This window comes from Pseudomonas sp. WS 5503, assembly GCF_012985385.1.
GTDB classification, from domain to species: Bacteria; Pseudomonadota; Gammaproteobacteria; order Pseudomonadales; family Pseudomonadaceae; genus Aquipseudomonas; species Aquipseudomonas paracarnis.
Map to the genome: position 1 here is coordinate 341,945 of NZ_JAAQWI010000002.1, position 112,134 is coordinate 454,078.

Annotated in this window: 111 protein-coding genes, 1 other RNA gene and 1 pseudogene (2 of these 113 only partly in view); 48 read left to right on the plus strand and 65 right to left on the minus strand. The window is 60.4% G+C overall.

From position 1 onward, the window contains the following. From HBO10_RS07335 to HBO10_RS07365, 7 genes are all read right to left on the minus strand, one after another. On the minus strand, positions 1–892 hold the 5' portion of the coding sequence (locus HBO10_RS07335) for an iron ABC transporter permease (protein WP_020301817.1). Its footprint begins 725 nt before the window's first position; the window shows 892 of its 1,617 coding nt (coding positions 1–892); the start codon lies at positions 890–892; its stop codon lies off the left edge, out of view. Between the two features lie 150 nt (positions 893–1,042). After that, positions 1,043–2,047, minus strand: a complete 1,005-nt coding sequence (locus HBO10_RS07340) for an extracellular solute-binding protein (RefSeq protein ID WP_034129005.1) — start codon at positions 2,045–2,047, stop codon at positions 1,043–1,045. A gap of 162 nt (positions 2,048–2,209) precedes the next feature. Then, a complete protein-coding gene (locus tag HBO10_RS07345; protein ID WP_169921967.1) occupies positions 2,210–3,427 on the minus strand; it encodes a 2-octaprenyl-3-methyl-6-methoxy-1,4-benzoquinol hydroxylase in 1,218 nt (405 codons plus the stop codon). Between the two features lie 8 nt (positions 3,428–3,435). Beyond that, positions 3,436–3,921, minus strand: coding sequence for a DUF4442 domain-containing protein (locus tag HBO10_RS07350; RefSeq protein ID WP_034129007.1), 486 nt, complete (start codon positions 3,919–3,921; stop codon positions 3,436–3,438). After that, entirely contained in the window at positions 3,914–5,101 is a 1,188-nt protein-coding gene (gene ubiH, locus HBO10_RS07355) for a 2-octaprenyl-6-methoxyphenyl hydroxylase (protein WP_034129008.1), read from the minus strand. Before ubiH ends, HBO10_RS07350 begins: the two co-directional genes overlap by 8 nt. After that, positions 5,098–6,420 carry a Xaa-Pro aminopeptidase gene (gene pepP, locus HBO10_RS07360; protein ID WP_034129009.1) on the minus strand — a complete coding sequence of 441 codons (1,323 nt, stop codon included), beginning with the start codon at positions 6,418–6,420 and terminating at the stop codon, positions 5,098–5,100. The genes ubiH and pepP overlap by 4 nt, the downstream gene beginning before the upstream one ends. 21 nt (positions 6,421–6,441) lie before the next feature. Further along, entirely contained in the window at positions 6,442–6,999 is a 558-nt protein-coding gene (locus HBO10_RS07365; protein WP_034129010.1) for a YecA family protein, read from the minus strand. Between the two features lie 138 nt (positions 7,000–7,137). Between HBO10_RS07365 and HBO10_RS07370 the strand changes: the two genes are divergently transcribed. The 4 genes from HBO10_RS07370 (at position 7,138) to HBO10_RS07385 (ending at position 8,560) form a co-directional block, all read left to right on the plus strand. After that, positions 7,138–7,347, plus strand: coding sequence for a TIGR02449 family protein (locus HBO10_RS07370; RefSeq protein ID WP_003177365.1), 210 nt, complete (start codon positions 7,138–7,140; stop codon positions 7,345–7,347). After that, on the plus strand, positions 7,344–7,661 hold the full coding sequence (locus tag HBO10_RS07375) for a cell division protein ZapA (protein WP_034129011.1): 318 nt from the start codon (positions 7,344–7,346) through the stop codon (positions 7,659–7,661). The genes HBO10_RS07370 and HBO10_RS07375 overlap by 4 nt, the downstream gene beginning before the upstream one ends. Before the next feature lie 30 nt (positions 7,662–7,691). Then, positions 7,692–7,870, plus strand: a non-coding RNA gene (gene ssrS, locus HBO10_RS07380) — 6S RNA. A 57-nt stretch (positions 7,871–7,927) separates the two neighbouring features. Beyond that, positions 7,928–8,560: a 5-formyltetrahydrofolate cyclo-ligase gene (locus tag HBO10_RS07385; RefSeq protein WP_034129012.1), complete on the plus strand. Its 633-nt coding sequence runs from the start codon at positions 7,928–7,930 to the stop codon at positions 8,558–8,560. Positions 8,561–8,569: 9 nt separating this feature from the next. Here the strand turns inward: HBO10_RS07385 and HBO10_RS07390 are convergent, their stop codons facing one another. Then, a complete protein-coding gene (locus tag HBO10_RS07390) occupies positions 8,570–8,719 on the minus strand; it encodes a hypothetical protein (protein ID WP_010207387.1) in 150 nt (49 codons plus the stop codon). Between the two features lie 195 nt (positions 8,720–8,914). On the opposite strand from HBO10_RS07390, the gene HBO10_RS07395 reads away from it, so the two are divergent. Continuing rightward, a complete protein-coding gene (locus HBO10_RS07395; protein WP_034129013.1) occupies positions 8,915–9,364 on the plus strand; it encodes an EVE domain-containing protein in 450 nt (149 codons plus the stop codon). Between the two features lie 114 nt (positions 9,365–9,478). Here the strand turns inward: HBO10_RS07395 and HBO10_RS07400 are convergent, their stop codons facing one another. Continuing rightward, entirely contained in the window at positions 9,479–9,886 is a 408-nt protein-coding gene (locus tag HBO10_RS07400; protein WP_014720413.1) for a flagellar basal body-associated protein FliL, read from the minus strand. 150 nt (positions 9,887–10,036) lie between these two features. On the opposite strand from HBO10_RS07400, the gene HBO10_RS07405 reads away from it, so the two are divergent. Continuing rightward, on the plus strand, positions 10,037–11,014 hold the full coding sequence (locus HBO10_RS07405) for an NADPH:quinone oxidoreductase family protein (RefSeq protein WP_034129014.1): 978 nt from the start codon (positions 10,037–10,039) through the stop codon (positions 11,012–11,014). 291 nt (positions 11,015–11,305) lie between these two features. Next, positions 11,306–12,643: a glycerol-3-phosphate transporter gene (gene glpT, locus HBO10_RS07410; RefSeq protein WP_032878817.1), complete on the plus strand. Its 1,338-nt coding sequence runs from the start codon at positions 11,306–11,308 to the stop codon at positions 12,641–12,643. On the opposite strand, the gene HBO10_RS07415 is transcribed toward glpT, so the two are convergent. Further along, a complete protein-coding gene (locus HBO10_RS07415) occupies positions 12,640–13,293 on the minus strand; it encodes a gamma-glutamylcyclotransferase (RefSeq protein ID WP_034129015.1) in 654 nt (217 codons plus the stop codon). The genes glpT and HBO10_RS07415 overlap by 4 nt on opposite strands. Before the next feature lie 250 nt (positions 13,294–13,543). Between HBO10_RS07415 and HBO10_RS07420 the strand changes: the two genes are divergently transcribed. Further along, positions 13,544–14,026 carry a hypothetical protein gene (locus HBO10_RS07420; RefSeq protein WP_034129016.1) on the plus strand — a complete coding sequence of 161 codons (483 nt, stop codon included), beginning with the start codon at positions 13,544–13,546 and terminating at the stop codon, positions 14,024–14,026. Between the two features lie 60 nt (positions 14,027–14,086). Here the strand turns inward: HBO10_RS07420 and HBO10_RS07425 are convergent, their stop codons facing one another. From HBO10_RS07425 to HBO10_RS07450, 6 genes are all read right to left on the minus strand, one after another. Then, the gene (locus HBO10_RS07425; protein WP_034129017.1) at positions 14,087–15,055 is read right to left on the minus strand and encodes a CDP-6-deoxy-delta-3,4-glucoseen reductase; all 969 of its coding nucleotides are present in this window, start codon (positions 15,053–15,055) and stop codon (positions 14,087–14,089) included. Then, a complete protein-coding gene (gene ubiD / locus HBO10_RS07430; protein WP_003195329.1) occupies positions 15,055–16,521 on the minus strand; it encodes a 4-hydroxy-3-polyprenylbenzoate decarboxylase in 1,467 nt (488 codons plus the stop codon). The genes HBO10_RS07425 and ubiD overlap by 1 nt, the downstream gene beginning before the upstream one ends. 59 nt (positions 16,522–16,580) lie before the next feature. Then, entirely contained in the window at positions 16,581–18,563 is a 1,983-nt protein-coding gene (locus HBO10_RS07435) for an acyltransferase family protein (RefSeq protein ID WP_034129018.1), read from the minus strand. A 156-nt stretch (positions 18,564–18,719) separates the two neighbouring features. Continuing rightward, positions 18,720–19,979 (minus strand): transcription termination factor Rho, encoded by a 1,260-nt coding sequence (gene rho, locus HBO10_RS07440; RefSeq protein ID WP_003176825.1) that lies wholly within the window; start codon positions 19,977–19,979, stop codon positions 18,720–18,722. 234 nt (positions 19,980–20,213) lie between these two features. After that, complete coding sequence (trxA, locus tag HBO10_RS07445) at positions 20,214–20,543, minus strand: thioredoxin TrxA (RefSeq protein ID WP_034129019.1); 330 nt, start codon at positions 20,541–20,543, stop codon at positions 20,214–20,216. Between the two features lie 121 nt (positions 20,544–20,664). After that, entirely contained in the window at positions 20,665–21,360 is a 696-nt protein-coding gene (locus tag HBO10_RS07450) for an FCD domain-containing protein (protein WP_034129020.1), read from the minus strand. Positions 21,361–21,614: 254 nt separating this feature from the next. Here HBO10_RS07450 and HBO10_RS07455 point away from each other — a divergent pair, with 254 nt between their 5' ends. Genes HBO10_RS07455 through HBO10_RS07470 form a run of 4 tightly spaced genes read left to right on the plus strand, consistent with a single transcriptional unit; the run spans position 21,615 to position 24,454 of the window. Beyond that, positions 21,615–22,400, plus strand: a complete 786-nt coding sequence (locus HBO10_RS07455; protein WP_034129021.1) for a transporter substrate-binding domain-containing protein — start codon at positions 21,615–21,617, stop codon at positions 22,398–22,400. A 14-nt stretch (positions 22,401–22,414) separates the two neighbouring features. Further along, positions 22,415–23,083: an amino acid ABC transporter permease gene (locus HBO10_RS07460; RefSeq protein ID WP_034129022.1), complete on the plus strand. Its 669-nt coding sequence runs from the start codon at positions 22,415–22,417 to the stop codon at positions 23,081–23,083. Continuing rightward, entirely contained in the window at positions 23,080–23,730 is a 651-nt protein-coding gene (locus HBO10_RS07465) for an amino acid ABC transporter permease (protein WP_034129023.1), read from the plus strand. Before HBO10_RS07460 ends, HBO10_RS07465 begins: the two co-directional genes overlap by 4 nt. Next, positions 23,717–24,454 carry an amino acid ABC transporter ATP-binding protein gene (locus HBO10_RS07470; protein ID WP_034129024.1) on the plus strand — a complete coding sequence of 246 codons (738 nt, stop codon included), beginning with the start codon at positions 23,717–23,719 and terminating at the stop codon, positions 24,452–24,454. The genes HBO10_RS07465 and HBO10_RS07470 overlap by 14 nt, the downstream gene beginning before the upstream one ends. A gap of 4 nt (positions 24,455–24,458) precedes the next feature. Here HBO10_RS07470 and HBO10_RS07475 read toward each other — a convergent pair whose 3' ends face one another. The 5 genes from HBO10_RS07475 to HBO10_RS07495 form a co-directional block, all read right to left on the minus strand. Further along, positions 24,459–25,001, minus strand: coding sequence for a hypothetical protein (locus HBO10_RS07475; RefSeq protein WP_034129076.1), 543 nt, complete (start codon positions 24,999–25,001; stop codon positions 24,459–24,461). Positions 25,002–25,011: 10 nt separating this feature from the next. Continuing rightward, entirely contained in the window at positions 25,012–27,405 is a 2,394-nt protein-coding gene (locus tag HBO10_RS07480) for a fimbria/pilus outer membrane usher protein (protein WP_275941720.1), read from the minus strand. Between the two features lie 117 nt (positions 27,406–27,522). After that, positions 27,523–28,239, minus strand: coding sequence for a fimbria/pilus chaperone family protein (locus tag HBO10_RS07485; RefSeq protein WP_230633880.1), 717 nt, complete (start codon positions 28,237–28,239; stop codon positions 27,523–27,525). Between the two features lie 90 nt (positions 28,240–28,329). Further along, positions 28,330–28,989, minus strand: coding sequence for a DUF1120 domain-containing protein (locus tag HBO10_RS07490; protein ID WP_157717968.1), 660 nt, complete (start codon positions 28,987–28,989; stop codon positions 28,330–28,332). A 115-nt stretch (positions 28,990–29,104) separates the two neighbouring features. Beyond that, positions 29,105–29,764 carry a DUF1120 domain-containing protein gene (locus HBO10_RS07495; protein ID WP_034129026.1) on the minus strand — a complete coding sequence of 220 codons (660 nt, stop codon included), beginning with the start codon at positions 29,762–29,764 and terminating at the stop codon, positions 29,105–29,107. 753 nt (positions 29,765–30,517) lie between these two features. On the opposite strand from HBO10_RS07495, the gene ppx reads away from it, so the two are divergent. Then, positions 30,518–32,020 (plus strand): exopolyphosphatase, encoded by a 1,503-nt coding sequence (ppx, locus tag HBO10_RS07500; protein ID WP_003195352.1) that lies wholly within the window; start codon positions 30,518–30,520, stop codon positions 32,018–32,020. Positions 32,021–32,159: 139 nt separating this feature from the next. Here the strand turns inward: ppx and ppk1 are convergent, their stop codons facing one another. Together ppk1 and hemB are read right to left on the minus strand one after the other, a co-directional pair. After that, positions 32,160–34,382: a polyphosphate kinase 1 gene (gene ppk1, locus HBO10_RS07505; protein WP_034129027.1), complete on the minus strand. Its 2,223-nt coding sequence runs from the start codon at positions 34,380–34,382 to the stop codon at positions 32,160–32,162. Positions 34,383–34,400: 18 nt separating this feature from the next. After that, positions 34,401–35,414 (minus strand): porphobilinogen synthase, encoded by a 1,014-nt coding sequence (gene hemB / locus HBO10_RS07510; RefSeq protein WP_034129028.1) that lies wholly within the window; start codon positions 35,412–35,414, stop codon positions 34,401–34,403. A 208-nt stretch (positions 35,415–35,622) separates the two neighbouring features. On the opposite strand from hemB, the gene HBO10_RS07515 reads away from it, so the two are divergent. After that, positions 35,623–36,258, plus strand: a complete 636-nt coding sequence (locus tag HBO10_RS07515; protein ID WP_034129029.1) for a DedA family protein — start codon at positions 35,623–35,625, stop codon at positions 36,256–36,258. Here the strand turns inward: HBO10_RS07515 and HBO10_RS07520 are convergent. Further along, positions 36,239–37,474, minus strand: a complete 1,236-nt coding sequence (locus tag HBO10_RS07520) for a sterol desaturase family protein (RefSeq protein WP_034129030.1) — start codon at positions 37,472–37,474, stop codon at positions 36,239–36,241. The genes HBO10_RS07515 and HBO10_RS07520 overlap by 20 nt on opposite strands. A 115-nt stretch (positions 37,475–37,589) precedes the next feature. Between HBO10_RS07520 and elbB the strand changes: the two genes are divergently transcribed. After that, on the plus strand, positions 37,590–38,255 hold the full coding sequence (elbB, locus tag HBO10_RS07525; RefSeq protein ID WP_034129031.1) for an isoprenoid biosynthesis glyoxalase ElbB: 666 nt from the start codon (positions 37,590–37,592) through the stop codon (positions 38,253–38,255). Between the two features lie 146 nt (positions 38,256–38,401). Here elbB and HBO10_RS07530 read toward each other — a convergent pair whose 3' ends face one another. The 5 genes from HBO10_RS07530 to HBO10_RS07550 form a co-directional block, all read right to left on the minus strand. After that, positions 38,402–38,857, minus strand: a complete 456-nt coding sequence (locus HBO10_RS07530) for a YaiI/YqxD family protein (RefSeq protein WP_034129032.1) — start codon at positions 38,855–38,857, stop codon at positions 38,402–38,404. A 1-nt stretch (position 38,858) separates the two neighbouring features. Continuing rightward, positions 38,859–40,754, minus strand: a complete 1,896-nt coding sequence (locus HBO10_RS07535) for an FTR1 family protein (RefSeq protein ID WP_034129033.1) — start codon at positions 40,752–40,754, stop codon at positions 38,859–38,861. Positions 40,755–40,956: 202 nt separating this feature from the next. Further along, positions 40,957–41,589 carry a LysE family transporter gene (locus HBO10_RS07540; RefSeq protein WP_005792425.1) on the minus strand — a complete coding sequence of 211 codons (633 nt, stop codon included), beginning with the start codon at positions 41,587–41,589 and terminating at the stop codon, positions 40,957–40,959. Positions 41,590–41,758: 169 nt separating this feature from the next. Continuing rightward, positions 41,759–42,325 (minus strand): mechanosensitive ion channel family protein, encoded by a 567-nt coding sequence (locus HBO10_RS07545; RefSeq protein WP_034129034.1) that lies wholly within the window; start codon positions 42,323–42,325, stop codon positions 41,759–41,761. Next, the gene (locus tag HBO10_RS07550) at positions 42,325–44,235 is read right to left on the minus strand and encodes an ATP-binding cassette domain-containing protein (protein WP_034129035.1); all 1,911 of its coding nucleotides are present in this window, start codon (positions 44,233–44,235) and stop codon (positions 42,325–42,327) included. Before HBO10_RS07550 ends, HBO10_RS07545 begins: the two co-directional genes overlap by 1 nt. 50 nt (positions 44,236–44,285) lie before the next feature. On the opposite strand from HBO10_RS07550, the gene HBO10_RS07555 reads away from it, so the two are divergent. Next, a complete protein-coding gene (locus HBO10_RS07555; RefSeq protein WP_034129036.1) occupies positions 44,286–44,750 on the plus strand; it encodes a TIGR02444 family protein in 465 nt (154 codons plus the stop codon). Here HBO10_RS07555 and HBO10_RS07560 read toward each other — a convergent pair. Continuing rightward, positions 44,747–45,961, minus strand: coding sequence for an AlgP family protein (locus HBO10_RS07560; RefSeq protein WP_146469855.1), 1,215 nt, complete (start codon positions 45,959–45,961; stop codon positions 44,747–44,749). The two genes, HBO10_RS07555 and HBO10_RS07560, sit on opposite strands and share 4 nt — an antisense overlap. Before the next feature lie 192 nt (positions 45,962–46,153). On the opposite strand from HBO10_RS07560, the gene HBO10_RS07565 reads away from it, so the two are divergent. Beyond that, the gene (locus HBO10_RS07565) at positions 46,154–46,831 is read left to right on the plus strand and encodes an FKBP-type peptidyl-prolyl cis-trans isomerase (RefSeq protein WP_034129038.1); all 678 of its coding nucleotides are present in this window, start codon (positions 46,154–46,156) and stop codon (positions 46,829–46,831) included. A gap of 53 nt (positions 46,832–46,884) precedes the next feature. On the opposite strand, the gene HBO10_RS07570 is transcribed toward HBO10_RS07565, so the two are convergent. The 7 genes from HBO10_RS07570 to HBO10_RS07595 form a co-directional block, all read right to left on the minus strand. Further along, complete coding sequence (locus HBO10_RS07570; protein ID WP_034129039.1) at positions 46,885–47,343, minus strand: Rsd/AlgQ family anti-sigma factor; 459 nt, start codon at positions 47,341–47,343, stop codon at positions 46,885–46,887. 209 nt (positions 47,344–47,552) lie between these two features. Then, positions 47,553–48,074 carry a disulfide bond formation protein B gene (locus HBO10_RS07575; protein WP_034129040.1) on the minus strand — a complete coding sequence of 174 codons (522 nt, stop codon included), beginning with the start codon at positions 48,072–48,074 and terminating at the stop codon, positions 47,553–47,555. 236 nt (positions 48,075–48,310) lie between these two features. Continuing rightward, positions 48,311–49,552: a heme biosynthesis protein HemY gene (locus HBO10_RS07580; protein WP_034129041.1), complete on the minus strand. Its 1,242-nt coding sequence runs from the start codon at positions 49,550–49,552 to the stop codon at positions 48,311–48,313. A 5-nt stretch (positions 49,553–49,557) separates the two neighbouring features. Next, a complete protein-coding gene (locus HBO10_RS31250; protein WP_034129042.1) occupies positions 49,558–50,673 on the minus strand; it encodes a uroporphyrinogen-III C-methyltransferase in 1,116 nt (371 codons plus the stop codon). Between the two features lie 18 nt (positions 50,674–50,691). Further along, the gene (locus HBO10_RS31255; RefSeq protein ID WP_034129043.1) at positions 50,692–51,450 is read right to left on the minus strand and encodes a uroporphyrinogen-III synthase; all 759 of its coding nucleotides are present in this window, start codon (positions 51,448–51,450) and stop codon (positions 50,692–50,694) included. Further along, positions 51,447–52,388, minus strand: a complete 942-nt coding sequence (gene hemC / locus HBO10_RS07590; RefSeq protein ID WP_034129044.1) for a hydroxymethylbilane synthase — start codon at positions 52,386–52,388, stop codon at positions 51,447–51,449. Before hemC ends, HBO10_RS31255 begins: the two co-directional genes overlap by 4 nt. Positions 52,389–52,526: 138 nt before the next feature. Further along, positions 52,527–53,273 (minus strand): LytTR family DNA-binding domain-containing protein, encoded by a 747-nt coding sequence (locus tag HBO10_RS07595; protein ID WP_034129045.1) that lies wholly within the window; start codon positions 53,271–53,273, stop codon positions 52,527–52,529. Between the two features lie 501 nt (positions 53,274–53,774). Between HBO10_RS07595 and argH the strand changes: the two genes are divergently transcribed. Beyond that, entirely contained in the window at positions 53,775–55,169 is a 1,395-nt protein-coding gene (gene argH / locus HBO10_RS07600; protein WP_034129046.1) for an argininosuccinate lyase, read from the plus strand. Positions 55,170–55,275: 106 nt separating this feature from the next. Here argH and HBO10_RS07605 read toward each other — a convergent pair whose 3' ends face one another. Next, positions 55,276–55,935, minus strand: coding sequence for a glutathione S-transferase (locus HBO10_RS07605; protein WP_034129047.1), 660 nt, complete (start codon positions 55,933–55,935; stop codon positions 55,276–55,278). 125 nt (positions 55,936–56,060) lie between these two features. Here HBO10_RS07605 and HBO10_RS07610 point away from each other — a divergent pair, with 125 nt between their 5' ends. The 3 genes from HBO10_RS07610 (at position 56,061) to HBO10_RS07620 (ending at position 59,705) form a co-directional block, all read left to right on the plus strand. Then, on the plus strand, positions 56,061–56,345 hold the full coding sequence (locus tag HBO10_RS07610; RefSeq protein ID WP_014720450.1) for a hypothetical protein: 285 nt from the start codon (positions 56,061–56,063) through the stop codon (positions 56,343–56,345). A gap of 95 nt (positions 56,346–56,440) precedes the next feature. After that, on the plus strand, positions 56,441–56,695 hold the full coding sequence (locus HBO10_RS07615) for a TIGR02647 family protein (RefSeq protein WP_003195403.1): 255 nt from the start codon (positions 56,441–56,443) through the stop codon (positions 56,693–56,695). A gap of 169 nt (positions 56,696–56,864) precedes the next feature. Further along, on the plus strand, positions 56,865–59,705 hold the full coding sequence (locus HBO10_RS07620) for a class I adenylate cyclase (protein WP_034129048.1): 2,841 nt from the start codon (positions 56,865–56,867) through the stop codon (positions 59,703–59,705). On the opposite strand, the gene rnk is transcribed toward HBO10_RS07620, so the two are convergent. The 3 genes from rnk to cyaY form a co-directional block, all read right to left on the minus strand. Continuing rightward, positions 59,702–60,115 carry a nucleoside diphosphate kinase regulator gene (gene rnk / locus HBO10_RS07625; RefSeq protein ID WP_034129049.1) on the minus strand — a complete coding sequence of 138 codons (414 nt, stop codon included), beginning with the start codon at positions 60,113–60,115 and terminating at the stop codon, positions 59,702–59,704. The genes HBO10_RS07620 and rnk overlap by 4 nt on opposite strands. 131 nt (positions 60,116–60,246) lie before the next feature. Next, positions 60,247–60,465 carry a DUF1289 domain-containing protein gene (locus HBO10_RS07630; RefSeq protein WP_034129079.1) on the minus strand — a complete coding sequence of 73 codons (219 nt, stop codon included), beginning with the start codon at positions 60,463–60,465 and terminating at the stop codon, positions 60,247–60,249. A gap of 2 nt (positions 60,466–60,467) precedes the next feature. Then, on the minus strand, positions 60,468–60,800 hold the full coding sequence (gene cyaY, locus HBO10_RS07635) for an iron donor protein CyaY (RefSeq protein ID WP_034129050.1): 333 nt from the start codon (positions 60,798–60,800) through the stop codon (positions 60,468–60,470). A gap of 238 nt (positions 60,801–61,038) precedes the next feature. On the opposite strand from cyaY, the gene HBO10_RS07640 reads away from it, so the two are divergent. Genes HBO10_RS07640 through HBO10_RS07665 form a run of 6 tightly spaced genes read left to right on the plus strand, consistent with a single transcriptional unit; the run spans position 61,039 to position 65,626 of the window. Then, positions 61,039–61,206: a lipoprotein gene (locus tag HBO10_RS07640; protein ID WP_003195417.1), complete on the plus strand. Its 168-nt coding sequence runs from the start codon at positions 61,039–61,041 to the stop codon at positions 61,204–61,206. Between the two features lie 14 nt (positions 61,207–61,220). Next, positions 61,221–62,468, plus strand: coding sequence for a diaminopimelate decarboxylase (gene lysA / locus HBO10_RS07645; protein WP_034129051.1), 1,248 nt, complete (start codon positions 61,221–61,223; stop codon positions 62,466–62,468). Positions 62,469–62,471: 3 nt separating this feature from the next. Next, positions 62,472–63,302 (plus strand): diaminopimelate epimerase, encoded by an 831-nt coding sequence (dapF, locus tag HBO10_RS07650; RefSeq protein WP_034129052.1) that lies wholly within the window; start codon positions 62,472–62,474, stop codon positions 63,300–63,302. Positions 63,303–63,315: 13 nt separating this feature from the next. Beyond that, positions 63,316–64,032, plus strand: coding sequence for a DUF484 family protein (locus HBO10_RS07655; RefSeq protein ID WP_054896015.1), 717 nt, complete (start codon positions 63,316–63,318; stop codon positions 64,030–64,032). 2 nt (positions 64,033–64,034) lie between these two features. After that, positions 64,035–64,934, plus strand: coding sequence for a tyrosine recombinase XerC (xerC, locus tag HBO10_RS07660; protein WP_034129054.1), 900 nt, complete (start codon positions 64,035–64,037; stop codon positions 64,932–64,934). Continuing rightward, on the plus strand, positions 64,931–65,626 hold the full coding sequence (locus tag HBO10_RS07665) for an HAD-IA family hydrolase (RefSeq protein ID WP_034129055.1): 696 nt from the start codon (positions 64,931–64,933) through the stop codon (positions 65,624–65,626). The genes xerC and HBO10_RS07665 overlap by 4 nt, the downstream gene beginning before the upstream one ends. Before the next feature lie 188 nt (positions 65,627–65,814). On the opposite strand, the gene sutA is transcribed toward HBO10_RS07665, so the two are convergent. From sutA to glnK, 4 genes are all read right to left on the minus strand, one after another. Continuing rightward, positions 65,815–66,147 carry a transcriptional regulator SutA gene (gene sutA, locus HBO10_RS07670; RefSeq protein ID WP_014720461.1) on the minus strand — a complete coding sequence of 111 codons (333 nt, stop codon included), beginning with the start codon at positions 66,145–66,147 and terminating at the stop codon, positions 65,815–65,817. Between the two features lie 102 nt (positions 66,148–66,249). Next, positions 66,250–66,675 carry a secondary thiamine-phosphate synthase enzyme YjbQ gene (locus HBO10_RS07675; RefSeq protein ID WP_034129056.1) on the minus strand — a complete coding sequence of 142 codons (426 nt, stop codon included), beginning with the start codon at positions 66,673–66,675 and terminating at the stop codon, positions 66,250–66,252. A 209-nt stretch (positions 66,676–66,884) separates the two neighbouring features. Then, positions 66,885–68,222, minus strand: coding sequence for an ammonium transporter (locus HBO10_RS07680; RefSeq protein WP_020302863.1), 1,338 nt, complete (start codon positions 68,220–68,222; stop codon positions 66,885–66,887). A gap of 34 nt (positions 68,223–68,256) precedes the next feature. Further along, positions 68,257–68,595, minus strand: a complete 339-nt coding sequence (gene glnK, locus HBO10_RS07685) for a P-II family nitrogen regulator (protein WP_002555808.1) — start codon at positions 68,593–68,595, stop codon at positions 68,257–68,259. A gap of 423 nt (positions 68,596–69,018) precedes the next feature. Between glnK and HBO10_RS07690 the strand changes: the two genes are divergently transcribed. Then, positions 69,019–69,282, plus strand: coding sequence for an accessory factor UbiK family protein (locus HBO10_RS07690; protein WP_034129057.1), 264 nt, complete (start codon positions 69,019–69,021; stop codon positions 69,280–69,282). 215 nt (positions 69,283–69,497) lie between these two features. Next, complete coding sequence (locus HBO10_RS07695; protein WP_034129058.1) at positions 69,498–70,994, plus strand: YifB family Mg chelatase-like AAA ATPase; 1,497 nt, start codon at positions 69,498–69,500, stop codon at positions 70,992–70,994. 6 nt (positions 70,995–71,000) lie between these two features. On the opposite strand, the gene HBO10_RS07700 is transcribed toward HBO10_RS07695, so the two are convergent. After that, on the minus strand, positions 71,001–71,576 hold the full coding sequence (locus HBO10_RS07700) for a TetR family transcriptional regulator C-terminal domain-containing protein (protein WP_034129059.1): 576 nt from the start codon (positions 71,574–71,576) through the stop codon (positions 71,001–71,003). Between the two features lie 112 nt (positions 71,577–71,688). Between HBO10_RS07700 and HBO10_RS07705 the strand changes: the two genes are divergently transcribed. Next, complete coding sequence (locus HBO10_RS07705; RefSeq protein ID WP_034129060.1) at positions 71,689–72,603, plus strand: ABC transporter six-transmembrane domain-containing protein; 915 nt, start codon at positions 71,689–71,691, stop codon at positions 72,601–72,603. Between the two features lie 3 nt (positions 72,604–72,606). Here the strand turns inward: HBO10_RS07705 and HBO10_RS07710 are convergent, their stop codons facing one another. Together HBO10_RS07710 and HBO10_RS07715 are read right to left on the minus strand one after the other, a co-directional pair. Then, a complete protein-coding gene (locus tag HBO10_RS07710) occupies positions 72,607–74,583 on the minus strand; it encodes a methyl-accepting chemotaxis protein (protein ID WP_034129061.1) in 1,977 nt (658 codons plus the stop codon). Positions 74,584–74,759: 176 nt separating this feature from the next. Further along, positions 74,760–75,680 (minus strand): LysR substrate-binding domain-containing protein, encoded by a 921-nt coding sequence (locus HBO10_RS07715; RefSeq protein WP_014720465.1) that lies wholly within the window; start codon positions 75,678–75,680, stop codon positions 74,760–74,762. Positions 75,681–75,832: 152 nt separating this feature from the next. On the opposite strand from HBO10_RS07715, the gene HBO10_RS07720 reads away from it, so the two are divergent. After that, positions 75,833–77,236 (plus strand): NorM family multidrug efflux MATE transporter, encoded by a 1,404-nt coding sequence (locus HBO10_RS07720; protein WP_034129062.1) that lies wholly within the window; start codon positions 75,833–75,835, stop codon positions 77,234–77,236. A gap of 125 nt (positions 77,237–77,361) precedes the next feature. Here HBO10_RS07720 and HBO10_RS07725 read toward each other — a convergent pair whose 3' ends face one another. Further along, positions 77,362–79,026 (minus strand): bifunctional diguanylate cyclase/phosphodiesterase, encoded by a 1,665-nt coding sequence (locus HBO10_RS07725; RefSeq protein WP_034129063.1) that lies wholly within the window; start codon positions 79,024–79,026, stop codon positions 77,362–77,364. Between the two features lie 266 nt (positions 79,027–79,292). Between HBO10_RS07725 and rep the strand changes: the two genes are divergently transcribed. Both rep and HBO10_RS07735 read left to right on the plus strand, forming a co-directional pair. Next, positions 79,293–81,302 (plus strand): DNA helicase Rep, encoded by a 2,010-nt coding sequence (gene rep, locus HBO10_RS07730; RefSeq protein ID WP_034129064.1) that lies wholly within the window; start codon positions 79,293–79,295, stop codon positions 81,300–81,302. A gap of 58 nt (positions 81,303–81,360) precedes the next feature. Beyond that, positions 81,361–81,933 carry a xanthine phosphoribosyltransferase gene (locus HBO10_RS07735; RefSeq protein WP_003195447.1) on the plus strand — a complete coding sequence of 191 codons (573 nt, stop codon included), beginning with the start codon at positions 81,361–81,363 and terminating at the stop codon, positions 81,931–81,933. 116 nt (positions 81,934–82,049) lie between these two features. Here the strand turns inward: HBO10_RS07735 and HBO10_RS07740 are convergent, their stop codons facing one another. The 6 genes from HBO10_RS07740 to dadA form a co-directional block, all read right to left on the minus strand. Next, the gene (locus HBO10_RS07740) at positions 82,050–83,972 is read right to left on the minus strand and encodes an acetyl-CoA hydrolase/transferase C-terminal domain-containing protein (protein WP_034129080.1); all 1,923 of its coding nucleotides are present in this window, start codon (positions 83,970–83,972) and stop codon (positions 82,050–82,052) included. Positions 83,973–84,110: 138 nt separating this feature from the next. After that, entirely contained in the window at positions 84,111–84,521 is a 411-nt protein-coding gene (locus tag HBO10_RS07745) for a c-type cytochrome (RefSeq protein WP_034129081.1), read from the minus strand. A gap of 182 nt (positions 84,522–84,703) precedes the next feature. After that, complete coding sequence (locus HBO10_RS07750) at positions 84,704–85,252, minus strand: cupin domain-containing protein (protein WP_014720470.1); 549 nt, start codon at positions 85,250–85,252, stop codon at positions 84,704–84,706. A gap of 116 nt (positions 85,253–85,368) precedes the next feature. Beyond that, positions 85,369–86,442, minus strand: coding sequence for an alanine racemase (gene alr, locus HBO10_RS07755; protein ID WP_034129082.1), 1,074 nt, complete (start codon positions 86,440–86,442; stop codon positions 85,369–85,371). Positions 86,443–86,521: 79 nt separating this feature from the next. Continuing rightward, positions 86,522–86,875, minus strand: coding sequence for a RidA family protein (locus HBO10_RS07760; RefSeq protein WP_034129083.1), 354 nt, complete (start codon positions 86,873–86,875; stop codon positions 86,522–86,524). Then, positions 86,847–88,148, minus strand: coding sequence for a D-amino acid dehydrogenase (dadA, locus tag HBO10_RS07765; RefSeq protein WP_034129084.1), 1,302 nt, complete (start codon positions 88,146–88,148; stop codon positions 86,847–86,849). Before dadA ends, HBO10_RS07760 begins: the two co-directional genes overlap by 29 nt. A 156-nt stretch (positions 88,149–88,304) precedes the next feature. On the opposite strand from dadA, the gene HBO10_RS07770 reads away from it, so the two are divergent. After that, complete coding sequence (locus HBO10_RS07770) at positions 88,305–88,793, plus strand: Lrp/AsnC ligand binding domain-containing protein (RefSeq protein WP_003176896.1); 489 nt, start codon at positions 88,305–88,307, stop codon at positions 88,791–88,793. A 71-nt stretch (positions 88,794–88,864) separates the two neighbouring features. On the opposite strand, the gene HBO10_RS07775 is transcribed toward HBO10_RS07770, so the two are convergent. Beyond that, on the minus strand, positions 88,865–89,218 hold the full coding sequence (locus HBO10_RS07775; RefSeq protein ID WP_003195461.1) for a YkgJ family cysteine cluster protein: 354 nt from the start codon (positions 89,216–89,218) through the stop codon (positions 88,865–88,867). 115 nt (positions 89,219–89,333) lie between these two features. Here HBO10_RS07775 and HBO10_RS07780 point away from each other — a divergent pair, with 115 nt between their 5' ends. Then, a complete protein-coding gene (locus HBO10_RS07780) occupies positions 89,334–90,626 on the plus strand; it encodes an FAD-binding oxidoreductase (RefSeq protein ID WP_034129085.1) in 1,293 nt (430 codons plus the stop codon). Here HBO10_RS07780 and HBO10_RS07785 read toward each other — a convergent pair whose 3' ends face one another. Continuing rightward, entirely contained in the window at positions 90,627–90,851 is a 225-nt protein-coding gene (locus HBO10_RS07785) for a DUF1127 domain-containing protein (protein ID WP_034129086.1), read from the minus strand. 166 nt (positions 90,852–91,017) lie between these two features. Between HBO10_RS07785 and HBO10_RS07790 the strand changes: the two genes are divergently transcribed. Both HBO10_RS07790 and HBO10_RS07795 read left to right on the plus strand, forming a co-directional pair. Further along, positions 91,018–92,442: a PLP-dependent aminotransferase family protein gene (locus HBO10_RS07790; RefSeq protein WP_034129087.1), complete on the plus strand. Its 1,425-nt coding sequence runs from the start codon at positions 91,018–91,020 to the stop codon at positions 92,440–92,442. 61 nt (positions 92,443–92,503) lie between these two features. Further along, positions 92,504–94,072: a phospholipase D family protein gene (locus HBO10_RS07795; protein WP_034129088.1), complete on the plus strand. Its 1,569-nt coding sequence runs from the start codon at positions 92,504–92,506 to the stop codon at positions 94,070–94,072. 124 nt (positions 94,073–94,196) lie between these two features. On the opposite strand, the gene HBO10_RS07800 is transcribed toward HBO10_RS07795, so the two are convergent. After that, complete coding sequence (locus HBO10_RS07800) at positions 94,197–95,339, minus strand: MFS transporter (RefSeq protein ID WP_034129089.1); 1,143 nt, start codon at positions 95,337–95,339, stop codon at positions 94,197–94,199. Between the two features lie 158 nt (positions 95,340–95,497). Beyond that, positions 95,498–96,991 carry an aldehyde dehydrogenase gene (locus HBO10_RS07805; protein WP_003195472.1) on the minus strand — a complete coding sequence of 498 codons (1,494 nt, stop codon included), beginning with the start codon at positions 96,989–96,991 and terminating at the stop codon, positions 95,498–95,500. Positions 96,992–97,221: 230 nt separating this feature from the next. Between HBO10_RS07805 and HBO10_RS07810 the strand changes: the two genes are divergently transcribed. Beyond that, complete coding sequence (locus HBO10_RS07810) at positions 97,222–97,584, plus strand: cupin domain-containing protein (protein ID WP_014720478.1); 363 nt, start codon at positions 97,222–97,224, stop codon at positions 97,582–97,584. Positions 97,585–97,737: 153 nt separating this feature from the next. On the opposite strand, the gene rpmG is transcribed toward HBO10_RS07810, so the two are convergent. Together rpmG and rpmB are read right to left on the minus strand one after the other, a co-directional pair. Then, positions 97,738–97,893: a 50S ribosomal protein L33 gene (rpmG, locus tag HBO10_RS07815; RefSeq protein WP_003176906.1), complete on the minus strand. Its 156-nt coding sequence runs from the start codon at positions 97,891–97,893 to the stop codon at positions 97,738–97,740. 11 nt (positions 97,894–97,904) lie between these two features. Beyond that, positions 97,905–98,138, minus strand: a complete 234-nt coding sequence (gene rpmB, locus HBO10_RS07820) for a 50S ribosomal protein L28 (protein ID WP_003176907.1) — start codon at positions 98,136–98,138, stop codon at positions 97,905–97,907. A 457-nt stretch (positions 98,139–98,595) separates the two neighbouring features. On the opposite strand from rpmB, the gene HBO10_RS07825 reads away from it, so the two are divergent. Further along, entirely contained in the window at positions 98,596–100,209 is a 1,614-nt protein-coding gene (locus HBO10_RS07825) for an ABC transporter substrate-binding protein (protein ID WP_034129090.1), read from the plus strand. 108 nt (positions 100,210–100,317) lie between these two features. On the opposite strand, the gene radC is transcribed toward HBO10_RS07825, so the two are convergent. Then, a complete protein-coding gene (radC, locus tag HBO10_RS07830) occupies positions 100,318–100,992 on the minus strand; it encodes a DNA repair protein RadC (RefSeq protein WP_034129091.1) in 675 nt (224 codons plus the stop codon). Between the two features lie 142 nt (positions 100,993–101,134). Between radC and coaBC the strand changes: the two genes are divergently transcribed. From coaBC to argB, 4 genes and pseudogenes are all read left to right on the plus strand, one after another. Then, positions 101,135–102,343 carry a bifunctional phosphopantothenoylcysteine decarboxylase/phosphopantothenate--cysteine ligase CoaBC gene (coaBC, locus tag HBO10_RS07835; protein ID WP_003195481.1) on the plus strand — a complete coding sequence of 403 codons (1,209 nt, stop codon included), beginning with the start codon at positions 101,135–101,137 and terminating at the stop codon, positions 102,341–102,343. 5 nt (positions 102,344–102,348) lie between these two features. Next, the gene (gene dut / locus HBO10_RS07840; protein ID WP_034129254.1) at positions 102,349–102,804 is read left to right on the plus strand and encodes a dUTP diphosphatase; all 456 of its coding nucleotides are present in this window, start codon (positions 102,349–102,351) and stop codon (positions 102,802–102,804) included. A 248-nt stretch (positions 102,805–103,052) separates the two neighbouring features. Next, a pseudogene (locus HBO10_RS07845) lies at positions 103,053–104,465 on the plus strand (phosphomannomutase/phosphoglucomutase); the annotation flags it as partial. 19 nt (positions 104,466–104,484) lie between these two features. After that, positions 104,485–105,390, plus strand: coding sequence for an acetylglutamate kinase (argB, locus tag HBO10_RS07850; protein ID WP_003213275.1), 906 nt, complete (start codon positions 104,485–104,487; stop codon positions 105,388–105,390). A gap of 165 nt (positions 105,391–105,555) precedes the next feature. Here argB and pyrE read toward each other — a convergent pair whose 3' ends face one another. After that, positions 105,556–106,200, minus strand: a complete 645-nt coding sequence (pyrE, locus tag HBO10_RS07855) for an orotate phosphoribosyltransferase (RefSeq protein ID WP_034129093.1) — start codon at positions 106,198–106,200, stop codon at positions 105,556–105,558. Positions 106,201–106,282: 82 nt separating this feature from the next. Between pyrE and HBO10_RS07860 the strand changes: the two genes are divergently transcribed. Further along, positions 106,283–107,062, plus strand: a complete 780-nt coding sequence (locus tag HBO10_RS07860) for an exodeoxyribonuclease III (RefSeq protein WP_003195493.1) — start codon at positions 106,283–106,285, stop codon at positions 107,060–107,062. A 59-nt stretch (positions 107,063–107,121) separates the two neighbouring features. On the opposite strand, the gene HBO10_RS07865 is transcribed toward HBO10_RS07860, so the two are convergent. Next, a complete protein-coding gene (locus tag HBO10_RS07865) occupies positions 107,122–107,490 on the minus strand; it encodes a DUF4870 domain-containing protein (protein ID WP_003195495.1) in 369 nt (122 codons plus the stop codon). Between the two features lie 21 nt (positions 107,491–107,511). Beyond that, the gene (rph, locus tag HBO10_RS07870) at positions 107,512–108,234 is read right to left on the minus strand and encodes a ribonuclease PH (protein WP_003195497.1); all 723 of its coding nucleotides are present in this window, start codon (positions 108,232–108,234) and stop codon (positions 107,512–107,514) included. Between the two features lie 287 nt (positions 108,235–108,521). Between rph and HBO10_RS07875 the strand changes: the two genes are divergently transcribed. The 4 genes from HBO10_RS07875 to spoT form a co-directional block, all read left to right on the plus strand. After that, a complete protein-coding gene (locus HBO10_RS07875) occupies positions 108,522–109,385 on the plus strand; it encodes a YicC/YloC family endoribonuclease (RefSeq protein WP_003195504.1) in 864 nt (287 codons plus the stop codon). Positions 109,386–109,395: 10 nt separating this feature from the next. Next, positions 109,396–110,016, plus strand: coding sequence for a guanylate kinase (gmk, locus tag HBO10_RS07880; protein WP_019818119.1), 621 nt, complete (start codon positions 109,396–109,398; stop codon positions 110,014–110,016). 167 nt (positions 110,017–110,183) lie between these two features. Beyond that, positions 110,184–110,447, plus strand: a complete 264-nt coding sequence (gene rpoZ / locus HBO10_RS07885) for a DNA-directed RNA polymerase subunit omega (protein ID WP_003195508.1) — start codon at positions 110,184–110,186, stop codon at positions 110,445–110,447. A 60-nt stretch (positions 110,448–110,507) separates the two neighbouring features. Continuing rightward, positions 110,508–112,134 carry the 5' portion of a bifunctional GTP diphosphokinase/guanosine-3',5'-bis pyrophosphate 3'-pyrophosphohydrolase gene (gene spoT / locus HBO10_RS07890; protein ID WP_034129094.1) on the plus strand. It continues 479 nt past the right edge of the window, so 1,627 of the gene's 2,106 nt are visible here — the first part of the coding sequence; the start codon lies at positions 110,508–110,510; its stop codon lies off the right edge, out of view.

Below are 112,134 nucleotides of genomic sequence, written 5' to 3' on the forward strand. Positions count from 1 at the left end.
TCACGAACGCACAGGCGAAGACCAAGCTGCACCACGCGCTGGCCGCCACGGCTTTGAACCCGCGCAGGTGGTACAACGCCTTGCCCCGTGGGCGCTCATTGCTCGGTCGGCTGGCCCCGCGCGCACGTCGCTCGCCATACAGCACCAGCATCACTACCAGCAGCAGCAGGCTGGCCAGTTGCGCGGCACTGGACAGGCTGAAAAAGCCGTACCAGGTTTTATAGATTGCGGTGGTAAAGGTGTCGAAATTGAACACCGAGACCGCGCCAAAATCCGCGAGCGTCTCCATCAGCGCCAAGGCCACACCGGCACCAATTGCTGGTCGCGCCATTGGCAATGCCACGCGCCAGAACGCTTGCCATGGCGATTGCCCCAGCACCCGCGCCGCTTCCATCAAGCCTTTGCCCTGGGCCAGGAACGCGCTGCGCGCCAGCAGGTAGACATAGGGATAGAACACCAGCACCAACACAATGACCACGCCGCTGGTAGAGCGTACCCGCGGCAAACGCAGCCCGGTGCCGAACCACTCGCGCAACAGGGTTTGCACCGGGCCGGCGAAATCCAGCAGGCCCACAAACACGAAGGCCAGCACATAGGCAGGGATTGCAAAGGGCAACATCAGTGCCCAGTCGAGCCAGCGCCGCCCGGGGAACTCGCACAGGCTGGTCAGCCAGGCCAGGCTGACGCCCAGCAGCGTCACGCCCAGGCCGACACCGAGCACCAGGGTCAAGGTGTTGCCCAGCAAGCGGGGCATCTGAGTGTCCCAGAGGTGCGACCAGATCTGCGGGTCGATGCTTTGCCAGGACAGCAACAGCACGCTCAGCGGCAACAGCACCAGGGCGGCGACGCTGAAAACCGGTAGGTACCAGCGACGTTGGGCGGGGTGGGCCAAGGAAAAGCTCTCAGAAAAATAAAGATGTTGAAGCGGCCACTAACCAATGTGGGAGCTAGCTTGCCTGCGATACAAGCACCTCGGTGTATCAGTGATACCGAAGTGATGCAATCGCGGGCAAGCCAGCTCCCACAGTTAAGCGGCGCAGCTTCAGTTCCAGCCAGCGCGATCCATCAGGCGAATCGCTTCGGCCTGGCGCTTGCCTGCCACTTCCACCGGCAAGGTATCGGCCACGAACTTGCCCCAGGTCGCCACTTCCGCCGATGGCGGTACCGCCGGGTTGGCCGGGAATTCCTGGTTGACGTCGGCGAAGATCTTCTGCGCCTCAGGCGTGGTCATCCACTCCACCAGCGCCTTGGCCGCCTCCGGGTGCGGTGCGTGCTGGGTCAGGCCGATGCCGGAGAGGTTCACATGCACGCCGCGGTCGCCCTGGTTCGGCCAGAACAACTTCACTGCCAGCTCTGGCTTCTGCTTGTGCAGGCGACCGTAGTAATAGGTGTTGACGATACCCACGTCGCACTGCCCGGCGTTGATCGCCTCCAGCACGGCGATGTCATCGGAGAACACGTCGGTGGAGAGGTTATTCACCCAACCCTTGATGATTTCTTCGGTCTTGGCCGCGCCATGGGTCTCGATCAACGTGGCGGTCAGCGACTGGTTATAGACTTTTTTCGCCGTGCGCAGGCACAGGCGGCCTTCCCACTGCTTGTCGGCCAGGGCTTCGTAGGTGGTCAGCTCGCCCGGTTTTACCCGGTCGGTGGAATAGGCGATCGTTCGCGCACGCAGGCTCAAACCGGTCCAGGCGTGGGCCGATGAGCGATATTGCAGAGGAATGTTCTTGTCGATCACAGGAGAGGTGAACGGTTGCAGGATGCCCATCTGCTCGGCCTGCCAGAGGTTGCCGGCGTCAACGGTGAGCAGCAGGTCGGCGGTGGCGTTCTCGCCCTCGGCCTTGATGCGCTGCATCAACGGGGCTTCCTTGTCGGTAATGAACTTGACCTGTACGCCGGTCTTTTTGGTGTAGGCGTCGAAGACGGGCTTGATCAGTTCGTCGATACGCGAGGAGTAGACCACGACTTCGTCGGCCGCCTGCACGGTGGTGCTGCCGATCAGGGTGAGTGCCAGGGCAGTCAGGAGGCGCTTGGGTGCCAACATGGGTGCGGTCTCTCATTTGCAAATGGAGGGCAAATGATAAGGACTCACATTTGGTAACGCTTGGTGGAGGCGTTACCAGATGTTGCACAGCCAGAATATGCGCCGGAGCTGACGGCCTCATCGCGGGCAAGCCCGGCTCCCACAGAGGGTTGTATTGTCAGTTCAGGGTTTGGCGAGTTCGGGAAGATCGCCAGTCAATCCCAGTGCCTGGCGCACAAACACGGCTTTGGCTTCGGGCATCTGGTCGACGATTTTCAACCCCGCGTTGCGTAACCAGCGCAGCGGCAGTTGATCGGCCTGGAACAAGCGCTCAAAGCCTTCCATCGCCGCCATCAGCGCCAGGTTATGGGGCATGCGACGTCGCTCGTAACGGCTCAGCACTTTCACATCGGCCAGGCGCTCGCCGCGCTCGGTCGCCGCCAACAGCATTTCGGCCAGCACGGCTGCATCGAGGAAACCCAGGTTGACGCCCTGCCCCGCCAACGGGTGAATGACGTGGGCGGCGTCGCCGATCAACGCCAGGCCTTCGGCCACATAACGTTTGGCATGGCGCTGGCGCAACGGTACGCACACACGCGGGTCGGCACAGACCACAGTGCCCAAGCGCCCCTCGAAGGCACGCTCCAGTTCCCGACAGAAGCGTTCATCATCCAGCGCCATCAAGCGCTCGGACTCCGCGGGCGTGGTCGACCAGACAATCGAGCACCAGTCTTCCTGCCCATCGCGCACCAGCGGCAGGAACGCCAACGGGCCGGTGTCGGTGAAACGTTGCCACGCGGTGCGCTGGTGCGGCTGACTGCTGCGCACGCTGGTGACGATGGCGTTGTGCAGGTAATCCCATTCGCGGGTAGGTGTACCGGTCAGGCGGCGTACGGCGGAGTTGGCACCGTCGGCGGCCACCACCAGCGGCGCGCGCAGCTTGCGGCCGTCGGCCAGGGTCAACAACCAGTCATCGCCGGATCGGCGCATTTGTTCCAGCCGCGCATTGGCCAGCAGGCCGAGGTCGCAGTCATGCAGGCGATCGAGCAAGGCATCTTGCACCACGCGGTTCTCGACGATATGCCCAAGCACCTCCGCATGCACGCTGGCCGCCGAGAAGTGGATCTGCCCAGTGCCGCTGCCGTCCCATACCTGCATTTCGCCATAGGGGCTGGCACGCCGCTCTACGATGCCGTCCCACACGCCCAGGCGCTCAAGAATGCGCTGGCTGGCCGCCGACAGCGCGCTCACCCGCGGTTCAAACGCCGCAGCCGGTTCAAACGGCTTGACGCTCAACGGGCTGCCGTCGAGCAGCAGCACCTGCAGGCCACTGCCCTGCAACGCCAGCGCCAGGGCGCTTCCGACCATTCCGGCCCCGACAATCAGCACATCTGCGCGCATGTCCATATTCAAGCCTGTCTCGCTGGCGGCTTGCGCCGCACATAAAGGGTTTTGTCGACCCGCGCCACCAGGGTGCCGGAGCCGTCATGAATCTCGACCTTGAGGTGGGGCAGATATTTCTCGCCACCTGCGGTCTGGCGCCGGATTTCATCGAGCAAAGCGTCGTCGATGGAGAATTCGGCATACACCGGGCCTTTGCCCGGCGAGATGAAGTCGATACTCGCAGCCTTGTCCCACACGATGTAGTCGCGGCCCAGGTTTTCCATCAACAGCAACATGTAGAACGGATCGACCATCGAATACAGGCTGCCGCCAAATTGCGTACCGACGTAATTGCGGTTGTACCAACCCAGGCCCATGCGCACCTTGGCATGCCGGAAGTCGGCACTCAGTGCCTGCACCCGCACCCCGGCGCCGAGGTACGGCGGGTACAGGGTGAGGAACCAGCGCAACAGCCGCGCCTTACCCACGCGTTGGGTTAGCCACTTACGCATCGGAACGCGTACCCAGGCCCATGGCCTGGCGGGCGAACCAGCGTTTGGCTGGTGGCAACAGGTCGAGGCCGAGCAAGCCCATATTGCGGCCCAGCGCCACCAACGGTTGGGCACTGCCAAACAGGCGCGTGACCTGGTCGGAGAAGCCTACGGTGAGTTGCTGGTCCAGGCGCTGGCGCTCGCGATAGCTTTGCAAAGTCGCCAGGTCACCCGGCACAGCAGGCCCGGCCAGCAGCGCTTCGGCCAAGGCATTGGCATCGCGCAGAGACAGATTGAACCCCTGCCCGGCAATCGGGTGCAGGCTATGGGCGGCATTGCCGAGGACCGCCAGGTGCGAACGCACTTGCTCTTCGGCTTTCACCAGGGTCAACGGGTACAGGTGGCGGGCACCCACTTGCTTGAGGGTGCCCAGGCGATACCCGAACACACCCTGCAGTTCGCTCAGGAAGCTACGCTCGTCGAGGCTGGCCAAGCGCTGGGCGTCCATGCCGATGCGGGTCCAGACCAGCGCGCAACGGTTGTCCGGCAGCGGAAGCAAGGCCATGGGGCCTTCATCGGTAAAGCGCTCGAACGCCTCGCCATTGTGCGCTTCGCTCGGGGTGATGTTTGCGATCAGCGCGCTCTGGTTGTAGGGCCGGGTTTTCACGCCAATGCCCAGTTGCTCTCGCAGGCCGGAACGGCCGCCATCGGCCAGTACCGCAAGGTCGCATTCCAGCACGGTTTCATCGTTGAGGGTCAGGCGATAGCCATCGGGCAGAGGCTCCATGCGCGTGACTTCCGCCGGGCAGCGCCAGCTCACCACGTCCTTGTCCAAGCCTTGCCACAGGCATTGGCCGAGCCAGGCGTTTTCCACCACATAACCCAGGGCTGGCACGCCCTCCTCCATCGCGGACAAACGCGCGGTGGAGAAGCGCCCACGGTCCGATACATGGATCTGCTTGATCGGCTCCGCACGTCGGGAAATGGCATGCCACAGGCCCAGCCGCTGGTAAATCTGGCGCGCGCCAAACGACAGCGCGGAAGAGCGCGCATCGTAGCTCGGCTGGTAGCTGTCGCCCGGTGCAAAGGGTTCGATCAGCACGATTTTCCAACCCCGCGCCTTGGCCCCCGCTTGCAATGCCAGGGCCAGGCTGGCGCCCACCAGGCCACCGCCGATAATCGCCAGGTTGACCCGGCTCATCGGGCAGCCGCCATCAACGCTTCGATCTCGGCAACGGTCTTGGGCACGCCGCCAGTCAGGATTTCACAGCCTTGCTTGGTCACTACCACGTCGTCCTCGATGCGCACGCCAATGCCACGCCATTTTTTTGCCACGTTCTGGTTGTCCGGGGAAATATAGATACCCGGCTCCACGGTCAAGGCCATGCCCACTTCCAGCACGCGCCATTCACCGCCCACTTTGTACTCGCCCACATCATGCACATCCATGCCCAGCCAGTGGCCGGCACGGTGCATGTAGAAGGCGCGGTAGGCTTCGCTGGCGATCAACTCGTCAACGTCACCTTGCAACAACCCCAGCTTCACCAGGCCCGCGGTGATGACCTGCACGGTCGCCTCGTGGGCCTGGTTCCAATGTTTGTTCGGCGCGATCTGCTTGAAGGCGGCTTCCTGGGAGGCCAGCACAATCTCGTAGATCGCCTTTTGCTCGGGCGAAAACTTGCCGTTGACCGGCCAGGTACGGGTGATATCGCTGGCGTAGCAATCGATCTCACACCCGGCGTCGATCAGCACCAGGTCGCCGTCCTTGAGCACTGCGTCATTCTGCTGGTAATGCAGGATGCAGCTGTTGCGCCCGGCGGCGACGATGGAGCCGTAGGCCGGCATTTTCGCACCGCCTTTGCGAAACTCGTAATCCAGCTCGGCTTCCAGGCTGAACTCATGCAGGCCGGCACGGCTGGCCTGCATCGCCCGCACATGGGCCGCACAGGAAATTCGCGCTGCCTCGCGCATCACCTTCACTTCTGCCGCCGATTTATACAGGCGCATATCGTGGAGCAAATGATCCAGGGCAACGAATTCGTTCGGCGGCTGGGCGCCCAGGTGTGCTTTGGAACGGATCACGTTGATCCACTCCATCACGTGCCGGTCGAACTCGGCATTGCTGCCCATGGCCGAGTACACGCGGTCGCGACCTTCGATCAGGCCGGGCAGGATGTCGTCGATATCGGTAATGGGGAAGGCGTCATCCGCGCCAAAGTCGCGAATCGCGCCCTCGGTGCCCGCACGCAGGCCGTCCCACAATTCGCGCTCGGCATTGCGCTCGCGGCAGAACAGCACGTACTCGCCGTGCTGGCGACCGGGCATCAGCACGATCACCGCTTCGGGCTCGGGGAAACCGCTCAGGTACTGGAAATCGCTGTCCTGGCGGTAAACATGCTCGACATCGCGGTTGCGGATGGCCACGGCGGCGGCCGGCAGGATCGCGATGCTGTTGGGTTCCATCTGCGCCATGAGCGCCTTGCGGCGACGGGTGTATTCCGCTTTGGGGATATGAATCATGGGCAGATGGGCTTCCTTTCTTTAGTGCAACGACGGCTTGGCAGCGACCGGCTCAGCGGACTTCCTGGTCTCGGTGAACAGCAGCAACGGCGCGACGCGCAGGTATTCCATGACTTCCATGTAGTCGCCTTCGCCATCTTCGGACTCTTCCAGGGCATCTTGCACCTGTGAGATCGCCGCCAGGTCCTGCAGCACTTCCTTGGCGTCGGTGCTCAGCTCCAGGCCGCCGGCATTCACGCCGAAACCGTGGAGGAAGCCCTGGCACCACTGGCCCAGGGCAGCAGCGCGCTCGGTGAGCGGCGCGTCATCGGTCGGCAGCAGCAGGACCACGGTGACGTCGTCACCGGTCAACTCGCCCTTGACCATCTCTTGCAGGCCGATCAACGCATTGCGCACGTTCTCGGTGGGTTCGGTTTCCAGCAACTCGGCCACATCGGCCAGCCAGTTGTCGGCATCAAAGCCCACACCGGTGCAACTGCGGCCCAACAGCACGCCGTGCAGTTCGGCAGGCGAGCAAGGGTGGCCGCTGGTGCTCAGCAGTTTGGAAAAAGCGTCGTACGGGGAATTTTGAATGGGCATGGTGAGCTAGGCGCCAGACGGCGCAATGTCTAGAATGGAGCGCTGTATCCTAGCACCGGCAGACGTACCAAGACTATCGAGGGCGTCAGATCGTTTATCCTGCAGTTGCCATTCATCAGACAAATCCAGTGGAACCCAATGGAAGACACCGACCTGCAAGCGCTGATGGCCAGACTCGAACTGCTAATTGATCGGGTCGAGCAACTTAAGAGTCAAAACGGACTCCTATTAGCTCAGGAAAAGACCTGGCGCGAGGAACGCGCTCACCTCATTGAAAAAAACGAAATCGCCCGGCGTAAGGTCGAATCGATGATTTCGCGCCTGAAGGCCCTGGAGCAAGACTCATGAGTTCAAGCAATAGCGTTACCGTGCAGATCCTCGACAAAGAATATTCGATCATCTGCCCCCAGGAAGAACGCAGCAACCTGGTGAGCGCTGCCCGCTACCTGGACGGCAAGATGCGCGAAATCCGCAGCAGCGGCAAAGTGATTGGCGCCGACCGCATCGCTGTGATGGCCGCGCTGAATATCACCCACGACCTGCTGCATAAGCAGGAGCGCCCTGACGTACAGGCCAGTGGTTCGACGCGCGAGCAGGTGCGTGACCTGCTTGATCGCGTGGATCTGGCGCTTTCCACCGATTCAGACACACGCAAGGGCTGATTGCCGAGCGGGTTTAAGGTATACTCGCCCCACTCCCTGGCGTGTTTGCCAGTCGGCGATGTCCCTGAGCCGATTCGCACTACCCTGGAAGTTGCACGTTGGGCTGGTGTGCATGTCCGCTAGACGGAAAGCCTTAAAGCCTACTGCTTCTTCCACCTTGAACTTTCGGGTTCAAGGGCTAAGTCGACAGCGGCTCTGTCGGGGAGCCTGAATTCCCAAACTCAATGCCAGTCCCCGGACTGGCATTGTTTTATGAGCCGAAAATCATGACCGAACCTGCGCCGCTATCTCGTCCGCAACTTCGACGCATGTTGCGCAAGGCCCGCCGCGCCCTCACGCCAAGCGAGCAGCGCCAGGCCGCTCAGGGTCTGTACCGGCAACTGGCACAGCACCCGCTGTTTCGCCGGGCCAAACATATCTCTTTATATTTGCCCACGGATGGTGAAATCGATCCGCGCCTGCTGCTGCGTGCGGCCCAGCGCCGCGGCAAAGCCACTTACCTGCCGGTGCTCAGCGCCTGGCCGCGCACCAAGATGGTGTTCCAGCGTGTACGACCTGGGGATAAGTTGCTGCCAAACCGCTTTCGCATCCTTGAACCACGGGTCAATGCCCATCGTCAGCGCCAGGTCTGGGCGCTGGACCTAGTGTTATTGCCGCTGGTGGGGTTCGACGATGTGGGTGGGCGCCTGGGCATGGGCGGCGGGTTCTACGATCGCAGCCTGGCCTATCTTGCCCGCCGCCAGAGCTGGCGCAAGCCAACGCTGCTGGGGCTGGCCCATGAATGCCAGAAAGTCGAACGCCTGGCGCAGGCGAGTTGGGATGTGCCGTTGGCGGGGACGGTGACTGATACGCAGTGGTATGACGCACAAACGCCGCTGGAAACAGCGGCGCCTTGGTGAATGCTTGAGTTAACGCTTGAACGGTTGTGGCTGCTGCTGAGCCAGTTCAACCGGTGCATCGGTCTTGTTCGACCACAGGCTCTGGGCATAACCGGTGGTCACGACGCCCAGACCAAACAAAATAACCAAAATCCATAGTAAATCCGGCTTACGTTGCATCGATTGCCCCCCTTTCAGGCACCTCGTACACGATGACAACAACGTTCCAAAGTAGTCCGTTGCAGCTGCGTCAAGCTTAAAAGCGCGCATTCTGCGGTAACGTGAACCAACACGCAAACCTTGACGCCAACCGACTGTCGGTTTGTCATGCAATTGCCCGACAACTTGCCCAATGCCTTTTTCAGGAGCCCAACAATGGCCTACTGGCTGATGAAATCCGAGCCCGACGAACTCTCTATCAACGGCCTGGAAAAGCTCGGCGAAGCGCGCTGGGACGGGGTACGCAACTATCAGGCCCGCAACTTTTTGCGCGCCATGGCCGTGGGCGACGAGTTTTTCTTCTACCACTCCAGTTGCCCGGAGCCAGGGATTGCCGGCATCGGCAAAATCACTCGGGCCGCCTATCCGGACCCCACTGCGCTGGAACCAGAAAGCCACTATTTCGACGCCAAGGCCACCCCGGAGAAAAACCCGTGGAGCGCGATCGATGTTGCCCACGTGCAGACCTTTCCCAAGGTGCTGGGCCTTGGCTATCTAAAGCAGCAAACTGCACTGGCTGAAATGCCGCTGGTGCAAAAGGGCAGCCGGCTTTCGGTCATGGCAGTCACACCGGAGCAGTGGGCAGCGGTCCTGCAGTTGCTTTAATTGATAATGGCTTCTTGCGGTGCCTGTCAGGGCCTCTTCGCGGGCAAGCCCGCTCCCACACTGGAATGCGAGCCCCTGTGAAAGCGGGCTTGCCCGCGATAGTCGCGCAGCGACTTACTGGATGATCAGGTTGTTGAACAGCAGGTCTTCTACCACCGGCTTGCCGGTTTCATCGTTCATCACCTGCTGCGTTTGCTTCAACGCTTCCTGACGCAGCTTTTCCTTGCCTTCCACACTGCTCATGGTCTCGTTGGTCTGCTGGGTAAACAGCGCGACCAGTTGGTTGCGAATCAACGGGTCGTTGGCCTTGACCAGCTTCGCCGCCTCATCACCGGTCACGCGCAGTGCAATGTCGGCCTTGTAGACCTTGAGCTTGGCGGTGCCATCCAGGCCGTAATTGCCCACGAACGGCGGGCTCAGGCTGATATAGCTGACCTTCGGCGCCTCGCCCTCTTTGGCCTCTTCGGCCTGGGCTGCCATCGGCAAGGTCAGGGCCAGCATCAACAGGATCCACGCTTTCACAGTTCATTCCTCGAATTCGGTTGCCGGGTAGCATAACGCTAGCAAGGCTGAGCACAAGCTTATGGGGGCTTATCAGGCGCGGGCATGCTCGTTGACCCACGGGCGTTCCCTCCTACACTTATCGGCCACGACGCCAAAAGGAATAGTCCGATGAAAGCTGTGCTGTGCAAAGCCTTCGGCCCCGCCGAAACCCTGGTGCTGGAAGAGATCGCCAGCCCCGCGATCAAGAAGAACGAAATCCTGTTGGACGTGCACGCCGCCGGGGTGAATTTCCCGGACACCCTGATCATCGAAGGCAAATACCAGTTCAAGCCGCCCTTTCCGTTCTCACCCGGTGGCGAAGCGGCAGGCGTGGTCAGTGAAGTGGGTGAGAAAGTCAGCCATCTGAAAGTCGGTGACCGTGTGATGGCGCTGACCGGCTGGGGCAGCTTTGCCGAGCAGGTCGCGGTGCCCGGCTATAACGTGCTGCCGATCCCGCCGAGCATGGATTTCAACACCGCCGCCGCCTTCAGCATGACGTACGGCACCTCCATGCATGCGCTGAAACAACGCGCCAACCTGCAACCCGGCGAGACCTTGCTGGTGCTTGGCGCGTCCGGTGGCGTGGGCCTGGCCGCCGTGGAGATCGGTAAGGCCATGGGCGCCCGGGTGATTGCCGCCGCCAGCAGCGCCGACAAACTCGCGGTGGCCAAGGCGGCTGGCGCCGATGAGTTGATCAACTACAGCGAAGCCAGCCTCAAGGATGAGGTCAAGCGCCTGACCGATGGCAATGGCGCCGATGTTATCTACGACCCGGTGGGTGGCGACCTGTTTGACCAGGCCATTCGTTCGATCGCCTGGAATGGGCGGCTGCTGGTGGTGGGGTTCGCCAGTGGGCGTATTCCTGAACTGCCGGTGAACCTGGCGCTGCTCAAGGGCGCAGCGGTGGTCGGGGTTTTCTGGGGCTCGTTTGCCCAGCGCCAGCCGCAGGACAATGCAGCGAATTTCCAGCAGTTGTTCACCTGGTATGGCGAGGGCAAGCTCAAGCCATTGGTGTCGCAGGTGTATCCGCTGGAACAGGCCGCAAAGGCGATCAATGATCTGGGGCAGCGCAAGGCAGTGGGTAAAATAGTTGTCCAAACCCGATAACACACCTGAAATGCAATCCATGTGGGAGCTGGCTTGCCTGCGACAGCGGTGAGTCAGCTGCTACAGATGAAGCTGAAAGACCGTCATCGCAGGCCAGCCAGCTCCCACAGTAGTTACTTCGCGGTCTTAGGACCTAACCACGACCATCACTTATCTATAGGCGACATGTTCGTAAAAGAACATGCAATTGCTCTCGTTTCCTGTGTTTGCAGATAAGAGGCGATGCTATTTTCGGTAACGAAACTGTAACATTCGCATCCGCAGTCAAAACAAGAAATTTGGAGCTCTTGAATGTTTGCTTTCTTTCGTCCTGCCGCACACCAGGCGCCCCTGCCTGAAGAAAAAATAGACAGTACCTACCGACGGCTGCGCTGGCAGATCTTCGCGGGTATTTTCTTTGGTTACGCCGGTTACTACCTGCTGCGTAAAAACTTCTCCCTGGCCATGCCCTACCTGATCGACGAGGGTTACACCCGCGGTGAACTGGGCCTGGCGATGTCGGCGATTGCGATTGCCTACGGCTTGTCCAAATTTCTGATGGGCCTGGTGTCCGACCGCTCCAACCCACGCTATTTCCTGCCCTTTGGCCTGCTGGTTTCGGCGGGGGTGATGTTCATTTTCGGTTTCGCACCTTGGGCAACGTCCAGCGTGACCATGATGTTCATTTTGCTGTTCATCAACGGCTGGGCCCAGGGCATGGGTTGGCCGCCAAGTGGGCGGACCATGGTGCACTGGTGGTCGCAGAAAGAACGCGGCGGCGTGGTGTCCGTGTGGAACGTGGCGCATAACGTCGGCGGTGGCTTGATCGGCCCGCTGTTCCTGCTGGGCATGGCGTGGTTCAACGACTGGCATGCGGCGTTCTATGTACCGGCCACCGTGGCCCTGGCGGTGGCGGCGTTTGCCTTCATCACCATGCGGGACACTCCGCAATCGGTGGGCCTGCCGCCTATCGAGAAGTACAAGAACGACTATCCGGAAGGCTACGATGCCAGCCACGAAGACGAATTCAGCGCCAAGGAAATCTTCGTCAAGTACGTGCTGCGCAACAAAATGCTCTGGTACATCGCCTTCGCCAACGTGTTTGTCTATCTGCTGCGCTACGGCGTACTGGACTGGGCGCCGACCTACTTGAAAGAAGCCAAGCACTTCACGGTCGATAAGTCGTCCTGGGCGTACTTCTTCTACGAGTGGGCAGGTATCCCGGGCACGCTGCTGTGCGGCTGGATGTCGGACAAGATCTTCCGTGGCAACCGCGGCCTGACCGGTATCGTGTTCATGGCCCTGGTGACAGTGGCCACCCTGGTTTACTGGCTCAACCCGCCGGGCAACCCGATGATCGACATGATTGCGCTGTTCTCCATCGGCTTCCTGATCTACGGCCCGGTGATGCTGATCGGCCTGCAGGCATTGGAACTGGCTCCGAAGAAGGCCGCCGGCACCGCAGCGGGCTTCACCGGTCTGTTCGGTTATCTGGGCGGTTCGGTAGCGGCAAGTGCGGCCATGGGCTACACGGTCGACCATTTCGGCTGGGACGGTGGTTTCGTGCTGCTGATTGGTGCGTGCGTACTGGCGATCGCGTTCCTGATCCCCACGCTGTGGCACACCAACAGTGTCAGCTCGGCGCGTTAATCGCCCGGGCAACCCTTGGCACAACGCTTGAGCCGCGCCTCCAGGTTTTTATCTGGCATGGCGTGGCTACGCAGGGCGTTCACGGTCTGCTCGACATAATCGCGAGTCGTGCCGTAACGCCCGCAAGCGCTTTGCAGTACATGGTTAAGCACGATATCGGGCAAGTTGCCGGCATAGCTGGGCAAATGCCGCTCCAACACAAACCCCAACGCCTGCACGGTACTGCCATCCTGTAACCGACAGCTGAGCCAGTGCGGCCGGTAAGAGGGGTAAGGCATCTCACGTTGCCACAGGGCATACAGCGAGGCCTCCAACTGATCGTCCGGCAAACGGTAGGCGAACCCGCTGCAGGAACCACCGCGGTCCAGCCCGAACACCAACCCCGGCAATTCCGGCGTACCCCGATGCTCATGGGACCACAGGTACAAGCCCCGGTGATAACCGTGGACCCGTGCCCGTACGCGCTCGGTGGATGAACATTCAGGGCGCCAGATCAGTGAACCATAAGCAAATAGCCACACCGGCCCGCCCTTATGCCGCGCCATGGTGGCTTGCATCGAGCTCATCAACTGTTCGTGTGTGAGTTGCGGCCCAAGATCGAGGCGCGGAGGGTAAGCCAATTGCAGAAGATCGGTTTCAATGGCGGTCATGGCGAAATGCGGTGCGCCTCCTGAGTGTTACCAGTTGTGAGCGACTTTACCGTAATAAAACGCAGCGCTGTAACCGTACGGCGAAAAAGTGCCACTGGGCATTAATCAACGCCGCCACTCGTCAGGATCTGGACGGTTAATCCCGCTACTGTCAGCCCCGGTTCAGCCTGGGCGGGCGCCATGCCGTCAAACTAGCGCGCACATAACGACCCACTTAGCCGTTCATTACATCGACTATCGAGGTCGCCCCATGAAAAAATTTCGATTGCCTGGGCTGTTGTTCCTGGCCCAAGCCACCACCGCGCTGGCGAGCGAAACCCCACTCGCCAACGACGACAAAGGCTTCTGGTACGCCCAGACCAGTGTCTACACCCGGCACTTCGCACCCGACCCCGAGCACAACAACAAGCAGGACTTGATCGGCCTGGAACGCAACGAGGCATCGGGGCTGTTGTATGGTGGGGTGACTTTTCGCAACTCGTTCCGCCAGCGCTCGTACTACGCCTATGCGGGCAAGCGCTATGACCTGGCCGACTATCCGGTGTATGCAAAATTGACCGGCGGGCTGCTTCAGGGCTATCGCGGCGACTACCGCGACAAGATCCCGTTGAACCGATTCGGTGTGGCGCCGGTGATCATTCCGTCGGTGGGCGCGCATTACGGGCCGGTGGCGGCGGAGTTGGTGTTGCTCGGGTTCAACGCGGCAATGGTGACAACTGGCGTGCGCTTCTGACACGACACTGTCCCCTGTGGGAGCTGACTTGCCTGCTCCTACATTATTCAGCGCAAGGCTTCAGGGCCTTGGGGCGTAGGCGAAGACGTCGGCGCGCATCCGGTGCGCATCCATGCCGGCGCTGACCAGTGCGTCCAGCGTGCCGTAGATCATCGCCGGCGAACCGCTGGCGTAGACGTGCACGCTATTGAGGTCGGCAATGTCTTCGCACACTGCCTCATGCAGCAAACCACAGCGCCCTTCCCAACCACACAGGTCGCTGACGACTTTGTGCAGGAACAGGTTGGGTAATTGCAGCCATTGATCCCAATGCTCGATTTCGTAGAAATCTTCCGGCAGACGCACGCCCCAATACAGATGCACCGGGTGCTTGAAACCTGAAGCGCGGCAATGCTCGATCAGACTGTTCATCTGCGCCATGCCGGTGCCGGCGGCCATCAGTACCAGTGGCCCGTCTGGCAGTTCAGCCAGGTGAGTGTCGCCAAACGGCAGCTCGACGCGCGCCATCTGGTTACGCTGCAACTGTTCGATTAGGCTGCGCGCGCTGGCTTCTCGTGCCAGTACATGCAACTCCAACTCACGCCCGGCATGGGGCGCCGAGGCCAGGGAAAACGCTGACTTCTCGCCGTTGTCCCGCTCGATCATCAGGTATTGCCCGGCGTGATAACGCACCGCCTTGCCAGCCGGGGCGCGCAGGCGCACGCGCCACACATCGCCACCCACTTGCGCACACTCGATCAATTGGCACGACAATTTGCGCAACGGCAACTCTCCCGGCGCCAGAACGCCATCCCACAGCACCACACAATCCTCCAGGGGCTCGGCGATACAGGTGTAGAACTCCCCATGATCGCGCACTTCCCCGGCTTGGCGTACCCGGCCCTCCACCAGCAACGCCGCGCAGACATGGCACACGCCATTGCGACAGGCTTGAGGGCACTCATAGCCCAGGCGACGGGCGCCTTCGAGGATTCGCTCGCCAGGAGCCAGCTCCAGCACAGCACCGGAAGGTTGCAGGGTTACACGCATCAATCTATTCCCAATTCTTTCCAGATCGCATCGACCCGCGCAGTGACAGCTTCATCCTTGACGATCACCCGGCCCCACTCACGCGTGGTTTCGCCCGGCCATTTGTGCGTGGCATCCAGGCCCATCTTTGAGCCAAGGCCCGATACCGGCGACGCGAAGTCGAGGTAGTCGATAGGCGTGTTGTCGATCATCACCGTATCGCGCTTGGGGTCCATGCGCGTGGTGATGGCCCAGATCACGTCGTTCCAGTCCCGGGCATTGATGTCGTCGTCGGTGACAATAACGAACTTGGTGTACATGAACTGTCGCAAAAACGACCATACGCCGAGCATTACCCGCTTGGCATGCCCCGGATACGACTTCTTCATGGTCACGATGGCCATGCGATACGAACAGCCCTCGGGCGGCAGGTAGAAGTCGGTGATTTCCGGGAATTGCTTTTGCAGGATCGGCACGAACACTTCGTTGAGCGCCACGCCGAGGATGGCGGGCTCATCGGGCGGACGACCCGTGTAGGTGCTGTGGTAGATCGGCTTGACCCGATGGGTGATGCGCTCGACGGTGAACACCGGGAAGCTGTCGACTTCGTTGTAGTAACCGGTGTGGTCGCCGTAGGGGCCTTCATCGGCCATTTCACCTGGGTGAATCACGCCTTCAAGGATGATTTCGGCGGTGGCCGGCACTTGCAGGTCATTACCGCGGCACTTCACCAGCTCCGTGCGATTACCGCGCAACAAACCGGCGAAAGCGTACTCGGAGAGGCTGTCAGGTACGGGCGTGACCGCGCCGAGGATGGTCGCCGGGTCGGCACCCAGGGCCACGGATACCGGGAACGGCTTGCCGGGATGCTTTTCGCACCACTCACGGAAGTCGAGGGCGCCGCCACGGTGGCTCAGCCAGCGCATGATCACTTTGTTACGGCCAATGACTTGCTGACGGTAGATACCGAGGTTCTGGCGGTCCTTGTTCGGGCCTTTGGTGACGGTCAGGCCCCAGGTGATCAGCGGGCCGACGTCGCCGGGCCAGCAGGTTTGCACCGGGAGCATGGCCAGGTCGACATCGTCACCCTCAATGACCACTTCCTGGCACACCGCGTCCTTGACCACCTTGGGGGCCATGGCAATGATCTTGCGGAAGATCGGCAGCTTGGACCAGGCGTCCTTCAAGCCCTTGGGCGGCTCGGGCTCCTTGAGAAAAGCCAGCAGCTTGCCGATCTCGCGCAGTTCGCTGACGGACTCGGCGCCCATGCCAAAGGCCACGCGCTCGGGAGTGCCGAACAGGTTGCCCAGCACCGGAATATCGAAGCCGGTCGGGTTTTCGAACAACAGCGCCGGGCCCTTGTTGCGCAAGGTGCGGTCGCAAATCTCAGTCATTTCCAGCACCGGAGAAATCGGCATCTGGATACGTTTCAACTCTCCGCGCTGCTCAAGTTGCTGCACGAAATCCCGAAGATCCTTGAATTTCATTAACCATGCCACCCGTAAAATAGGCGTACATCCTACCTGCTCTGAGGGCGGCTGGCAGCTTAATTGGCCGTCAATCCGCGTGATTGCAACGAACTGAACAACGGCTCCAGGAAGGCTTCGATGTGTCGCGCGCCGACGTCTGAAAGGTGGTTATCGTCGGTATACAGCGCTCGGCCATTGAGTTCGACCCGGCATACACCGTCGGTGCCACACAGCAAAGGTGCAGGGTCCAGCACCGCGACACCGCTGTCGGCCGCCGCCAACTCATCAAACAAGTGCGTGATAAAGGCCTGGCGCTTTACATGCTCGGCCACGGCGAGCCCTTCACCGTCCACGGGGCGGTTCATCATGGCCAGGCGGCTGAGACGGTAAGGTACGATGATTTCCTGCAGCGGCACTTCCTTGACCAGCCAGACCTTGTGCCCGGCAGCGCGCAAGCCCTGGATGCGCTCGCGCAAGCCCTGGGCAAAGCGTTGTTCGGCGACGGCACGCACATACTGGCCGGTGCCGGGGTCTTTGAGCGCATGCTCCTTGTCACCGGACATTTGCCCGTACACATACAGGCTCCAGCGGGCGGCCAACACCACATCGCTGAAAGCCTGCTCGGACATGGCCTTCTCGACGCGACGATTGAAATGCGCGCAGCGGGCAATATTCTCCAGGCCATCGAGGGGAATACAGCCGGCAAAACTGGCTTCGACCAGGCTGATATCGTGGCGATCAGCGCCCTCTTTGAGTGCGGGTATCAGCGCGGTGGCGTGACTGTCGCCCCATACCAGCGCTGAAACAGATTGGCCTTTCGGGCCGAAATGGCAGAACAAGCGTTCATCGGGCGTATCTTTGTCGGCCATGCACGCCAGCAGGTCAGGGCTCCACTTCTTGGCCTGGGCAAAACGCAACGCCTGTTCGGACAAGCGCGAAGGCACGCCGTCAGCTTCGCGTATCGCAAGACCAGTGAAGCCCAGCCCCAGAATGCCGACCATGGCTGACGCCAGAATCGCATTACGCGAAGCCAGCAAACGTTTTTCCCGGAACGGCGTTTCCACGAAGCGCCAGGACAGATAGCCCAGCACCAGCGAAAGCTGCATCAGCCCCGCCAGCTCCAGCGCGCTCAAGCCATCCACCGCGGCATAGTTGGCGTACACGAACACCGGCCAGTGCCAGAGGTACCAGGAATAAGAGATCAGCCCGATACCCACCATGATCCGTGTGCCCAACAGGCGAGCGACCCAGGTCTGTTGCTGGCCGTTGGCCCAGATCAACCCGACCACCCCCAGCACGGGCAACAACGCGGTCGCACCTGGGAACGGCGTTTTCGCGTCGTAGCCCAGCACAGCGATGAGGATCAATGCCAGGGAAGCCAGGCTGACCCCTTGAGCCAAGGCCGGCGAGGCGCGCCATTCACGCTTGGGCTGCACCGCCAGCATTGCACCGGCCAGTAGTTCCCAGGCCCGCAGGTGCAACAGGAAGAAGGCTTTCTGCGGCTCATGCTGAACCGCCCAGACGCTCATGCCAAACGACACCAACAGTACCGCGAACAATGCCAGGCGCCAGTGCTTCAACCGACTGGAAAGCAACGTCAGCAGCAATGGGAAGAAAATATAGAACTGCTCTTCTACTGCAAGCGACCAGGTATGCAGCAAGGGCTTGATGTCGGATGAGGCATCAAAGTAGCCATGCTGACGCGAGAACAACAGGTTCGACGTAAAGGTCACCTGATAGTGCGCAGACCGCCCTAACTCCTCATAGTCCTTGGGCGCCAACAGAAACCAACCCACTGCCAGTGTCGCGGCGATCATCACAAACAGGGCCGGCAAGATACGCCGGGCTCGACGAGCCCAGAAGTCGATGAAGCTGAAGCGTCCAGCTTGACGCTCACGCCAGATAATTGACGTGATCAGGAAACCTGAGATGACGAAGAAGACGTCAACGCCAACAAAACCGCCAGTAATGCCAGGGACACCAAAGTGGAACAACACGACTGCAAGGACAGCAATGGCACGCAGGCCATCGATGTCTCTGCGGTAAGCAAGGGTGGTCATAAGAATGTGGTCAGTCTGCGACGAAAGGGATGAGCGAAGTCACGCGTCAATTTTTGTTACTTAACGGATACTTATGCCACAAAAATCGCAGAATCTCGACGCAAAAAAAATGGCGTCCCATTAAGGACGCCATTTTTTTGGACCTGAAACGCTGTATTACTTGCGTTTCATCGACAGGAAGAACTCGTCGTTGGTCTTGGTGGTTTTCAGCTTGTCGATCAGAAACTCGATGGCCGCAACTTCGTCCATCGGGTGCAGCAGCTTGCGCAAGATCCACATACGCTGCAGTTCGTCGTCTGCGGTCAGCAACTCTTCGCGGCGGGTGCCGGAGCGGTTGATGTTGATCGCCGGGAACACACGCTTTTCAGCGATGCGGCGGTCCAAAGGCAGTTCCATGTTGCCGGTACCCTTGAACTCTTCGTAGATCACTTCGTCCATCTTCGAGCCGGTTTCAACCAGCGCGGTGGCGATAATGGTCAGCGAGCCGCCTTCTTCGATGTTCCGCGCAGCGCCGAAGAAACGCTTTGGTTTCTCCAGGGCGTGGGCATCGACACCACCGGTCAGCACCTTGCCGGAGCTCGGGATCACGGTGTTGTAGGCACGGGCCAGACGCGTGATGGAATCGAGCAGGATCACCACGTCTTTCTTGTGCTCGACCAGGCGCTTGGCCTTTTCGATCACCATTTCGGCAACCTGCACGTGGCGGGTTGGCGGCTCATCGAACGTCGAGGCAACCACTTCGCCGCGCACGGTGCGCTGCATCTCGGTCACTTCTTCCGGACGCTCATCGATCAACAGCACGATCAGATGAACTTCAGGGTTGTTACGTGCAATGTTCGCGGCGATGTTCTGCAGCATGATGGTCTTGCCGGCTTTCGGCGGTGCGACGATCAGGCCACGCTGGCCTTTGCCGATCGGAGCGCAGAGATCGATCACACGACCGGTCAAGTCTTCGGTGGAGCCGTTACCGGCTTCCATCTTCATGCGCACGGTCGGGAACAGCGGGGTCAGGTTCTCGAAGAGAATCTTGTTTTTCGCGTTCTCTGGGCGGTCGAAGTTGATCGTGTCGACCTTGAGCAGGGCGAAGTAACGCTCGCCTTCCTTCGGAGGACGGATCTTGCCAACGATGGTGTCACCAGTGCGCAAGTTGAAGCGACGGATCTGGCTCGGCGAGACGTAGATATCATCTGGGCCGGCGAGATAGGACGCGTCTGCAGAGCGGAGGAAGCCGAAGCCGTCCTGGAGAATCTCCAGCACGCCATCACCGGAGATTTCCTCGCCGCTTTTCGCGTGCTTCTTGAGCAGAGAGAAAATCACGTCCTGCTTGCGCGAACGGGCCATATTTTCTATGCCCATTTCTTCGGCCAGTTGGAGCAGGTCGGTAATCGGCTTTTGCTTGAGTTCAGTCAGATTCATATAGGAATGACGTAATCATTTATGGAGGGGGGAAATTAAGCTTTTGGCTTAATGAGGCCGCGCCGCAGAGAAGGCGACAGGATCGCGTACTAATCGAAAAGGAATGCGTCGGCGACGGCTTGCAGGGGGCAGTGGAGAAACCACTGCGGGGCCGAATGTACCACCTGGATTTCGGAGCGTCTAGCCCTGCTTTACGAAAAAGCCCCGCTATTTGCGGGGCTTTTTTGACGACGCTTAGATGTTCGCGTCGAGGAAAGCTTGCAACTGGGACTTCGACAGCGCGCCCACTTTAGTCGCTTCAACATTGCCGTTCTTGAACAGCATCAGCGTAGGAATACCACGTACGCCATGCTTGGCCGGAGTTTCCTGGTTGTCGTCGATGTTCAGCTTGGCAACGGTCAGCTTGCCTTCGTAGGTGGTTGCAATGTCGTCCAGGACCGGAGCGATCATTTTGCAAGGGCCGCACCATTCAGCCCAGTAGTCAACCAGCACCGGGCCGGCAGCCTTGAGTACTTCGGCCTCAAAGGTCGCGTCGGTGACGTGCTTGATAAGATCGTTGCTCATGGATGTCTCCGGATTGTAAGCAAAAAAAACGTTGCCCATCATAGCCGCCCTTCCCCTGTTCAGGAAGCCGCGTCTGATTGAGTCTTGCTATGAAGTTGAATGAGTGTGGGTATGACCCCACTCACGACGTAACGGGCGTCACGAACGCAATGCCCGTGCGCAACGCAGCATTACGTATATGTTCCTGCATGGTTTTCTGCGCCGTCGTACTGTTGCGGCGGGCCAGGGCGCGCAGGATCCTGCGATGTTCCTGCCAGGTTTCCATGGCCCGCTCCGGCCGGATGAACGGTAGTTTTTGACTCTCCAAAAACACCTCGGCACTGGCACTGAGGATACTCACCATTGCCTGGTTACCGCTGGCCAGCAGAATGCACTGGTGAAATTCGAAGTCCAGGCGAGCGGCCGCTTCGAAGTCACGCGCCTTGAGCACTCTGTGCATGGCTTCGACATTATCCTCCAGGCTGTCCAGCGCCTCGATGGTCAGTGCCATTGCTGCCAACCCCGCCGCAAACCCCTCCAATGCGTAGCGCAGCTGGAAGATATCCGGCGGCGTAGCCTGCGCCGCGAAGGGCCAGGCAAACCCGGGCGCTTCTTGCACGTCCTGCACGAACACGCCCTTGCCCGGCTGCACACTGACCACGCCCAAGGCGCTAAGCGATGACAGCGCCTCACGCAACGACGCCCGGCTCACCCCCAATTGCAGGGCCAGGTCGCGCTGGGACGGTAACGCATCGCCCGGCCCGAAGCCTTGCTCCTTGATGAGTTTGCGGATGGCCTGCAAGGCCGCTTCCGGTACGGCTTGGGCAATGGAATTCATAAAAAGCACAGGTTCCCGATAGCTGCGTGACCCGTTGTAAAACTATTTATGGCCGGCTGCAAGCCACGCCCCAAAGGGGCTCGCAGCTTTTTGTCAGCGCTCGAAAAGGGTGCGAAAACCCTGGCAACTGTTCAGACCAGTAAGACCTGTGCATCTCAATAAACATCAGCCTTGCAGACGATCCGAACGATGCTGGCATGGGCTGTGCACTGGGCAAACTCAGAAAATTCCTTCGCCTTTTCCGGAGAGTTGCCATGACCAAGCGCTACAGCGCCCTGCTCACTGCCCTGTTTGCCAGCCTTATGCTGAGCCAGGCACCCGCCCAGGCGAATGGTCTGGATGACATCGTCGCTCGTGGCACGCTCAAGGTTGCCGTCCCCCAGGACTTTCCGCCGTTTGGCTCGGTGGGCCCTGACATGCAACCCCGTGGCCTGGACATCGACACCGCCAAGCTGCTGGCCGACCAACTCAAGGTCAAGCTGGAACTGACCCCGGTGAACAGCACCAACCGCATCCCGTTTCTCACCACCGGCAAGGTCGATCTGGTGATTTCCAGCCTGGGCAAGAACCCCGAGCGCGCAAAGGTCATCGACTTTTCCAACGCCTACGCGCCGTTCTACCTCGCCGTGTTTGGGCCGCCTGACGCCGCCATCGCCAGCCTCGACGACCTCAAGGGCAAGACCATTAGCGTGACCCGTGGCGCCATCGAGGACATCGAGCTGACAGCGGTAGCGCCCAAGGAAGCCACGATCAAGCGCTTTGAAGACAACAATTCCACCATCGCCGCCTACCTGGCCGGCCAGGTCGACCTGATCGCCAGCGGCAACGTGGTCATGGTGGCCATCAGCGAGCGCAACCCCAAACGCGTACCCGCGCTGAAGGTGAAGCTCAAGGACTCGCCGGTGTACGTGGGCGTGAACAAGAACGAGCCGGCGCTGTTGGAAAAGGTCAACCAGATCCTGGTCGCAGCCAAGGCTGACGGTAGCCTGGAGAAAAACGCCATGCAGTGGCTCAAAGAACCGCTGCCTGCCGACCTCTGACGCGGAGCTCAACGATGGCCTATCAATTCGACTTTGTGCCGGTGCTGGCCAATACCGACCTGCTCCTGCGTGGCGCGCTGTTCACCCTTGAGCTGACGGCCATTGGCGCCACCCTCGGTGTGGCCCTGGGCACTGTCGGCGCCGTGGTACGGGCGTGGAAGATCCAGCCGTTTGCGTGGCTCTTTGGTGTGTATGTCGAGTTGATCCGCAACACGCCGTTCCTGGTGCAACTGTTCTTCATCTTCTTCGGACTGCCGTCCCTGGGGTTGAAAATCACCGAATGGCAAGCCGCCGTGCTGGCGATGGTAATCAACCTGGGGGCGTACTCCACCGAGATCATACGTGCGGGTATCCAGGCCATCCCACGGGGGCAACTGGAAGCGGCCGCGGCGCTGGCAATGACGCGCTTCGAGGCGTTCCGCCATGTGGTGTTGCTACCAGCCCTGGGCAAGGTGTGGCCAGCCCTGAGCAGCCAGATCATCATCGTGATGCTCGGCTCGGCGGTGTGTTCGCAGATCGCGACTGAAGAGCTGAGCTTTGCCGCCAACTTTATCCAGTCACGTAATTTCCGTGCCTTTGAAACCTATGCCCTGACCACGCTGGTGTACCTGTGCATGGCGCTGATGATTCGCCAGTTGCTCAACTGGATCGGCCGACGGTTTGTCATGAGGAACAGCCGATGAGTGATTTTTCGTTTTGGGACATCGTGCGCAACCTGCTTACCGGCCTGCAATGGACGCTGCTGCTATCACTAGTGGCGTTTGTGGGCGGCGGCCTGATCGGCTTACTGGTGATGACCCTGCGCATCAGCCGCAAAGCGTTCCCACGCAACATTGCCCGCGCCTATATCGAACTGTTCCAGGGCACGCCACTGCTGATGCAGCTGTTCCTGGTGTTTTTCGGCGTTGCCCTGCTCGGCGTGGACATATCGCCCTGGCTGGCAGCGGCGATTGCGTTGACCCTGTTTACCAGCGCTTACCTGGCTGAAATATGGCGCGGCTGCGTCGACTCCATTGCCCACGGCCAATGGGAAGCCTCGGCCAGCCTGGCCCTCAACCCGCTTGAACAACTGCGCTACGTGATCTTGCCCCAGGCGCTACGTATTGCTGTCGCGCCGACAGTGGGCTTCTCGGTGCAGGTGGTCAAAGGCACCGCCGTGACCTCGATCATCGGCTTCACCGAACTGACCAAGACGGGCGGCATGCTCGCCAACGCCACCTTCGAACCCTTCATGGTCTATGGCCTGGTGGCCCTCGGTTACTTCCTGCTTTGCTACCCCTTGTCCCTCAGTGCGCGCTACCTGGAAAGGAGACTGCATGCCTCTGCTTAGAATTTCTGCCCTGCATAAGTATTACGGCGATCACCACGTGCTCAAGGGCATCGACCTGACGGTGGACGAAGGCCAGGTGGTGGCAATCATCGGCCGCAGCGGCTCGGGCAAGTCCACCTTGCTGCGCACCCTCAATGGTCTGGAGTCGATCAACGACGGCGTCATCGAAGTCGATGGTGAATACCTCGACGCGGCCCGCGCCGACCTGCGCAGCCTGCGGCAGAAGGTCGGCATGGTGTTCCAGCAATTCAATCTGTTCCCGCACCTGACCGTGGGCGAGAACGTGATGCTGGCGCCGCAAGTGGTGCAGAAAGTGCCAAAGGCCAAAGCGGTGCAGTTGGCAAAGCAGATGCTGGAACGGGTAGGCCTGGGCGAGAAGTTCGACGCTTTCCCTGATCGACTGTCCGGTGGCCAGCAACAGCGAGTCGCCATTGCCCGCGCACTGGCCATGTCACCCAAAGTGCTGCTGTGCGATGAAATCACATCGGCCCTGGACCCTGAGCTGGTCAATGAAGTGCTCAGCGTGGTGCGCCAACTGGCTAAAGACGGCATGACCCTGATCATGGTGACCCACGAGATGCGTTTTGCCCGGGAGGTTGGGGATAAGCTGGTGTTCATGCACCAGGGTAAGGTGCATGAAGTGGGCGATCCGAAAGTGCTGTTTGCACATCCGCAATCTGCCGAGCTGGCAAACTTCATCGGCAGCCATGGATCACCTGCCTGAGGACTCAGCCACCGGACACCAGCTCGAAACGCCCATTGCCCTCGTATGTGGTTTTATTGCCAACAGCAGTGGCTGCGCTCGATAGCCAGGTGTCTACTTGCACCTGCGCCGAAAAAGCGTGGCCTCTCGCAGGGACTCCGCCGACCAGCACTACCAGAGATTGGCCTGGGCGTAGCTGGGCGTCCCGTTCGGTAGGGTTGTGCCATTGCGCTAACTCGATGGGTTTACCGTCGAGTTGAGGATGCTGAAGCGTCAGGTTGAAAAAGCCCTGGCGGCCGAACCTGTAGCCAGTCTCATTGGCCGGCACGCCTTGAAAACGTAGCGCAATCACCGCAGCCTCCACGCAGATCACGTTCAGACGTACCATACGCTTTCCCAGCGAAGCACCCCGATTTTCGAGCTGTTCGCCTGGGCGAAGCAGGCCGTAATCGATGATGGGCTGGCTCAGGGACAGGCGGCAGTTCGCAGCACTTGCCGGCGCTGCCAGTAAAAGGCAGCTCAACAACAGCCCCAAGCCTTTGAGGCACCCGATACGCCACTCGTTCATGCGGGCCATCTCACCGACAGACCGCCGAAGCGGTTTCGTAGAATTTGCCATTATAGGTTTGCTCCGGAAGGTCGAGCTGCAGCGCGCAGGACACTGTGCTGGAAGAGACTTTAAGGGCCTGGGGCGCGTCGACGTTGCTGAGAAAAATCATCCCATCCCCAACCACCGTGGTCAGCAATGCATTTTCTGGCCCCAGCACGGCAGCGCCCTGAGGCAATGGTTTGCCGTGTATATCCGTAGCGCGCAGCAGTACCCGGCGCACGTTGATTACTTCGAAATCGACCCTGTTGAAGGACCCACGGCCCGCTTCCAGGACCTTGGTACCGTTCTTGATATCCATCTGGCGAGGTAGGCTTTTGCCTTCCAGCTCCAACACGCTCGACTGATAAGCCGGCAAACTGGCGATCACAGCCTTGCCCCACGGGTCGGTCCAAACCGGCCCTTGAGGTGTGGTAAGACGAGCACCGGCAACCTCGCCCACCGAGACCACGCCAAACGTGTCCTCAACCCGATACGGCGACAATGTGAAACCTTCAGAATGGGCGACCACCGCCCCTTGCAATTGCCCGGAGTAACTGGTGCTGGACGAGTCACGATTCAGCCCCAGCCCCACTTGCGCGTAACGAGAAGACGCGTTGAGCGTGCCGCCCAGGGTGTGCTCACGATGCCCTGCGAAGTCTCTGTCGCTGCGTATCTGGTAGTTCAGCGTCTCGTCGACACGCTCATCATAGGCAGTGCCGATACTGGAGCGCTCTCCCTGACGTCGAGCGAATGCGCTGAGGCTCCGATCACGGCCCAGGGGAACACTGACCTGCAGTCGAATACCCAGTCCGTCATCGTTCCGGTCATCGGCACTGTTGGACTGGCCAATCTGAGAGTCCACGGTTACACCGACACTGGCATATCTGAAACTCTTGTTCCACGTGCCGTAGGTATTCTGGGTAATCCGGCTCTTGAAATCGGCCCCCCGGTTATAACCGATGGAGAAGCCACCCAACTGAGGGTCCGCCCAACTGAATCCTACGGTGTACTGGTTCTTGAATCGCGAACCATCCACATCGTTTACATGAGGCGTCACTGTATCGATGACGTCACGATAGCCCGGTGTCTGCGCAGTGGCACTCAAGGACATCTGTACATTCGCAGGCAGGCCGACGCTCACAGACACACTGTTGCGCGCGCCTTGTACGTTTGTTGAATGATCCCGGGACAAGTTGTTACGCACCCCCAGGGAAAAGCGCTGGGAAAAGCTGCTGTCCAGGGCAAGCCCCACCGCATTGTAGCTATCGGTACCTTGTACCCCTGCGCTGACCGCGCTGTCCTTGCCCACAGCCCACGTACCACTGGCCATGGCCAGCAGGGGCTCTTTGGCCCCTCTCCCCTCCACCTCGCGGATCTTGCCCAAAGAAGCTGTATATCCAGACTTCAAGGGAACCACTGCGCGGAACGTAGCAGCCGGCACGATAAAACTGCGCTGCCCGCCCTGGGTCTCTATCACCGTGACCTGAAGGTCACTGGTGCCGTTGAGCAAGGGCAGATTGGTCAGCGTAAAAGGCCCCTCAGGAACGACCGTGGTATAGATCAACGCGCCGGATTGCCGTACTTCCACCCTTGACTGGCTCAGGGCTCGCCCCTCGACTACCACGCCATTGTGACTGCCACCACTTTCAATACCATCGGGAAAAATCTGCGCGCCCGTCAGTTGTACTCCCCCAAACACCGGGTTATTACTCGATATCTGACCGGCCTGGAAGGTCGAAGCCAAAGGCAAGAAATCCCGTTGTGCATAGGCGAAAAGGTGTTCGGCCGTTGTGCGGCGATCGTTGGAAATATAAAGCTGGCGGCTGCGGGCAATCCAATCGCCAAAATTGAAGCCCACCTCTGTGGAGGCTGAAAGATACCGATAGGTATCCGCCCTGGAATGACTGTTGATTGCCTGGACGTCGTAATTGAGTAGCGCTGCCGTGCCTCCGCGCGCATAGCTGCCGGAGTCTCGCTGAACGTCTCGCAGCGCTTGCGTAGGCACCACCAACGACACCTCTTCGTTGCCAGGACGCAATGTCGTTACTGTCTCAGGGTATTCGGCTTTGAAGTCATGACAGGCTTGCTCGGGGGGGACACTTTTGTCGATCACCGAGGAAGGTACCCGCAAGCTGCCACGATCAAGCAAACTACGGGTAAAGCATAGCTCACCTTCTTTATCGAACCGAGCATCCGTCAAGCCTATCCGCTCACCGTTGACGTGCAGGTCCACGACCCTCACACCCTCACTGAAACGTGGCGCATGACGAAAATAGTGGGCAACCGAAGGGCTGATACCCCGCGCCTGCAGCGTTTCCAAGTCGAACCCGGAAATGCTCGATACACGGGCGGCAGAAGCATCCGTGACCACCACCGCCATCATTGCCATGCACACCGACAGGCTCAGCCCGCTTCGCCTGAAAAGCGCCTCACGCTTTTGTACATGATTCAAGTCGTCGGGAACTGCACCGAAACTGCCATTGGTTGTGTTCATGAACGGTCACGGCGCATTCGTGATGAGCAGCGCATCGTAGCTATCGACAGCGAAGCCGTAGACGGTCGCGGGTTCAAGGGTGACCGAGGTCGCACCGGGTACAGGCTTGTCCAAGGCCACCTGCAATACTTCGCCAGGCAGCACGTAGGTACGAGCAAGGCTGGCCGTCACTCGTTGCGGATTAAGACGGACGTCTGCCGCCAAGCGAACTACGTAGGGGCTGTCGTTGCGCACACTCAAGACGTTGGCCTGAAGATGCCAGGTCAGTAGCTCCCAAGGCGCATCGTTCTTTGGCAAGCCTTTGGGATGCAGGATCAGCGGAAGGTTCTGCCGAAGGCTGATACCAATGGTCGCACCGGAACCAGGTTGTGCCTGAGGAATTCCTTCGAAGGACACACGCTTCAGGCGCTGGGTCTTGAGTGGTTCGGTGCCTATTGAAAGAAACCGCACCATCTGACGCTCTCCTGCATCCACACGTGTGACCGGTGGGGTAACAACAATCAGTTGCTCGGTGTCTTCCGGGACATCCTCGATAACCGAGTGCAGCAGTGCCGGACTGGTATCCGTATTGGTGACGTTAATACTGACTTCACCTTCTGCCTCATGTAGCACAATGACGGTGGTATCAGGACGCATACCGTCGGCGAACAGCACCGCCGGCAAGAAAAAACCTATTAACAAGCATGATTTAAGAAATCTTTTAACCATCACTTCACTACCCACTTGTGCGCACAGGCTTTGCGAAAGAAATATTGGCCGACACAAAGCCCGCTTAATAAAGCGTGGCTCTGCTCGGCCCCTTTCCGAACCTAGTTATAGATAGCGCAGCTCTAAAGTAGCCTGACCGTCCAGATTAATCTGATTACTCATATTTAACTCTGATGTTTTATTGATAACAGGCAACACTTCAATTTGGCCTGCCACTGTATTAAGTTTGATAGGTGCGTAGACATTTCCTGCCCGCCAAGCCGTAAGGTTGGAGGTATGGCCGACGGCTTGGGTGCTATTCGTATGCCAATATCCGCCATTATTCTCGGAACCAACAATCCCCACCGCCACACCGTCCGCCACAGAATTACGTAGGTGGATCAGATACCCACCAATCTTTTGCCCCTGGGACGTAGCACCCAATCCGAAGTTATAAATATCTTTATAATTACTGCCAAAAAGACTGAGCATCATGCCGGGAATTCGAGAGCTTGCACGATTGTCCGACGCCCTGATCGCCACCGTTGTCTTGACATTGCTGGCACACTTGATCGAATAAGGCGTTGTCTTTTTAGCCAACTGTGTATAACGCGTCGGACTCAGGGAATTCGGATCAATCCTTCCGTAGTCAAAAACCGAATTGGTTATCGTGAAACTGCAGCTGACGGGGGCAATCGTTCCTTTCACACTCAGGTCAGCAGCTTGAGCATGAAAACCAAGGGACGCCAAGCACGCGACACTCATTACAAACATCGTCTTATTCATTTTTAGCACTCTCAACATAACGATAAATATCAGATCAAACCCAATGATAATTAGGCCTGCGCTATCACCCACACACCGATGCGAATTATCTGATCAAGGAAGTACGAATAGGAGCCTAGAGGTAACGAAGCTCCAAGGTTGCGTGACCGTCCAACTCGATTTTACTGCCCACATCGAGCGCGGACTTTTTATTAATAAAGGTAATAATCTGAATATTCCCCGATACCGAATTAACCTTAAGTGGTGTTTGCGCTCCTGAACCACCCCACCAGGCAATGACATCGCCGCCTTGACCCAACGCGTTGCTTCGATAGTTCGTCCATGTATTGCCATTGTCTGCGGAAGTCAATGTACGGACGGTTCGCCCATCAGCAATAGAGTTTTGAACATGTACGGCATAACCCCCTATTTTTTGCCCTTTGGACGACAAACCCAATCCATAGTTGTAGTTATCAGTGTAGCCCTGGTCTATTGAGCTAACGATACCTGGCACTTTGCTGGACGAACGATTATCCACTGCCTTGAGCCCAACCGCAGTGAGTGCAGTTCCCTCGCATTTAACAGCGAACGGCGTAGACTTCGCCGTCAAACGCGTATACTGAGTTTCGCTTAGGCTCGACGGCCGGATATCACCATAATCGAAAACGGCATTAGTCATTGTAAAACTGCAACTGGCAGGAACAATGGCCCCCTTTACGCGCAACTCTGAGGCCTGAGCACTCAGACTAGCCACCGAAAGCACCATACCTGCCACCAAAACAAACTTTACTTTCATGATCTTACATCCTGCATAGACATAGAAATGAATTCGCTAGCAAAAAATCAATATCGCTCATCACTAAAACTGCCGACACAATAACTATCGGAAATAACAGCTCTAGCGCAGGCTGCTTGCCATCGAACTCATAGTGTTAAACTGCAACGGGCGGGGCCATTAATACCCTTCACTCGTAGATTGGCTGCTTCGACGCTTAAATCTACAGCAGCCAGAAGCAGTCCCGCCGGCACTGACACTTTGCTCTTCATCTGAGCACCTTAATTTCCTGAATATGTAAAAACAGCACCTATAGTCAGCGATGTGAGGTGTTCACTTGTTGAACCCCACACGCATAACTACCCCCTTGTACAAGCCCTGAGCGACAAATAATTACCGCCACGGCTTAATTGCCGACCGGCAGTATCGGCGCCACACATAAATAATTAAGCCGGAAAAATACCTCAATCAACGTAAGACAGCTCTGCGAAAACGGCCCACATTTAGATTGTTTACTGTAGGAGCAAACACAAAAAACCAAGACAAATATGCATACACATGTAGGACTAAGTTGACCATCCAGAAATTACGCACACTGCAAGTTATGAACTACAGCGACTCCTGACCCAATAACACAGCTATCGCAACCACCTCCTACGAGCGGCATTCACAATTTCTGATGAGTGATTGGGGAAAATTCCTCTGGCACTACGCGTTGGCGCCAGCCGTCGATCGTGGCACGATGGCAAGGTTATCGACCGAGACCCCCAAACCATGCCGCAATCCCAAGCCAAGAATCTGTCCTTGATCGCCGCCATCGACCTGGGCTCCAACAGCTTTCATATGGTCGTGGCCAAGGCCCAGAACGGCGAGATCCGCATCCTTGAGCGGCTCGGCGAGAAGGTGCAACTGGCCGCCGGGATCGACGACGAGCGCAAGCTCAATGAAGAATCCATGCAGCGCGGACTCGATTGCCTCAAGCGTTTCGCGCAACTGATCAACGGCATGCCCCCTGGCGCGGTGCGTATCGTTGGCACCAACGCCTTGCGCGAAGCGCGCAACCGCAACGAATTCATCCATCGCGCCGAGGAAATCCTCGGGCATCCGGTGGAAGTCATCTCGGGCCGTGAAGAGGCACGCCTGATCTACCTCGGCGTGTCCCACACCCTGGCCGACACGCCCGGCAAACGCCTGGTGGCAGACATTGGCGGTGGCAGCACCGAGTTCATTATCGGCCAGCGTTTCGAACCCCTACTGCGTGAAAGCCTGCAGATGGGGTGTGTGAGTTTCACCCAGCGTTATTTCAAGGATGGCAAGATCACCCCGGCGCGTTATGCCCAGGCCTACACCGCAGCACGCCTGGAAATCATGAGCATCGAACATGCCTTGCATCGCCTGACCTGGGATGAAGCCATCGGCTCGTCCGGCACCATCCGTGCAATTGGCCTGGCCTTGAAGGCCGGTGGCCATGGCACCGGTGAGGTGAACGCCGAAGGCCTGGCGTGGCTCAAGCGCAAGCTGTTCAAGCTGGGGGATGCAGAGAAAATCGACTTCGACGGCATCAAGCCCGACCGTCGCGCCATTTTCCCTGCGGGCCTGGCGATTCTCGAAGCCATCTTTGACGCCCTCGAACTGCAACGCATGGACCACTGTGACGGCGCCCTGCGCGAAGGTGTGCTCTACGACCTGCTGGGCCGGCACCACCATGAAGACGTGCGAGAGCGCACCCTCAGCTCGCTGATGGAGCGTTACCACGTCGACCTGGAGCAAGCCGCCCGCGTCGAGCGCAAAGCCTTGCACGCCTTCGACCAGGTGGCCGAGGACTGGGACCTGGAAGACGGCGTCTGGCGCGAGTTACTCGGCTGGGCAGCCAAGGTGCATGAGGTCGGCCTGGACATCGCCCACTACCATTATCACAAGCACGGCGCGTACCTGATCGAACACTCGGACCTGGCCGGTTTCTCGCGGGAAGACCAACAGATGCTCGCGCTGCTGGTACGCGGCCATCGTCGCAATATTCCCAAGGACAAGTTTGCCGAGTTCGGTAAAGACGGCATCAAGCTGATCCGCCTGTGTGCGCTGCTGCGCTTTGCAATCCTGTTCCACCACATCCGCGGCACCCAGGAAATGCCCCAGGTCAAACTGCACGCCGATGGCGATAGCCTGGAAGTGATGTTCCCCAAAGGCTGGCTGGATGAAAACCAGCTGACCCAGGCGGACTTCGCCCAGGAAGCGGAATGGCTGACGCGGGTAGGGTTCAGCCTGAACCTGCGCTAAGCAAATCTAAAAGCATTCTGCAGAACAAATGTGGGAGCGGGCTTGCTCGCGAATGCAGTGGATCAGTCACCAGATGCATTGACTGACACACCGCATTCGCGAGCAAGCCCGCTCCCACATGGAATTGCGTATGCCTGGGCTAGTTCACCGTCAGAATCGGGCTACCCAACTTCTCCAGCAACGTCGCCTGCGCGCTGCGCGGGTTCTGGTTGCCGGTCGGGGTGTTACGCACGTAGCGCCCATCCGACTGCAGGCTCCAGCTATGGGTGTTGTCGGTCAGGTAGCTTTCCAGCTCCTTCTTGACCCGCATGATCAGCTTCTTGCCTTCTACCGGGAAGCAGGTCTCCACACGCTTGTCGAGGTTGCGTTCCATCCAGTCAGCGCTGGAGAGGAACATCTGCTCTTCGCCGCCGTTGAGGAAGTAGAACACGCGGGTATGCTCCAGGAAGCGGCCGATGATCGAGCGCACGTGGATGTTATGCGACACGCCCACAATGCCGGGGCGCAGGCAGCACATGCCACGCACCACCAGGTCGATGCGCACACCGGACTGGCTGGCCTTGTACAGCGCGCGGATGATCTTAGGATCGGTCAGCGAGTTGAACTTGGCGATGATGTGCGCCGGTTTACCGTCGAGAGCGAACTGGGTCTCGCGGGCAATCATGTCGAGCATGCCCTTCTTGAGGGTGAACGGCGCGTGCAGCAGCTTCTTCATGCGCAAGGTCTTGCCCATGCCGATCAACTGGCTGAACAACTTGCCGACGTCTTCACACAGCGCGTCATCGGATGTCAGCAGGCTGTAGTCGGTGTAGAGCTTCGCGTTGCCGGCGTGGTAGTTGCCGGTACCCAAGTGGGCGTAACGCACAATTTCACCGGCCTCACGGCGCAGAATCAACATCATCTTGGCGTGGGTCTTGAAGCCGACCACGCCGTAGATCACCACCGCACCGGCCGCTTGCAGGCGGCTGGCCAGTTGCAGGTTGGACTCCTCGTCAAAGCGCGCCCGCAACTCGATCACCGCGGTGACTTCCTTGCCGTTACGCGCAGCATCCACCAACGCATCGACGATTTCCGAGTTGGCACCGCTGCGGTACAGGGTCTGGCGCACGGCCAGGACGTGCGGGTCCTTGGCAGCCTGGCGCAGCAGGTCGACCACCGGGGTGAACGACTCGAAGGGGTGCAGCAGCAGGATGTCCTGCTTGCTCACCACGCTGAAGATGTTCTCGCTGTTTTGCAAAAGTTTCGGGATCTGCGGAGTGAACGGCTTGTATTGCAGCTCCGGGTGACTGTCCAAGCCGGTGATGCTGAACAGGCGCGTCAGGTTTACAGGGCCGTTGACCTGGTACAGCTCCGACTCGGCCAGGTTGAACTGCTTGAGCAGGTAGTCCGACAAATGTTTCGGGCAGGTGTCCGCCACTTCCAGGCGCACCGCATCGCCATAGCGCCGCGAGAACAGTTCGCCGCGCAGGGCACGGGCCAAGTCTTCAACGTCTTCGGAGTCCAACGCCAGGTCGGCGTTACGAGTCAGGCGGAACTGGTAGCAGCCCTTGACCTTCATGCCCTGGAACAGGTCATCGGCGTGCGCGTGGATCATCGACGACAGGAATACATAGTTGTCGCCAGCGCCCCCTACCTCTTCCGGTACCTTGATGATCCGAGGCAACAGACGCGGCGCTGGAATGATCGCCAGGCCCGAATCGCGGCCGAAAGCGTCGATACCTTCGAGTTCGACGATGAAGTTGAGGCTCTTGTTCACCAGCAAGGGGAACGGGTGCGTCGGGTCGAGGCCGATAGGCGTGATGATCGGCGAAATTTCGTCCCGGAAGTAACGGCGCACCCAGGTCTTGATCTTGGCGGTCCAGTGACGACGACGAATGAAGCGGACCTGATGCTTTTCCAGCTCCGGCAGCAGGATGTCGTTGAGGATCGCGTACTGGCGGTCCACATGGCCGTGCACCAGCTCACTGATACGCGCCAGGGCCTGGTGCGGTTGCAGGCCGTCGGCACCGGCTTGCTCACGGGCGAAGGTGATCTGCTTCTTGAGGCCGGCAACACGGATCTCGAAGAACTCGTCCAGGTTGCTGGAGAAAATCAGCAGGAATTTCAGCCGTTCCAGCAAGGGGTAGGACTCATCCAGCGCCTGCTCGAGCACGCGGATGTTGAATTGCAGTTGTGACAACTCGCGGTGGATGTACAGGCTGCTGTCATCCAGGTTGGTGACCACTGGCGCTGGCGCCGGCGCAGGCGCTTCGGCCACCACCGCAGGCGGTGCAGGCTCCAGCTCCGGCGGGGTCTGGGCGACTTGTTCAACCACCGGGTGAGCGTCTTTTACGGCAACTTCTGAGAGTCCTTCGGTATTCATCGAGTGTTCCTGTGAGGGCTATTGTTGCTCTCTAAGCAATTGGGCGGCGCGGGCGGCGAAGTAGGTCAGAATGCCATCAGCGCCGGCACGTTTAAAGGCAGTCAGGGATTCGAGGATCACCCCTTCACTCAACCAACCATTCTGGATCGCCGCCATGTGCATGGCGTATTCACCGCTGACCTGATAGACAAAGGTCGGCACCTTGAATTCCTCTTTGACCCGGTAAAGAATGTCCAGGTAAGGCATCCCCGGCTTGACCATCACCATATCGGCGCCTTCGGCCAGGTCGGTGGCCACTTCGTGCAGGGCTTCCTGGCTATTGGCCGGGTCCATCTGGTACGAGGCCTTGTTGGCCTTGCCCAGGTTCAGCGCCGAGCCTACCGCATCGCGGAATGGGCCGTAGTAGGCGCTGGCGTATTTGGCCGAGTAGGCCATGATCCGCACATTGACGTGACCGGCCAGCTCAAGGGCTTCGCGAATCGCCTGGATGCGTCCGTCCATCATGTCCGACGGTGCAACCACCTGGGCGCCCGCAGCCGCGTGGGACAACGCCTGCTTGACCAGTGCATCGACGGTGATGTCGTTCTGAACATAACCGTCTTCGTCAAGAATGCCATCCTGGCCGTGGGTGGTGAAAGGGTCCAGGGCCACGTCGGTGATCACGCCCAGCTCCGGGAAACGCTCGCGCAGGGCACGGGTGGCACGCTGGGCAATCCCCTGGGGGTTCCAGGCTTCGGCGGCGTCCAGGGTCTTGAGTTCGGCCGGGGTCACCGGGAACAGCGCCAGCGCCGGGATGCCCAATTCGACCCACTTCGCCGCCTCTTCAAGCAACAGGTCAATGGTCAGACGCTCCACACCCGGCATCGACGCCACCGCTTCCCGGCGATTTTCACCGTCGAGCACGAAAACCGGCAGGATCAGATCATTCGTGGTCAGTACATTTTCACGTACCAGGCGACGAGAAAAATCATCACGACGATTGCGACGCAGACGGGTGGCGGGGAACAGGCGATTGGCAGGGGTAAAGCTCACGACAGACTCCTGAGCCCGTGTTTACGGGCGAGCGTTGCAGTTATAAGCGGCCATTATGACGAATGAATGACAGTTGTGCTTATCGACACGACCTGTAGTCCCATTCGTCATTTGCGTAGGAATTGTTCACTTCGTGACACATCTCGATACTTTCATGAATCTTCGTGAAGGCGTAGGCTGCGCGTTCATTTCGCCAGCACCCTAGACCATGCTTCAACAATTTCTGCATGACTTCGGCTACTTTGCCCTCTTTCTCGGCACGTTCTTCGAAGGCGAGACCATCCTTGTACTCGCAGGCTTCCTGGCGTTCCGTGGCTACATGGATATCAACCTGGTGGTGGTCGTTGCCTTTTTTGGCAGCTACGCCGGCGACCAGCTCTGGTACTACATGGGGCGCAAGCACGGCCGCAAGTTGCTGGCGCGCAAGCCGCGCTGGCAACTGATGGGCGACAAGGCACTGGAACATATCCGCAAGCATCCGGATATCTGGGTATTGAGTTTCCGCTTCGTATACGGGTTGCGCACGGTGATGCCCGTGGCGATTGGCCTGTCCGGCTACCCACCGTTGCGCTACCTGGTTCTGAACGGTATTGGCGCGGCGATCTGGGCCGCGGCACTGGGGGCGGCAGCCTATCACTTCGGCGCAGTGCTGGAAGGAATGCTCGGCAGCGTCAAGAAATACGAGTTGTGGGTATTGGCCGCCTTGCTGGTGCTGGGCTTTGGCCTGTGGCTGCGCCGTCGCTTCAAGAATGCCCGCATCGCCCGCCAAGCCTGTGCCGAGGCCAAGGCTCGGCTGGCTAACGAGCCAGCCTCGGTCGAAACGCCTAAGACACCAACCGAGTAAGCCGGCTTCTGCAACAGTAGAGGCCGATGATGCTGAGCAGGCTGTAGCTCGCCAGGCCCAGCCAGCCCAGGTTGCTGGCGGGCCACAACCCCACCAGCGGCGCCAGCCATACCAAGGGAACATTCAGCGCCAGGCGCGCCAGCTCGGCCTTCAGCGCCCATGGGCGATTCTCCAGCGCCACGCCCAGGGTAAACAACCCCAGCGCCATCGTGCCCCAGCCAAGGACCAGCGCCGTGGAGGGCAAGCCCTCACCGAAATTCATCAGATAACTGCCAAACCCTACATAGGCCGCAAACTGCAAGGCGATGTAGACCTGTTGGCGCACATCCAGCGGCACCTCGAATTTGCGGAACTGACTCAGGTCCGGCTTGGCCATCGGGTACTTGGCCTTGACGTCCGCCGGGCGCCAGCCGGTGCGCATGAACCAGATACGCAGCTTGTCCCACCAACGCTCAGTACGCCGGGCGTCACTCCAGAGTTGCGCATAAAACTGCAGGTTGGCCCACAGCGGGTTCCAGCTGGCCAAGGGTGTGGTCACACCGAAAATCACCGGTTCGTTATCGTCTTCCTCCTGGAAGGTACCGAACAGTCGGTCCCAAATAATGAACACCCCGCCGTAGTTGCGATCCATGTAGAGAGCGTTCTGCGCATGGTGGGCCCGATGATTGGACGGTGTGACGAAAAACCATTCGAACCAGCCAAGCTTGGGAACATGGCGTGTATGGACCCAGAATTGATACAGCAGGTTGAGCGACGCCACGCTGATAAACACCACCAGTGGCACACCAACCACCGCCAGGGGCAAGTAGAAGATCCAGCTCAGCAGGAAACCGGTGCTGGTCTGGCGCAGAGCGGTGCTGAGGTTGTAGTCCTCGCTCTGGTGATGCACCGAATGCGCGGCCCACAGTATGTTGCGCTCATGACCCATGCGGTGCAGCCAGTAGTAGCAGAAGTCATAGAACACAAAGGCAAACACCCAGGTCCAGGCACTCTGGGCAGGCAATTCGAACAGCGCCAGGTGCTCGATGGCGAACGCGTAGGTCAGCAGGCCCACGCCCTTGGTGAGCAAGCCTGTGGTGGTGGACAGCACTCCGGTGCTGAGGCTGTTGATGGCATCCGCCACTCGGTAGTTGCGCACGCCACGCCAACGGTCGGCCAGCAACTCGACCACGATCAGGGCAATAAAAAACGGTACTGCGTAAGGCACAAAGTCCATGGGCTAGTCCGGTCTATTTTTGTTACATCAAGATTAGGTGCAGCGACGTGAGTTCCCATTGGCAAGAAGTTACAAATTAGTAGACATTTAACGCCATGAATCAGGAGAAATGCCCATGAGCAAAAAGATTGCAGTGATCCTTTCCGGCTGTGGCGTGTACGACGGCGCAGAGATCCATGAAAGCGTGATCACCCTGCTGCGCCTGGACCAGCGCGGCGCTCAAGTGGAATGCTTTGCACCCGACGTTGCGCAGTTGCACGTGATCAACCACCTCACGGGCGAAGAAATGCCCGAGTCTCGCAATGTGCTGGTGGAATCCGCGCGCATCGCTCGAGGCGCCGTGAAGGATATTGGCCAAGCCAACGCCGCAGACTTTGACGCGCTGATCGTGCCGGGCGGTTTTGGCGCGGCCAAGAACCTGTCGAACTTTGCCGTGGAAGGCGCCGGCTGCAGCATCAACCCCCAGGTGCTGGCACTGGCTGAAGCCTTTGCCGAAGCGGGCAAGCCGGTGGGTTTGATCTGCATTTCGCCGGCCCTGGCCGCCAAGATCTACGGCCCTGGCGTGACCTGCACCATCGGCAACGATGCCAGCACCGCCGCAGCCCTGGACAAGATGGGCGCCACCCACGTCGAATGCACTGTGGAGGATATCGTCGAGGACCAGGCGCGCAAGCTGGTGAGTACACCGGCCTATATGCTGGGCAAGAACATCAGCGAGGTGGCGTCCGGCATCAACAAGCTGGTGGATCGGGTATTGGAATTAACCCACGAAAACGACTGATGGGGATGCACCTGTGGCGAGGGAGCTTGCTCCCGCTGGGTGGCGAAGCCGCCCCATCTAAGCTGACGCGGTGATTCAGATAAAACACTGACGACGGCTTTGGGGCTGCTGCACAGCCCAGCGGGAGCAAGCTCCCTCGCCACAGGTCAGGCTGGTTTCATCAAGCGGGTAAGAATTCGGTCCAGCGCATTGGCAAACGCCTGCTTGTCCTTTTCGCTGTGGGGCGGCGGGCCGCCGCCCATCTGGCCTTGCTCGCGCAGGTCGGTGAACAGGTTGCGCACCGCCAACCGCTCGCTCATGTTCGCAGGGCTGAACTCCTTGCCACGCGGGTCGAGGGCCGTGATGCCCTTCTTCACCAGTCGATCGGCCAAGGGCACGTCGCTGCAAATCACCAGTTCGCCGGGCACGGCGTGCTCCACCAGGTAATCATCGGCGGCATCCGGCCCGCTGGGCACCACGATCAGCTTCACACAGGCAAAGCTAGGCTTGATCTGGCTTTGCCCTGCGACCAGCACCACCTCAAACTGGCGCTTGAGGGCAAACTTCACCACTTGGTCCTTGGCCGCCCGAGGGCAGGCGTCGGCGTCGATCCACACGCGCATGCTACGCCGCCGCCCGGTGCTTTTCGGTCAGGCGGCTACGGCCATACAACACCACAATCGCCAGGATCGCCACGGCCTGTGCCCCCAACGAGTACGCATCGGCGTGGATGCCCAGCCAGTCGAAGTCAAAGAACGCCACTGGCCGCGTGCCGAAAATGCCCGCTTCCTGCAAGGCTTTCACACCGTGCCCGGCGAACACCACCGACAGCGCACACAGCAACGCGGCGTTGATGCCAAAGAACAGCGCCAGGGGCAACTTCGCCGAACCGCGCAAGATCACCCAGGCCAGGCCCACCAGCAGCACCAGCGCCGTGGCACCACCGGCCAGCACCGCGTTGTGCCCGGCAGGGCCGGCCTGCAGCCACAGGGTTTCGTAGAACAGGATCACTTCGAACAGTTCGCGATATACCGAGAAGAACGCCAGCACGGCAAACCCGAAACGCCCACCGCCGCCCACCAGGCTGCTCTTGATGTAGTCCTGCCAGGCCGCCGCGTGACGCCGGTCGTGCATCCACACGCCGAGCCATAGCACCATCACACTGGCAAACAACGCCGTGCAGCCCTCAAGCAACTCACGCTGGGCGCCGCTGACGTCAATGACATAGGCCGCCAAGGCCCAGGTACCCAAACCTGCCAACAGCGCCAGGCCCCAGCCGACGTTGACGCTGCGCACCGCCGATTGCTGGCCGGTGTTACGCAGGAAGGCGAGGATCGCGGCCAGCACCAGAATCGCTTCCAGGCCTTCACGCAGCAGGATCAGCAAGCCGGAGATATAGCTCAACGACCAGCTCAGGCCATCGCCGCCCAGCAAACCAGCCGATTCAGTGAGTTTGCCTTTGGCTGCATCCAAGCGCTGCTGCACCTGCTCGATAGGCAAGCCGTCCTGCAACGATTGCCGATAGGCCATCAGGGCCTTCTCGGTGTCTTTGCGCACATTGGCATCGACGTTATCCAGGGAGCTTTCCACCAGCTCGAAGCCTTCCAGGTAGGCTGCGACGGATAGATCGTAAGCCTGCTCATGGTCGCCGTTGCGGAAAGCCGCGAGGCTCTTGTCCAGGGTGGCGGCAGTGTAGTCGAGCAACTGCGCGGGGCCACGCTGAACCTGCGGCGGCTGCGCACGCTGGGCGCGGAATGTCGTGGCAGCGTCAGGACCGTCAGCGGCGAGCACTTCAGTGGGGGTCTGGCGGGCCAGGTCGGCGAGGTTGAATGTCTGCTCGCCTTTGGCAGCGGCCGGGTCGGCCGTGAAGCCGGCGATATAGGTTGCCAGGTCCCAGCGCTGGCGGTCGTCCAGTTGGTCAGCGAATGACGGCATGTCGGTACCTTCGACGCCCAGGCCGAGGGTGTTATAGATCGCGTAGAGGCTCAGGCGGTCCAGGCGCGTTGCATCGCGCAGGTTAGCCGGCGGTGGGGTCATGCCCACGCCTGCCGGGCCATCGCCGGCGCCCGTTGTGCCGTGGCACACCGAACAATGCTGGGCGTAGAGCGGCGCGCCGCGCGTCGGGTCCGGCGTGATGGCCGGGGCCTGGCTTACTTCATACGCCACGGCCAGCTTGGCGCCCAATTGACGAGCCTGGCGGGCGACGCTCGCGCCGTCCTGGTGGGCAGTGACCGCGGCCAGCAGCTCATCAACGCCCTTTACCAACTCGGCGCGCTCAGGCTTGTCTGGCAACTCCGCCACCAGCCCCTGCAATACCCCGAGAAACTCGACTTGTTCGCGGTATTCCGAATCATCCACCACCTTGCCCGCCTCTACCGTCGGTGGGTAGTCGGCGCCAATGTAGTCGAGCAAATGCAGGGCTTGCGGCGCGCCCTCGGCGGTCGCGGCCGACAGATTGAGGCTGCACGACAGCAATGCCGGCAACACCAGCCAGGCGAGAAAGCGGAAAGGGGCGGTCATGAATGAATCTCAAGTGGAAATACGAAGTAACACTATTGTTGAGCTTTAATGGATTCGACTCAAGGTGTTATTTCATATCACCCTAAAACCAATGTGGGAGCGGGCTTGCTCGCGAATACGGTATATCAGTCAAAGAAAATAGTGACTGAAGCACCGCATTCGCGAGCAAGCCCGCTCCCACATTTTTGAGCCAGTCGCTTGGTCAGGCCGTGGCGCGATGCAGGCTCGCAAGGAAACCGGCAGCGCCGACAAACAAGCCAGCAAAGGTGCGGTTTACACGTTTCTGTTGTTTAGGCGTACGCAACAGGCGCAAGACTTTCGAGGCCAACCCTGTGTAGCCCGCCATCACGATCATATCGACGCTGATCATGGTCGCACCAAGGATCAGGTACTGGATCAACAACGGCGCCTGCGGGTTCACGAACTGCGGCAGCACCGCCAGCATGAATACCAGCGCCTTGGGGTTGCTGGCGTTGACCAGAAAGCCGCGGAACATCATCGCCATCGGTTTGCCGATCGGGCGTACGGCGGCGTCGTCGGTCATGTCCATGGGCAAAGCGCGCCATTGCTTGATGGCAAGGTACACGAGGTAGGCCACGCCGAACCATTTGATCGCATAGAACGCAGTAGACGAGGCCGCCAGAATGGCCCCCAAACCACCGGCGACCACAGCAATCTGCATCGCCAGGCCCAGTTGCAGGCCGATGGCGTTCCAGTAGCCACGCACAAAACCGTACTGTAGGCCGCTAGACATCGAGGCGATGGCACCGGCGCCAGGAGAAAGGGAGATGATCCAACTGGCCAGGAAAAAGGCCAGCCATGTATCGAGAGCCATTGCACACCTCGCAAGGGAGTTAGCGGTTGTGCCTTAAGCTAACTCCAGCGACCAAAGGCTGGCTACAGATTTCTGCAGGAGAGAGCTTGCTCGCGAAAAATGCACAGGCGATGCGGGCTGACTGCAAGCGCTGCGTTATCGTTGACGGTCTTCGCGAGCAAGCTTGCTCCTACAGGATGTTGGTGCCAGAGCCGGGCCAACGGCGTACCGAGCGCTGGAAGAACAGACTATTGGGCACCTGCACCATCGCGCTGTTGGTCCCGGCTTCCTCGACTTCGATCAGCGTGGTGTAGAGCAAGTTGATCGCCACGACCCGGCCCTTCACGCCCGGCTTGTCGACGGTGTCCACCAGCTCGACGATATCACCCAGGCGAAACGGCCCGACGGTAAAGATCAGGATCGCGCACAGCAAGTTGGACAGCACCGACCACATGGCGAAGAACGCCACGGCCGCCACCGCGACAAAGCCGGACAGGGCCGTCCACAACACCGTGGCCGACACACCCAGGCGGCCCAATACAAAGATCAGTGCACTGCCCATGATCAGCCAGCGCAAGCCGCCGCGCAGGGGCATCAGCAATTGCGGCGGGAGCGGGTAGCGCTCACCCAGGCGTGTCAGGCCTTTGGCGACAAAGCGCTGGGCCAGGTAGCCAGCCAGCAGGATCAGCAGGATTTGCACGCCGATCCAGATGGGTTCGATCCATTGCACCGGTACCGGTAATTGCAACGCCTCCATCAGGACAGCGCCTCCAGCTCCGCTTGCAGGGTTTCGAGCAATTCGAGGGCCTCCATCCAGGTTTCCTCCAATTGCCCCTCGCGCACCTTGAGCTTGGCCTGTTCGGCCAGCAGGTCACGCAGCTCGTCCTTGCGCGCCGCCTCGTACACGGCGCTGTCGCCCAGGCTGGCTTCGATCTTGGCCAGGCGCTCATGCACCTTGCCCAGTTCGGCTTCCAGCTTGTCGGCCTCACGCTTGTGCGGCGCCAACTGCTGGCGCAGCGCGGCGGCGGCCTGGCGCTGGGCTTTCTTGTCGGTCTTGTCCGGGTTGACCGGCGTGTTGCTGGCCGGCGCATTGCGCAGGCGGTACTCCGTCAGCCAGCGCGCGTAGTCGTCCAGGTCGCCATCGAACTCTTCGACCTTACCGTCGGCCACCAGCAGGAAGTTGTCGGTGGTGCTCTTGAGCAGGTGACGGTCGTGAGACACCACCAATACCGCACCGCTGAACTCCTGCAGGGCCATGGTCAGCGCCAGGCGCATTTCCAGGTCCAAGTGGTTGGTCGGCTCGTCGAGCAGCAACAGGTTCGGGCGATCCCACGCGATCAGGGCCAGGGCCAGCCGGGCTTTTTCGCCACCGGAGAAATTCAGCACAGGTTCGTCAATGCGTGCGCCACGGAAGTCGAAACCGCCAAGGAAGTCGCGCAGGGTCTGCTCGCGCTCGGTCGGCGCCAGACGTTGCAGGTGCAACAACGGGCTTGCCTTGGCGTCCAGCGAGTCCAGTTGGTGCTGGGCGAAGTAACCCACCACCGTGTTCTCGCCACGAGTGAGGCGACCGGCCAGCGGCTCAAGCTCACCCGAAAGGTTCTTGATCAGTGTCGACTTGCCTGCACCGTTCGGGCCGAGCAAACCGATGCGTGCGCCCGGCGTGAGCTGCAGCTTGACCTTCTCCAGGATGGTTTTGTCGCCATAGCCAAGGCGAGCGTCCGAGAGGTCCAACAGCGGGCTGGAGATCTTCACCGACTCACGGAAGACAAAGTCGAACGGCGAATCGACGTGGGCCGCCGACAGCTCTTCCATGCGCTCCAGGGCCTTGATCCGGCTCTGGGCCTGGCGGGCCTTGGTGGCCTGGGCCTTGAACCTTGCGATGTAGCTTTCCATGTGCGCACGTTGCGCCTGTTGCTTTTCAAAGGCCTGTTGCTGCTGTGCCAGGCGTTCGGCACGCGCGCGTTCGAACGCGGTATAGCCGCCACGGTAAAGGGTGATTTTCTTCTGTTCGACATGGGCGATGTTATCGACCACGGCGTCGAGGAAATCCCGGTCGTGGGAAATCAGCAGCAAGGTGCCCTGGTAACTCTTGAGGAAGTCTTCCAGCCACAGGATCGCATCGAGATCCAAGTGGTTGGTCGGTTCGTCGAGCAGTAGCAGGTCCGAGGGGCACATCAGCGCTTGGGCCAGGTTCAGGCGCATGCGCCAGCCGCCGGAGAAGTCGGCGACCGGACGGTCCATCTGTTCGTTGGTAAACCCAAGGCCGGCGAGCATCTTGCGAGCACGGGCGTCGGCGGTATAGCCGTCGGCGCTGTCCAGCTCCGAGTGCAGGCGCGCCTGTGCGGCACCGTCCTGGGCTTTTTCGGCCTCAGCCAGGTTGTGCTGCACCTGGCGCAGGCGCAGGTCGCCATCGAGCACGTAGTCGATGGCGATACGGTCCAGGGTGTCGATCTCCTGGCGCATATGGGCAATGCGCCAGTCGGCCGGCAGCAGGCAGTCCCCCGAATCCGGGGTCAGCTCACCCAGCAACAAGGCGAACAACGTGGATTTGCCGGCGCCATTGGCTCCGATCAGGCCGGCTTTGTGACCGGCGTGCAGGGTCAGCTCGGCGTCTTCGAGAAGACGTTGCGGGCCACGCTGTAATGTTAGGCTTTGAAGTCGGATCATAATGGCGGCGGAGTCTACCAGCTTCGTTGGCCGCTGGCTTGGGTGTGAATATGTGCGCTGACCTGTGGAGCTTTGCCCTTTCGACCTATGCCCGCCCGGGCGTGGAGGCCGCTTGCCTGCGCTTGCAGGAGCAAGGGGCAGACGTGTGCCTGTTGTTGTGTGGTGCGTGGCTGGAATGGCGAGGTGTGGCATATAAGCCCGAACGCGTTCAGGCACTGCAGCAGATTGCCCAGCCGTGGCGGGTGCAGGTTGTCGAACCCTTGCGACAAATGCGCGGGCAATGGCGAGCCTTGGCCCAGCAGGATGCGCAATTGGCATTGCTACGAGAGCAGGTCAAGACACTGGAACTGGAGGCCGAAAGAACGCTGCTGGCGCGCTTGGAAGCGCTGGCGCAGGCGTGGCCGATCAATGAGGTGCCGGGTCAGCAAGAATGGCTTGAAGGCCTGGCGACCGAAGCCGCCAACCTTGACCACGACGCGCTGCTGCAATTGCGCGCCATGGCCACCAACACTTAGGAAGCGCTGGTTGGGGTGGTGCTTGGCGCTACCGGTGCAGGGGTGCTGCTGGCCGATGCAGTTGGAGCGGTGGCTGCTGCCGGAGTAGCAGTGGGTGCTGCTGGAGTAGCTGGCTTTGCGGGCGCTGGCTTGGCAGCGGGCTTCGCGGCCGGTTTGGCGGCAGCAGGTTTAGCAGTTGGCTTAGCGGCTGATTTGGCAGCAGCGGGTTTAGCGGCCGGTTTGGCAACTGCCGTTTTAGCGACTGGCTTGGCAGCTGGTTTGGCAGCAGCAGGTTTAGCAGCTGGCTTCGCGGCTGGCTTGGCAGCAGCAGTTTTAGCGGCTGGCTTAGCGGCTGGTTTGGCAGCAGTAGTTTTAGCAGCTGGCTTAGCGGCTGGTTTGGCAGCAGCAGTTTTAGCGGCTGGCTTCGCGGCTGGTTTGGCAGCAGCAGTTTTAGCAGCTGGCTTCGCGGCTGGTTTGGCAGCAGCAGTTTTAGCGGCTGGCTTCGCGGCTGGTTTGGCAGCAGCAGTTTTAGCGGCTGGCTTGGCGGCTGGTTTGGCAGCAGCAGTTTTAGCAGCTGGCTTAGCGGCTGGTTTGGCAGCAGCAGTTTTAGCAGCTGGCTTAGCGGCTGGTTTGGCAGCAGCAGTTTTAGCGGCTGGCTTCGCGGCTGGTTTGGCAGCAGCAGTTTTAGCAGCTGGCTTGGCGACTGGTTTGGAAGCAGCGGTTTTAGCAGCTGGCTTGGCGACTGGTTTGGAAGCAGCAGTTTTAGCGGCTGGCTTCGCGGCTGGTTTGGCAGCAGTTTTAGCGGCTGGCTTCGCGGCTACTTTTGCAGGCGTACGAGCACCCAGTGCCTTAGCTACGGCTTCCTTCACACGGCCAACGCCTTGGGCCAATTTCAGGCTTTCTTGAGCGTCTTTTTTGAGTTGGGAAATGTAGCTGCGGGTTTCGGCTTGGCGATCCTTGAGAGCATCCAGCAGCTCTTCAAGTTCTTTGACCGCGCCTTTGGCTTTGGCTTGCGCCTTGGACTTGCCGGCAGTGGCGGCGTCTTGCAGTTTGGTGCGGGACTTGTGCAGTTTTTCTTGCGCTTTACCGCGTTGCTTTTCCAGTTTGGCGAGCAGTTTTTCTGCATCAGCCAAGGCTTGGGAGCACGCGCTTTCCAGATGTTCGAGCAGGCTGCCCGAAAGTTGTTGGAGCAAGTGCAACGGGGTATTTACAGGCTTCTGTTTGGCCGACATGGTTTACCTCCTGGCTGACGTGGGTGCGGCTCATACTAGCCCTCTGCTCTTACCGCCGCTAGGGCATGTTGACAGTATCGTTTGCGTTGCGTTGCAACGTGCGAAAATTCTTATCGATATAACGGAAAACCACGTCACTTTTTACCCAGCCGCACTGGCATAATCCGTCGCACTTTCGCCGGGAGAATGCCCATGTCGCGTTACCTTTTTCTAGTGTTCGGCTTGGCGATCTGCGTGGCCGATGCAAGCGAGCAACCCTCTTCAAACACCACCGCCGCAACCCCACACGATCTTGCCTATAGCCTGGGCGCAAGCCTTGGCGAACGGTTGCGCCAGGAAGTCCCCGACCTGCAGATACAGGCTCTGCTCGACGGACTCAAGCAAGCCTACCAGGGCAAACCACTGGCGCTGGATAACGCGCGCATCGAACAGATCCTCGCACAGCACGAAGCGCAGAACGCCGCCGACGCCCAACGACCTCAAAGCGAAAAAGCACTCGCTGCCGAGCAGCAATTTCTCTCAAAGGAAAAAGCCACCGTCGGGGTTCGTCAGTTGGCCGATGGGATCCTGCTCACCGAGCTGGTAGCGGGCACTGGCAACAAGCCGTTGGCCAGCGATGAAGTGCAGGTTAAATACGTGGGCCGACTGCCTGACGGAACTGTCTTCGACAAAAGTACGCAACCGCAATGGTTTCGCCTCAACAGCGTGATCAGCGGTTGGAGCAGTGCATTGCAACAGATGCCGGTGGGTGCGAAATGGCGTCTGGTGATTCCTTCAGCCCAGGCCTATGGCGCAGACGGCGCAGGTGAGTTGATCCCCCCCTATACGCCGCTGGTGTTCGAAATTGAACTGCTCGGTACTCGCCACTGACCCATAAAAAAACGGTGCGACATGCGCACCGTTTTTTATCTCGCCGCCAAGGGTCAGGCCTGGACAGCAGCCTTTTGTTTGTGGGCCGTGTGCAACACTTCGATCAGGCAATCTTCCAACTCGAAACGCTCATGGAGCAGACCGCCGAGCTCCTTGAATTTTTCAGCAACACACTTGCCTTCATCACACAGATCATTGAAGGCCAGCAGCTTCTCGGTGATCACATCAATGCGCGGGTAAAGGGTTTCGGCCAATTCCAATCCGCGCTTGTCATTGAAGGCTTTCGCTTCGCCGGTCAGCTGCTCATAAACCTCAAAATGACCCGCAGACACGTAGTCCACCAAAGACCCGCAGAATTCTTGCAGAGGCTTTTGCTTCTCAGCCAATGCATCGGGATGGGCACCAAGAGTGTCATAGGCCTGAATCAGTTCGTGGCGCTCCAACAGCCATCTATCGATCAGCTTATGCACCCCACCCCAGCGTTCCTGAGCATTCTGACAACTTTCCAACATGATGATCTCTCTTCCCTATTGGGGCGCCGCAGCTCTGTACCTGCGCAACACTTCAAGGATGAAGCAGCAGACGGACAAGGCCGTGTCTGACAAGCGGTTTGGATAACGCGTGCGGGCCAGATTATGCCCGCATGACTATGGCTTCAAGGTACGCAGGAGAGAATGTTCATACAAGTGTTTAATCCGCTCCTACAACCTGAGTCTCGTTTTCAAGGCGTTGCGAGGCGCAAATGCCTGTCGAACAACAACCGTGACACCTGCATGAACCCCAGGATCAGCATCGCCACGAAGAACAACAGACTCCACTCAGGCAGGCTCAGGTCAAACAGCGTCCAGTTGATTTCGACACAATCGACCGTGCCATTGAACACCGAGCGCATTGCCTGCCAGACAGACAGGTTTTCAAGCATATGCTGCACGCTGGGCCAGCAATCCCCGACCTGACTGGCCGGCCTGTTCTGCAACAGCACTTGCCTGCCTGCGGTGATGGCGCCCAACAACGCACAGGCCATGCTCGCCAGCCCGTAGAGGCAATGGCCGGAACGCCCAGGTCTATGAAGCGCGGCAATCAGGTTGATCAAAGCAAAAGACGCGAGGAACAGGCGCTGTACCTGACATAGAAAACAAGGTCGTAGCAGCGCGCCGTATTGAAGGTAGAAAGACGCGCCCAACGTCAGCGCACCCGCCATGAACGCCAGGAAAAACAAAGAGCGTAAAGGGGCCAAAGACATTGTTTATCCGCACTGCAAGAGATAGGTCGCTACGGTAGAGGAAAGGCCCGACCCCTTTCAATACGCCCTAGAGCAGACATTTCCTCGAAAACATAAGGACAACCCGCCACGGGCCCGAGGAAATTCAGTTACAACAGGTAGGAATTAGTAACAAGGCCAGTTAAACCGAGTGTTTTCAAGCTTTGAAGGAGCGGGTGTCGGATCGGTCCGAGCCAATCCACTCACCCTTTCCTACTTCAAGCTCGCGCAGGCACCGGCAGCGGCGAAGACAGCAGGCGATTGTCGAGCAATCCCAAGCCTTCCTGAAACAGCTGGTTGCTGCGCTCGGTGTCGCCCAATTGGGCCAGCAGGCGAGCCAATTCGGCGCAGGCTTCGGGATTGCGCTGCACTTGCAGGCTGCTTTCCAGATAATCCCGCGCCTTGCCCCACAGACTGTTTTGCAGGCACAGACGGCCCAGCGTCAGCAACAGGCTGGCATCGCCTGGGTGGTCCTTGAGCCAGCCTTCGGCAAACTTCAATTGGCGCGCAGGATCACTGCCGCGCAACAGGCCGTACAACCGGATCAAGTGGCTGTCATAACCGCGCTTGAGAGCACCACGCAGCACTTCTTCGGCCTTGGCATCCGCGCCCAATCGACGCAGTTGGTCGGCATACGCCAACACCAGTTGTGGCTGTTGGCGCTGGGCAGTGGTCAGTTGCTCCCATGCGCGTTCCAAGGACTGCAACCCTGCTTCGCCTTGCTCTTCACGCTGGGCCGCCAGGCTCAGGTTCTCGCCCCAGGCGCGACGCTCCAGCTCGGCCAGTTCATTGGCGGGCAAGACTTTGTCCTTGCGCAGCTCAGGCAGCAGGCGAATCACAGACGACCAATCGCCACGCTGTTGATGCAGGCGTTGCAGTTGTCGCAGCACTTGCGCGTTATGCGGGTGACGCTCATGCATCGCCTGAAGAGTGACCAGCGCGCCTTCCGTATCACCTCGATCCATCTGCAATTGCGCGTGGCTCAAGGCAATGGCCAGTTCGGCCTGGGGCTGGCGCTCCAGAGCGCGCTCCAGCAAGCCGTCGGATTCCTCATAACGGCCCTGTTCATTAGCCGCACGGGCGGCACCGATGTAATACAGCAGCGGCTGACGCTCTGCTTCGGCGGCGCGGTGCAAGTGGCGCTCCGCACTGGCCCAACGTCCCTCGGCGAGGTCCATCTGGCCTTGCTCGATAGCGATCTGAACACGGCGGCTGCGATTGCGCCGTGACCAGGGGTTGACCACGCCACCGGATGTGGTGACCAGGCTCCACAACACGCGGACCAGATAAATCGCCAGGCCGATGGCAAACACCGCCACCAATGTCGCCCACAGGCTTGATTCGTAATGCAGCAGGTGAGGATAGGTAATCAACACGTAGCCGGTGTGCTTCGAAATGCCTACACCCAGGGCCAGGGCGAGCGCAATTGCGAGCACCAGGATCACATAGAAACGCTTCATCAGCTCTACTCCTGGGTCGCCGGTTTGCCAGCCGCGGCCTTGGCTTCGTCGGCCGACAGATGACGACGCTCAAGGTACGCCTGCACAGCGGCCAGGCTCGCGGCCAGGTCAGGCGTGACCACGGACACGGCCTTGGGCTCAAGCTCGGCAATGCGCGCCAGCATCGCCTTGCTCTGCGGGTTGTCCTGGTTGAAGTTGTCCTGCAACACGCTGCGCGCTTCCCCCAACGAGCGGCTGTAGACGGCCGCCTCGCCGTTAAGCGCAGCCCATTGGGCTTGCTCCAGTGCCAGGCTCAAGGCCAGGCGCACTTGGTTCAGGCCTTGGCCTGCCAGCAAGGGACGGATGTTGTCATCCGGGTTGAAGTCAATGCGGAAATAACGGGAGATCTGCTCCCACCACTGGCTCAACTGGTTCTGCGTATCGCTGGTGGGGCGCCCCTGGGAAGCAGGCTCCGTGAGCTGATACTCCGGGGCAATCGCCGCCAGTTGCACCACCTGGTCACGCAAGGCAGCCAATTGCAGGTACAGGCCGGTACGGTCCGGTTGCTCGGTGCTGCGCAGCGCGGCCAGGCTCTTGGCCAATTGCTCCCGTGCAGCGAAAGCCCCTGGGTCGCTCTGTTCGCGAAGAATCTCGTCGGCACCCTGGACCAGCGACTGGGCGCTGTTAATGTCTTGCAAGGCGGACAAACGCAAGCTGGCCAGACGGATCAGATGCTCGGCCTCGGCCAGGCGCCAGTCCTTGCGGCTGGCACCCAACACGGTTTCCAGACGCTGGTTGAGGCGCTGCTGATCTCCCTGCAACTGCGTGACCAGGCGGCGACGCTCTTCCAGCTCATCCGCACCCGGCAACTGCGCCAGGCGGGCGGCCAGCTGTTGCTGGCCTTGCTTGAGGCTCTGGGACTGGTCATCCAGGGTCTGCACCTGGCCCAGTTGGTGCTGGCTGCTGGCTTGCAGGGCACGGACCTGCCAGATCCCCCAGCCGCCGGCGGCTACGCCCGCAGCGCCCAACAGCAAGGCGACGACGGCCAGGCCATTGCCACGGCGTGGTGCGCTGACCGGTGTCTCGACCGGCGCATCAAGCGCGGGCTGAGCTTCATCTTTAGGCAAGGCTGTTTCGCTCACGTATCCGTCCTTTGCGTATCAGAGAGTGGGAACGGGATAGCTCCCTAACGCCACTAACAAAGCCGCGGCACTCGCGCCGCGACAATCCACAACTTTTTCTGCACCCGCCGCCCGCGCCATTTCATATACACGCGGGCTGGGCACGAACAACGGCAGCTGTGCCACCTCTGGCCAATCGGGGCCGGCTAACGCGTGCAGATGTAAGAAACCCTGCCCACTGCTGACCACCAGGCCGTTCAAGCGTTCCAACTGGATGCGTTGCATCAACGCGCCCTTTTCATACACCGGAAGAAAACGCCGATACAATTCCAGGTAATCGACACTAGCACCTTGCTCGCGTAAACGCTCTGCCAGCAACTCACGCCCGCCCTCGCCGCGCAGGATCAGCACCCGGGCACCCGGCAGTGCAATAGCCTCGCGCAAGGCGGGCAGTTCAAGCAAGGCCTCGCTGTCATCGCCAGTGGCGGGATAGTGAACCTTGAGTCCATGATCGGCCAGTATCTGTGCCGTCGCCGCGCCGACACTGAACCAGGGCATTGGCGGCACACTGCCCCCCAACCGCTGCAACGCCAGGCGTGCAGCCGGCTTGCTCACCACGATGACAGCGCAATAGCGCGGCAGCGCGCCGAACACCGCGTGTTGCTCTGCGGTCACCGACAAGGCTTCAGTCTCCAGCAAAGGCAGGCAGTTGCTGTGAATACCGCTCTGGGCCAATAACGCCGCCACGGCCGTCGACTCCTCGGCAGGCCGCGTCAGCAGCACTCGCCATTTGGTCACTGCGGGCCGGCCTCGCCATAGACTTTTTGCAAAATGGCACCCGCGCCTTTTTCCAGCAGTTCCTCGGCGACCTGAATCCCCAGGGCCGTGGCATCACGCTGCGGCCCACGCACCTCGGCGGTCAGCAGGTTACCGCCGTCCGGATCACCGACCAAGCCACGAAGCCACAGGTTCTCACCTTCGAGTACGGCATAGCAGGCGATGGGCACTTGGCAGCCACCGTTGAGGTGTTTGTTCAAGGCACGCTCGGCGGTAACACGCACTTCGGTGTCCGCGTGATCGAGAGGCTTGAGCAGTGCGTGAATTTCGCTGTCGGCGGTGCGACATTCGATGCCGACTGCGCCCTGCCCGCCAGCGGGCAGGCTGTCTTCGACGCTGATGGCCGAGGTGATGCGGTCTTCAAAGCCCAGGCGGATCAGGCCGGCAGCGGCGAGGATGATCGCGTCGTATTCGCCGGCGTCCAGCTTGGCGAGGCGCGTGTTAACGTTGCCACGCAAAAAGCGGATCTGCAGGTCGGGACGCCGCGTCAGCAACTGGGCCTGGCGACGCAGGCTGGAGGTGCCGACGATACTGCCTGGCGGCAATTCGTCCAGAGACGCGAAGGTGTTGGAAACGAAGGCGTCGCGCGGGTCTTCGCGCTCGCAGATACAAAAAAGGCCCAGGCCTTCAGGGAAGTCCATGGGCACGTCTTTCATCGAATGCACGGCGATGTCGGCTTCGTTATCCAGCAGCGCAGTTTCCAATTCCTTGACGAACAGGCCCTTGCCGCCGATTTTGGACAGTGGCGAGTCCAGCAGCTTATCGCCGCGACTGACCATGGGCACCAGGGAGACCTTGAGGCCGGGATGGGCCTGCTCAAGGCGTGCTTTGACGTATTCGGCCTGCCACAAGGCCAAGGCGCTTTTACGGGTGGCGATGCGGATTTCGCGAGAGGACATGGATCAATCCGTACTGAATAGATACGGCGGATAATAACAGCTCAGGCAAATACGCTTTGATTTGAATCAGCAAGTGCGGGGCCTCCCTGGCCACGCCGCACCGGGATAAGGAATGCAGACCGCGCCGCAGCCCTTGGGCTAAAGCTGCTGCATCATTTTGCGCACGCCAGCGACATGGCGTCGGCTGACGATCAACGCATCGCCATTGAGCCCCTTCAGGAATAACTGAAAGTGCCCCAGGGGCGTGCGCTGCAGGCGCTCGATACGTTCACGGGCGACCAGCGCGTTGCGATGAATGCGCACGAAACGCTCGCCAAACTCGTCTTCAAGCGCCTTGAGCGGCTCATCGAGCAACACTTCACCGGTCTCGTGGCGCAAGGTCACGTATTTGTGATCGGCAATAAAGTAGACCACCTGGCCGAGTGGGATCAGTTCGATGCCCTTGCGGGTACGCGCGCTGATATGGCTCCGTGGCCCGTTACCACTTTGCGCAGCCGGTTGCGTCAAGGCAGCCAGTTGGGCGCGGCTGGGACGCTCGGCTTTTTTCAAGGCTTTGAGCAAGGCTTCGGCAGTGGCCGGCTTGACGAGAAAACTGACACCGCTGTCTTCCAGCGCCTGTGCAGAAAACTCATCCTGCGCCGCACACAACACCACGGCAGGCGGCGATTCGCGTTCGCTCAGGCGGGCGGCGACCTGCAGGCCATCAAAGCCCGGCATCCGGATATCGAGCAGCACTACATCGGGCTTGTGGCTGTCGATCAGCGTCAACGCCTCCTCGCCACTGGTGGCACTCGGTTCAAGGACTGAATAACCCTCGAGTTCACTGACCAGACGGCTCAGTCGCTCGCGGGCTTGGGGTTCGTCATCAACGATCAGGACATTCATATTGCGCTGGATTCCTGCGTGAGTCTCGCACAAGGATAGCGTAGACAGGTGCGGTGACTGACGTCACAGCGATCCACGCTAAGACTAGCGCGAGCGGCAAAAAGTGCCCTGAGAATGGCACCCAAATTTACCCGGACCTGTTCAATAGCGCCCAAGACCCGCTGCATTCGGGCATCGTCGTAGGGTTCACTGATAAACAATCCGAATACCCCCCTGTTTAATGGATAGTCTGGTTATGACCGCATCACCCGACTTTGGTGCATTCACACACTATCAGTCCAACTGTAGACGCTCACTGAGGCGACATTGCTCAATCGTCAAATATCGTTTCAATAAGTACCTGTCACCAGTCTCGTCCCGGATGCGGTCGGCGGCAAGGCACTTAGCCATCTCTTACACAAATAAAATTGCCGACCACCCGCAGCACCGCCTCCACGGGCAACCCTGTTATGATCGCCTGCACACCTTCATGCCTCTTTTAAGCAGATCACGAGCGAATCCATGAGCACCGACAAGACCAACCAGTCCTGGGGCGGCCGCTTCAGTGAACCCGTCGACGCCTTCGTCGCGCGCTTCACCGCCTCCGTCACCTTCGATCAACGCCTGTACCGCCACGACATCATGGGCTCCATCGCCCACGCTACGATGCTGGCCAAGGTCGGCGTGCTGACCGACGCCGAGCGTGACAGCATTATCGACGGCCTGACCACCATCCGCGGTGAGATCGAGGCAGGGACGTTCGACTGGCGCGTAGACCTCGAAGACGTGCACATGAACATCGAGGCACGCCTCACTGATCGCATCGGCGTGACCGGCAAAAAACTGCACACCGGCCGTAGCCGTAACGACCAGGTCGCCACCGATATCCGCCTATGGCTGCGCGATGAGATCGACCTGATCCTGGGCGAAATCACCCGCCTGCAAAAAGGCTTGCTGGAGCAGGCCGAGCGTGAATCGGACACCATCATGCCCGGCTTCACCCACCTGCAGACAGCACAACCCGTGACCTTCGGCCACCACCTGCTGGCCTGGTTCGAAATGCTCAGCCGCGACTACGAACGCCTGGTCGATTGCCGCAAGCGCGCCAACCGCATGCCGCTGGGCAGCGCTGCACTGGCCGGCACCACCTACCCGATCGACCGTGAGTACACCGCACAACTGCTGGGCTTTGACGCCGTGGGCGGCAATTCTTTGGACGGCGTGTCGGACCGTGACTTCGCCATTGAATTCTGCGCCGCAGCCAGCATCGCGATGATGCACCTGTCGCGCTTCTCCGAAGAGCTGGTGCTATGGACCAGTGCGCAATTCCAGTTCATCGACTTGCCGGACCGCTTCTGCACCGGCAGCTCGATCATGCCGCAAAAGAAAAATCCCGACGTGCCAGAGCTGGTGCGTGGCAAGAGCGGCCGTGTGTTTGGCGCGCTGATGGGCCTGCTGACCCTGATGAAAGGTCAACCACTGGCCTACAACAAGGACAACCAGGAAGACAAGGAACCGCTCTTCGACGCCGCCGACACCCTGCGCGACTCGCTGCGCGCCTTTGCCGACATGATCCCGGCGATCAAGCCCAAGCACGCGATTATGCGTGAAGCGGCACTGCGCGGGTTCTCCACCGCGACCGACCTGGCGGATTACCTGGTGCGCCGTGGCCTGCCGTTCCGTGACTGCCACGAAATCGTTGGCCACGCCGTGAAGTACGGTGTGGACACCGGCAAGGACCTTGCGGAAATGAGCCTGGAAGAACTGCGCCAGTTCAGCGACCAGATCGAGCAGGATGTGTTTGCCGTGCTGACCCTGGAAGGCTCGGTGAAAGCCCGTAACCATGTGGGCGGCACTGCGCCGGCACAGGTCAAGGCGGCGGTCGTGCGCGGCAAGGCATTGCTCGCCAGCCGCTAAAACTGTGGCGAGGGAGCTTGCTCCCGCTGGGCTGCGCAGCGGCTCAAAAATCTTGGGAGCGCTTCGCACTCCAGCGGGAGCAAGCTCCCTCGCCACAAAAGCGACTCTATTTCTTGGCCGCAATCATCGCCATGAACGCCGGCATCGCCGCCTGCCTGTCCGCCTCTACCTTCTGCGCATTGGGCATCTCATTCAGGCGCGCCAACAATGCCTTCGCCTTCGGCAACTGCTCCAGCAGGTCCAGCCCAAACAGCTTTTCGCCCACACCGCAGGCCAGGCTGAGGCTGTACATGAAATACAGGTCCGCGAGGGTGAAGCTCTCACCTGCCACATAAGGCGCAAACTTACCGTGCCGGCCTAACGTACCCATCCCAAGCAGCAGCTCGGCCCTGGATTTTTCCTTGATCGCCTCCGGCACCGTCATGCCGAAAAAAGCCTCGGCGTAACACGCCCGCGCAGGCAGTTCGATGTACAGCTCGATCTCACGGCACAACGCCAACACCTGAGCCCGCGCAAACGGGTCGGCGGGCAACAGCGCCGGGCCTTCCTGGCTCTGCTCGAGGTATTCGAGGATGACGCTGGTTTCGTTGATGAACCCCTGCTTCACACCCAGCACCGGCACTTTGCCGCGGGGGCTGACCGCCAAAGCTTCGGGGGTTTGCCCGGCGTAAAAAGGCACTTCTTCGAAGGGCAGTCCTTTCTCCAACAGCGCCAGCTTGACCATGTTGTAGTAGTTGCTGACCGAAAATCCGTAAAGCTTGAGCATCGCAAAGCCTCCAGGCCGGGTGTGGGGTTGGCTGCAAGAGTTATAGATCCTTGAGGGCACCCTGACCAGCAGCATCACCCACCTGAATGGGGGTAGACTGACGCCCTTTCCTTGAGGAGCCTGCCATGAGCGAGCCGACCGATATCGACAACGACGAAGAAGAATTCACCGAGACCACGCTGATCGAAGCCATCGAGAACCAGATCGAGAGCGATAACCCGCCAGCGGCCAAGGCTACGTTCAACAAACTGACCCTGGTGGGTTACGAGCGCGAAGATATCCTGAATCTGATGGCTCACGTGCTGGCGTTCGAGATCGATGCCATGCTCGAAGATGACCGCGCCTTCAATACCGAGTGGTATGAAACGGCACTGCGGGCACTGCCCGAGCTGCCGCCGGAAAAGGAATAACCCCGGCACGCAGCAACACGCTGGACAGTTCGGCAAAGTGCGTTCACCTTATGGCCTGCTAGCCTCTAATAAATTTTAGAAAGTCTGGAGTCCTTATGTCGTATACCCCTGAGTTGGTTGCCGAACTGGAAATCCTTGTACTCTTCCCCTTGGACAGCACCAAGGAAGGCTTGAAAGTCCATCAGACTGCCGCCCCCACTGCCATCGCCGCTGCCAAGCGCCTCCATGCCAAAGGGCTGATCGACCAACCGGACGGGGGCTACCTGACGAGTCTTGGCCGGGACGCTGCCGAGCAAGCCCAAACCCTGCTGACCATCCTCACCACTGCCAGCACCAAAGAAGCCGCCTGATACCTGATACTGCCCATGGAGTCCGCCGCCTGCGGATTCCGCGGGCACTGCTGCGCGGCATACAGAATTTTGACGCCAAAAAGCCATTTCCCTCTAAAACTCCTACGCTACTGTCTGTAAACTCCTGCATGGCCGCCCGCGTCGGGCCCTGCGAGCCAACGAGTTCGACATGACCCGCACCCATGAAATCCGCCCCGATCTGGACGAAGGCATCGACCGCAAGGTGCTGACCCAACTGCGCGCGCGTTTCATGACCCTCAATCAAGGCCGCATGTCCCGGGCCGTCGAGGGGCTGACGCCACGTCAGCAAAGCGTGCTGGCCTTGTTGCCGCTGTTTTTCCACGTCAATCACCCGCTCTTGCCGGGCTATGTCTCTAGCAGCACGCCGGCCGGGCTGTCGAATTTCGAACCGGACGCCCAGACCCTGGCCGATGCCCAACGCCTGACCCGTTCGTTCTCCTATAAACCGCGCCACGGCAACCCGCCTACGCCGATCCACGGCTTGTTCCTGATGGGCAGCCTTGGCACCCTGGCCCAGGCCGATCAAAGCGATATGGACGTGTGGGTGTGCCACGCTCCCGACTTGAGCGAAACCGAGCTGGCCGAGCTGCGCAAAAAGTGCCAACTGCTGGAAACCTGGGCCTTGGGCATGGGCGCCGAAGCGCATTTCTTCCTGATCGACCCGACGCGCTTTGTGTTGGGTGATCGCGATACGCAACTGAGTTCCGACGACTGCGGCACCACCCAGCACTACCTGTTGTTGGATGAGTTCTATCGCACCGCGATCTGGCTGGCCGGGCGCACGCCCATCTGGTGGCTGGTGCCGGTCTACGAAGAAAGCCGCTACGCCGAATTTACTCACACCCTGGTGTCCAAGCGTTTTATCCGCACCGATGAAACCCTCGACCTCGGCCATCTGGCTCATATTCCTCCAGGGGAGTTTATCGGGGCCGGGCTGTGGCAACTGTTCAAGGGCATCGAGTCGCCCTACAAGTCGGTGCTCAAGCTGCTGCTGACCGAGGTCTACGCCAGCGAACACCCGAACGTGCGCTGCCTGAGCCTGCGCTTCAAACAGGCGGTGTTCAGCCATCAGGTAGACCTGGATGAGCTGGACCCGTACATCATGGTCTACCGCCGTATCGAGGAGTACCTCAAGGCCCGCAACGAGCTGGAGCGCCTGGAATTGGTGCGGCGCAGCCTGTACCTGAAGGTCAACCGCAAGCTCAGCGCCGGCCAGCGCACCGCCGGTTGGCAACGGCAACTGCTGGAACGCCTGGCGCATGAGTGGAGCTGGGACACGCGCCAACTGGCCCTGCTGGACAGCCGCAGCCAATGGAAAGTGCGCCAGGTCGCCTCCGAGCGCCGTGCTCTGGTCAATGAGTTGAACTACAGCTACCGCTTCCTCACGCAGTTCACCCGCAGCGAACAGACCGCCAGCGCGGTCAATAAGCGCGAACTCAATGTACTGGGCCGCCGCTTGTACGCGGCGTTCGAGCGCAAGGCCGGCAAGGTCGAGTTCATCAACCCCGGCATCGCCCCTGACCTGGCCGAAGATACCTTGACTCTGGTGCAGTCGCCCAACCGCAAGGAGCCGGGCCAATACCATTGGGGCCTGTATAACGGCAACCTTACCGCTCTCGAATGGGAACACTTTGCACCGATCAAACGCAGCCGCGACCTGCTGGAAATGCTCACCTGGTGCCATCGCAACGGCGTGATCGACAGCAGCACCCGCCTGGCGCTGCACCCCGGCACCAGTGACATGACCGAGTTCGAGCTGTTCAATCTGCTGGGCAGCCTGCAACAGACCATCACCCTGCCCCTGGCCAGTGTCGACGAGGTCCGCTTGCTGCGCCCGGCAGTGCCAGAAGAAGTGCTGCTACTGATCAACGTCGGGATTGACCCGCTCAAGCATCATCGCGACCTGAATATCCTGATGACCACGGAGCGCACCGACTCCCTGAGCTATGCCGGCGTGCGCGACAACCTGGTGCTGACTCTGGACCAAGTCACGCTCAACAGTTGGAACGAAGTAATGGTCAGCCGCTATGACGGCCCGCACGCCCTGCTCGACTGCCTGCGCGACTATCTCAACCAATTGCCATCGAACCATCTGCCACGCCTGCGAGTGCGTTGTTTTTGTCACAACCGGGCACAGTTCATTGCCCAGCGGGTGGAAGAAGTATTCGACACCGCGCAGCATCTTCTGCTCGGCCAGGGCAATCATCGCTACCTGCTCCAGGTGCAACAGCATTATCACGTCATGGAACTGGTACCGGGCCAAGCCACCCATGTATCACTGCCGACCCAGGACGCGCTGATCGCTTACCTTAGCGAGGAGCTGGCCAGCTACAGCCCGTGGCACCTGGATGCCATGGCCTTGGAAGACCACGACCTGGCGCTGCTGCTGCCCATGGGCCAAGCCGAGTGTGTGCAGGTGTTCTACCGGGTCAATGAAGGCTTCGCCGACGTCTATGTGCTCGACGAATTCAACGCGCTCTGGCAACAGCGCTTGCCGTTTCATGATGAGCAAAGCCTCTTGGCCCCACTGCAACGCTTTTTGCAATCGATCCTGTACCGTCGGGAAGCGCTATTGTCCCTGGACACCCAGCAACCTGCGGGCGAAGTACAGATCCTGTACTACCAACTGTTGCCATCGGGCAACGGCCGGGCGCGGGGCGTGGAGCCACGACCGGCCCCGCAAGACCCGGCCAACAAGGCGTTTTATGACGTGCAGGCCATCATCGGTAAAGGCGCGCCAGGCCAGGTAGGGATCACCCTGTACTGTAATCAGCGGGAGTTTTCCGAACTGGAATTTGGCGACCAGCTGTTTGCAGTGGTCGCCCGGGAGATCGTCGGGCAACGTCGGGAAACCGAGCGTTACCGCGGCTATATCACTGACCTGGATCTGTCGGGGCTGCTCGGTGATGTGCAAAGCCCAAGCAATCTGTACCTGCGCTATAAAGCCGAACTGGAACAGTCACTCAATGCGGCCTTGGATCAGGTTTAGAGCGGGAAGGCGCCGCCATCTTTGGGCTGGCCTTCGACGCTGAGCAATTCCAGCTTGAGGGTCTTGCCGCCAGGCGCCGGCCAGTCGATGTGCTGGCCCACTTGCAGGCCAAGCAATGCGCTGCCCACGGGCGCCATGATCGAAATCTTGCCTTCGTCGGCGTTCGCGTGCTTGGGGTAGACCAGCGTCAGGTGATAGTCCTTTCCGCTGCTTTGTTCACGGCAATGCACGCTGGAATTCATGGTCACGACACCCGCAGGCACTTCATCGTGACCAACCACGTCTTCGGCTCGGTCGAGTTCGGCTTGCAACGCTTCGACGCCGGGAAACTCGTCGCCCAAGCGGTCGATCAGTTGCTCCAGACGCTGCACGTCAAGACGGGTAAGAATGATGGACGGTGCGGTGGTCATGATTCAGGCAGACTCCTTTTTTCTGCACAAAAAAGCAAAACCCCGCCAGGAAAAGGCGGGGTTCTCACGGACCTCGATGAATGGAGGTGTATCCGGACACTACCACAGCGACACAAATAAACAAGACGCCGTCAGGTGCTCGCCTTGCGCTGCTCGGCCTCGGCGCAGATCACCCGGCGCCGCGCATCGTCGGCAGAGCGCCATTCCCGGATGTCTTCCACATGGCGAAAGCAGCCAAGGCAGACTTTCCGCTCGTCCAGGCGACACAAACTGATACAAGGTGACGGCACCGCCGGGCTGACATTGCTGAACAGCGGCTTGGGCGGGCGTACGGCTACAGGCTCACTCACCATCAGATCTCGTCGAAATCCAGCTCGACGCCGGTGTATTCCTGAACCAGGCGCATGAGCATCTCACCCAGCAACTCTTCACTCTTGTCGCACTGCCATTTGCCGCTTTCTTCATCGTAGTCGAAGTGAACGCCACCGGAGCGCGCCGCCAGCCACAACTGACGCAGCGGCTCCTGGCGACTGAAGATCAATTGCTGGCCGCTCTCGAACTTGACCGTCAGCACACCGGCCGAGCTTTCCAGGTCCACGTCCAGGCCGCTGTCGTCGAAAATATCTTCCAGCTTCTCTTGGGTGGCATCCACCAGGTCGTGAAAACGGGCTTCGGTCAAACTCATTGTGGCAACCTCAAAAGTGTCTGGTTTTGCTCAAGCGCCGCACGATACGGGCGAGCTTCGCCGATTGCAAAGGATACTGATTTCATCACGGATGACGGTACGAAATATCCCCAGGCATCGTAGCCTGCTTCCCTACTGTCTCGGCAAACCCCCGCCGGACGGGTGGTGCGGCGCATAGGCAAGCTGGCGGGTGGTCGGTATACTCGGGCGCAATTAATGCATATTCAAGGATTTCGCCATGAAGCGCCTGATCTCTTCCCTTGCTGCGCTCGTCGCGGTCGCTTGCCTCGTTAGTGCCTGTGGCCAGAAAGGCCCGCTGTACCTGCCGGATGACAGCAAAGATCCAAACGAACAGGCGCAATCGTCGCAAAAGCCGTCAAAAGCCCATAAGCACGACACCTACTAAGTTAAGGGAAACTTATGGACGCTTTTAACTACCGGGACGGCGAGCTGTTCGCGGAAGGCGTGGCCTTGTCCGCGATTGCCCAGCGCTTCGGCACCCCGACCTATGTGTACTCGCGTGCGCATATCGAAGCTCAATACCGCTCGTTCACCGACGCCCTCGACGGCGTGCCGCACCTGGTGTGCTACGCAGTCAAGGCCAACTCCAACCTGGGTGTACTCAATGTCCTGGCGCGTCTTGGCGCTGGTTTTGACATCGTGTCCCGTGGCGAGCTGGAACGCGTACTGGCCGCCGGCGGCCAGGCGGACAAAATTGTCTTCTCTGGCGTCGGCAAGAGCCGCGAAGACATGCGCCGCGCCCTGGAAGTCGGCGTGCATTGCTTCAACGTCGAATCCACCGACGAGCTGGAGCGCCTGCAAATGGTCGCCGCCGAGATGGGCGTACGTGCGCCGATCTCCCTGCGCGTCAATCCGGATGTCGACGCCGGCACCCACCCGTACATCTCCACCGGTCTCAAAGAGAACAAGTTCGGCATTGCCATCGCCGACGCCGAGGACGTGTACATCCGCGCCGCCCAACTGCCGAACCTGGAAGTGCTGGGTGTCGACTGCCATATCGGCTCGCAACTGACCACCCTGCCACCGTTCCTGGATGCCCTCGACCGCCTGCTGGCCTTGATCGACCGCCTGGGCGAGTGCGGCATCTACCTGCACCACATCGACCTCGGTGGTGGCGTGGGCGTGCGTTATCGCGATGAAGAGCCGCCGCTGATTGCCGATTATATCCAGGCCGTGCGCGAACGCATCGAAGGCCGCGACCTGACGCTGATGTTCGAGCCAGGCCGCTACATCGTCGCCAACGCTGGCGTGCTGCTGACCCAGGTCGAGTACCTCAAGCACACCGAGCACAAGGATTTCGCCATCGTCGATGCGGCGATGAACGACCTGATCCGCCCGGCGCTGTACCAGGCCTGGATGGATGTCACCGCCGTGACGCCGCGCGCAAGCGACGCCCGCGCCTATGACATCGTCGGGCCCATCTGCGAGACCGGCGACTTCCTGGCCAAGGACCGTCAGCTTGCGCTTGAGGAAGGTGATCTGCTGGCCGTGCATTCGGCCGGAGCCTACGGGTTTGTCATGAGTTCCAACTACAACACCCGCGGGCGCACCGCCGAGGTGCTGGTGGACGGTGATCAAGCATTTGAAGTGCGTCGCCGCGAGACGGTAGCCGAGTTGTATGCTGGCGAAAGCCTGCTGCCGGAGTAAGCCATGCTGCTGCGTTTTACCAAGATGCACGGGCTGGGTAATGATTTCATGGTCCTCGACCTGGTCAGCCAGCACGCGCACATCCTGCCCAAGCACGCCAAACAGTGGGGTGATCGCCACACCGGGATCGGTTTCGACCAGTTGCTGCTGGTCGAGGCGCCGAGCAACCCGGAGGTGGATTTCCGTTACCGGATCTTCAACTCCGACGGTTCCGAAGTGGAACAGTGCGGCAACGGCGCGCGCTGCTTTGCGCGCTTTGTGCTCGACAAACGCCTGACTGCCAAACGCCAGATTCGCGTCGAAACCAAGGGTGGCGTGATCGAACTGGACATCCGCAATGATGGCCAGATCAGCGTCAACATGGGCGCCCCACGCCTGGTGCCGGCGGATATTCCGTTCCAGGCCACCGAGCAGGCCCTCAGTTACCCACTGGATGTGGAGGGCAAAACCGTGGAGGTCGCCGCCGTGTCCATGGGCAACCCCCATGCGGTGCTGCGGGTCACCGACATCAATAACGCCCCCGTGCATGAACTGGGGCCGAAGATCGAACATCACCCGCGCTTTCCGGCACGGGTCAATGTGGGCTTCCTGCAGGTGATCGACCGTAACCGTGCGCAATTGCGCGTATGGGAACGCGGCGCCGGCGAAACCCAGGCTTGCGGCACCGGTGCTTGCGCCGCTGCCGTGGCCGCGATCAGCCAGGGGTGGATGGATTCGCCACTGTTGATCGACCTGCCCGGCGGACGTTTGTCCATCGAATGGGCAGGCCCTGGCCACCCGGTGATGATGACCGGGCCAGCCACGCGTGTATACGAAGGACAGGTCCGTCTATGAGTGAGCCAAGCTAATGACCGATAAGCCTCAAGTACCCGCACACGCTACCCCGAGTGAAAGCCTGGAGGCCGCTGCTGTCGCGGCGTACCTTGAGGCTAATCCGGACTTCTTCGTCGAGCACGAAGAACTGCTGCCGGCCCTGCGCATCCCCCACCAGCGCGGCGATACCGTGTCGCTGGTGGAGCGGCAAATGAAGATCCTGCGCGAGCGCAACATTGAAATGCGCCACCGACTCTCTCATCTGATGGACGTGGCCCGCGACAACGACCGCTTGTTCGACAAGACCCGCCGCCTGATTCTGGCCCTGATGGATGCCGCCAGCCTAGAAGAAACGGTGATCGCCGTGGAAGACAGCCTGCGCGAGGATTTCCAGGTGCCCTTCGTCAGCCTGATCCTGTTCAGCGACAACCCGATGCCGGTGGGGCGCTGGGTCACAGGTGGCGAAGCGCAGACGGCCATCGGTGGCCTGCTGTCCGAAGGCAAGACCGTCAGCGGCACCTTGCGCGAGCATGAGCTGGACTTCCTGTTTGGCGCCGAACAGCGCAAGCAGATCGGCTCTACGGCCGTTATCGCCCTCAGCCATCAAGGCTTGCACGGGGTACTGGCCATCGCCAGCCGCGACCCGGCGCACTACAAAAGCTCGGTGGGCACGTTGTTCCTGACCTATATCGCCGAAGTGCTGGGCCGCGTCCTGCCACGCCACACCACCACCCTGCGCGCGGTGCGCTGATCATGGAGCGGCAACTGGACGCTTACTGCGCTCACCTGCGCAATGAGCGCCAGGTGTCGTCCCACACGCTGGAAGCTTATCGGCGGGACTTGAACAAGGTCCTGGCCTATTGCGAAAAACAGCACGTCAGCAGTTGGAAGGCCCTGGATATCCAGGCCCTGCGCAGCCTGGTCGCCCGGTTGCACCAACAGGGCCAATCCTCCCGCAGCCTGTCTCGCCTGCTATCGGCGGTGCGCGGCCTCTATCACTACCTCAATCGCGAAGGCCTGTGCGACCACGACCCGGCCAATGGCCTGTCACCGCCCAAAGGCGAACGGCGCCTGCCCAAGACCCTGGACACAGACCGCGCCCTGCAATTGCTCGACGGTGCCGTCGAGGATGACTTCCTGGCCCATCGCGACCAGGCAATCCTGGAGCTGTTCTACTCCTCGGGCCTGCGCCTGTCGGAGCTGACGGGCCTGAACCTCGATCAGCTGGACCTCGCCGATGGCCTGGTGCAAGTGCTCGGCAAAGGCAGCAAGACGCGCGTACTGCCCGTGGGCAGGAAAGCCCGCGAAGCCTTGCAGCTATGGCTGCCGCTACGCCTTCTGACCAACCCTGCAGACGATGCCGTGTTTGTCAGCCAGCAAGGCCGGCGCCTGGGGCCGCGCGCGATTCAACTGCGGGTCAAGGCTGCCGGCGAGCGCGAGCTGGGGCAGAATCTGCACCCGCACATGTTGCGTCATTCCTTTGCCAGCCACCTGCTCGAATCCTCCCAGGACCTGCGCGCCGTGCAGGAGCTGCTCGGGCACTCGGATATCAAGACCACGCAAATCTACACCCACCTCGACTTCCAGCACCTGGCAACGGTGTACGACAGCGCCCATCCACGGGCCAAACGCATCAAGGGCGGCGACTCATGAGTATCAAGCTGATCACCTTCGACCTGGACGACACCCTCTGGGACAACGTACCCGTCATCATCAGCGCCGAAGCGTCGATGCGCGAATGGCTGGCGACCCACGCGTCCAAGGTCGGCGACCTGCCCCTTGAGCATTTTGCCAGCCTGCGCCAGCAGGTGCTGCAGCGTCATCCCGAACTCAAACACCGTATCAGCCTGCTGCGTCATCGCGTGTTGATGCATGCGTTCGAGGAGGCCGGTTATCCCCAGCCTGAGGCCACAGAGATGGCGGATGTCTGCTTCGAAGCGTTCATCCACGCACGCCACCAACTCAGCGTGTTTCCGGAAGCCGAGCCGATGCTCAAGGCGCTGCGCCAGCACTTCCTGCTCGGCGTGATCACCAATGGCAATGCCGATGTGCAGCGTGTGGGCCTGGCGGACTACTTTCACTTTGCCCTGCGCGCTGAAGATATCGGCATCGCCAAGCCGGATGCACGGCTGTTTCATGAAGCACTGCAACGTGGCGGTGTGGACGCCAGCGCGGCAGTGCATGTGGGCGATCATCCTGGGGATGACATCGCCGGCGCGCAGCAGGCGGGACTGCGGGCGGTGTGGTTCAACCCCACGGGCAAGGCCTGGGAGGGTGACAAGCGCCCGGATGCGCAGATTCGCAGCCTGACGGAGTTACCGCCACTGCTGAGTCGCTGGAGCTAACACTGACCCCAATGTGGGAGCTGGCTTGCCTGCGATAGCGGTGGATCAGTCAACACAGGGCTCGCAGATAGACCGCTATCGCAGGCAAGCCAGCTCCCACAGGGTATTGCAGCAAACCGGTAAATTGCTCCAGGCATGAAAAAGCCCGCAGCGACGGCGGGCTTTTTCTTACAAGCAGGAGGCAGACCTCAGATAGGTCGGCTGCCGTACTTGTTATCCGGCTTCTTCGGTGGATCAGCCACCACGTTGGCCTCGACTTCCTGCACTTTGCCGCCTTTAGCGAGGAACTCTTCCATCGCACGCGCCAGGGCATCGCGCTCTTTGTTCTTGGCTTCAACGCTCGGCAACTCGTCTACCGACACAGCCGCCTTGGCTTTGCCTTTGGCTTTGGGAGCCGCGTCATCGCCAACACTGTCATCGACGTCCTCAGCAACGTCTTCGGCCGCAACTTCAAGACCGTCTTCGGTGTCGTCTTCATCACCTACTTCGAGGTCGTCTTGTTCCAGATCATCGTCGCTCATGTTCTACCTCATGACTTGCGAAAAGCAGATTAGTTATAGCCCAGCTTCACCCTCTGTCGAGGTTGCCGGAAAAAAATCAACATCCACTGGATCACCAGTGGCTTATGCCCCTTCACCATGCAAGGTGGCGAGGACTTTACGAGCACCGCCATGATCACGGTGCTCGCCCAGATAAACACCTTGCCAGGTCCCTATCGCCAAGCGGCCGGCCTTGACCGGCAAACTCAGCTGGCAGCCCAGCAGACTGGCCTTGAAGTGCGCCGGCAGATCATCCGGACCTTCGTCGTTATGTTCAAACCCTGCGCGACCTTGTGGCACCAGCAGGTTGAAAAAACGCTCGAAGTCACGGCGAACCGCCGGGTCGGCATTCTCGTTGACGGTCAACGAGGCCGAGGTGTGCTGCAGCCACAGATGCAACAGGCCCACACGGCACGCCCTCAATTCAGGCAAGCCGGCAAGCAACTCGTCCGTTACCAAGTGAAAGCCCCGGGGCTTGGCCCGCAGGGTAATCAGGGTCTGTTGCCACATACAGTTCTCCGCCCATCGGCGCGCATTCTAGCGCGCTCTGGGAAAAAACAAAGTGCCTAATACGCCTTCATGCCTGTAAGACATTTGCACCCTTAAAAGTGCAGTGTGGATCCCATCACAAAGTCGATAAAAAACCCATGCACCTTTAGCCACAGACAAACGCCGGGCAAAAAAATGCCCGGCAAGCCGGGCATGTTTTTTTCGCGTAGTTACAAGTTGTAGCCGCGCTCGTTGTGTTGCGCCAGGTCGAGGCCGACCGCCTCTTCTTCTTCGGTGACACGCAGGCCCATGACCATGTCGAGCACCTTGAGGATGACGTAGGTCACAATCGCCGTGTAGATCACGGTGAAGCCCACGCCTTTGCACTGGATCCAGACCTGGGCCGCGATGTCGGTCACGGTGCCGAAGCCGCCCAGAGCAGGAGCTGCGAACACACCGGTGAGGATCGCACCGACGATACCGCCAATACCGTGCACGCCGAAGGCGTCCAGGGAGTCGTCATAACCCAGTTTGCGCTTGAGGCTGGTCGCGCAGAAGAAGCACACCACACCGGCGACCAGACCAATCACCAGGGCGCCCATCGGGCCCACGGTGCCAGCCGCTGGTGTCACGGCGACGAGGCCGGCGACCACGCCCGAGGCGATACCCAGTGCGCTTGGCTTGCCGTGGGTGATCCACTCGGCAAACATCCAGCCCAGGGCCGCAGCTGCGGTAGCGATTTGAGTTACCAGCATCGCCATGCCCGCGGTGCCGTTGGCCGCCGCAGCGGAACCGGCGTTGAAGCCAAACCAGCCGATCCACAGCATGGCCGCGCCCACCAGGGTATAGCCCAGGTTATGCGGGGCCATCGGGGTGGTGGGGAAGCCTTTGCGCTTGCCGAGCACGATGCACGCCACCAGGCCAGCCACACCCGCGTTGATGTGCACAACGGTGCCGCCGGCGAAGTCCAGCACGCCCCAGTCCCACATCAGGCCGCCATTGCCGCTCCAGACCATGTGCGCAATCGGCGCATAGACCAGGGTGAACCAGATAGCCATGAAGATCAGCATCGCGGAGAACTTCATACGCTCAGCGAAAGCACCGACGATCAGCGCCGGAGTAATGATGGCAAAGGTCATCTGGAAGGTGATGAACACGGCTTCCGGAAACAGCGCCGCCGGCCCGGTGATGCTGGCTGGGGTGACACCCGCCAGGAACGCCTTGCCCATGCCGCCGAAGAAGGAATTGAAGTTGACCACACCTTGTTCCATACCGGTGGTATCGAACGCGATGCTGTAGCCGTAGACAACCCACAGGATGCTGATCAGGCCAGTGATGGCGAAGCACTGCATCATCACCGACAGAATATTCTTGGAGCGGACCATGCCGCCGTAGAACAGCGCCAGGCCAGGGATGGTCATGAACAGCACCAGCGCGGTGGCGGTAAGCATCCAGGCGGTGTCGCCGGAATTGAGGACTGGAGCAGCCACTTCATCTGCCGCCATGGCCAGGCTTGGCATTACGATGGACAGCAGGGCTCCGAGCCCTGCGAATTTACGCAGAGTCATATTGTTTTCTCCTGGGGCGTTGGGGTTTGGCGGCTTAGATTGCGTCGGTATCGGTTTCGCCGGTACGGATGCGAATAGCCTGTTCCAGATTGACCACGAAGATCTTGCCGTCACCGATCTTGCCGGTGTTGGCCGCCTTGGTTATCGCCTCGATAACCCGATCAAGATCCTTGTCGTCAATGGCGACATCGATCTTCACCTTCGGCAGGAAATCGACCACGTATTCCGCGCCGCGATACAGCTCGGTATGACCCTTCTGCCGACCGAAGCCCTTGACCTCAGTAACGGTAATGCCCTGCACGCCGATCTCGGACAGTGACTCGCGTACATCGTCCAACTTGAACGGCTTGATGATGGCAGTGACTAGCTTCATGAAAACTCTCTCCCGAATTTGGTGGACTTGCCCCAGGAAAACAAACCCGTCTCAAGTCTAAGCGCAGTGCCTGGCTTTGTAACGCATCGTCGCCTCGGCATTTGCCGTCGCGACGCCAGCGAACCACTGGTGACGAGCCCTGTACCCCGGATCCGTCGGCGCACTGCATTCGTCACAGCGACTGCATCAGTGCATGGGTCATGATCGTCTAAGCAGAAACCTTGCCAGCTCCGTAAAAACCACCGAAATCAATCCTTTGCCCGCTTATGCCCACCTACGGGGCGCCCGCGCGGCCGCAATGCGCATCAAAACAGTGCGCAGCCGCCCGCCCCCATGCGCGAAAACCGTGCGCAGCGGGGCGTGAAAATGACTATAGACGCTGCGTGGTACACTGCCGGCCAACTGTTTTCCGGAATATGTCCAATGCTCGCGCCCAAAGACTTCCTCGACGCCCTGAGCGGCCACGCCTCTCGCCTGTTCAGCGGCGACACTCCGCTGCCCCGCAATGAAATCGAAAGCCAGTTCAAGGCTTTGCTACAGAGTGGTTTCAGCAAGCTCGACCTGGTCAGCCGGGAAGAGTTTGACAGCCAGATGGTGGTGCTGGCCCGCACACGTGCGCGGCTGGAGAGCCTGGAGGCGAAGGTGGCTGAACTTGAAGCACGGTTGGCGCCACCTTCTGCCGAGTGAACGCGATTGTTGTGGGAACTGGCTTGCCTGCGATCACGGTTTATCAGCGGATGATTCTTTGCTGACACACCGTGATCGCAGGCAAGCCAGCTCCCACATTCTGTTTTGCATTGCCGTGCGGATACGTTCTGTAAAACCTCCCCGCCCCGCTCCATCCCACCTCGTCTACCCTTGAAAAAACCGCAGGAAGCGGCCCTCCCATTCAAGGAACGAGCATGTCCCTCGCCATCGTCCACAGCCGCGCCCAGGTCGGTGTAGAAGCCCCCGCCGTCACCGTCGAGGTGCACATGGCCAATGGTCTGCCGTCTCTCACTCTCGTGGGTTTGCCCGAAACTGCAGTGAAGGAAAGCAAGGATCGCGTGCGCAGCGCCATCCTCAACTCGGCGCTGCAATATCCGGCCCGCCGCATCACGCTCAATCTCGCGCCCGCCGACCTGCCCAAGGACGGCGGGCGTTTTGATCTGGCGATTGCCCTGGGCATCCTGGCAGCCAGTGTGCAAGTGCCGGCGTTGATGCTCGATGACGTGGAATGCCTTGGGGAATTGGCGCTGTCCGGCGAGGTGCGCGCGGTGAAGGGGGTGTTGCCGGCCGCGCTGGCGGCGCGCAAGGCCGGGCGCACCGTGATAGTGCCGCGCGCCAATGCCGAGGAGGCGTGCCTGGCGTCGGGGTTGAAGGTGATTGCGGTGGATCACCTGCTGCAAGTGGTGGCGCACCTGAATGGACATGTGCCGATTGAGCCCTACAGGTCCGACGGTTTGCTGTACTTGAACAAGCCTTACCCAGACCTGAGTGAAGTGCAGGGCCAACTCGCGGCCAAGCGAGCATTGCTGATCGCGGCGGCGGGCGCGCATAACCTGCTGTTCAGCGGGCCACCGGGTACCGGCAAGACTTTATTGGCCAGCCGGCTACCGGGCTTGCTGCCGCCGTTGAGCGAGCAGGAAGCGCTGGAAGTGGCCGCGATCCAGTCCGTGGTCAGCCTGGCACCGCTGAGCCATTGGCCAAACCGCCCGTTTCGCCAGCCGCACCACTCGGCATCCGGGCCGGCGCTGGTGGGTGGCGGCTCGAAGCCACAACCGGGGGAAATCACCCTGGCTCATCACGGGGTGTTGTTCCTGGATGAACTGCCAGAGTTCGATCGCAAGGTACTGGAGGTGCTGCGCGAGCCATTGGAGTCGGGGCACATCGTGATCTCCCGTGCCCGAGACCGTGTGAGCTTCCCGGCGCGCTTTCAACTGGTCGCGGCGATGAATCCCTGCCCCTGCGGCTACATGGGCGAGCCCAGCGGGCGTTGCCGGTGTACGCCGGAACAGATCCAGCGCTATCGCAACAAGCTATCCGGGCCGCTGCTGGACCGGATTGATTTGCACCTGACAGTCGCGCGGGAGGTCACTGCGCTGAACCCCGCCCAACAAGCCGGTGATACCACCGCGCAAGCGTCCGCTCAGGTGGCGCAAGCCCGGGAACGCCAGCACCAGCGCCAGGGTTGCGCCAATGCATTCCTCGATCTGCCCCGGCTGCGCGAACACTGCCAGTTGGCCAAAGCCGATGAAAGCTGGCTGGAAAGCGCGTGTGAGCGGCTGACATTATCACTGCGCGCAGCCCATCGATTGCTCAAGGTGGCTCGCACCCTGGCGGACCTTGAGCAAGTGGAAGGCATCGCCCGCCATCATTTGGCGGAGGCGTTGCAGTACCGACCAGCCGCAAATGGCTAGCACTTGTCAGGCAAAATCCAGCAGCAGCCTCGCCACTTCCAGCACTTCTTGCAGCGCCGCTTCTGCGGACTCTGCGGAAGGCTTGAGCATCAGGTCATCGGCATAGCCCATCGCCAGGGCGAAGATCTGCCGTGCAGCGCGTTGAGCCGACTCGCAGCGAAAGACGCTATCGGCAACGCCCCGCTCGATCACCTCGGCAAGCATGCTTTGCCATTGGGCGTTGATTACCAGATAAGCCTGGGTCATTTGCGCGTCATGCATGGCCTCGTCCCAGGCGTCGAGCCACAGCGCCCAGCCGGCGTCAGCGGTGCTGGGCAGGCAGTCGCGCAAAAAACCCACGAGCGCCTCCAGGGGTGGCGCATCGGCCAACGGCTCGCGCACTTCATCCAGTTGCTCATTGGCAAAGCGTACGAAGGCTTCGCGGCGCAGTTCATTCCAGTCGCTGAAGTAGTGATAAACATGACTGCGCGACAAGCCGGCATGTTCGGCGAGGTCACGGGTGGATACATCGGCGAAACCCTTGCTGCGAAACAGCTCCAGGGCGGCGGCGATGATCTGGTCTTTACGGTCGGTACGCGACATGGGCAATTCCTTCGAGCACGAGCAGATAAGCGGCGCTTGCTTTTTGAGCGATCGCTCAAGGATACTTGAGCAGTCGCTCAATAATAGCGTCTATTACTCCTCTGGTGCACCCATGACATCCGTCACCCCACAAATTCTGATCGAAGAAAGCAAGAAAATCGGCCAGCAGTCTGCCAGCCAGACCCTCAAGGCTATTGCCAGAGCCTATCCCGGCAAGCTGTCTTGTACCTTGTCGCTGGTGGCGCTGGAGAACGCGCTGTTGTTGGCTTACCCACTGTTTGCCGGGTTCGCGGTGGATTCGATTATCCGTGGCGATACCACCAGTGCGTTGCTGTATGCCGCCGTGGTCATGGCGTTCTGGGCCGTTGGGGCGGCGAGACGGGCGCTGGACACCCGTACGTTCACGCGCATCTACGCGGACCTTGCGGTGCCGGTCATTCTCAACCAGCGCCAACAGAACCACAGCACCTCGAAATCGGCGGCACGGGTAGTACTTGCTCGGGAGTTTGTCGACTTCTTTGAAAAGCACGTGCCTATCATCGCCACGGCGTTGGTGTCGATTGTGGGCGCGGCAGTGATGCTGATCGTGATTGAGCCATGGGTAGGCATGGCGTGCCTGGCGGCCCTGCTGCTGTGCATCACCTTGTTGCCGCGTTTTGCCCAGCGCAATCAGGCGCTGCACGAACGTCTGAACAACCGCCTGGAAAAAGAAATCGGCCTGGTCGAAAAGGTCGGCGCGCCGACCCTGCGACGCCACTACCAGGTGCTGTCACGCCTGCGCATCTGGCTGTCAGACCGCGAGGCTGCGGCGTTCCTGTTTATCGGCATGACCGCGGCCTTACTGTTCGTGGTTGCGATCAGCCAATTGGCCATGTCCCCAGCGGTGAAGGCCGGCCACATCTACGCCGTCATGACCTATCTGTGGACCTTCGTCACCAGCCTGGACGAAGCGCCAGGCATGGTCGACCAACTGGCGCGGCTCAAGGACATTGGCAAGCGCGTAGACCCAGGGCTTGGGGAGGCCTGAGCCTCAACGAAACCGATCCACCTCATGACGCAAGCCTGCCGCCAAGGTCTCCAGTTCCTTGGCGGTAACCGCCAGGTTGGACACCACTTCACGCTGCTCGCTGTTGGCCAGCGCAATGCTCTGCAGGTTGCTGCTGAGCAAGGTCGCGGTGCTGCTCTGTTCCTGGGTGGCGGTGGTGATCGCAGCAAATTGCTGGCCGGCCGAGCGGCTTTGCTCGTCGATACGCGCCAGGGCCGAGGCCACATCGGCGTTGCGCGACAGGCCTTCCTGCATCAGCGCATTGCCGTGCTCCATGGTGCTGATGGCGTTACCGGTTTCCTGCTGGATGCTCTGGATCATGCCGGAGATTTCATCGGTGGCCTGGCGGGTGCGCGAAGCCAGGTTGCGCACTTCGTCGGCGACCACGGCGAAGCCACGGCCTTGCTCGCCGGCGCGCGCGGCCTCGATGGCGGCGTTGAGCGCCAGCAGGTTGGTCTGTTCTGCGATGGCGGTAATCACGCCGACGATCCCGCCGATTTCCTGGGAACGCTGGCCCAGGGTGTTGATCACGGCAGCGGTGCTGTTCAGCGCAGTGGCGATATGTTCCAGGGACGATGACGCCTCTTGCATCGAACTGCGGCCGATACGGGTTTGCTGGGCATTCTCTTGAGCCAGGCGCTCGGTGTTGCCCATGTTGTCGGCAATGTTCAGCGAGGTAGCACTGAACTCTTCCACCGCACCGGCCATGCTGGTGATCTCGCCGGACTGCTGCTCCATGCCTTCATAGGCACCGCCGGACAAGCCCGACAGCGCCTGGGCGCGGCTGTTGACCTGTTCGGCGGCGGTACGGATATGCGACACCATGGTCGACAGCGCCTCACCCATCTGGTTGAAACTACGCGCCAGCTGGCCGATTTCGTCATGGCTGGACACATTGAGCCGCGCACTCAAATCGCCCGCGCCCAGGGCCTGGGCCTGGCGCACCAGCTCGCTCAATGGCGCCAGCTTGCTGCGCAACAGCCACACCGTGGCGCCCACTGCCAGTAACATCGCCAGCACACTGCCGATCACTAGGCGGATGCCGACTTCCCAGGTCACTGCGCGAATCTCAGCCTTGGGCATGCTCGCTACCACCGCCCAAGGGCCGCCTTCAAACGGCACCGAGACACTATAGAAATCTTCGTTTTTGTCGCTCCAGAAACGGCCAGCACCCGGCTTTTTCGCCAGGTCGAGCATCACGGCAATCGCCTGATCCGGCGCTTGTACGCCAGCCGGCGGCACCAGCCAGTGCTTTTGCTCATCCAGCAGCGCGAGGGAGCCGGTCTGGCCGATGCGGAAGCGCTTGAGGTTTTCAAACTGGGCGTTCTGGGCATCGGTGTAATCGAAACCGATGAACAGCACGGCGATGACCTGCCCACTGCTGTCACGTACGGGGCTGTATTGGGTCATGTAGGAGCGGTCGAACAACACGGCACGGCCGATGTAGGTCTGGCCGCTCACAACGCGCTGGTAGGCCGCGCCCTGACGGTCGAGCACGGTGCCAATGGCGCGATTGCCGTCCTGCTTGGTCAGGGAGGTGCTGACGCGGATAAAGTCGTCGCCGCTGCGCACGAACACCGTGGCCACGCCACCGGACATCTGCTTGAACTCATCCACCTCTTCGAAGTTATTGTTCAGCACCTCATTGCCCAGATAGAGGCTCGGCGTCTGCACGCCGGCCACGGCCACGGACTGGTCCGCACGCACACTCAAGCCGGCGCCGAAGCGCTTTTCAAACAGCCCGCTCAAACGCTGGGTGCTTTCACGCAAGGTGCTGTGGAAGGTGTTGAGTTGGTCGGCGAGCAAACGTGCCTCGCTGGCCAAGTGTTCCTCGCGGGTGGCGAGGTTGGCGGAGTCGAGGGTACGCAAGGCAAAGACCGTACTGCCGCTGATCACGACAGCCAGAATCACGGCGAGTGCAAGGCCTAACTGGGAGGCAATCCGGGCACGAGGTTGAGACATGACAGCTCCTGGCCGAGGCCAGGATCATCCTGATCTCATAGCGCTGCTCGGCAAATTATCTAGTGGGAAACGGTAGTGCACGAGGGTTCCAACACCTTTCTTCGGCGGCATTTGGCAATACTTGAGCGAATCACAGGGGTATCCCGCAAACGATTGCACAAAAGGTCCGGCCCTACTCAATCGAGGCGTTCAACCTGAGGCAATTCCATCGCCTTGACTTCACCCTGAAGAAATTCCGCCAGCCGTCGCAAACGTTCGCCACCCGGACGGGTTTTCGGCCACACCAGGTAGTAGCTTTCCCCACTGGCGACCGCCGTAGGCCACGGCAGGCTCAAGCGTCCCTGCGCCACGTCTTCGGCCACCATCAGCAAATCCCCCATGGAGACGCCATAGCCTCGGGCGGCGGCTATCATGCCCAGTTCAAGCGTGTCGAACACCTGCCCACCCTTGAGTGAAACGTGAGATGACAACCCCATGCGCTGCAGCCAGTAACGCCAGTCGCGGCGGTCAGGCGTCGGGTGCAGCAGTTCGGCTGTTGCCAGCCGCGTCACGTCCCAGGGACCGTCGTCCAACAGATTCGGCGCTCCCACCGGGATAAGCATTTCCGCAAACAGATAACTGGCCTCCCAGTCCGCCGGAAAGTGCCCGTTGCTGAGCAACACCGCACAGTCGAACGGCTCTTGGTTAAAGTCCACTTCATCGATGCTCATCCACGCACTGGTGAGCTGTACCTCATTGCCCGGCTGCAATGCGCGGAAGCGACTCAACCGCGCCAGCAGCCAGCGCATGGTCAAGGTGGACGGCGCCTTCATACGCAGGATGTCATCTTCGGCATTCAAGGTATGGCAAGCACGCTCCAGGGCAGCGAAGCCTTCCCGTACGCCAGGCAGCAACAACCGCGCCGCTTCCGTGAGCTGCAATGTGCGACCGCTGCGCTGGAACAATCGGCAGGCGAAATAATCTTCGAGCGTACGGATATGCCGGCTGATCGCACTCTGGGTAATCGACAATTCCTCAGCCGCACGGGTAAACGAGTGGTGACGGGAGGCGGCTTCAAATGCCCGCAAGGCATAAAGAGGAGGAAGACGACGAGACATGCTGAAAGCTCCGACTGCGCAATCTGGAAACCCTACCAGAATCGCTCATGCATGAGTTTTAATCATGCCAACGATCGCTTTTATCCTTTTGTGCAATGCGCTGAATGCGCCGAGAATCAACCCTTCCCCACCTTCCTGACCATTCGAGTGTGATGATCATGCAACATCCGGCACGTACCGAACTCTGGGCCATTCTGCGGCTATCGGGGCCGTTGATTGCCTCACAGTTGGCGCACATGCTGATGGTGCTGACCGACACCTTGATGATGGCGCGCTTGAGCCCCGAGGCACTGGCCGGCGGAGGCCTGGGCGCGGCGAGCTATTCGTTCGTGGCGATCTTCTGCATCGGCGTGATCGCAGCCGTGGGCACCCTGGTCGCCATTCGCCATGGCGCGGGCGATATCGATGGCGCCACTCGCCTGACCCAGGCCGGGCTGTGGCTGGCGTGGTTGATGGCCCTGGCGGCGGCGTTGCTGTTATGGAACTTGAAGCCGGTGCTGCTGATGTTCGGCCAGACCGAAACCAACGTGCATGCGGCCGGGCAATTTCTGACGATCCTGCCCTTTGCCCTGCCCGGCTACCTGAGCTTCATGGCCCTGCGCGGCTTTACCAGCGCCATCGGCAAGGCCACCCCGGTGATGGTGATCAGCCTGTGCGGCACCGTGGTCAACTACCTGCTCAACCATGCGCTGATCGAAGGCATGTTCGGCCTGCCGAAACTGGGCCTGATGGGCATCGGCCTGGTGACCGCCATCGTCGCCAATGGCATGGCGCTGGCACTGATGTGGTACATCCGCAGCAACCGCGCCTACGCCGCCTACCCGCTGGGCACAGGCCTGCTGCGCCTGAATACCCACTACCTGCGCGAGCTGTGGCGCCTGGGCCTGCCGATTGGCGGCACCTATGCGGTAGAGGTCGGGTTGTTTGCCTTTGCGGCGTTGTGCATGGGCACCATGGGCAGCACGCAGTTGGCGGCACACCAGATCGCCCTGCAGATTGTCTCGGTGGCCTTCATGGTGCCGGCGGGGATGTCCTACGCGGTGACCATGCGCATCGGCCAGCATTACGGCGCCGGGCAGTTGCTGCAGGCACGCCTGGCCGGACGAGTGGGCATAGGATTCGGCGCCATGGTGATGTTGGGGTTTGCGGCGGTACTGTGGCTGTTTTCCGACCCGCTGATCGGACTGTTCCTCGACCATGACGACCCGGCGTTCCATGACGTCATCGTCCTGGCGGTGAGCCTGCTGGCCGTCGCCGCCTGGTTTGAATTGTTCGATGGCGTGCAGACCATCGCCATGGGTTGTATCCGTGGCTTGAAGGACGCCAAGACCACCTTCCTGGTGGGCCTGGGTTGCTATTGGCTGATTGGCGCACCGTCAGCCTGGTTGATGGCGTTCACCCTGGGCTGGGGGCCAACAGGCGTCTGGTGGGGCCTGGCACTGGGCCTGGCGTGTGCGGCGGTGAGCCTGACCTGGGCATTTGAGGCGAAGATGAAGCGGATGATTCGGCAGGAGCCGGATGCTCCTGTTGGATTCCGAGCGGCCCTGCCTGACTAGCGAGTACACGCGGCACATGTGGGAGCTGGCTTGCCTGCGATAGCGGTGTGTCAGGCTAATCATTATTAGCTGAACGACCGCTATCGCAGGCAAGCCAGCTCCCACATTTGAACCACTTTGAAGGCTTAACCCAACAGCGCCTGCTGGCTTTGCCCGAACATCAGGTATTCCACCAGCTCGGGCAGCGGCAACGGCTTGCTGATCAGGTAACCCTGGACCTGGTCGCACCCAAACAAGCGCAAAAGCTCAAGCTGCTCAGGGGTTTCCACGCCTTCGGCGACCACTTCCAGGTTGAGGTTGTGGGCCAGGTTGATCATGGCGTGCACCAGCTTGCGGTTTTCTTCGCGCTCTTCCATGCCGCCGACAAAGCTCTTGTCGATCTTCAACAAGGCAATCGGCAGGCTGTTAAGGTGCACAAACGACGAAAAACCGGTGCCGAAATCATCCAGGGAAAACCGCACACCCAGCCGGCCAAGGGCGTCCATGGTCTGCTTGACCAGGTCGCTGCGGCGCATCACGGCGGTTTCGGTCAATTCGAACTCCAGCCATTGCGCTTCCACGCCGCGCTCGGCAATCAGGCGGCTGAGGGTAGACAGCAACTGACTGTCCTGGAACTGGCGAAACGACAGGTTGACCGCCATGTGCAGCGGCGGCAGGCCGCGTTCACGCAGGTCTTGCATGTCGCGCAGGGCTCGGGAGATCACCCAGTAGCCCAATGGCACGATCAAGCCACTCTGTTCGGCCAGCGGCACGAACTCGCTGGGCGGCAACAAGCCGCGCTCGCCGTGACGCCAGCGCACCAGGGCTTCGAGGCCAACGATATGACCGTCGTCCAGGTCCAGGCGCGGCTGGTAATGCAGCTCCAACTCATCGCGACGCAAAGCCCGGCGCAGTTCACTTTCCAGGTCGGCCAGGCTGCGCGCGTTGCGGTTGATGCGTTCATTGAAGATATGAAAGGTACAGCCCTGGGTGCTTTTGGCCTGCTGCATGGCGATATGGGCATGCCACATCAACGGGTCGGCGCCAGCGCGGGCTCGAGCATGGGCCATGCCCAGGCTGCAACCGATCAACAGGCTTTCGCCATCCACCCAATAGGGTTCGGCCATCACTTCGGTGATGCGCTCGGCCATCCATTCGGCGCGCTGGGGCGCCCGGCGGGTATCGATCAACAAGGCAAACTCATCGCTGCCCAGGCGCGCCAGTTGGTCCCCGGCTTCGAGCTGGCTCTTGAGCCGCGACACCACTTGCAGGATCAAACGGTCGCCCGCCTGATGGCCGAGGGCATCGTTGGCATGACGAAAATTGTCCAGGTCCAGATGGCCGAGGGCCAGGCCACGGCCTTCGTTTTCTGCCAGCCGGGCGGCCAGCAAGGTCTGGAAGCCCTGACGGTTGGCAATACCGGTGAGCGGGTCTTGCTCGGCCAGGCGCTGCAAGGTGTTTTCCAGCACGCCGCGCTCGCGCACATGGCGCAGGCAGCGGCGCAATGTGTCGGCGTCCAATGCATCCAACACCAACCAATCGCTGACACCCAGCGGCGCCACCAGTGGCTCCTGCTCCAGCAACAATACACACGGCAGGCTGCACCGGCCGGGGCCGGGCTGCAGGCTGGGCGTGGTCAATAACACAGCACCCTGGTCGTCATCGAACAGGCGGCTTACCGAGTCCCAGTTGGGCGCACTGATCAGCACAGCCCCTTCGCCCATCGGCTCCAGGCACTCGCGCAACAACGCTGCCCACTCGGGCTCATCGGCCAGCAGCAGCAAACGCAAGGGTTCGACAGGCGTAGACACGCTAACTCCCTAGACTCTGCAAAATTTCATTAGCGGTGCCATTATGACGTGCGGCCTGACAATGACAAAGGATGACAAATGATAGGTGTTATCAAACACGTAGACTGTAAATATTAGTCTCGAATAATCCTTAACATCCTGCGGCAAAGTAGCAAAACCGGCAAATTTAGATCGAGTGGTACGTCACACCGTCGTTCTATGGCAGCAGAATCTTTCCAGCCTGTTAAAATGCCCGCCCTTTTGAACAACGACCCCTGAAATTCCGTATGTCCCGACTCAACCCCCGGCAGCGAGAAGCCGTGAACTACGTCGGCGGCCCTCTATTGGTGCTCGCCGGTGCAGGCTCCGGCAAGACCAGCGTGATCACGCGCAAGATCGCGCACTTGATCCAGAACTGCGGCATCCGCGCCCAGTACATCGTCGCCATGACCTTCACCAACAAGGCGGCGCGGGAAATGAAAGAGCGGGTCGGCACCCTGCTCAAGGGTGGCGAAGGCCGTGGCCTCACCGTGTGCACCTTCCACAACCTGGGCCTGAACATCATCCGCAAGGAGCATGTGCGACTGGGCTACAAGCCGGGCTTCTCGATCTTTGACGAGACCGACGTCAAGGCCCTGATGACCGACATCATGCAGAAGGAATACGCGGGCGACGACGGCGTCGACGAAATCAAGAACATGATCGGCTCGTGGAAAAACGACCTGATCCTGCCCGCCGAAGCCCTGGAAGCTGCACGCAACCCCAAGGAGCAGACCGCTGCCATCGTCTACACCCACTACCAGCGCACGCTCAAGGCGTTCAACGCCGTGGACTTCGACGACCTGATCCTGCTGCCAGTCAAGCTGTTCCAAGAGCACAAGGACATCCTGGAGAAGTGGCAGAACAAGGTGCGTTACCTGCTGGTGGACGAATACCAGGACACCAACGCCAGCCAATACCTGCTGGTGAAATTACTGATCGGCACGCGCAACCAGTTCACCGTGGTGGGCGACGACGACCAGTCGATCTACGCCTGGCGCGGCGCCCGCCCGGAAAACCTGATGCTGCTCAAGGAAGACTACCCCTCCTTGAAAGTGGTGATGCTGGAGCAGAACTACCGCTCCACCAGCCGCATCCTGCGTTGCGCCAACGTGCTGATCTCCAACAACCCCCACGAGTTTGAAAAACAACTGTGGAGCGAGATGGGCCATGGCGACGAGATCCGTGTGATCCGCTGCCGCAACGAAGACGCCGAAGCCGAGCGCGTCGCCGTGGAAATCCTCAGCCTGCACTTGCGCACCGACCGGCCCTACAGCGACTTTGCGATCCTGTATCGCGGCAACTACCAGGCCAAGCTGATCGAGCTGAAACTGCAGCATCATCAGGTGCCGTATCGCCTGTCGGGCGGCAACAGCTTTTTCGGACGCCAGGAAGTCAAAGACCTGATGGCCTACTTCCGGCTGATCGTGAACCCGGACGACGACAACGCCTTCCTGCGCGTGATCAACGTGCCGCGCCGGGAAATCGGCTCCACCACCCTGGAAAAGCTCGGCAACTACGCCACCGAACGCAAGATCTCGATGTACGCCGCCACCGACGAAATCGGCCTGGGCGAACACCTGGACACGCGCTTCACTGATCGCCTGTCACGCTTCAAGCGCTTCATGGACAAGGTCCGCGAGCAGTGCGCCGGCGAAGACCCGATCAGCGCCCTGCGCAGCATGGTCATGGACATCGACTATGAAAACTGGCTGCGCACCAACAGCTCCAGCGACAAGGCCGCCGATTACCGCATGGGCAACGTCTGGTTCCTGATCGAAGCGTTGAAGAACACCCTGGAAAAAGACGAAGACGGCGAGATGACCGTCGAGGACGCCATCGGCAAGCTGGTGTTGCGCGACATGCTCGAGCGCCAGCAAGAAGAGGAAGACGGTGCCGAAGGCGTGCAGATGATGACCTTGCATGCGTCCAAGGGCCTGGAGTTTCCCTACGTGTTCATCATGGGCATGGAAGAGGAAATCCTCCCGCACCGCTCCAGCATCGAAGCCGACACCATCGAGGAAGAACGCCGCCTGGCCTACGTGGGCATTACCCGCGCACGTCAGACCCTGGCCTTCACCTTTGCAGCCAAGCGCAAGCAATACGGTGAAATCATCGATTGTGCCCCCAGCCGGTTCCTGGATGAACTGCCGCCGGACGACCTGGCCTGGGAAGGCAATGACGACACTCCCACCGAGGTGAAGGCCGTTCGCGGCAACACCGCCTTGGCGGATATACGCGCGATGTTAAAGCGCTAGAATCGACTACTTTTTAATCTACTTTCGGCGCACAACGCGCCATTAGAGGAAGCTTTCCGTGGAAGCACTGCACAAGAAAATTCGCGAAGAAGGCATCGTGCTTTCCGATCAGGTCCTCAAGGTTGACGCCTTTCTGAACCACCAGATCGACCCGGCACTGATGAAACTGATCGGCGACGAGTTCGCCGCACTGTTCAAGGATTCGGGCATCACCAAGATCGTCACCATCGAAGCGTCGGGCATTGCCCCGGCGATCATGACCGGGCTGAACCTGGGTGTGCCGGTGATCTTCGCGCGCAAGCAGCAATCCTTGACGCTCACGGAAAACCTGCTGTCGGCCACGGTGTATTCCTTCACCAAGAAAACCGAAAGCACCGTGGCGATCTCCCCGCGCCACCTGACCAGCAGCGACCGCGTGCTGGTGATCGATGACTTTTTGGCCAACGGCAAGGCGTCCCAGGCGCTGATCTCGATCATCAAGCAGGCCGGCGCGACCGTAGCCGGCTTGGGCATTGTGATCGAGAAGTCGTTCCAGGGTGGGCGTGCAGAACTGGATGCACAGGGTTATCGGGTTGAGTCGCTGGCGCGGGTGAAGTCGCTGGCCGGTGGTGTCGTGACCTTTATCGAGTAATCACTGTGTGGGAGCTGGCTTGCCTGCGATAGCGGTGTGTCAGTCGACAGAGATGTCGACTGACACACCGCTATCGCAGGCAAGCCAGCTCCCACATTAGGTTTTGCGTTGCGCCGTCAGTGGGCGGTGGCCTGCAGTCCGGCCAGCAGCAAGCGTTGATACAGGTCTTCCTTGATGCCCTCCGGCTTATCCAAGCGCATCCGCTGCAAATGCTCGGGAAACGCCTCCGGCTCCGGCGCGTCGAGTGCCGCCTTGCCCAACTCCAGAATTTCCGTGAGCTTGAATTTGCTCTTGAGCCAGTTCAGCGCCCGCAACAAGTCCCGCTCCTCATCCGTGAAGTCACAGCCCAGGGGGTATTCGGGGAACAAGCGACGGTGCCTGGCCTGAATCGCCTGGAGCCGCTGCGGCGTGTTGTCGGCAAAACGCGGATCCAACTGGAAATCCTTGGGCAGTTTGCCGGCCTTTTGCGCCTGCTCAATCAAGTCGTGCTGGAACCTTGAGTCAGTGATGTTCAGCAACGCTTCGATCACCTTGGCATCCGTCTGACCCCGCAAGTCGGCAATACCGTATTCGGTAATGACGATATCCCGCAGGTGCCGGGGAATGGTGCAGTGGCCGTACTCCCAGACGATATTGGAACTGACCTCACCCGCCGACTCGCGCCAGCTGCGCAAAATCAGGATTGAGCGTGCACCTTCCAGCGCATGCCCCTGGGCCACGAAATTGTATTGCCCACCCACGCCACTGAGCACGCGACCGTCTTCCAACTGATCAGCCACGCCAGCACCGAGCAAGGTGACCATGATGGCGCTGTTGATAAACCGCGCATCCAGGCGCTGCAGGCGCTTGAGTTCTTCCTGGCCGTACAGCTCGTTGATGTAGCTGATGCGGGTCATGTTGAACGCCTGGCGCTTGGCGTGGGTCATTTCCTGCAGACGCTGGTAAAAACTGCGCGGCCCCAGGAAGAAACCGCCATGGATCGACACGCCATCGGGTTGCGCCGCGTCGTCCAGGGTGCCCGCGTTGGCCTGCATCTGGGTCGCCACGTCCGGGTAGACCTTGCGCCGCACGATCCCGGCATCCGCCAATACCAGCAGGCCGTTGACGAACATCTCGCTGCAACCGTAAAGGCCACGGGCAAACGGCTCGACGCCGCCTTCGCGGCTGATCAACGGCGCCCACTGGTACACATCCAAGTCGGTGAGCAACAGGCGATAGGCTTCGTTGTCGGCCTGGCGCGCCAGCAAGGCAGCCGTCAGTGCATCGCCCATGGAGCCGATGCCAATCTGCAACGTACCGCCATCACGCACCAGGGTGCTGGCATGCAGGCCGATAAAATGATCCTGAAAGCCCACCGGCATGTTCGGAGTGGAGAACAGCGTGGTGCTGTCTTTTTCATCCAGCAGGTAGTCGAACTCATCCATGCCCAACTCGGCATCGCCAGGCATGTAGGGCAAATCGCTATGGACCTGGCCGACGACCAGAATGGTCTCCCCAGCCGCGCGGCGCTTGGCGATCATGGGCATCAGGTCGAGGGTGATATCCGGGTTGCAGCTCAGGCTCAGGCGGTCGGGATGCTCGCTGCTACTGGCAACCAATTGCGCCACCAGGTTCAGGCCGGCGGCATTGATGTCGCGGGCCGCATGGCTGTAGTTGCTGCTGACGTAATCCTGTTGCGCCGCGGCGCTGTGGAGCAAGCTGCCGGGCTGCATGAAGAATTGCTGCACACGGATATTCTTCGGCAGGCTGCCCTTGTGCAGGTCCGCGAGGAAATCCAACTCGGGGTAGTCGCCAAACACTCGTTCGATGAAAGGTTCGATAAAGCGCTTTTGAAGACCGTTACCCTGCGTAGGACGGCCCAGGCTCAAGGCCGTATAGAGCGTCAGCGCCCGTTCGGGCAATTTTGCGATGCGCCGGTACAGCGCGTTGACGAACAGATTGGGCTTGCCCAGCCCCAGCGGCATGCCCATGTGGATATGCGCCGGCAGGCGCTCCAGTACGTCGTCAACTGCTTGCTCGATTGAACACAACTGCACCATCCGACTGCTCCCGAACATTCCATGAATTAGGGGTTGGACCGAGCTTGCCGGGTCTTTGCTGCAATGAACAGCCTGAATACCAAATCGCGGGCACAAAAAAGCCGCTGGTAAGCGGCATTTTTGACGAAGATCGGCCGATTACAGCCCGGACATCTTCTTGATCGCACCCTTGAGGTCGTCATCCGAACAATCAGCGCAGGTGCCTTTGGGCGGCATGGCGTTGATACCGGTGATGGCCTTGGCCAGGATGCCATCGAGGCCACCTTGATGGTCGGCGCGTTCTTTCCATGCGGCGGTGTCGCCAATTTTTGGCGCACCCAAAAGGCCGCTGCCGTGGCACGCATTACAGTGCTTGGCGATGATCTCATCGGGGGTTTTCGCGCCGCCGCCGCCGGCTGCCACGGCAACTTCCATGCCCTTGCATTCCTGGCCCTGGACGCAAACCTGGCCCACAGGCTCCAGGCGCTTGGCAATGTCATCATTGGTCGCAGCTTGAGCGCTGACAGCCCATAGGGCCAGTACGGTTGCTGGTGCAGCCAGCATTTTCATAATTAGGTTCACGCGTTCACCCTCAATGGTGGCTATTCACGCCTGCGGCCACGGTTTCGCAGGCGGCGAAAGTATAACGGTTAGCCCGCCCGGCCGAAACAACCCTATTAAATAAAGGGAGATTCGGCCTCACGGTGTACATCTGCGGGAACCTCTGCAACGCTGGCAGGGCGCCTCTATTCTTAAAAGTTCGCGGGTGTGGCTGCGCTGATTAGTCGCGCCGGCACGTCGAACGGATTGCGAAAACGATGAGGCCTGGTGCTTTCAAAGTAGTAGCTATCGCCCGCTTCGAGCACAAAAGTTTCAAGACCGACCACCAATTCCAGGCGCCCTTCCACCAGAATTCCGGTTTCTTCGCCTTCATGGGTGAGCATTTCTTCGCCCGTGTCGGCACCCGGAGGGTAGATTTCATTGAGAAATGCGATAGCCCGGCTTGGGCGCGCCCGGCCCACCAGTTTCATGGTGACGGCACCGTCAGAGATGTCGATCAGCTCATTGGCTTTATAGACGATCTGCGTCGGTATTTCCTGGAGCACTTCTTCGGAGAAGAACTCGACCATGGACATGGGGATACCGCCCAACACCTTGCGCAGGGAGCTGATCGAGGGGCTGACGCTGTTTTTCTCGATCATCGAAATGGTGCTGTTGGTGACGCCCGCACGCTTGGCGAGCTCACGCTGGGAAAGACCTTTGAGTTTACGGATGGATTGCAGTCGTTCGCCGACGTCCAATGCAGGAGCCTCCTAGGATTCAGGCTTTGTTGTAATTGAGCGTTATCATGGCGACAGCGTTCAGTATTTACAACACTTGGGCCTAAATCCCGGTGTGCTCGGTTCGTTGCCGGCGGCTAAGCGCCGCTATAGAGCCTTGGCACTCGGCGCAGATTGCAGAAAATCTGATAGGGGATGGTCTCGGCGGCCACGGCAACATCACTGGCGAGGATGTGCTTGCCCCACAACTCTACGGTGGAACCAAGGCCCGCCTGGGGCAAGTCGGTGAGGTCGACACACAGCATGTCCATGGACACGCGCCCCAGCAGCCGGCTGCGCTGGCCAGCGACCAGCACCGGGGTACCGGTCGGCGCATGACGTGGGTAACCGTCGGCATAACCCATGGCAACCACGCCGATGCGCATCGGCTTGGGCGTGACGAACCTGGCGCCGTAGCCCACCGGCTCACCGGCCGGCAACTCGCGCACGCAGATGACTTTGGACTCCAGGGTCATCACAGGCTGCAAGCGCGCGGCGAGGGCCTGGTCTTCGCCAAAGGGCGTTGCGCCATAAAGCATGATACCGGGGCGCACCCAGTCGCTGGACACGCTTGGCCAGCCCAATACAGACGGTGAGTTGCGCAGGCTCACCTCAGCCGCCAGCCCCTGGCGCGCCGCCTCAAACACCGTTACTTGTTCGTTGCTGCTGACGCAATCGAGCTCATCGGCGCGGGCAAAATGGCTCATCAGCACGATTTTCGCCACTTTGCCACTCGCCAGCAGGCGCTGATACGCCTCCTGGTAATCCTTGGGGTGCAGGCCCACACGGTGCATGCCCGAGTCCAGCTTCAGCCACACTGTCAGCGGCTTGCTCAAACGAGCTTGCTCGATGGCGTCCAACTGCCAAAGCGAATGCACCACGCACCACAAATCCTGCTCGATGATCAGCGGCAACTCGTCGGCTTCGAAAAAACCTTCCAGCAGCAACACCGGCGCACGAATGCCGGCGGCGCGCAGTTCCAGCGCTTCCTCGATGCACGCCACCGCGAACCCGTCGGCTTGCGCCTCCAGTGCCTGGGCCACGGGCACCGCGCCATGGCCGTAGGCATCGGCCTTGATCACGGCGAGGGCCTTGGCCCCGGTGACTTCTCGGGCCAATTGGTAGTTATGGCGCAGGGCTTGGAGATCGATCAGGGCACGGGCTGGACGCATGGCGGCAGGCTTCTAGGCAGCAAAGTCAATAAAAAACCGGTGCCGACCAACAACGCCGGCACCGGGAGAGGGATCGTTGTTAAGGCAGCGCAGCCACGACAGACAGCTCTACCAGAATCTCGGGTTCGCACAGCTTGGCTTGGACCGTGGCTCGGGCCGGGGCGACGCCTTTGGGCAGCCATTTGTCCCATACCGCGTTCATCAAAGCGAAGTCGGCGTCGATGTCCTTCAGGTAGATCGTTACCGACAGCAACCTGGACTTGTCGGTACCCGCAAGGTCCAGCAAGCGCTCGATATTGATCAGGGTTTCACGGGTCTGCTGCTCAATCCCGGCGCTCATGTCGTCGCCAACTTGCCCTGCCAGGTACACGGTACCGCTGTGGACAACGATCTGGCTCATGCGCTCATTGGTGAGCTGGCGCTGGATTGACATGTTGTGCGGACTCCTGGTGGTTGCCATAACGGGAAATATCGAGGCCTGCGGCGCTGATCTGCGGCGTTTTCTTCGCCATCAGGTCGGCCAGCAAGCGACCTGAACCACAGGCCATGGTCCAACCGAGGGTACCGTGGCCTGTATTCAGGAACAGGTTCTTGAACGGCGTGGCACCCACAATCGGTGTACCGTCCGGGGTGGTCGGGCGCAGGCCGGTCCAGAAACTGGCCTGGGCCAGATCGCCGCCCTGAGGATAAAGGTCGTTGACGATCATCTCCAGGGTTTCACGTCGCCGCGGGTTCAGCGACAGGTCAAAACCGGCTATTTCAGCCATGCCACCGACGCGAATACGGTTGTCGAAACGGGTGATCGCGACTTTGTAGGTTTCATCAAGAATGGTCGAGGTCGGCGCCATTGCCGGGTTAGTGATCGGCACAGTCAGCGAATAACCCTTGAGCGGGTACACCGGCGCCTTGATCCCCAACGGCTTGAGCAACTTGGGCGAGTAACTGCCGAGAGCCAGTACATAGCGGTCGGCAGTTTCCAGCTTGCCGTCGATCAGCACACCGTTGATGCGGTCGCCTGCGTAGTCCAGGCGCTGGATGTCTTGTTCGAAGCGGAATTCCACGCCCAATTGTTTGCACATTTCGACCAGGCGCGTGGTGAACATCTGGCAATCGCCCGTCTGGTCGTTGGGCAGGCGCAAGGCACCCGCGAGAATATCGGTGACGCTGGCCAGGGCCGGTTCAACCCGGGCAATGCCGGCTCGGTCGAGCAATTCGAATGGCACGCCGGACTCTTTCAGCACGGCGATGTCCTTGGCGGCGCCATCGAGCTGGGCCTGGGTGCGGAACAGTTGGGTAGTCCCGAGGCTGCGCCCCTCGTAGGCAATGCCGGTCTCGGCGCGCAATTCGTCAAGGCAGTCGCGGCTGTACTCGGACAGGCGCACCATGCGTTCCTTGTTCACCGCGTAGCGGCTAGCCGTGCAGTTGCGCAGCATCTGCGCCATCCACAGGTATTGGTCGATATCGGCGGTGGCCTTGATCGCCAGCGGCGCGTGGCGCTGAAGCAGCCATTTGATGGCCTTGAGCGGCACACCCGGCGCGGCCCATGGCGAGGCGTAGCCAGGGGACACCTGACCGGCGTTAGCGAAACTGGTTTCCATGGCAGCGGCAGGCTGACGATCAACCACCACAACGTCCAAGCCGGCCCGCGCCAAATAGTAGGCACTGGTCACCCCAATGACGCCGCTACCCAAGACCAGAACGCGCATTTTTATATCCTCATCGCGGGCTCAGCCGCTGACGTGTGTTATTCGAGCAATGATGGGCGCAGTGTAAAAAACAATCGGCAGTGCATTTCACTATATAAATGCCTATATTTGGCGACAATTCTTGGCAAAAACCCTTTTGACAGAGGCGTATCCCCTATGCGTACCAACACCCAGACCAAGCGGGAGCTGGACAAGATCGACCGCAATATCCTGCGCATCCTGCAAACCGACGGGCGCATCTCGTTCACGGAGCTGGGGGAAAAGGTCGGGCTGTCCACCACGCCCTGCACCGAGCGCGTGCGGCGCCTGGAGCGCGAAGGGATCATCATGGGCTACAACGCACGGCTCAATCCCCAGCATTTGAAAGGAAGTTTGCTGGTATTTGTCGAGATCAGCCTGGATTACAAGTCGGGTGACACCTTTGAAGAATTTCGCCGAGCCGTGCTGAAACTGCCTCACGTGCTGGAGTGCCATCTGGTGTCGGGTGATTTCGACTACCTGGTGAAAGCGCGAATCTCGGAGATGGCGTCGTACCGCAAATTGCTGGGCGATATCCTGCTCAAACTCCCCCATGTGCGGGAATCCAAAAGCTATATCGTGATGGAAGAGGTGAAAGAGAGCCTGAACCTGCCGATCCCTGACTGACCCACTGACACAACACGGTCAAATGTGGGAGCTGGCAAGCCAGCTCCCACAGTTTTAAACGAGTACATCCGCTAGACCAGCACCTGCCGGGTACTCGCCATGTACTCATGAATCTGCTTCTCCACCCGCGGATGAATCAGCTCCACTGGCCGGCGGCCATTAGGGCACGGCAAGGTCTTGGTGGTGCCGAACAGGCGACAGATCAGCGGCCGCTCGTCATACACCGTGCAACCCTTGGGCCCCAGGTGTACGCAGTTCAGCTCGTCCATCGCCGCCTCTTGCTCGGCAGCGGTCTTGCGCGGCAGACGCGACATTTCCTCGGGCGAGGTGGTCACCGGCCCACAGCAGTCGTGGCAACCGGGAACGCACTCGAACGAAGGAATCTGGCGACGCAGCGCGCTGATTTTCTGACTGTTGCAACTCATCGAAACCCATACCGAACGGCGAATAGACGTGGATTCTGACGCAAAACGCCCCGCGCAGACAGCGTCGTGCGACCCCTGTATCCTGCGTCAAATTTTCCAGACAGGGAGGTTCCCCATGACCGCCAGCGCCCGGCACACCGCTTCCTACTACGCCGCCAGCAGCGTGCCGCAACCGGATTACCCGACGCTGACGGGTGAGGTGAACGCCGATGTCTGTGTGATCGGCGGGGGGTTCTCCGGGCTCAACACCGCCCTGGAGTTGGCCGAGCGCGGCTTTCGCGTGGTGTTGGTGGAGGCGCGCAAGATCGGCTGGGGCGCCAGCGGGCGCAATGGCGGCCAGTTGATTCGCGGTGTCGGCCACGGGCTGGATCAGTTCACCCAGGTGATCGGCAGCGACGGCGTGCGCCAGATGAAGCTGATGGGCCTGGAAGCCGTGGAGATCGTGCGCGAGCGTGTGGAGCGCTTCCAGATCCCCTGTGACCTGACCTGGGGCTACTGCGACCTGGCCAACAAACCCCGCGACCTACAGGGCCTGGCCGAGGATGCCGAAGAGCTGCGCAGCCTGGGCTACCGCCACGAAGTGCGCCTGTTGCAAGCCAGCGAGATGGGCACCGTAATCGGCTCTGATCGCTATGTAGGCGGCATGATCGACATGGGTTCCGGCCATCTGCACCCGCTGAACCTGGCACTGGGTGAGGCTGCCGTTGCCCAGCAGTTGGGCGTGGCGCTGTACGAGCAATCCCAAGTGACCCGTATCGACTATGGCCCTGAGGTCAAGGTGCATACCGCCCAAGGCACTGTGCGCGCCAAGACCCTGGTACTGGCCTGCAATGCCTACCTGAACGGGCTCAACCCGCAACTGAGTGGCAAGGTGCTGCCCGCCGGCAGCTACATCATTGCCACCGAGCCCTTGAGCGACGCGCAAGCCACCCGCCTGTTACCGCAGAACATGGCCGTGTGTGACCAGCGCGTGACGGTGGATTACTTCCGCCTGTCCGCCGACCGCCGCCTGTTGTTCGGCGGCGCCTGCCACTACTCCGGCCGAGACCCCAAGGACATCGGCGCCTACATGCGACCGAAGATGCTGCAGGTATTCCCCCAATTGGCAGACGTGAAAATCGACTACCAATGGGGCGGCATGATCGGCATCGGCGCCAACCGCCTGCCGCAGATTGGCCGCCTGGCCGATCAACCCAACGTGTATTACGCCCAGGCCTATGCCGGCCATGGCCTCAACGCCACGCATCTGGCGGGCAAGCTGCTGGCCGAGGCCATCAGCGGCCAGCAACAGGGGCGCTTCGATCTGTTCGCCCAGGTGCCACACATCACCTTCCCCGGCGGCAAACACCTGCGTTCGCCGTTGCTGGCCCTGGGGATGCTCTGGCACCGCCTTAAAGAACTGCTCTGATCAATCGCGCCAGAAGGGTTTCAAACCCTCACGGCGCGCCTGCTCGGCGGTCAGCCCGATGTCGCGTAACTGCTCGCGGCTCAGGTCCAGCAGGGCCTTGCGCGTATGGCGACGGCGCCAGAACAGATTCCAGCGGCCAGGCGCCGAGGCAGTGATCACCTGCTCCTGCGCCACGTCCAGTTCCTGACTGCGTAACGCCAGCCGTACATCGCTCATGCCGCTCATTTGACTGCCCCTCATTGGCCTGTTGTCTTGAGTGATCAGCATGCGCGGGCGGCCAGAACCATTACAGATTCAGCCAACTTTTAATAAATACATACAGATGCTGCCTCTGCGTGGCTGAATCCTGTATTTTCCCTCTATCTGTACTGGTCCCTCGGGAGCGACCACCATGACCCTTTACGTCAACCTCGCCGAATTGCTCGGCACCCGTATTGAACAGGGCTTCTATCGTCCGGGCGATCGACTGCCCTCGGTGCGGGCCTTGAGTGTGGAACATGGGGTGAGCCTGAGCACCGTGCAGCAGGCGTATCGGTTGCTCGAAGACAACGGCCTGGCGATGCCCAAGCCCAAGTCGGGCTATTTTGTTCCGGTGGGCCGTGAACTGCCGGCACTGCCCGAGATAGGCCGCCCGGCCCAACGGCCAGTGGAAATCTCCCAGTGGGACCTGGTGCTGGAACTGATTCGTGCGGTGCCGCGCAAAGACGTCATACAGATGGGCCGAGGCATGCCGGATGTATTGTCGCCTACCTTGAAGCCGCTGCTGCGTAGCCTCGCCCGTGTCAGCCGGCGCCAAGACCTGCCGGGGCTGTATTACGACAATATCCTCGGCTGTATGGAACTGCGTGAGCAAATCGCCCGGCTGTCATTGGACTCCGGCTGCCAACTGAGCGCCGAAGACATCGTGATCACCACCGGTTGCCACGAAGCCCTCTCCGCCAGCATTCACGCGATTTGTGAGCCCGGCGATATCGTCGCGGTGGATTCGCCCAGCTTCCACGGCGCCATGCAGACCCTCAAGGGCCTGGGCATGAAAGCCCTGGAAATCCCCACCGACCCGCTCACCGGCATCAGCCTGGAGGCCTTGGAACTGGCGCTGGAACAGTGGCCGATCAAAGTCATCCAGCTCACCCCAAACTGCAACAACCCCTTGGGCTACATCATGCCGGAAGCCCGTAAACGCGCCTTGCTGACCCTGGCCCAGCGCTTTGACGTGGCGATTATCGAAGACGATGTGTATGGCGAGCTGGCCTACAGCTACCCACGCCCGCGCACCATCAAATCCTTCGATGAAGACGGCCGTGTGCTGCTGTGCAGCTCGTTCTCCAAAACCCTGGCGCCCGGCCTGCGCATTGGTTGGGTCGCACCGGGACGCTATCTGGAGCGGGTGCTGCACATGAAATACATCAGCACCGGTTCTACGGCCACACAGCCGCAGATTGCCATTGCCGAATTCCTCAAAGGCGGTCATTTCGAACCTCATTTACGTAGGATGCGCACCCAATACCAGCGTAATCGCGACTTGATGCTCGATTGGGTCAGCCGTTATTTCCCCGCTGGCACGCGCGCCAGCCGGCCCCAAGGCAGCTTCATGCTATGGATTGAGCTGCCGGAGGGCTTCGACACCTTGAAGCTCAACCGCGTGCTGGTGGAACAAGGTGTACAGGTGGCTGTAGGCAGCATCTTCTCCGCCTCCGGCAAGTACCGTAACTGCTTGCGCATGAACTACGCTGCCAAGCCAACGACGCAGATTGAAGAGGCCGTGCGCAAGGTAGGTGCCGCTGCACGCAAGATGCTGGAAGAGACGGCGGACTGACCTTTCCCGAGCAAATGCCGTCATATGCCACAACCGCCCTGACCTGGAAGCAGTTTCCTTGATGATTCGACGGCTTTTACCGTTTTGCCTGCTGGGAGCCCTGGCCCTGGGCGGCTGTGCCACGGTCGACACCCCGCGCATCCCCAGCGATGCCCTGCCGGCGAAGGACTCCTCGTTCGGTCGCTCGATCCAGGCCCAGGCCGCCCCCTACCAAGGACGCTCGGGCTTCCGCTTGCTGCCCAACAGCAGTGAGGCTTTCATGGCTCGCGCCGAGTTGATTCGCAACGCCCAGACCAGCCTCGACTTGCAGTACTACATCGTGCACGACGGCATCAGCACACGCATGCTTGTGGACGAACTGCTCAAGGCCGCCGACCGCGGGGTGCGCGTACGGATTCTGCTGGACGACACCACCAGCGATGGCCTCGACCAGATCATCGCCACCCTCGCCGCCCATCCCAAGGTGCAGATACGCCTGTTCAACCCGCTGCATCTGGGCCGTAGCACCGGCGTCACGCGCGCCATGGGCCGTGTATTCAACCTGTCACTGCAACACCGGCGCATGCATAACAAGCTGTGGCTGGCCGATAACAGCGTGGCCATCGTTGGCGGGCGCAACCTGGGCGACGAGTATTTCGACGCCGAACCGAACCTGAATTTCACAGACATCGACATGCTCAGCGTAGGGCCGGTGGCCGAGCAATTGGGTCACAGCTTCGACCAGTACTGGAACAGCGCCTTGAGCAAGCCTATCGATGACTTCGTCTCGAACAAACCCTCCAAGGTCGACCTCGCCGTCGCCCGCGGGCGCCTTGAAGCCTCCCTGGCTCAGTCCCGTCAGCAGAACCATGCGCTGTATAACCGCCTGCGCACGTACCAGACCCAGCCCCGCATGGGCATCTGGCGCCGCGAGTTGATCTGGGCCTGGAACCAGGCGCTGTGGGACGCACCGAGCAAGGTACTGGCCAAGGCCGACCCCGACCCGCGACTGTTGCTGACCACTCAGCTGGCGCCAGAGCTGGCGGGTGTCAGCCATGAGCTGATCATGATTTCGGCTTACTTCGTACCGGGCCAACCTGGGCTGGTCTACCTCACAGGGCGTGCCGATGCGGGTGTTTCGGTGCGCCTGCTGACCAACGCCCTCGAAGCCACCGACGTACCGGCCGTGCACGGCGGTTATGCGCCGTATCGCAAGGCGCTGCTGGAGCACGGAGTAAAGCTCTATGAGCTGCGCCGGCAACCGGGCGACCCCAGCGCAAGCAGCGGCCCGCACCTGTTTCGGCATGGCAGCTGGCGCGGCTCGGACTCCAGCCTGCACAGCAAGGCGATGATTTTCGATCGAGAAAAGTCGTTTATCGGCTCATTCAATTTCGACCCGCGCTCAGTGCTGTGGAACACCGAAGTTGGCGTACTGGTGGACAGCCCCGAACTGGCCGAACACGTGCGCAACCTGGCGCTGGAAGGTATGGCGCCAGCGTTGAGCTATGAGGCCAAACTGCAGGACGGCCAAGTGGTGTGGGTGACAGAAGACAACGGCCAGATGCACACTCTGACGCGCGAACCGGGCAGTTGGTGGCGGCGGTTCAACGCCTGGTTCGCCACCAGTGTTGGCCTGGAACGCATGCTCTAAAACCCCTGCGGATCACCTGTGGGAGCCGGGCTTGCCCGCGATAGCGGTGTGCCAGGTAACAAATAAGCGACGGGCAACCCGTTATCGCAGGCAAGCCAGCTCCCACATTGGCCGCGTTTAAAGGTCAGGCCGGCTGCGTAGCGCCGAAAGCCCCCTGGCGCAGCAACAGCACCACCAACCCCAGCGCCCCGGCAGCCATCAACAGCGGCAGCGCATGCCCGCTGATCCACTGGCTGCCCGCTCCTGCCACCAGAGGCCCGATCAGGCAGCCAATGCCCCACAGCTGCGCCACGTGAGCGTTGGCACGCACCAACGCATCGTCGCGGTAGCGCTCGCCAATCAAAATCAGCGACAAGGTGAACAACCCGCCGGCACTGGCGCCGAACAGCACCCACACCGGCCAGATCAGCAAGGTGTGCATCAATAACGGCACCGCCAGGCTCGACGACAGCAACAGCAGTGCACAGGCCAGAAACAGAGTGCGTCGCGGCAGGTAGTCGGCCAGCGCGCCAATGGGCAATTGCAGCAACGCATCGCCCACCACCACCGTGCTGACCGTCGCCAAGGCGATCTCGGCAGTAAAACCCTGTTGCAGGCAGTACACCGGCAACAGCGTCAGGATCATCGCTTCAAACGCAGCAAACAACGCCACGGCCCAGGCAATCGCCGGCAGGCCTAGGCAAAAGCGCCACAGGTCGCCAAAGGTCACGCTGAACGAATCCGCCGTCGGCGCGCCGGTACGTCCCAGCAACAGCAGCGGCGCCAGCACCAAAAGGCCCGCGCCGACCCAGAAGCCGTAGTCATGGTCGGTGCCAATCAGGCCCAACAGCAACGGCCCCGACAGTTGGCTCAAGGCATAACTGCAGCCGTAGAGCGCCACCAGGCGGCCACGCCACTGCTCGACCACCAATTGGTTGATCCAGCTTTCACCCAGGATAAATACGATGGTCAGGATCACCCCGATCATCAGCCTGAGCACCAGCCACACCGGGTAGCTGGGCAGGATCGCCAGCAAGCCGATGGACACCGCACCGGCCCACAGGCACAGGCGCATCAGGTTGGCAGTGCCGAGCCAGGACGCCATGCGGCTGGAGATCTTGGCGCCCAGCAGTACGCCGAATGCCGGCATCGCCGCCATCACGCCAATGGCGAAACTGCCATAACCCCAACCTTCAAGACGCAGGGATACCAACGGCATGCTGACACCCAGAGCCAGGCCAACGCTGAGTACCGACGCCAGCACGGCGAAATAAGTCGCCCAACGCATTGCCACGCTCCTGTGGATAATTCTGCTTCGCAAAACGACTGTAGGAGCGAGCTTGCTCGCGAAAAACGTTAACGATGACGCGTTCATGCTGGATAAACGCGGCGCCTTCAGGTTCTTCGCGAGCAAGCTCGCTCCTACAGGGGGATCAGCAGTGTTGCTTAGAGCTTGATCCAGGTCGCCTTCAACTCGGTGTACTTGTCGAATGCATGCAGCGACTTGTCGCGGCCATTACCCGACTGCTTGAAACCACCGAACGGTGCAGTCATGTCGCCGCCGTCGTACTGGTTAACCCACACGCTGCCGGCGCGCAGAGCCTTGGCCGTCAGGTGTGCCTTGGAGATGTCCGCCGTCCACACCGCCGCAGCCAGGCCGTATTGGGTGTCGTTGGCGATGGCGATGGCTTCTTCGGCGCTGTCGAAAGTGATCACCGAAAGGACGGGGCCAAAGATCTCTTCCTGGGCGATCTTCATGGCATTGGTCACGCCGTCGAAAATCGTCGGCTCGACGTAGGTGCCGCCGGACTCTTCCAGGGTGCGTTTGCCACCCGCGACCAGCTTGGCGCCATCGGCGTGGCCAGCTTCAATGTACGAAAGCACGGTGTTCATCTGCTGCGTATCCACCAATGCACCCACAGTGGTGGCTGGGTCCAGTGGGTTGCCGGGTTTCCAGCCCTTGAGGGCCTCGATCACCAGCGGCAGGAAGGTGTCCTTGATCGAACGCTCGACCAGCAGGCGCGAGCCGGCAGTGCAGACTTCGCCCTGGTTGAAGGCAATGGCGCTGGCGGCGGATTCGGCCGCCGCTTGCAGGTTCGGCGCGTCGGCAAACACGATGTTCGGGCTCTTGCCGCCAGCCTCCAGCCAGACACGCTTCATGTTCGATTCGCCGGAGCGGATCAACAGTTGCTTGGCGATCTTGGTCGAGCCCGTGAACACCAGGGTATCGACGTCCATATGCACCGCCAGGGCATTACCGACGGTGTGGCCATAGCCAGGCAGCACGTTGAACACGCCTTTTGGAATACCAGCCTCAACGGCCAACGCGGCGATGCGGATGGCGGTGAGCGGGGATTTTTCGGACGGCTTCAGGATGACAGAGTTGCCGGTAGACAGCGCCGGGCCGAGTTTCCAGCAGGCCATCATCAACGGGAAGTTCCACGGCACGATGGCGCCAACGACACCGACGGGCTCGCGGGTCACCAGGCCCAGTTGATCGTGGGGCGTGGCGGCGACTTCGTCGTAGATCTTGTCGATAGCCTCGCCGCTCCAGCTCAGGGCTTGCGCCGCGCCGGGGACGTCGATGTTCAGGGAATCGCTGATGGGTTTGCCCATGTCCAGGGTTTCGAGCAGCGCCAGCTCTTCGGCGTTAGCCTTGAGCAGCGCCGCGAAACGGATCATGACTGACTTGCGCTTGGCCGGCGCCAGGCGCGACCACACACCGGAATTGAAGGTGGCACGCGCATTTTCCACGGCGCGCTGGGCGTCGCTGGCATCACAGCTGGCGACAGTGGCTAGCAAGCGCCCATCCACCGGGCTGATGCATTCGAAGGTGTCACCGGAAACGGCGGCGGTGTATTCGCCATTGATATAGGCGCGGCCTTCGATTTTCAGAGCCTTGGCGCGTTGTTCCCAGTCGGCACGGGTCAGGGTGGTCATGCGAGTGTCCTCCTCTTATTGAATACAAGGGCCTGGGAGGTTTATCCCGGCGCCATCACGAATGCTTGCCCGGCCAGCCTGCTGTTCGGCTCAAGGCAGCTGCCACCCTAAACCAGCGGCTGGGGATGTTTCAATATATTTGACAGAACGGCGGCAAACGCCCTTGCGATGTTCATTTTAATAAACATAGACTTTGGGCTCTCCAACCGCAGGCCAGACGGGAAATGCACATGAGCATCCAGGACATCGTCGATTTCAGCCAAGCCAACACCGCCCCCGAACGCTACCGCCCTGCCGCCGAGAAAATCCTCAAGGGCGACCCCGAACAGACACTCTACAACCACTACAACAGCCCATGCGGCCAGATGAACGCGGGCGTCTGGGAAGGTGAAGTGGGCCAGTGGAAGGTCAATTACACCGAGCATGAGTACTGCGAGATCGTGCAAGGCGTGTCGGTGTTGCGCGATGCCGAGGGGAATGCCAAGACACTGCGGGCCGGCGACCGCTTTGTGATCCCTGCCGGTTTCAGTGGTACCTGGGAAGTGCTGGAAGCGTGCCGCAAGATCTACGTGGTGTTTGAAGAGAAAGCCTGATCATTGGTTGATCGACAATGGGACGCTGAGCGTCCGAGACGGCATTCCCACGCAGAGCGTGGGAACGATCAGCAAAGCCTGATCACCAAACCCCAGGCAAAAAAAAGCCCGCATCGTGAGATACGGGCTTTTTTTCACAAGGAAGAAAATCAATTACTTGATTTTGCCTTCTTTGTAGATCACGTGCTTGCGAACGCGCGGGTCGAACATTTTCTTTTCGAGCTTGTCCGGGGTAGTACGCTTGTTCTTGTCGGTAGTGTAGAAGTGACCAGTACCGGCGCTAGAGATCATTCGAATCAATTCACGCATGATAGAGCTCCTTAGATCTTGCCAGCGGCGCGGATTTCGGCCAGCACGACAGTGATGCCACGCTTGTCGATAATACGCATGCCTTTAGCAGATACACGCAGGCGAACAAAACGTTTCTCTTCTTCAACCCAGAAGCGGTGATGCTGCAGGTTCGGCAGGAAACGACGACGGGTTTTGTTATTTGCGTGGGAAATATTATTCCCAGTCACCGGACCCTTACCGGTAACTTGACAGACTCTCGACATGCCTCAGCCCTCTAAAACCACATGCCCAACCCGGCATGGGTTGGCCGCTTAATCTCTCAGTCATTTGGCGCCAGGCGCCGCGTTTCTTTAGGGTCTTACCGGCTACACCTACAGTGAAGGAACCGGGCCCCTAGAAAAGAGCGCTGCTTTATACCAGAAAGACCCCAGTGCAACAACAACCTGTGTACTTTTAGCAGCGTAAATCTTGGCCACAAGTGCCTGAACCGCTGCCAGGAGGGGCCGCTGTAACAGCCGACCGCTCGTCGCACAGAATGATTTACAACGCCTGCGGTCACAGGGAAGTGCACGGCGAAACACGCTGAGGCGCCATCAAAACAGCATTTTGGCCAAAAGCACAGGCAAAAATGGGCTAGTCATTTATCAATCAGACCTCTACGGTAGGCTTTTTCCAGACTGCACTCGCAGATGGGCCTTCGATCTGCACAGGAAACCGAATATGCGCCTCGCTGCCCTACCGCTATTGCTTGCCCCTCTCTTTATTGCGCCGATGGCCGTTGCGGCCACCAACTTGAGCGTATGCACCGAGGCCAGCCCCGAAGGGTTCGATGTGGTGCAGTACAACTCACTGACCACCACCAACGCCTCGGCCGACGTGCTGATGAACCGTTTGGTGGAATTCGACGCAGCCAGTGGCAAGTTGGTACCGAGCCTTGCAGATAGCTGGGAAGTGTCGCCCGATGGGCTGACGTACACCTTCAAACTGCACCCCGATGTGAAATTCCATCGCACCAGCTATTTCAGCCCAAGCCGCACCCTGACGGCCGAAGATGTACGCTTCAGCTTCGAGCGCATGCTCGACCCGGCCAACCCGTGGCACAAGATCGCCCAGAGCGGCTTTCCTCACGCCCAATCCCTGCAATTGCCGGCACTGGTCAAGAAAATCGACGCCCTTGACCCACTGACCGTGCGCTTCACCCTCGACCATGCCGATTCCACCTTCCTCCCAGCACTGAGCATGGGCTTTGCGTCGATCTATCCGGCTGAATATGCCGATAAATTGCTCAAGGCCGGCACACCCGAGAAGCTCAACAGCCAGCCCATCGGCACCGGCCCGTTTGTGTTCGTGCGTTTCCAGAAAGATGCCGTGGTGCGTTACAAGGCCAACCCGGACTACTTCGCCGGCAAACCGGCGGTGGACAACCTGATTTTCGCCATCACCCCGGACGCCAACGTACGCCTGCAGAAGCTGCACCGCGATGAATGCCAGATCGCCCTGTCACCCAAGCCCCTGGATGTGGGCGAGGCCGAAAAAGACGCGGCGCTGAAGGTGGAAAAAACCGCCGCCTTCATGACCGCGTTCGTCGCCATCAACAGCCAGCACCCACCGCTGGACAAGCCCGAAGTGCGCCAGGCGATCAACCTGGCCTTTGATAAGGGCAGCTACCTCAAGGCCGTGTTCGAAGGCACCGCCGAAGCGGCCAACGGTGTCTACCCGCCGAACACCTGGAGCTATGCCAAAGAGTTGCCAGGCTACCCGCAGGACCTCGCCAAAGCCAAGGCCTTGCTGGGCCGCGCCGGGCTCAAGGACGGTTTCAAAACCACGATATGGACCCGCCCTACCGGCAGCCTGCTGAACCCCAACCCGAACCTCGGCGCCCAACTGTTGCAGGCCGACCTGGCCAAGGTTGGCATCCAGGCCGAGATTCGCGTGATCGAATGGGGCGAGTTGATCCGCCGCGCCAAGGCCGGCGAGCACGACTTGCTGTTCATGGGCTGGGCCGGGGACAACGGCGACCCGGATAACTTCCTGACGCCGCAGTTCTCCTGCGCCGCGGTGAAGTCCGGCACCAACTTTGCCCGCTATTGCGACCCCACCCTGGATAAGTTGATCAGTGCAGGCAAAACCACCAGCGAGCAAGGTGTGCGCAGCAAGCTGTATCAGCAGGCCCAGGCGCAGATCCAGCAACAGGCGCTGTGGCTGCCACTGGCGCATCCGACGGCGTTTGCCTTGACCCGCAAGAACATCCAGGGGTACCAGGTAAGCCCGTTCGGGCGCCAGGACTATTCGAAAGTCAGCCTCAAGCCCCAAGGCACAACCCCCCACCTGTAGGAGCGAGCTTACTCGCGAAAATCGTCAACGATGACGCGGAAAAACCTGACACCCCACGGGGCCCTCTGGTTTTTCGCGAGCAAGCTCGCTCCTACAGAGACAGGGCCGTTACAGCCAACCGTATTCAGCCATCGACAGCGGGTCACCATCGCCCACGATGATGTGGTCCAGCACCCGCACATCCACCACGTCCAGCGCCTTTTGCAGCAGCTTGGTCAATTTTCGATCAGCCGCGCTGGGCTCCGTGCTTCCCGACGGATGGTTATGACACAGGATCAATGCCGCCGAGTTGTACGCCAAGGCGCGCTTGACCACCTGTCGCGGGTAGACAATCGCAGCGTCGATCGTGCCTTGGGACATGACCTCGAACCCTAGCACCCGATGCTTGGAGTCCAGGAACAGGCAGCCGAAGATCTCATGGGGCTCATGGCGCAGCAGTGCCTTGAGGTACTCGCGCACTGCCAGCGGGCTTTCCAGCACAGAGTCAGTCCGCAAGCGCTCGGCCAGGTGGCGCCGGGACATCTCAAGCACCGCCTGCAACTGGGCAAACTTCGCCGGCCCCAGCCCCAGATGCTGGCTGAACAGCGTCTGGCTGGCCTCCAGTAACGGGCGCAGGCCACCGAATTGCGCCAACAGATGGCGCGCCAGATCCACCGCACTTCGGCCGGCCACCCCCGTACGCAGGAAGATCGCCAACAGCTCGGCATCGGACAGGCTCGCCGCGCCGCCTTCCAATAACTTCTCCCGTGGACGCTCTGCCACGGGCCAATCACGAATACTCATCCCACCTCCCTGTATCTGCTCCGCTGTTGCCCGGCGGGCGCTGTGTTATCGTAGGGCCCTCTTTTTTGCCTGCGATTTCACCTGGGGAGGGGTCATCGCAGGTGTCATTGAACTGGCATCACTGAACTGGAAAGGCAAACCAATGCAGCGTCTGTATCGGAAACGCATCGTTCTCGGCGTCGGCGGCGGCATTGCCGCCTACAAGAGCGCAGAGTTGGTTCGCAGGCTCCTGGACCAGGGCGCCGAAGTGCGCGTGGTCATGACCCGTGGTGGCAGTGAGTTCATCACCCCGCTGACCATGCAAGCGTTGTCCGGCCACCCGGTTCACCTCGACCTGCTGGACCCGGCCGCAGAAGCCGCCATGGGCCATATCGAACTGGCCAAATGGGCCGACCTGGTGCTGATAGCCCCGGCCACTGCCGACCTGATCGCCCGCCTGGCCCAGGGCATTGCCGATGACCTGCTCACCACCCTGGTATTGGCCACCGACGCCACCGTCGCTATCGCACCGGCCATGAACCAGGCCATGTGGCGCGATCCGGCCACCCAGGCCAATACCCAACTCCTGCAAACCCGCGGCCTCAAGGTGTTCGGCCCGGCTTCCGGCAGCCAGGCCTGCGGCGACGTCGGCCTGGGCCGCATGCTCGAAGCCACCGACCTGGCGCAGTGCGCCGCCGAGTGCTTCCAGCATCTGGCCCTGACCGGCAAGCACGTGCTGATCACCGCCGGCCCGACCCAGGAAAACATCGACCCGGTGCGCTACATCACCAACCATAGCTCAGGAAAAATGGGCTTCGCGTTGGCAGAAGCTGCGGTCGAGGCAGGCGCACGGGTCACACTGATCACCGGCCCGGTACATTTGCCGACCCCTGATCGCGTTACGCGTATCGACGTAGTCAGCGCCCGGGACATGTTGGCGGCCTGCGAAGCCGCCATTCCCTGCGACCTGTTTATCGCCTCGGCAGCGGTTGCGGATTACCGACCCGAGGTCGTGGCCCCGCAGAAGCTCAAGAAAGACCCTACGAGCGGCGACGGCCTGCTCCTGCAAATGGTGCGTAACCCGGACATCCTGGCCACCATCGCTACCCGTCCGGACCGTCCGTTCAGCGTCGGCTTCGCAGCCGAGACCGAGCACCTGCTGGACTACGCCGCACGCAAACTGAAAGACAAAAACCTCGACCTGATCGTTGCCAATGATGTCGCCAACCCGAGCATCGGCTTCAACAGCGAGGAAAATGCGTGCAGCGTGATCGACCGTGAATTGCACGCCACCCTTTTCGCCCAGACCAGCAAGGGCAAGATTGCCCGCCAACTGATCTCTTTTATCGCCCAACGGCTGAACCAGGTTTAATGTCCATGCACGCTTTGCAAGCCAAGATTCTCGACCCACGCCTCGGCAGCGAATTCCCTCTGCCGGCCTACGCCACGCCGGGCTCCGCCGGCCTGGACCTACGCGCCATGCTCAAGCAAGACACCGTCCTTGAGCCGGGCCAGACCATCCTGATACCCACGGGCTTGTCGATCTATGTCGGCGATCCTGGCCTGGCGGCGCTGATCCTGCCGCGCTCCGGCTTGGGCCATAAACATGGCATCGTGCTAGGCAACCTGGTCGGCCTGATCGATTCCGACTACCAGGGCGAGTTGATGGTGTCGTGCTGGAACCGTGGCCAGACTGCTTTCAACATCGCCGTCGGCGAGCGCATTGCCCAGTTGGTATTGGTGCCGGTGGTGCAGGCGCATTTCGAATTGGTACAGGAATTCGACGAAACCCAACGTGGTGCAGGCGGTTTTGGGCATTCCGGCAGTCACTGACTAAGCTGAACGTGGCCGGGCGCAATCGTCCGGCCACACACCGCCGCCCGGCCTTTCAGGATAAAGAATGCGCGGAAATGATCATCGAGATTTCTATAATGAAATCAAAGGATTAGGTAAAAATAATGCCGAGACCGAAGCGCCGATGGCATTTTTACACCACGAACTCTCTGCCGAAAACGCCGTCATACCCTTCAGTTTGAGCCTGCCGGCCAGCCACATCAGGCCCGCCTTGCCCCCTTTCAGATGGAGTTTCCCCCGCGATGAGTACCGCAGCCCGCGTAGCCCCGACCTTTCCCGACAGCATTTTTCGCGCCTATGACATCCGTGGTGTGGTCCCCAAGACCCTGACCGCCGAAACCGCTTACTGGATCGGCCGCGCCATCGGCTCCCAGAGCCTGGCCCAAGGCGAACCCAACGTCTCGGTAGGCCGTGACGGCCGCTTGTCCGGCCCGGAGTTGGTCGAGCAACTGATCCAGGGCCTGGCTGACAGCGGCTGCCATGTCAGCGACGTCGGCCTGGTGCCAACCCCCGCGCTGTACTACGCCGCCAACGTACTGGCGGGCAAATCCGGGGTCATGCTCACCGGCAGCCACAATCCGTCGGATTACAACGGCTTCAAGATCGTCATCGCTGGCGACACCCTCGCCAATGAACAGATCCAGGCCCTGCACACCCGCCTGAAGACCAACGACTTGACCAGCGGCACCGGCAGCATCACCAAGGTCGATATCCTCCAGCGCTACTCCGATGAAATCACTCGCGACGTCAAGCTCGCCCGCCGCTTGAAAGTCGTGGTGGACTGCGGCAACGGCGCAGCGGGTGTGATTGCCCCGCAATTGCTCGAAGCCCTGAACTGCGAAGTGATCCCACTGTTCTGCGAAGTGGACGGCAACTTCCCCAACCATCACCCGGACCCAGGCAAGCCGGAAAACCTGGTAGACCTGATTGCCAAGGTCAAGGAAGTGGGCGCCGACGTCGGCCTGGCCTTCGATGGCGACGGCGACCGTGTGGGCGTGGTGACCGAAACCGGCGAGATCGTGTTCCCGGACCGCCTGTTGATGCTGTTTGCTCGAGACGTGGTTGCGCGCAATGCCAACGCCGAGATCATCTTCGATGTGAAATGCACTCGTCGCCTGACGCCATTGATCAAGGAATACGGTGGTCGCCCGCTAATGTGGAAGACCGGTCACTCGTTGATCAAAAAGAAAATGAAGGAAACCGGCGCGCTGTTGGCCGGTGAAATGAGCGGTCACGTGTTCTTCAAAGAACGTTGGTTCGGGTTTGACGATGGTATCTACAGTGCCGCTCGCCTGCTGGAGATCCTCAGCAAGGAGAAATCCACGGCCGAAGAGCTGTTTCAGACCTTCCCGAATGATATTTCTACGCCAGAGATCAATATCCATGTGACCGAGGAGAGCAAATTCAGCATCATTGACGCATTGCACGATGCGCAATGGGGTGAAGGCGCCAACCTGACCACCATTGATGGTGTGCGAGTCGATTACGCCAAAGGCTGGGGCCTGGTTCGCGCGTCCAACACCACACCGGTGCTGGTCCTGCGTTTCGAGGCGGATACCGAGGCTGAGTTGCAGCGCATCAAGGACGTGTTCCACGCCCAGTTGAAACGTGTTGCCCCTGATCTCCAATTACCGTTCTGATTTTTGCCCGGAGCCCTGAATGACCCTCGAACGCGAAGCCGCTGCCAACACCGCCAAGGTCCTGTCCGAAGCGTTGCCTTACATTCGACGCTACGTCGGCAAGACGCTGGTGATCAAGTACGGCGGCAATGCCATGGAAAGCGATGAGCTGAAAACCGGCTTTGCCCGCGACATCGTGCTGATGAAGGCTGTGGGGATCAACCCCGTGGTCGTCCACGGCGGCGGCCCGCAAATTGGCGACCTGCTCAAGCGCTTGTCGATCGAGAGTCACTTCATCGATGGCATGCGTGTCACTGACGCGCAAACCATGGACGTGGTGGAAATGGTCCTCGGCGGCCAGGTCAACAAAGACATCGTCAACCTGATCAACCGCCACGGCGGCAGCGCCATCGGACTGACCGGCAAGGATGCGGAACTGATCCGCGCCAAGAAACTGACCGTGACCCGCAAGACGCCGGAGATGACCCAGCCGGAAATCATCGACATCGGCCAGGTGGGCGAAGTCATCGGCATCAACACCGATTTGCTCAACCTGCTGGTCAAGGGCGACTTCATCCCGGTAATTGCGCCGATCGGCGTGGGTGCTAATGGCGAGTCCTATAACATCAACGCCGATCTGGTAGCCGGTAAGGTGGCGGAAGCACTGAAGGCTGAAAAACTGATGCTGCTGACCAACATCGCCGGCTTGATGGACAAGGAAGGCAAGGTACTGACCGGCTTGACTACCCAGCAGGTAGACGACCTGATCGCCGACGGCACCATCTACGGCGGCATGTTGCCGAAGATCCGTTGCGCACTGGAAGCCGTGCAGGGCGGCGTCGGCAGCTCGCTGATCCTGGATGGCCGCGTGCCAAATGCAATACTGTTGGAAATCTTCACCGATACCGGTGTCGGTACGTTGATCAGTAACCGCAAGCGCCCTTGATCGCTGCAAAGCAAAAGGCCCCGCTCAATTGAATTGAGCGGGGCCTTTGTTTGTACACAGTTCAAATGTGGGAGCTGGCTTGCCTGCGATGACGACAGTACATGCAAAAATGCACCGCCAGACACACCGCTATCGCGGGCAAGCCCGCTCCCACAGGATTCAGTGTCAGACGCCGAACTGCTCGCGGTATGCACGCACAGCCGGCAAATGTTGCTTGAGCTGCGGGTCGTCTTCCAGGAACTGCAACACCTGGTTCAACGACACGATGCTCACCACCGGAATGCCGAAGTCACGCTCCACTTCCTGGATCGCCGACAACTCACCGTTGCCACGCTCCTGGCGGTTCAAGGCGATCAGCACACCGGCAGCCTTGGCGCCGTCCTGGGAAGCGATGATCTGCATCACTTCACGGATAGCAGTACCCGCGGTGATCACGTCATCGATGATCAGCACATCGCCGGTCAATGGCGCGCCTACCAGGCTGCCACCTTCACCATGGGCCTTGGCTTCCTTACGGTTGAAACACCACGGCAAGTCCTGCCCGTGATGCTCCGCCAGGGCTATCGCCGTCGCCGCTGCCAGGGGAATACCCTTGTAGGCCGGGCCAAAGAGTACGTCGAAGGAAATACCGCTCTCAACGATGGCTGCCGCATAGAAACGGCCCAGCTGAGCCAGGGCCGAACCTGAGTTGAACAGGCCCGCATTGAAGAAGTACGGGCTGGTGCGCCCGGACTTGAGGGTGAACTCACCGAAGCGTAAAACGCCGCGATCGATGGCAAAACGAATGAAATCGCGCTGATACGCCTGCATGAAAAAAGCCTCAGATACCACGGATTTAGCTAATTGGGTGGACGGCGTGTATCATACACGCACGCGATTTTTGGGGCCATTTATGCGGATCATCAGTGTGAACGTTAATGGTATTCAGGCTGCAGTCGAGCGTGGTTTGCTCAGTTGGCTGCAAGCACAGAATGCCGACGTCATCTGCCTGCAGGACACCCGTGCCTCCGCCTTTGAACTGGACGACCCAGCCTTCCAACTGGATGGCTACTTCCTTTATGCCTGCGATGCCGAAGTGCCCACCCAAGGTGGCGTGGCTTTGTACTCGCGGTTGCAACCCAAGGCGGTCATCAGCGGCCTCGGCTTCGAGACAGCCGACCGCTACGGGCGTTACCTGCAGGCCGATTTCGACAAGGTCAGCATCGCGACCTTGCTGCTTCCTTCCGGGCAGAACGGCGATGAAGACTTGAACCAGAAATTCAAGCTAATGGACGATTTCGCCCGTTACCTGGATAAACAGCGACGCAAACGTCGCGAGTACATTTATTGTGGCTCGCTGTACGTGGCGCAACAGAAGCTGGATATCAAGAACTGGCGCGACAGCCAGCAATCCCCGGGCTTCCTGGCGCCAGAACGCGCCTGGATGGACGAGATTGTCGGCAACATGGGCTATGTCGATGCCCTGCGTGAAGTCAGCCGCGAAGGCGACCAGTACAGCTGGTGGCCAGATAACGAACAGGCTGAGATGCTCAACCTGGGCTGGCGTTTCGACTATCAGCTGCTGACCCCAGGTCTGCGCCGGTTCGTACGCAGTGCACGCCTGCCGCGCCAGCCGCGCTTCTCGCAGCACGCGCCGCTGATCGTGGACTACGACTGGACATTGACCATCTGAGGTCTTTTTCCAGGTACAAAAAAACCGACAGCGATGTCGGTTTTTTTGTGACCGCTCGGTTACTTGACCAGGCGCCACGTCCACGGATAGCGATAGGCAATGCCTTTGTTGGCCTTGATACCGGCGATGATCGTCAGTATCAACGCCCCGATCACCAGCACGGTCATCAGCAAGAAGCCAACGACCACGAAGCCCAGCAACAGGCACACCAGCCAGGCGATCGCCACGGTGATCTGGAAATTCAGCGCCTCCTTGCCCTGGTCATCGATGAGCGGGTCCATGTCCTTCTTGAACTGCCACAGGATCAACGGCCCCAGCAAGCTGCCGAAGGGGAATACCAACCCCAGAAATGCCGCAAAATGACACAACATTGCCCACTGGCGTACTTCCTTGGACGGTGCCGGAACCGGCAACTGGCTGTCATTCATGGCGTTTCTCCTTGGGCCGGCTCAGTCAGCCAGCGCGGCGTTCTGCAATTCAAAGATTTCGGTCATGCCTTTCTGGGCCAAGGCCAGCATGGCGTTCAGCTCAGCCGGCTGGAATGGCGCGCCTTCGGCAGTGCCCTGCACTTCAATGAAACCACCGGTGCTGGTCATGACCACGTTGAGGTCGGTCTCGGCGGCCGAGTCTTCCAGGTAGTCCAGGTCCAGCACAGGCTCGCCCTGGTACATGCCAACAGACACAGCGGCGATCATCTGCTTGAGCGGGTCACCCGCTTTCAGGCCGCCACGCTTCTTGATGACTTTCAAAGCGTCGACCAGGGCCACCATGGCGCCGGTGATGGACGCCGTGCGGGTACCGCCGTCAGCCTGGATCACGTCGCAGTCGACGTAGAGGGTGACGTCACCCAGCTTGGACATATCCAGGGCGGCACGCAGGGAGCGGCCGATCAGGCGCTGGATTTCCAGGGTACGCCCGCCTTGCTTGCCACGGCTGGCTTCACGCTGGTTACGCTCGCCAGTGGCGCGCGGCAGCATGCCGTATTCAGCGGTCAACCAACCCTGGCCCTGGCCCTTGAGGAAGCGCGGCACGCCGTTTTCGACGCTGACAGTGCAGATGACCTTGGTATCGCCAAACTCGACCAGTACGGATCCCTCGGCGTGTTTGGTGTAGTTGCGGGTGATGCGGATCGAGCGGAGCTGATCGGCAGCGCGACCACTTGGACGTTTCATAGGGGATACCTGTACTGAGGACGAAAAACTGCCGACCATTATAGAGCCGCAAGCCGGTTCGGGGCACTTCTAAAAAATCCGGTTACCAATGCCCGGGTTTGGGCACCCCCCTCCCACTGCGCTACAATCCTGCGCCTCCAGACTGTAGGAGCGAGCCTGCTCGCGAAAAACGCCAACAATTACGGGGGCTTCCTGATTCAGCGCGGCGCCCTTGCGTTCTTCGCGAGCAAACTCGCTCCTACAGGTCGGCCTGGCCAATTTCTATTTATCCAACGCGAGGTACCTCCATGGTCCACAGCATGACCGCCTTCGCCCGTGTCGAAAAAGCCGGGGCCCAAGGCACCCTCAGCTGGGAACTGCGCTCGGTCAACAGCCGTTACCTGGAGCCGCACCTGCGCCTGCCAGAGTCATTCCGCGACCTTGAAGGTGCCGTGCGTGAAGCGCTGCGCCAGGGCATCTCCCGCGGCAAGCTGGAATGCACCCTGCGCTTTACCGAAGAAACCACCGGCAAGCCGCTGCAGGTCGACCGAGACCGCGCCGCCCAACTGGTGGCCGCGGCCGAAACCATCGCCGGCCTGATCAAACAGCCAGCGGCATTGAACCCTCTGGAAGTATTGGCCTGGCCCGGCGTGCTGGTGGCCGACGCGGCAGACCCACAGGCCTTGAATGCCGAAGCCCTCGCCCTGTTCAACCAGGGCCTGAAGGAGCTCAAGGCCGGCCGTGAACGCGAAGGCGCCGAACTGGCGCGCCTGATCAACGAGCGGCTGACATCGATCGAAGCCGACGTAGTGACCCTGCGCGAATTGGTACCGCAGATGCTCGCCACCCAGCGCCAGAAGGTCCTCGACCGCTTCACCGACATGAAGGCCGACCTCGATCCGACGCGCCTGGAACAGGAAATGGTCCTGCTCGCGCAGAAGAGCGACGTGGCCGAAGAACTCGACCGCCTGAGCACCCACATCCTTGAAGTGCGCCGCGTACTCAAGTCCGGCGGTGCCGCCGGTCGGCGCCTGGACTTCCTGATGCAGGAACTCAACCGCGAAGCCAATACACTGGGCTCCAAGGCGTTCGACCCGCGCAGCACCACGGCGGCGGTCAACCTCAAAGTGTTGATCGAGCAAATGCGCGAACAAGTACAGAATATTGAGTAAGGCACCCTCCATGACCCACAGCACCGGCACCCTTTACATCATTTCCGCCCCTTCGGGCGCGGGCAAGAGCAGCTTGGTCAAGGCCTTGACCGACGCTGACGAGCAGATCCGCATTTCGGTCTCGCACACCACCCGCGCCATGCGCCCGGGCGAAGTGGACGGCGTGCACTATCACTTTGTCGAGCGTACCGAATTCGTCAAGATGATCGAACACGGGGATTTCCTGGAGCGCGCCGAAGTGTTCGGCAACCTCTACGGCACCTCGCAGAGCCACCTGCAACAGACCCTGGACGAAGGCCACGACCTGATTCTGGAGATCGACTGGCAGGGCGCCGAACAAGTGCGCCAGCTGATGCCCAAGGCGCGCTCCATCTTCATCCTGCCGCCATCGCTCCAAGCCCTGCACCAACGCCTGACCAACCGCGGCCAGGACAGCGATGAGATCATCGAGGGCCGCATGCGTGAAGCCGTCAGCGAGATGAGCCACTACGTCGACTACGACTACCTGATCATCAATGACGACTTTACCCACGCCCTGGATGATTTGAAGGCGATTTTCCGCGCCAACCAACTGCAGCAAAAGCGCCAACAGCAGCGTTTCGGCAAATTACTCGCCGAATTGCTCGGCTGATTGACTCTTCCCAAAACAGCTGCAAGGGCCTTACATTGGCACTTGTAGCGGTTTTGCGAAGGCCTGCGAAAAATCAGCGCTTCCCTAAACGCTGGTGATTTTTTAAACTGCTCAGTCCGCTCGCCCAACCGGGCAGCGCGCATCTTGCATTCGCTCCGAGGAATACCATGGCCCGCGTAACCGTTGAAGACTGCCTAGAACACGTGGATAACCGCTTTGAGCTGGTCATGCTCTCTACCAAGCGTGCCCGTCAACTGGCCACTGGCGGCAAAGAGCCTCTGGTCCAGTGGGAAAACGACAAGCCTACCGTTGTAGCCCTGCGTGAAATCGCTGAAGGCCTGATGAGCTACGAGTTCATCGCCAACGCCGAAATCGTTGAAGACGAACCGCTGTTTGCAGCGTTCGAAGGCGAGTCCAACGAGGACGTCTAAGCCTATGCCTGGTCGACGTAGCACGGCGCGGGGTCACAGCCATCGGCAGGAGTTCACACTTTGCCGAGCATAGACGCCCTCGCCGATCGCTTATCGGCCTACCTCGGCGAAGACCAGGTCAACCTGGTTCGCCGAGCGTATTTCTACGCCGAACAAGCCCACGACGGCCAACGCCGACGTAGCGGCGAGGCGTATGTCACCCATCCTCTTGCGGTGGCCAATATTCTTGCCGACATGCACATGGACCATCAGAGCCTGATGGCCGCGATGCTGCATGACGTGATCGAAGACACCGGCATTGCCAAGGAAGCGCTCAGTGCGCAATTTGGCGAAACCGTGGCCGAACTGGTCGATGGGGTCAGCAAGCTGACCCAGATGAACTTCGAGACCAAGGCCGAAGCCCAGGCGGAAAACTTCCAGAAGATGGCCATGGCCATGGCCCGAGACATTCGGGTGATCCTGGTCAAGCTGGCCGATCGGCTGCACAACATGCGCACGCTGGAAGTGCTGTCCGGCGAAAAGCGCCGACGCATCGCCAAGGAAACCCTGGAAATCTATGCGCCCATCGCCAACCGGCTGGGCATGCACGCCATTCGTATCGAATTCGAAGACCTGGGCTTTAAAGCCATGCACCCCATGCGTTCGGCGCGCATCTACCAGGCGGTCAAGCGCGCACGGGGCAACCGCAAGGAAATCGTCAACAAGATCGAAGAGTCCCTGAGCCATTGCCTGGCGATCGACGAGATCGAGGGCGAGGTCAGCGGTCGGCAGAAGCACATCTACGGCATCTATAAAAAGATGCGCGGCAAGCGTCGGGCCTTCAACGAGATCATGGACGTCTATGCGTTCCGGATCATTGTCGACAAAGTCGATACCTGCTACCGCGTACTGGGCGCTGTACATAATTTGTACAAGCCCCTGCCGGGCCGCTTCAAGGACTACATCGCAATTCCCAAGGCCAACGGCTACCAGTCGCTGCATACCACCCTGTTTGGCATGCACGGCGTGCCGATCGAGATCCAGATCCGCACCCGCGAAATGGAAGAGATGGCCAACAACGGCATTGCCGCCCACTGGCTGTACAAGTCCAGCGGTGACGAGCAGCCCAAAGGCACCCATGCCCGTGCGCGCCAATGGGTCAAGGGCGTGCTGGAAATGCAGCAACGTGCCGGCAACTCCCTGGAATTTATCGAAAGCGTGAAGATCGACCTGTTCCCGGACGAGGTCTACGTGTTCACGCCCAAAGGCCGGATCATGGAGCTGCCCAAAGGCTCCACGGCGGTCGACTTTGCCTACGCGGTGCACACCGATGTCGGCAACAGCTGCATCGCCTGTCGCATCAACCGGCGCCTGGCACCGCTGTCCGAACCGCTGCAAAGCGGTTCCACGGTGGAGATCGTCAGCGCACCGGGCGCTCGCCCGAACCCGGCCTGGCTCAACTTTGTGGTCACCGGCAAGGCACGTACGCATATTCGCCACGCGCTGAAATTGCAGCGTCGCTCCGAATCCATCAGCCTGGGCGAACGCCTGCTGAACAAGGTGCTCAACGGCTTCGACAGCGCCCTGGACAAGATTCCGCAAGAGCGCGTGCAAGCGATGCTCCACGAGTACCGCCAGGAAACCATCGAAGACCTGTTGGAAGATATCGGCCTGGGCAACCGCATGGCCTACGTGGTTGCGCGCCGCC

Coding starts and splice junctions, on each gene's coding strand:
- HBO10_RS07560 (WP_146469855.1), bottom strand. CDS start 45,961: ATGTCGGCCAAACAGAAGCCTGTAAATACCCCGTTGCACTTGCTCCAA.
- rpmB (WP_003176907.1), bottom strand. CDS start 98,138: ATGTCGAGAGTCTGTCAAGTTACCGGTAAGGGTCCGGTGACTGGGAAT.
- radC (WP_034129091.1), bottom strand. CDS start 100,992: ATGAGTATTCGTGATTGGCCCGTGGCAGAGCGTCCACGGGAGAAGTTA.
- HBO10_RS07875 (WP_003195504.1), top strand. CDS start 108,522: ATGGTCCACAGCATGACCGCCTTCGCCCGTGTCGAAAAAGCCGGGGCC.
- HBO10_RS07790 (WP_034129087.1), top strand. CDS start 91,018: ATGACCCTTTACGTCAACCTCGCCGAATTGCTCGGCACCCGTATTGAA.
- HBO10_RS07615 (WP_003195403.1), top strand. CDS start 56,441: ATGTCGTATACCCCTGAGTTGGTTGCCGAACTGGAAATCCTTGTACTC.
- HBO10_RS07575 (WP_034129040.1), bottom strand. CDS start 48,074: ATGTCTTTGGCCCCTTTACGCTCTTTGTTTTTCCTGGCGTTCATGGCG.
- alr (WP_034129082.1), bottom strand. CDS start 86,442: ATGCGTCCAGCCCGTGCCCTGATCGATCTCCAAGCCCTGCGCCATAAC.
- rph (WP_003195497.1), bottom strand. CDS start 108,234: ATGAAACGTCCAAGTGGTCGCGCTGCCGATCAGCTCCGCTCGATCCGC.
- hemC (WP_034129044.1), bottom strand. CDS start 52,388: ATGTCCTCTCGCGAAATCCGCATCGCCACCCGTAAAAGCGCCTTGGCC.
- HBO10_RS07570 (WP_034129039.1), bottom strand. CDS start 47,343: ATGTTGGAAAGTTGTCAGAATGCTCAGGAACGCTGGGGTGGGGTGCAT.
- HBO10_RS07805 (WP_003195472.1), bottom strand. CDS start 96,991: ATGACCACCCTGACCCGTGCCGACTGGGAACAACGCGCCAAGGCTCTG.
- HBO10_RS07425 (WP_034129017.1), bottom strand. CDS start 15,055: ATGCGTGTAACCCTGCAACCTTCCGGTGCTGTGCTGGAGCTGGCTCCT.
- HBO10_RS07825 (WP_034129090.1), top strand. CDS start 98,596: ATGCGCCTCGCTGCCCTACCGCTATTGCTTGCCCCTCTCTTTATTGCG.
- HBO10_RS07405 (WP_034129014.1), top strand. CDS start 10,037: ATGAAAGCTGTGCTGTGCAAAGCCTTCGGCCCCGCCGAAACCCTGGTG.
- HBO10_RS07715 (WP_014720465.1), bottom strand. CDS start 75,680: ATGTCTCGTCGTCTTCCTCCTCTTTATGCCTTGCGGGCATTTGAAGCC.
- HBO10_RS07520 (WP_034129030.1), bottom strand. CDS start 37,474: ATGGACTTTGTGCCTTACGCAGTACCGTTTTTTATTGCCCTGATCGTG.
- HBO10_RS07810 (WP_014720478.1), top strand. CDS start 97,222: ATGAGCATCCAGGACATCGTCGATTTCAGCCAAGCCAACACCGCCCCC.
- argH (WP_034129046.1), top strand. CDS start 53,775: ATGAGCACCGACAAGACCAACCAGTCCTGGGGCGGCCGCTTCAGTGAA.
- HBO10_RS07470 (WP_034129024.1), top strand. CDS start 23,717: ATGCCTCTGCTTAGAATTTCTGCCCTGCATAAGTATTACGGCGATCAC.
- HBO10_RS07705 (WP_034129060.1), top strand. CDS start 71,689: ATGACATCCGTCACCCCACAAATTCTGATCGAAGAAAGCAAGAAAATC.
- HBO10_RS07395 (WP_034129013.1), top strand. CDS start 8,915: ATGGCCTACTGGCTGATGAAATCCGAGCCCGACGAACTCTCTATCAAC.
- pepP (WP_034129009.1), bottom strand. CDS start 6,420: ATGATTCATATCCCCAAAGCGGAATACACCCGTCGCCGCAAGGCGCTC.
- HBO10_RS07490 (WP_157717968.1), bottom strand. CDS start 28,989: ATGAATAAGACGATGTTTGTAATGAGTGTCGCGTGCTTGGCGTCCCTT.
- HBO10_RS07450 (WP_034129020.1), bottom strand. CDS start 21,360: ATGAATTCCATTGCCCAAGCCGTACCGGAAGCGGCCTTGCAGGCCATC.
- HBO10_RS07515 (WP_034129029.1), top strand. CDS start 35,623: ATGCTTCAACAATTTCTGCATGACTTCGGCTACTTTGCCCTCTTTCTC.
- HBO10_RS07350 (WP_034129007.1), bottom strand. CDS start 3,921: ATGCGTAAGTGGCTAACCCAACGCGTGGGTAAGGCGCGGCTGTTGCGC.
- rho (WP_003176825.1), bottom strand. CDS start 19,979: ATGAATCTGACTGAACTCAAGCAAAAGCCGATTACCGACCTGCTCCAA.
- xerC (WP_034129054.1), top strand. CDS start 64,035: ATGGAGCGGCAACTGGACGCTTACTGCGCTCACCTGCGCAATGAGCGC.
- coaBC (WP_003195481.1), top strand. CDS start 101,135: ATGCAGCGTCTGTATCGGAAACGCATCGTTCTCGGCGTCGGCGGCGGC.
- HBO10_RS07760 (WP_034129083.1), bottom strand. CDS start 86,875: ATGTCAATCCAGCGCCAGCTCACCAATGAGCGCATGAGCCAGATCGTT.
- HBO10_RS07770 (WP_003176896.1), top strand. CDS start 88,305: ATGCGTACCAACACCCAGACCAAGCGGGAGCTGGACAAGATCGACCGC.
- HBO10_RS07595 (WP_034129045.1), bottom strand. CDS start 53,273: ATGAATGTCCTGATCGTTGATGACGAACCCCAAGCCCGCGAGCGACTG.
- HBO10_RS07540 (WP_005792425.1), bottom strand. CDS start 41,589: ATGGCTCTCGATACATGGCTGGCCTTTTTCCTGGCCAGTTGGATCATC.
- HBO10_RS07435 (WP_034129018.1), bottom strand. CDS start 18,563: ATGACCACCCTTGCTTACCGCAGAGACATCGATGGCCTGCGTGCCATT.
- rpmG (WP_003176906.1), bottom strand. CDS start 97,893: ATGCGTGAATTGATTCGAATGATCTCTAGCGCCGGTACTGGTCACTTC.
- argB (WP_003213275.1), top strand. CDS start 104,485: ATGACCCTCGAACGCGAAGCCGCTGCCAACACCGCCAAGGTCCTGTCC.
- HBO10_RS07680 (WP_020302863.1), bottom strand. CDS start 68,222: ATGACTCTGCGTAAATTCGCAGGGCTCGGAGCCCTGCTGTCCATCGTA.
- HBO10_RS07860 (WP_003195493.1), top strand. CDS start 106,283: ATGCGGATCATCAGTGTGAACGTTAATGGTATTCAGGCTGCAGTCGAG.
- HBO10_RS07710 (WP_034129061.1), bottom strand. CDS start 74,583: ATGTCTCAACCTCGTGCCCGGATTGCCTCCCAGTTAGGCCTTGCACTC.
- HBO10_RS07740 (WP_034129080.1), bottom strand. CDS start 83,972: ATGGTGCAGTTGTGTTCAATCGAGCAAGCAGTTGACGACGTACTGGAG.
- sutA (WP_014720461.1), bottom strand. CDS start 66,147: ATGAGCGACGATGATCTGGAACAAGACGACCTCGAAGTAGGTGATGAA.
- HBO10_RS07640 (WP_003195417.1), top strand. CDS start 61,039: ATGAAGCGCCTGATCTCTTCCCTTGCTGCGCTCGTCGCGGTCGCTTGC.
- HBO10_RS07695 (WP_034129058.1), top strand. CDS start 69,498: ATGTCCCTCGCCATCGTCCACAGCCGCGCCCAGGTCGGTGTAGAAGCC.
- HBO10_RS07580 (WP_034129041.1), bottom strand. CDS start 49,552: ATGAAGCGTTTCTATGTGATCCTGGTGCTCGCAATTGCGCTCGCCCTG.
- dut (WP_034129254.1), top strand. CDS start 102,349: ATGCACGCTTTGCAAGCCAAGATTCTCGACCCACGCCTCGGCAGCGAA.
- HBO10_RS07610 (WP_014720450.1), top strand. CDS start 56,061: ATGAGCGAGCCGACCGATATCGACAACGACGAAGAAGAATTCACCGAG.
- HBO10_RS07455 (WP_034129021.1), top strand. CDS start 21,615: ATGACCAAGCGCTACAGCGCCCTGCTCACTGCCCTGTTTGCCAGCCTT.
- dapF (WP_034129052.1), top strand. CDS start 62,472: ATGCTGCTGCGTTTTACCAAGATGCACGGGCTGGGTAATGATTTCATG.
- rep (WP_034129064.1), top strand. CDS start 79,293: ATGTCCCGACTCAACCCCCGGCAGCGAGAAGCCGTGAACTACGTCGGC.
- ppx (WP_003195352.1), top strand. CDS start 30,518: ATGCCGCAATCCCAAGCCAAGAATCTGTCCTTGATCGCCGCCATCGAC.
- HBO10_RS07550 (WP_034129035.1), bottom strand. CDS start 44,235: ATGATCCGACTTCAAAGCCTAACATTACAGCGTGGCCCGCAACGTCTT.
- HBO10_RS07495 (WP_034129026.1), bottom strand. CDS start 29,764: ATGAAAGTAAAGTTTGTTTTGGTGGCAGGTATGGTGCTTTCGGTGGCT.
- HBO10_RS07420 (WP_034129016.1), top strand. CDS start 13,544: ATGAAAAAATTTCGATTGCCTGGGCTGTTGTTCCTGGCCCAAGCCACC.
- HBO10_RS07365 (WP_034129010.1), bottom strand. CDS start 6,999: ATGCCCATTCAAAATTCCCCGTACGACGCTTTTTCCAAACTGCTGAGC.
- elbB (WP_034129031.1), top strand. CDS start 37,590: ATGAGCAAAAAGATTGCAGTGATCCTTTCCGGCTGTGGCGTGTACGAC.
- ubiD (WP_003195329.1), bottom strand. CDS start 16,521: ATGAAATTCAAGGATCTTCGGGATTTCGTGCAGCAACTTGAGCAGCGC.
- lysA (WP_034129051.1), top strand. CDS start 61,221: ATGGACGCTTTTAACTACCGGGACGGCGAGCTGTTCGCGGAAGGCGTG.
- HBO10_RS07385 (WP_034129012.1), top strand. CDS start 7,928: ATGACCGAACCTGCGCCGCTATCTCGTCCGCAACTTCGACGCATGTTG.
- HBO10_RS07465 (WP_034129023.1), top strand. CDS start 23,080: ATGAGTGATTTTTCGTTTTGGGACATCGTGCGCAACCTGCTTACCGGC.
- HBO10_RS07665 (WP_034129055.1), top strand. CDS start 64,931: ATGAGTATCAAGCTGATCACCTTCGACCTGGACGACACCCTCTGGGAC.
- HBO10_RS07745 (WP_034129081.1), bottom strand. CDS start 84,521: ATGAAAATGCTGGCTGCACCAGCAACCGTACTGGCCCTATGGGCTGTC.
- HBO10_RS07460 (WP_034129022.1), top strand. CDS start 22,415: ATGGCCTATCAATTCGACTTTGTGCCGGTGCTGGCCAATACCGACCTG.
- HBO10_RS07675 (WP_034129056.1), bottom strand. CDS start 66,675: ATGTGGCAACAGACCCTGATTACCCTGCGGGCCAAGCCCCGGGGCTTT.
- pyrE (WP_034129093.1), bottom strand. CDS start 106,200: ATGCAGGCGTATCAGCGCGATTTCATTCGTTTTGCCATCGATCGCGGC.
- HBO10_RS07565 (WP_034129038.1), top strand. CDS start 46,154: ATGTCGCGTTACCTTTTTCTAGTGTTCGGCTTGGCGATCTGCGTGGCC.
- HBO10_RS07690 (WP_034129057.1), top strand. CDS start 69,019: ATGCTCGCGCCCAAAGACTTCCTCGACGCCCTGAGCGGCCACGCCTCT.
- HBO10_RS07530 (WP_034129032.1), bottom strand. CDS start 38,857: ATGCGCGTGTGGATCGACGCCGACGCCTGCCCTCGGGCGGCCAAGGAC.
- HBO10_RS07775 (WP_003195461.1), bottom strand. CDS start 89,218: ATGAGTTGCAACAGTCAGAAAATCAGCGCGCTGCGTCGCCAGATTCCT.
- dadA (WP_034129084.1), bottom strand. CDS start 88,148: ATGCGCGTTCTGGTCTTGGGTAGCGGCGTCATTGGGGTGACCAGTGCC.
- gmk (WP_019818119.1), top strand. CDS start 109,396: ATGACCCACAGCACCGGCACCCTTTACATCATTTCCGCCCCTTCGGGC.
- HBO10_RS07390 (WP_010207387.1), bottom strand. CDS start 8,719: ATGCAACGTAAGCCGGATTTACTATGGATTTTGGTTATTTTGTTTGGT.
- HBO10_RS07345 (WP_169921967.1), bottom strand. CDS start 3,427: ATGCGCGCAGATGTGCTGATTGTCGGGGCCGGAATGGTCGGAAGCGCC.
- rnk (WP_034129049.1), bottom strand. CDS start 60,115: ATGACCACCGCACCGTCCATCATTCTTACCCGTCTTGACGTGCAGCGT.
- ppk1 (WP_034129027.1), bottom strand. CDS start 34,382: ATGAATACCGAAGGACTCTCAGAAGTTGCCGTAAAAGACGCTCACCCG.
- HBO10_RS07865 (WP_003195495.1), bottom strand. CDS start 107,490: ATGAATGACAGCCAGTTGCCGGTTCCGGCACCGTCCAAGGAAGTACGC.
- HBO10_RS07800 (WP_034129089.1), bottom strand. CDS start 95,339: ATGCGTTGGGCGACTTATTTCGCCGTGCTGGCGTCGGTACTCAGCGTT.
- HBO10_RS07480 (WP_275941720.1), bottom strand. CDS start 27,405: ATGATGGCGGTGGTGGTCACGGATGCTTCTGCCGCCCGTGTATCGAGC.
- HBO10_RS07655 (WP_054896015.1), top strand. CDS start 63,316: ATGACCGATAAGCCTCAAGTACCCGCACACGCTACCCCGAGTGAAAGC.
- HBO10_RS07720 (WP_034129062.1), top strand. CDS start 75,833: ATGATCATGCAACATCCGGCACGTACCGAACTCTGGGCCATTCTGCGG.
- cyaY (WP_034129050.1), bottom strand. CDS start 60,800: ATGAGTTTGACCGAAGCCCGTTTTCACGACCTGGTGGATGCCACCCAA.
- HBO10_RS07780 (WP_034129085.1), top strand. CDS start 89,334: ATGACCGCCAGCGCCCGGCACACCGCTTCCTACTACGCCGCCAGCAGC.
- HBO10_RS07375 (WP_034129011.1), top strand. CDS start 7,344: ATGAGTTCAAGCAATAGCGTTACCGTGCAGATCCTCGACAAAGAATAT.
- trxA (WP_034129019.1), bottom strand. CDS start 20,543: ATGAGCAACGATCTTATCAAGCACGTCACCGACGCGACCTTTGAGGCC.
- HBO10_RS07475 (WP_034129076.1), bottom strand. CDS start 25,001: ATGAACGAGTGGCGTATCGGGTGCCTCAAAGGCTTGGGGCTGTTGTTG.
- HBO10_RS07700 (WP_034129059.1), bottom strand. CDS start 71,576: ATGTCGCGTACCGACCGTAAAGACCAGATCATCGCCGCCGCCCTGGAG.
- HBO10_RS07545 (WP_034129034.1), bottom strand. CDS start 42,325: ATGGAGGCGTTGCAATTACCGGTACCGGTGCAATGGATCGAACCCATC.
- ubiH (WP_034129008.1), bottom strand. CDS start 5,101: ATGAGCCGGGTCAACCTGGCGATTATCGGCGGTGGCCTGGTGGGCGCC.
- HBO10_RS07535 (WP_034129033.1), bottom strand. CDS start 40,754: ATGACCGCCCCTTTCCGCTTTCTCGCCTGGCTGGTGTTGCCGGCATTG.
- HBO10_RS07620 (WP_034129048.1), top strand. CDS start 56,865: ATGACCCGCACCCATGAAATCCGCCCCGATCTGGACGAAGGCATCGAC.
- HBO10_RS07785 (WP_034129086.1), bottom strand. CDS start 90,851: ATGAGCGGCATGAGCGATGTACGGCTGGCGTTACGCAGTCAGGAACTG.
- HBO10_RS07795 (WP_034129088.1), top strand. CDS start 92,504: ATGATTCGACGGCTTTTACCGTTTTGCCTGCTGGGAGCCCTGGCCCTG.
- HBO10_RS07555 (WP_034129036.1), top strand. CDS start 44,286: ATGTGCGCTGACCTGTGGAGCTTTGCCCTTTCGACCTATGCCCGCCCG.
- glnK (WP_002555808.1), bottom strand. CDS start 68,595: ATGAAGCTAGTCACTGCCATCATCAAGCCGTTCAAGTTGGACGATGTA.
- glpT (WP_032878817.1), top strand. CDS start 11,306: ATGTTTGCTTTCTTTCGTCCTGCCGCACACCAGGCGCCCCTGCCTGAA.
- HBO10_RS07415 (WP_034129015.1), bottom strand. CDS start 13,293: ATGACCGCCATTGAAACCGATCTTCTGCAATTGGCTTACCCTCCGCGC.
- HBO10_RS07605 (WP_034129047.1), bottom strand. CDS start 55,935: ATGCTCAAGCTTTACGGATTTTCGGTCAGCAACTACTACAACATGGTC.
- HBO10_RS07370 (WP_003177365.1), top strand. CDS start 7,138: ATGGAAGACACCGACCTGCAAGCGCTGATGGCCAGACTCGAACTGCTA.
- HBO10_RS07340 (WP_034129005.1), bottom strand. CDS start 2,047: ATGTTGGCACCCAAGCGCCTCCTGACTGCCCTGGCACTCACCCTGATC.
- rpoZ (WP_003195508.1), top strand. CDS start 110,184: ATGGCCCGCGTAACCGTTGAAGACTGCCTAGAACACGTGGATAACCGC.